This is a genomic window from Halobacterium hubeiense (assembly GCF_001488575.1).
Taxonomy (GTDB): domain Archaea; phylum Halobacteriota; class Halobacteria; order Halobacteriales; family Halobacteriaceae; genus Halobacterium; species Halobacterium hubeiense.
Map to the genome: position 1 here is coordinate 388105 of NZ_LN831302.1, position 108202 is coordinate 496306.

Consider the following 108202-nt stretch of genomic DNA (forward strand, 5'->3'; position numbering starts at 1 on the left):
ATTTCCGTGACGCGGAAGTCCGACGGCGACTCGCGGAGGCGGCCGCCCGTGCCGTCGCTGTCGCTGGCGTAGTACCACATCCCGACCGCGCGCTCCAATTCGTGGGCCTCGCGCATTATCAGAACAGCGGGAGGTCGCCGGTAATCTCGTCCACGTCGGCGTCGGCCGCCGGCCCCACCGCGACGGCCGTGGGCGTCCCCGGCTCCAACTGCGTGTGGCCGGCGTCCTCGACGAGTCCGGACGGCAGCCCCTTGGCCTTCGCTTCCTCCGCAATCTGGTAGAGTTCGCGCTCGCCGCTGGCCTTCACGACGACCTTCTTCTGCCCCTGCTGTTTCCACTGACGCTGGGCGCGGTCGTCGGTGTGCTCGTAGGCTTTCAGGGAGGCGTGCGCGACCTGCGCCGCGAGCTTCCCCTGCCCCATCCCGATGTCCGTTCGGGCGGCGATGACCTGCTTCATGCTGGGGCGTAGCGGCGGCGCGGGCAAAGCGTTGGCTACTCGCGGCGGCACGCCGACAAGCATTTGCCGATTCCGCCAGCAGGCCGGGACATGGCCCCGCGCACGCCGCTCTCCAGACCGCGCCGGTACTTCCAGCAACGCGGCTTCGACCTGTGGCCCGCCGTCGCCGCCGTCGGCGTCGCCGCGGTCGCGCTCGCCGCCGCCCTCTACGGGTTCGCCGCGCTGTTCGTGCGCCGGCTCCGGCAGGCCGGCCACGGCGACGCCGCCAACGAGGTGTGGAGCCTGCTCTCCTCGGAAATCGTCGGGCTCGTGTTCGCGTTCTTCGTCGGTTGGGTTATCGTCGCCGCCGTCATGCACGCGCTCGGCCGGCTCGTCATCGGCCACGACGGCGAGTTCCGCGAGACGCTCGTGGTCGCCGGCTGGGGGACCGTGCCGTCGATTCTCAACACCGTGTTCGCGTTCGCCGTGCTCGCGTTCGCGCTCCAGTCGGCCTCCCTCGACACGCCCGAGGCGTTCGTCCGCCAGTTCCGCTCGACAATCGGCTCGACGGGCCTCCTCCGCGGCGCGTTCACGTTCGTCGTCGCGGGCTGGCAGACGTACGTCTACACGGAGGGGCTGTACGTCGAGTTCGACGCCGACGAGGGCAGCGCACTCCTCGTCGCCGTCGTCGTCGCGTACGGCGGCTGGCTGCTCAGCCTGTTCTGAAACCTTTAGGCGCTCGGCCCACCACGACCCGGTATGATACTCTCCGACCGGGACATCCTCGCGCGGCTCTTCGAGGGCGACCTCGTCGTCGAACCGCTGGACGACGTGGACCTCCAGGTCCAGCCCGCGAGCGTCGACGTCCGGCTCGGCCGTCGGTTCCTGGAGTTCGAGCGCGCGAACGTCCCCTGCATCCACCCCAACAGAGAAGAGGAAGTCGAGGACTACGTCACCGAGACCGTCGTCGACGACGGCGACGAGTTCATCCTCCACCCCGGCGACTTCGTGCTCGGCACCACGAAAGAGCGCGTGGAGGTGCCGCCGGACCTCGTCGCGCAGGTCGAGGGCCGCTCTTCCTTGGGCCGGCTCGCCGTCGTCGTCCACGCCACGGCCGGCTTCATCGACCCCGGCTTCGAGGGGAAGGTCACGCTCGAACTCTCCAATCTGGGGAAGGTGCCGGTCGCGCTCACGCCCGACATGCGCATCAGCCAGCTCGTGTTCACGCAACTCTCTAGTCCCGCCGAGCGGCCGTACGGCGAGGAGCGCGGGTCGAAGTACCAGGACCAGGACGGCCCGCAGGCCAGCCGCATCCGCGGCGACCGCGAGTTCGGGGGCGACCAATGAAGTTCATCGAGGAGGTCGTCGTCGAGGAGTTCCTCCCTACCTTCCGCTCGCTGCTGGCGGCGGACCTCCGCGAGCGCGGGCTCACTCAACACGAGGTCGCGGACCTGCTCGGCGTCAGCCAGTCCGCGGTCTCGAAGTACGCCCACGGCGAGGTCACGGTCAACGACGCGGTCGCCGGCGACGAGCGCGTCCGCGAGACCGTCGAGCGCGTCGGCGAGGGACTCGCCAGCGGGGACATGTCGCAGGTGCAGGCGCTCGTCGAGGCGGAGGTGCTGATTCGGCGGCTGTCCGCGCGCGGCGACGTCGTCGCGGACCTCCACGAGGCGGCGATGCCGGCGCTCGCGGAGTACGACGGCGACTTCCGCGTCCACGACCCCGAGAGCGAGGTGCGCGTCCGCGAGCGCGTGCTCTCGTCGGTGCGCCGCGGCGTCCGCATCCTCGAACACGCCAGCGGGTTCGCGACGCTCATCCCTGCGGTCGGCTCGAACCTCGTGGAGTGTACGCCCGACGCCGACGGCGTCGAGGATGTCGCGGGCGTCCCCGGCCGGATTCTGGACGTGATGGGGCGCACGGAGATTCCCGCCGACCCCGAGTTCGGCGTCAGCGTCCACGTCGCGTCAGTCCTGTTGGCCGCCCGGGACGCCGGCAGCGACGCTCGCGCGTGCCTGAACGTCCACTACGACCCAGATATCGTCGAGGAACTGGAGTCGCTCGGCTACGAGGCCGTCGAGTTCGACCCGGAAGGAGAGGCTTCCGCGGACGCGCTCCGTCCCGTCGTCCGGGACCACCCGGAGGCGGACGTGCTCTACCAGACCGGCGGCTTCGGCGTCGAGCCTATCGTCTACGTGCTCGCGGACAGCGCGCCGGCGGCCGCCGAGATGGCGCGCGAGCTACTGTGAGGGGGCGGTCGCCAGCCCCGCGGGGCCGCCGTCGAGTCGCGCGCGGACGCCGTCGCCGGCGCGGTCGAAGGCGGGGTCGGCGTCCGGCTGCACCGCCAGCACGGCGATTGCCGCGGGGAGCGTGACTGCGGCGTCGGCGACCCGGACCGCGGGGTCGAACCGCCAGCCGTCGACGGTCTCCGCGGGCGCCTCGACGAGGTTCGCGCCCGCGACCCTCGCGAACGCGTCGCCGACGGTGGACGCGTCCGCCGCGAAGTCCGCCCGGTGCGCGGCGTCCGCGAGGACGACCGCCTGCTCGCGGGCCGAGAGCTCGGCGTCGAGCGTGCGCGCCGTACACCGCAGCAGGACGACGCAGAGGTCGTCGGGGTCGGTGGTGGCTTCCGCGGCCGCGAAGTACGCGTCCAGAATCGTGCGCTCGGCGTCCTCGTGGCCGGCCGCGCTCAACGCCTCGAACACCGCGCCCGTGACGTCGTGGCAGGCGTCGGGCAGCGAGGGCGAGTCCGCCGGCGGCACGGGCTCGGTGCGCTCGTGGACGACGAGGTCGTAGTGGGGCGCTCGCGGGTCGTAGCGCTCCAGCGTCCGGCGGTACTCGCGGGCCAACTCGGCGGCCTCGCGGGCGGTCTCGCGGTCCGCGAACCATAGCCCGCCGACCGGGAACGGGCGCTCGCCGGTGCGCGCGCAGGCGACGTAGAAGCGCCCGTCGTCGCTGGCGAGGCCGTCGAGGCGCTCGCGCATCGTGCGGAGGTCGTCGCCCATCACGATTCCTCCACGACGACCGTCCCGACCATGTCCAGCGTCTCGTGCGGGATGCAGTAGTAGCCGTGCTCGCCCGCGGTCTCGAACGTATGGACGTACGACTCGCCGGACGTCACCGCACCCTCCCCGTTCTCCCAGCCGCTCGCCGCGGCGTCCTGGCTCTCGAAGCCGCCGGACGCCCAGTAGGCGGCGTCGTCCGGGACGTCGTCCTCGTAGGCGGTCACGGTGTGGGGTTCGCCGCCCGCGTGCGTCCACGCGACTTTGTCGCCGACCTGCACGGTGAGCTCCGCGGGCTCGTACGCCACCGCGGTCATGTCCACGACGTGGTCGGCGTCCTCGGGGACGCCGGAGACGACGTTCGGACCGCCCGAGAGCTCGGATTCCTCGCTCTCGCCGCTCCCCTCGCCGACCGGCGCCTGCTCGATGGCGCCGACGACCGCGAACTGCGCGCGCAGCGACGCGTTCGCCACTGCGTCGACGCTCCCACCGCCGGATTCGAGCGCGCTCGCGTACTCGTCTAGCGCGGACTCGAAGGACTCGTAGGCGCCCTCGTCGGCGTCAGCCAGCAGGTCGTGGACGCGCGCGGTCTCGAAGGCTTCGTAGGCGTCGCTGACGACGCCCGCGGCCGCCGCGCCGAGTTCGCCGCCCGCCGCGGTGACGACCGCGTCCGTCGCGGCAAGCGACTGCTCGAAGAACGACTGCGCGGCCGCGTACGCGTTCGCGTCGCCGCTGGCGGCGTCCTCCACGCTGACCAGCGCCTCTTCGAAGGCGTGGTAGGTGTCCTCGCTGGCGCCCTCCAGCGCCTCGTGGAAGCCGCCCGCGCCCGCCTCGAAGTGCGCCATCGCGTCGGACGCGACGGTCGCCGTGCGCTCGCTGTCGCCGGCGGCCGCCAGCGCCGCCGCGTCGAACGCCCGCGCGGACAGGTACGCCGACTCCGCGCCGGCGACGCGCGCCGTGCTCGCCGCCTGCGTCTCGAAGTCCAATAGCGCGCCGAGCGCGCCGTCCACGTGGTCGGCGACGGTATCCTCGCCGTTCCGCATCGCGTCCGGGAGCGCTTCGAGGTGGTCGTGCTCGAACGTCTCGTAGAGGCTCTCGCTGGTGGATTCGAGCGCCTCGTGGACGCCGAGCTCGTTCGCCTCGAAGCGCGCGAACAGGTCCTCGACGAGCGACGCCGCCTCGCCGTCCCCGCGCCGGTAGCGCTCGCGGGCGTCCGCGAGCCGCGCCCGGAAGAACCCGGCTTCCAGAACTGCGGCTTCCGTGCTCGTCGCCAGCGCCTCGACGCCCGCGACGAGGTTATCGTCCACCTGCGCGAGCGCGTCGGCGACTCCCGAGCCGTCCTGAATGGCGGTCTGGAGGTCGCGCACGCCGCCCTCGACCCCCTCGTAGGCGTCGTGGTCGGCTTCTTCGAGGGGCTCGTGGGCGGCCGCGCCCTCGAAGTGTTCGAGGACGTCGATGGCGGCCGTCGCCGCGGCCTCGGTCTGACCGGCGGCCGCGAGCCGCGCCGCGTCGTGGGTGCGGGCGCGGTACGCGGTGAGCGTCGCCGCGTGCGCGAACGACGCCGCCGGCCCACCGAGCCCCGCGACCGTCGCCGCGTCGTAGGCTCGGGACTGCACGCTCGCGAGGTGGCCCGCGCCCGCCACTCGCTCGCCGCTGACGGCGTACGCGCCCTCGACCGCCGCTGCCAGCGCTTCGTCCGCGGCGCTTTCGGCGTCCTCGGCGTCGCCGCGCTGGCCGGCAGAGAGCACGTCGCCCAGCGAGCCCTCGAAGCGCTCGTAGGCGTCGTCGGCGGTGCCTTCGAGCGCGTCGTGGGCGGCGGCGTCCTCGAAGTCCGTGAGCGCAGCGTTCGCCGTGACGCCGGCGTCCGCCGGCCGGTCGGCGGCCGCCAGCGCCGACGCGGTGGCCGCGCGGTCGCCGAACGCGAGCGCGTCGAGGGCGTTCGCGGGCTGTTCGCCGACGAGCTCGCGCTGGGCCGCCGCGAGGTGGTCGTCGGCGGTCCGCTGGTGGTCGCGGGCGGCGTCGGCGTCGCCGGCCGCCAGCGCCTCCTGTAAGCTGACGACGGCGCTCTCGAAGCCCTCGTAGTGCTCCGTGCTGGTGGCCTCCAGCTTCTCGTGGGCGCCGTACTCGCCGCTCGCGCTCTCGAAGTCCTCGAAGACACCCGCGACGGTGCGTTCGCCGAGGGCGTGCTCCTCCGCGAGCCCGAGCGCGGCGGCGTCTGCGAGCCGCGCCCGGTAGACGTTCCACTGTGCGGCGACGGCCGCGTTCACGCCGACGTCCCCGCCGGCGTTCTCGGTCGTTTCGGTGGCGGGCTCGGTCGTCGCGGGGTCGTCGGTCGACTGGTCGCTGTCGGTGCTATCGGCGTTACAGCCCGCGAGCCCGAGGGACGCGAGGGTGGCGCCAGTGGCTTTCAGGAACGTTCTTCGGTCGCGCATACGGTTTAGGCTAACCTAAAGAAGAAAAAAGCTACCGATTTTTCGGTCGGCCTAAATCAATCGAGGTCGCCTTCTCGAATCCGCTTCTCCGCTGCTTCCAGCGCCGCCTCCCGGTCGAACCCCGCGACGATTTCCTCCAGTTCCTTCCGGGAGGCGTCGCGGAGGTCGCGGGCGTGCTCGGTAATCGACGGGAGCGCGCGGATGATGTTGTCCACGACGGGGACAGCGGCGCTCTGCGCGGACCGCGACATCGGGTTCAGGTCGATTACGAGCTCGGTCTTGCCCATCTTGGCGAGGGCCTCCGCGCGGTCGCCGTCTTCGAGCGGGACGAGCACCACGTCCGCGTCGTAGATACCGTCGCGGTCCACCTTCGCGCGCTCGTGTTCGAGGCCCGGAATCCGCGCGTCCGCCTCCAGCCCCTTCACGTCCTGTGCGCCGTGCTCGCGGAGGTGCTCGGCGATGGCTTCCATTCGCTCGGCGGTGCGGTTGAAGAGGTTCACCTCGACGTCTGCGCCCACCACTTCCGCGAGCGCGACGACCTCGCCGGGCACGAGCGCCGCGACGTTCCCGTTCACCGACAGCACCGGGTGCTCGGCGAGCAGGAGGTACGCGGCCGCGACGCGCTCGGCGTTGTCCGCTGACGGAATCGTCTCCTCGCCGAGCAAGTAGTCGAACGCCTCCCCGCGGCCCTGCGCGACCAGCCCCTGCTTCGACGTGATGCCCTTCTCCACGCCCGCCTCGATGCGGTGGCGGGTCACCAGCGAGTCGTGGCGCGGGTGGTCGGCGGGAATCTCGGCCATACTGTCTCTGGCCGCCGGTCGCGCAAAAATCGTCCGCTTGCGGGTGGCCGCTACTCGCGGCTCACTGCGTCATCGCTCACTGTAACGTGGTGTGCCGCTGGCGCGCCACGCTACGGGTCCAGCGTCGCGCCCGCCGGATGCACGCGACACACCTCGGGGTCGTAGCCGGCGTCGGAGAGACCGGTCCCGAGCGCGAACACCGTCTCCCCCAGCATCGCCATCGCCGCCTCGCCGCCCGCGTCGGTGACCGCTTCCACGGCCGCCTCGACGTCGCCGTCCAGCAGGCCCGCCTCCCGCGAGAACTCACGGGAGAGCGCCATGAACCGGGGGAGCGTCGGGTGCTCGCGGAGCGCCGCGAGTGCGTCTTCGCCCGCCGCCGACAGCGTCGCCGTGTCGCCGCCGATGACGTCGCTCGTCGAGAGGCCGCCGAAGGAGACGTACTCGACGCGGCCCGCGTCCGGCACGCCGTCGAGGCGACCGTGCGCCGGAGCACCGGGTTTGACGCGAATCGGAACGCCGCCGCGGGCCTGCGCCACCACGTCCCCGAGTCCGGTGCCGGCTTCGACTTCCGCGGCGTGCGCGACGCTCACGAGGTCGTTCACGGACAGCCCCGCGTCGAAGGCGCTGTTCGCGGCGAGCGCCGTCCCGAGCGCCATCGCGCCGGAGACGCCGAACCCTGCGCCCAGCGGCAGTTCGGTCTCCGCGGACACCGCCGCCGTCGCGTCGAGCGCGTCCAGCACGCGCGTCACGCTCTCGACGGCAACCTCGCGGCCGTTCAAGCGCACTCGCGTCTCGTCGCTGGGCTCAACGCGCGTCGTCACGCCCGCCGAGAGCGTGATGCCGGCGCCCCGCGACCCCGTGCGCTCGGGGGTCTCGGTGCGCTCCACGCTGAAGAACCCGGTCACGTGGCCGGGCGCGAACGCCGTCGCCGCGTCGCCGTCGCTCATCCTCTCGGAGTCGGGGGTCGCGCGGATTAAGTGTTGCACTCTCGGCACGCGAACGTTCAAGTGTGTTTACGCCTAAGTACGACGTATACGTGCCCTCGATTAGCGCCCGCATCCCCGACGACGAGGAGGAAGCCCTCGCGGAGGTCGCCGACCTACTCGGCGAGGACAAGAGCGCCACCATCCGGAAAGCGCTCTCGGAGGGACTCCACGACCTCCGCGTGCGCGTCGCTGTCGAACGCTACCAGTCCGGCGACGTCTCCGTCAACGAGGCCGCCCGCATCGCGGACGTCAGCCTCGGCGAGTGGATGGAAATCGCGCGCGAACACAACCTCACCACTCAACTCTCGCCCGACGACCTCGAATCGGACGCCGACGCCGCGCTCGACGTATGAGCGATGTCGTGCTCGTCGACGCGACCACGCTCATCGCGCTCGGGAGCGTCGGCCGCGTCGACCTCTTGGCGAACTTCGATGGCGACGTTCTGGTTCTGGAGACTGTCGTCGACGAGGTAACGACCGAGCCAGCGAGGACGAACGTCTCGACGTTCCTCGGCTCCCAGCAAGTCACCGACAGTGTTTCCGAGGAGGCCGTCGCGGACGCGCAGCGCCTGCTCGGTGACGAGTGCGTTCACGGTGACGTCGAACTCGTCGCTGGCGTGCGCTCCCACCACGCCGACGACCGTTCCGTCGCCGTCGTCTCCGACGACCGCCGCGTCCGTGCGGTCGCGGAGGGACTCGGCGCGACGGTCACCGGAACTGTCGGCGTCATCGTTCGCGCGGTTCACGAGGGAATGGACCCGGAGAACGCCAAAGCGTTGGTTCGAGAAATCGACAGCCACGGCTTGCACATGACCGGGGAACTCCGCGAAAAAGCGTTCGAGTTAATCGACGACGCAGCCGGCGATTAGGGACTCAACCGCTGTCGGTCCTGTGAGACGCGCGGCGTCTCACCTATGGCGACAGCCGCTGCCGGTCGCGCGGGAAGAGAACCGCTTCCCGGATGTTGTCGAGGTCGAGCATCGTCATGACGAGGCGCTCGACGCCGTACGCCCACCCGGCGTGGGGCGGCATGCCGTACTTGAACATCTTCGTGTAGTACTCGAACTGGTCGGGGTCCAGACCCTGCTGCTTGAAGCCCTCGACGAGCGCGTCGTAGCGGTGCTCGCGCTGGCCGCCCGACACCAGTTCCATGCGCGGGTGCATCAGGTCGAAGCCCTTCGAGAGCTCGGAGTCGTCGTCGTAGTCCTGGATGTAGAACGGCTTGATCTCGCTGGGCCAGTCGGTGACGAAGTAGTGCCCGCCGACGTCGTCGCCGAGCGCCTTCTCGCCCTCCGTGGGGAGGTCGTCGCCCCAGACGAGCTGCTCGTCGAGTTCGCCGGTGGCGTTGATGCGCTCGATGGCCTCCTCGTAGGTGAGCCGCGGGAAGTCACCCGAGGGCGCCTCGAACTCGTCGGCGAGGCCGAGGAGTTCGAGTTCCTCCTGACAGTTCTCCTCGACCGCGGAGTAGGCGGCCTTCAGCGTGCCCTCGCAGACGTCCATCGCCTCCTCGTGGTCGATGAACGCGGACTCGAAGTCGATCATCGTCGCCTCGTTGAGGTGGCGCGGCGTGTTGTGCTCCTCTGCGCGGAAGATGGGGCCGACCTCGAAGACGCGTTCGAGCCCGGAGCCCACCATCAGCTGCTTGAACAGCTGCGGGCTCTGGTTCATGAACGCCTCCTCGCCGAAGTACGTCACGGGGAACAGCTCCGTGCCGCCCTCCGTGCCGGTGGCAACGATTTTCGGCGTGTTGATCTCCGTGGAACCGACGCTCCGGAAGTACTCGCGGACCGCGCGCAGGACTTCCGCGCGAATCTCGAAGATGGCCTTCGTCTCGGGCTTGCGGGCGTCCAGCGTGCGGTTGTCCAGCCGCGTCGAGAGGTCGGCGTCGACCTTCCCGGAGGGGTCGAGGGGGAGCTGGGGGTCGGCCTCCGCCATCACTTCGATGGAGTCGGGCGTGACCTCGACGCCGGTGGGCGCGCGCTCCTCCTCCTCGACGTCGCCGGTGACCTGGACGACGGACTCGCGCTGGACGTTGATGCCCGTCTCCACGAGCTCGTCGTCCATCTCGTCCTTCTCGAACTTGACCTGAATCTTCCCGGTCTTGTCTCGGAGGATGAGGAAGGCGATGCCACCGAGGTCGCGCACCTCGTGGACCCAGCCAGCGACCGTCGCGTGGTCGCCCGGCTCGGCGTCCGCTGTGAACGTGCGGTCCTTCATACCACCCGATTCGCGAGGACCGGCCTTAAACGCCGTCATTTCCGGCGTGGCCGAACCCGGTCGCGTCCGGGGGACGAGGGCTCACTCGTGGGCGTCGTTGACGCCGCGAACCGTCTCCGCGACGGCCTCGACGCCCTCGTCGTGGAGCAGGTCGCCGACGACGATGGTGTCCGCGTGCTCGCCCATCTCGTAGGCGGCGTCGTAGTCGCGGATGCCGCCGCCGTAGAACAGCGTCGCGTCGTCGAGCGCGTCCTGCGCCGCGCCGACGACCTCGGTGTCGCCCAGCGTCCCCGAGTACTCGACGTAGACGATGTCCTGGCCGAGCATCTTCTCGGCGACCTCCGCGTACGCCGCTACCTCGTCGGCGTCGAGGTCGCAGTCGGCGTCCGTGTACTCGGCGACGCTGGCCTCGTCGTTGAGGACGACGTACGCCTCCGTGGCGGTGCGCTCCCAGTCGAGGTCGCCGATGCGGACCCACTCCTTGTGCGCGCCCGTAATCCAGAACGGGTCGCCGGCGTTCAGCACGACCGGCACGAGGTAGCCGTCGAGGGCGTCGTCCTCGACGACGACTGCGGGATTGGACGGCTCCTGGTACAGCGGCACGTCGTGTTTCCGGCAGGCGTCGATGACCCGCCGCATCTTCTCGGTGGTCACGTCCATTGTCCCGCCGATTTCGATGGCGTCGGTGCCCGTCCTGGCGACGTCGTCGAACGTGTCGCCGTCGGCCAGCGACTTGTCCGGGTCCACCTTGAGCACGTGGTCCCAGTCGTCCCACGGGGTAGTCATGTGCCCCCATTAAAATGGCCCGGGCAAAACCCCTTCGATGCGGGTGGAGTGCCGCCAGCGGCGCCGCTGGGGAGGCTGAGAGCGGAACCGGAGGCGGGGACGGCCTAACTGTGGATGCCCATCGCCTCGATCTGCTCCTGGTAGCGGTTCCGGATGGTGACTTCCGTCACCTGCGCGACGTCCGCGACCTCGCGCTGGGTCTTCTTCTCGTTGCAGAGCAGGGACGCGGCGTAGATTGCGGCGGCCGCGTAGCCGGTCGGGGACTTGCCCGAGAGCAGTCCCTTCTCGGCGGTCGTCTCGATGATCTCGTTGGCTTTCGCCTGCACTTCCTCGGAGAGTTCGAGTTCCGAGCAGAACCGGGGCACGTACTTCTTCGGGTCGACGGGCTTCATCTCCAGTCCGAGCTCCTGAGAGATGTAGCGATACGTGCGACCGATCTCCTTGCGCTCGACCCGGGACACCTCCGAAATCTCCTCGAGGCTCCGGGGGATGCCTTCCTTCCGGCAGGCCGCGTACAGCGCGCTCGTCGCGACGCCCTCGATGGAGCGGCCACGAATGAGGTCTTCCTTGAGCGCGCGCCGGTAGATGACCGACGCGACCTCCCGCACCGACCGCGGGACGCCGAGCGCCGACGCCATCCGGTCGATTTCCGAGAGCGCGAACTGGAGGTTGCGCTCGCCGGCGTCCTTCGTGCGGATGCGCTCCTGCCACTTCCGCAGGCGGTGCATCTGCGAGCGCTTCTTCGACGAGATGGAACGCCCGTAGGCGTCCTTGTCCTTCCAGTCGATGGTCGTCGTCAGCCCCTTGTCGTGCATCGTCTGCGTGGTCGGTGCACCGACGCGGGACTTCTCCTGTCGTTCCTGGTGGTTGAACGCGCGCCACTCCGGACCGGGGTCGATCTGCTCCTCCTCGACGACGAGGCCGCAGTCGTTGCAGACCAGCTCCGCGCGGTCCGAGCTCTTCACGAGGTTGTCAGAGCCGCACTCCGGGCACTCCCGTACGCCCTCCTCGGACTCCTCCTGCTCTGTCGCCGTTTCTCGCTCCCGCTGGCGAGTGGACCGTGTCATCGCATTTTTATATTAGCGTTTCGCAAACGTTTAAATCCGTTGGCGGTTTGGAACCTCTCACAGACGACACAAGTAGCCGCTCGAACGCCGCTAAACCGCCGGTAGAGGGCACGAGGCGCCGCTGGACGCGCGTTCTCGGATAGTAACCCATATACGGGAGGGGAGGTGACTTCGACTCAATGCCGGTCGTAGAGTGCGACGTCGACGACGCGCGCGAACGACTCGACGCGGCGGGCGCGTCGTTCAGCGAGGGGAACTCCGAGTACGAGCGCTGGCACGCCGACCTCGGGGACGCCCACGCCGTCGCCTACGACGACAAGCTCGTCGTGCAGGGCGGTACCCCCACGGACATCACTGCCGTCGTCGAACCCGACCGCGGCGGCCGCGTGCACGCGTACTTCGACGGCGCGAGCCGCGGCAACCCCGGTCCCGCCGCCGTCGGCTGGGTGTTGGTCTCCGGTGACGGCATCGTCGCGGAGGGTAGTGAACGCATCGGCCGCGCGACCAACAATCAGGCCGAGTACGAGGCCCTGCTCGCCGTGCTGGAGGCCGCCGCCGAGTTCGGCTTCGACGAGATCGAGATTCGCGGGGACTCCCAGCTCGTCGAGAAGCAGGTGAAGGGCGCGTGGGACACCAACGACCCCGAACTCCGGGAGAAGCGCGTCCGCGCGCGAGAACTGCTCGGCCGCTTCGAGGACTGGTCGCTGACCCACGTTCCGAGAGAGGTAAACGACCGCGCCGACGAACTAGCCAACGAAGCCCTCGACGATGACTGACCTCCCCGACGACGTAGTCGACGAAGCCGAACGGCTCACTCGCCTCACCCGCGACGCCGTGGACGACGCCGCGGCCGAAGCGTACCGCGAGCGCCGCGACGCACTGCTCGCCGACCACGGGTTCGTGCCGCGCGTCCGCGAGCGCGACGACACGCTCGTCTGTTACCCCGGCGACTGGCTCGACGACGACGGCCGCGTCCAGCTAGACGACGTCGAGGACACCGACCGCGCGGCCGAGGTGTCGCTGTCCGGCCCCGGCGAGCAGGGCGACTACGAGGCGGCCGCCGCGCGCAACGAGGAACTCGTCGAGCGCGTGCGCGAGCGCCACGGCGACGTCCACGGCGACAACGCCGCGGCGTTCGCGGAGTTCATGAACAACTACTACGCGCGCCCGATGGACGCGGCCGACGACCGCGAGCGCGAGGAGTTTCTCGACGAGTACTTCCCGCGGAACGCGTGGCCGACCGACGAGCAGCGCGAGCGCGTCGAGGCGTCGCTGGACCTGATTTCCGAGGTCGCGGCCGAGGACGGCGACGACTCGGAATCCACCGCCGACCCCGCGCCCGAGCAGTAGGCGGCGCTGCCGCTACGGAACTCGGCGCGTGAAAAGTTGTGTCTGGAAGAACCGTTAGTTCTCGGCGACGATGTCGCGGACCTGCTCCTTGCGGTCCTCGTCGGTGAGGAACTTCGAGAGCGTCCACTCGAGGTCGTCGAGGACGGCGTCGAAGCCGTCGTCGGTGAGTTCGTACTGGTTCGTGCGCTTGTCGAGCTCGGACTTCTCGACGAGGCCCTTGTTGACGAGGTCGTCGAGGTTCGGGTAGAGCCGACCGTGGTTGACTTCCTGGCCGTAGTAGTCTTCGAGTTCGCGCTTGATAGCGAGGCCGTAGCGGGCTTCCTCGGCGAGTACGGTGAGGATGTTCTTCTGGAACGCAGTCAGGTCGCGCACGTCCGTACGTGCAGCAGGTTGTGCCTCTGACATAGCTAACTGGAAGGCGCGCATACATTTAAACACTTCTCAATTGAGTGGAGTTTGCCCCGCTCGGGATGCGAAAAGCCTATTTCCGCCCGACAAACACCTGTGCGTCATGGCGAACCTCTGGGAAGACCTCGAGACCGGACCGGACGCACCCGACGTGATTTACGCGGTCGTCGAGTGCCTGAAAGGCGAGCGCAACAAGTACGAGTACGACAAGGACATCCCGGGCGTGGTGCTGGACCGCGTGCTCCACAGCAACGTCCACTACCCCTCGGACTACGGCTTCATCCCGCAGTCGTACTACGACGACGAGGACCCCTTCGACGTGCTGGTGCTCGTCGAGGACCAGACGTTCCCCGGCTGCGTCATCGAGGCGCGCCCGGTCGCCCTGATGAAGATGGACGACGACGGCGAGCAGGACGACAAGGTCATCGCGGTGCCCGACGAGGACCCCCGCTACGACCACATCGACGACCTCGAAGACATCCCCCAGCAGGAACTCGACGAGATCGAGGAGTTCTTCGAGACGTACAAGAACCTCGAGGCGGGCAAGGAGGTCGAGACGCTGGGCTTCGAGGACGCGGCGGCGGCGAAGGACGCCATTGAGCACGCCCAAGACCTCTACGACGAGAAGTTCGCGTAACGCGTCGCCCTGATTCTCCGCTTTTTCGCGCCGACCAGCGGCGGCGATAACCACGGGGTATCAGGCGCCGCCCGGTCGATGTGTTATGCGCATGGGTAATTATTTCCGGTGGTGTGCCGTACTATCGAGCGTAATGGCCGCCAGCCACTCACAGTTCGGCGTTCGCCACGTCACCGTCGTCCCGACGAACTTCCAGTCCGCAGACAGCGACGACGAGGACGGGACAGCCGACGCGAGCGCGACCGATCCCTCCCACTGAGCCGACACCGCGGGCCGCCCGGGACAACATACTTAACGATTCACGTGGACTCTCGGCGTAATGCTCCCCGAGGTCGGCACGGTCTCGACGCCCGTGCTCGCGCTCGCGGCCGGGGCTGTCGCGGTCGGCGGCGCCGGCGCCTACGCCCTCACCGCGGTGCTCCGACGCCGCCGAACCGACACCGACGACGAGAACTTCGCGCGGCTCCGCGACACCATCGCGAGCCTCGAATCCGTCGCGCTCGTCGTCCCCGAGAACCCCAGCGTCGACGCGCTCGCGGCCGCCATCGGGCTCCGCGAACTCTGCAACCAGTGGGGCGTCACCGCGCGCGTGTTCGCCGAGGACGACGTCACCAGCGACGACGCCAAGGCCTTCTGTAACCTCTTCGACGTCTCCCTCGACGTCGCCGGCAACTCCCTCGACGACTTCGACGGCGCGGTCGCCGTCGGCGGCGGCGGCACCGTCCCGTCGTTCGCCAACCGGCCGCCCGTCGTCGCCGTCGTCCGCCACCGGCCCGCGGCGGTCGACCACTCGCTGGTCCTCGACGGCGACGACGCCGGCGCCACTTCCACCATCGTCGCGCGGTTCGTCGAGCGAGCCGGTCTCACGCCCGAACAGGACGTCGCCACCGCGCTCCTCTACGGCATCCGCGCGGGCACCCGGGAGTTCCGGCGCGTGCGCTCCCGCGAGGACTTCCGCGCCGCGACCTTCCTCCAGGAGTTCGCCGACCAGGGGACCATCGACGCGCTGCGCGCGCCCGGCATGAGCGGCGAGACGTTCGACGTCATCGGGCACGCCATCAGGAACCGGGAGCGCCGCGCGAGCTTCGCGGTCACGAACGTCGGCTCCGTCCCGTCCGTGAGCGCGCTCGAAGAGGCCGCCGACACCCTCCTCCGGCTCGACGGCGTCTCCTCGGCGGCCGCGTTCGGCGTCCACGAGGACACCGTCGTCACCGCGTGTCGCGCCGACGACGTGCGCACGAGCGCGATGGACGTCCTCTCGTCGGCGTTCGACCAGACGGACGCGCTCGGCGGCGACGCCGACACCGCGACCGCGCGCGTCCCGCTGGGGCTGTTCAGCCGCGTCAGCTCCGACCAGCAGTCCACGCTCGACGAGCTCATCGACGCGAGCACGCGGAAGGCGCTGTTCTCGGCGTTCGAACAGGCCTGAGCTGGCAAACGTGGCTGGTGTCGCGGACACCGGCCAGTTGCCGCCGTAAGACGAACCCTTTTGTGCGTCAGCGGCGACGCGGACTGTATGGGTCTGTTCGACCGACTCCGCGGCGGCGACGGCTCGCGGGTCGCGTTCATCGGCATCGACGGCGTCCCGTACAGCCTGATTCGGGACGAGCCCGAGACGTTCCCGAACCTCCACGACGTCATCGAATCGGGCGGCGGCGGCGCCATCGACAGCATCGTCCCGCCGGAGTCCAGCGCGTGCTGGCCGTCCCTGACGACGGGCGTCAACCCCGGCGAGACCGGCGTCTACGGGTTCCAGGACCGCGAGGTCGGCAGCTACGACACGTACGTCCCGATGGGCCGGGACGTGCAGGCCGACCGCGTCTGGGACCGCGTGACCGACGCCGGTCGGGACGCCACCGTCCTCAACGTCCCCGTCACGTTCCCGCCCCAGCGCAACGTCCAGCGGATGGTCTCGGGGTTCCTCTCCCCGGGCATCGAGAAGGGCTCGCACCCCGAGTCGGTCGGCGACTACCTCGACTCCATCGGCTACCGCATCGACACGAACGCCAAGCTCGGCCACCAGGACGACAAGTCCGAGTTCATCGCGGACGCCCACGAGACCATCGACGCCCGACACGAGGCGTTCCTGAACTACGTCCGCGAGGACGACTGGGACCTCTTCTTCGGCGTGTTCATGACGACCGACCGCGTCAACCACTTCCTGTTCAAGGACTACGAGCAGGACGGCGAGTACAAGCAGGAGTTCCTGGAGTTCTACGAGAAGGTCGACGAGTACATCGGCGAAATCCGCGCGGAGCTGGACGACGACGTGACGCTGGTCGTCGCCTCCGACCACGGGTTCACCAGCGAGGACTACGAGGTCCACCTCAACCAGTGGCTCGAAGACGAGGGCTGGCTGTCCTTCGAGGACGAGGACCATGACAGCCTCGAGGACATCAGCGACGACACGACGGCGTACTCGTTCATCCCAGGGCGCTTCTACGTCAACCTCGAAGACCGCGAGCCGCGCGGGAGCGTCCCCGAGTCCGAGTACGAGGACGTGCGCGCGGAACTGAAGGAGGAACTGCTCGCGCTGGAGGGGCCGGACGGCCGGCCGGTCGTCGATCGCGTCGTCCCCAAGGAGGAGGCCTTCGACGGCGCCCACGACGAGATCGCGCCCGACCTCGTCGCCATCCCGAACCACGGCTTCGACCTGAAGGCGGGCTTCTCGGGCGCCGACGACGTGTTCAGCGTCGGCCCGCGCAACGGCATGCACTCCTTCGAGAACGCCACGCTGCTCTCAGACGCCGAGGACGTCTCCGTCCCCGAGGGCACCGACCTCTTCGACGTCACGCCGACGCTCTTGGACCTCCTCGACGTGGAGTTCGACGCCCGCGAGTTCGACGGCGAGACGCTCGTCTAGAGCAGGTCGTCCAGCTCGTCGTTCTGGAAGTCCTCGGTGGCCTGCTCCTGTTCGACGGTCTCGCTTGCCTCCTTCGCGCGCTCCATGAACTGCTCGATGCGCTCGGAGCGCGAGATACCAGACAGCAACACCAGCACCGCGATCTTGTCCGAGTCCAGCGGGAAGTCACCGCCGCGGACCTGCATACTGCGGGTCTCCTCTTCGACCCACGACCGCGCCTTCTCGACGCCCTTCCGGGAGACGCGGTCGGCCTCCCCAGCGACGACGACTAGCGCCGCGCCCGCTTCGGTAGTCTCGGGCACGCTCATCCCCGTAAGCAGGGACTTCCGCGCGGTCGAGGTGACGACGTTGACGTTCTCGCCGGCGTCGGGGGCGGCGTCCGCGCTCGCGAACCCGACCGCGGACATGTTCCCGGACTTGAGCGTGTTGATGACCTCGCTGGAGTCGACGACGCTCTCCCCGACGCCCTCGACGTTCTCGCCGGCGGCCAGCAGGATGCCGACGCGGCGCGCGATGCGCTCGTTGATGGCGTCGAACGCCTCGGTGACGCTCCGCCCGGTCTCGCGCCACGCGTCGTTGTCCACGAGCAGCGTCGAGTCGGCCTCCCGGACGAGCGTCTTCAGCGACCGGCCGGCGTTGGCCTGATAGATGCCGCCTTCGTCCCGGCCGGGGAGGATGCCGAGCGCGTACACGGGAATCTCGTGGACGCGCTGGAGTTCCTTCACGAGGACGGGCGCGCCGCCGGAGCCGGTGCCGCCGCCGAGGCCGGCGACGACGAAGATGGCCTCCGTCTGGGCGTCGATGACGCCGTCGAGCGCGCCGACGACCTCGCGGACGTCGCTCTGCATCACTTCCGCGCCGAGCTCGTTGTCCGCGCCGACGCCGTGGCCTTTCACGCGCTCCTGGCCGATGAGGATGGTGTCGATGTCCAGCGGTTCGAGGTCGGCTTTCGCGGTGTTGACTGCGAGTGCGCCACGGACGGCGCCGTAGCCGGCGCGGCGGTCTTCTGCGAGGAGGGCTTCGGTGACCTTTCCGCCGGCCTGGCCGACGCCGATGAGGGCGGCTTTCATACGCCGTTCATCACGGGGGGAGAGCATCAACGTTGCGCCGTCCCGACACTTAAACGGGAGGACGGGACCACCAACCGTCGTGTCCCGCGACGACCTCGACGAACGGCTGCGAGCGGTGGAACGCGCGATGACCGACGGCGACGCCGCGGTCAGCGATCTCTCCGAGGCGGCAGCCGTCCACGACCGCCTCGACGACGTCGAAGCGGAGCTGGCCGACCTCGCGGAGCGACTGGACGCCCTCGACGCGACCGTGCAGTCGCTGCACGGCTACGTCGGCGACCTCGAAGCCGTCAACGAGCGCGTCCAGCGGCGCGCGGACGCCGCCCGCGAGGCGGTCGAACGTCTCGAAGCCGAGCAGCGACGACCACCGCAACGCACCCCGAACGCGGAGCGTGCAGACGCCACCGCTTCCGCGGACTCTGCCGATGCGACGGGCACTGCCGCGACCGCCGACACTGCCACGCACCGCGACGAGACGACTGCCGACGCCGAGCGCTTCGAGGCGGAGACCGAGGACGACTCGCTGCTCGACCGCGTGCGAGAGTCGCTGTGAGCGTCCGCGTCGTGCTCGCGGCATCGCCGCGCTCGTTCACGGAGCGCGAACGCCGAACGGCGACGCGGCGCGCGTTCGAGCGCTGGGACTCCGTCCACGAACGCGGGAGTGCGGTCGGCAACGGCTCGGCGGCGGCAGCGGCCGCGGCGGAGGCCGCTCGCGTCGCCGACGCCACGCCACGGCAGCGCGACCAGTTGGCGACGCGGCTCCGAGCGGCCTCCACCGACGTCGTGGACAGCGACGCCGTCCGCGTGGAGAGTGGCGTCGTGCAGGATACGGCTGGTCTCGCCCGCGACGTCGGGAGCGCCATCGCGGAGAACGCGCTCTCGGAGGCCGGGTCGGTGGCGGCCGAGAAGGCCGCGAAGCGCCTCGGCGCGGCGGACGTCGGCGCGGTGCCGGCGGGTCTGCCGCTGGCGCCCGTGCCGGGGTTCTGGTACGCGACGGCGAACGCGTGGTCGGTGTCGGTGCGCGGGTCGTACGCCCGGTTCGCGGTCCGCGCCGACGGCGGCTCGCCGGTCGGCCCCGGCGACGGCACCGCGTACGTCCGGGAGGACGCGAACGTCGCGTTCGACGTCGACGGGGACGGCGACACGGAGCGCGTCGGGCGCAACGAGTGCGTGTCCTTCGAGGTCGAGGCGACGGTTGGCGTGGTCGTGCCGGCGGGGCCGCGCGGCGTCGGCGACGTGGACGGGAACGCCGACGAGCAGTCCGCGGGGTGGTGAGCCGTCGCGGCAAGCGTAGCCTCCTTGAACGGCGAGCACGTACGGGAACGCGTGCTAGCCGACGAAATTCAGGACGCGGAAGCGGTGACCGCCGAGGACGTTCGCGCGGAGTACGAGGCGGCGCTGGCTCGCGTCGTCGAAGCGGAGGGCGTTGACGCCGTCGCCGAGGCGTCGGGCGTCGACGCAGAGCGACTCGCGGCGCTCGTCGACGGCGAGCGCGTCGAGTTCACCGTCGAGGAGGCCGCGGGCGTGTTCGCGGTCAGCGACGACTGGCCGGACGCCGAGGGGCTCCTGCTGGAGGTGCGGGACAACCTGATGCTCCAGATGAGTTCGGCCGTGCTGGACGTGGAGGCGCTCGCCAGCGGGCTCGGCGACGAGTTCGACCCGAAGGAGATTCAGCAGAAAATCGAGGGCCGTCAGCCGATGACGCTCGGCGAGTACGCCCGCATCTACCACCACGTCGCCAGCGAGAACCCCTACTGATGGACGTCGCGATTCTGGGCTGCGGGTACGTCGGCCTCGAACTCGGCCGCCAGCTCGCGGCCGCCGGTCACAGTCCCGTCGGCGTCCGGCGCTCCGAGGATGGCCTCGCGGCGATTCACGACGCGGGCTTCGACGCCGTGCAGGCGGACGTCACCGACGCCGATTCGCTGTCCGCAGTCCCGGACGTGGACGCCGCGGTGTTCGCGGCGAGTTCGGGCGGCCGCGGCGCGGACGCCGCTCGCGAGGTGTACGTCGAGGGCTTGCGGACGGCAATCGAACACTTCGGCGCTCGCGAGGACTCCCCGGAGCAGTTCGTGTACACGTCGAGCACGGGCGTCTACGGCGACCACGACGGCGACTGGGTGGACGAGGAGACGCCGCTGGACCCGACCACGGAGAAGACGGAGGTGCTCGTGGAGGCCGAGCGCGTCACCCGCGAGCGTGCGTCCGACTTCGGGATGGACCCGACCGTCGTGCGGTTCGCGGGGCTGTACGGCCCGGACCGCTACCGCCTCACGCGCTACCTTGACGGCCCCGTCACCGAGGGCTACCTGAACATGGTCCACCGCGAGGACGCGGTGGGCGTCGTGCGGTTCGCGCTCACCGACGACGCGGCCGCCGACAGCGAGGTGCTGCTGGCGGTCGACGACGAACCGGTGTCGAAGTGGGAGTTCGCCGACTGGCTCGCCGAGGCAGCGGGCGTCGAGCACCCCGAGAAGCAGACCGTCGAGGAGCGCCTCGAAGCCGGCGACCTCTCGGAGCCGGCCGAGCGGCGCCTCCGCACGAGCAAGCGCTGCTCGAACGACCGGCTTCGCGAGCTGGGCTACGAGTTCGCGTACCCGACGTTCCGCGAGGGGTACCGCGCGGCCGTCGAGGCGTTCCGTCGCGGGGAGTACAAGTAACGCGGCGGCGAAGGCCCGGTATGGCTACTGCTGACGGGACGTTCCAGTACAAGGAGCGCTTCAGCGAGGACAAGGCGCGGACGTACTTCCGGAGCGTCCGCGACCGCGCGCTCTCCAGCGTCGGGCTCGGCACGTACCTCGGTGAGCCGACCGACGACGTCGACGACGCCTACTACGAGACGATTCGCGCGGCCGTCGAGGGCGGCTGCAACGTCGTGGACACGGCCATCAACTACCGCCACCAGCGCAGCGAGCGCGTCGTCGGCCGCGCGCTCGCCGACGCCGACGTGGACCGCGAGGAAGTGTTCCTCGCGACGAAGGGCGGGTTCGTGCCGTTCGACGAGTCCCGGCCGGAGGACCCCGGGGAGTTCGTCGCCGAGGAGTACGTCGACAGCGGGATTCTGGACACGGACGACCTCGCGCACGGCAGCCACGCCATCGCGCCCGGCTTCATCGAGGACCAGCTGGACCGATCGCTGCGGAACCTCGGCGTGGACAAGATCGACCTCTACTACGTCCACAACCCCGAGACGCAGCTTGACGCACGGCTCTCCGGCGCGGTCTACGACCAGCTGGAGGCGACCTTCGAGCGGCTGGAGGAGCGCGTGGCCGCGGGCGACATCGAACACTACGGCGTGGCGACGTGGGAGGCGTTCCGCGTCCCGCGCACCCACGACCACTTCCTCGACCTCGGGGAAATCATCTCGCGGGCGCGGTCGGCCGCCAAGACCGCCGGGAACACCGCGACGCACCTGCGCGCGATTCAGGTGCCGTTCAACGTCTTCATGGCGGACGCGTTCACCGTCCAGTCGCAGGAGGGGCCGGAGGGCGACCAGAGCGTGCTGTGGTACGCCCACGAGGCCGGCCTGAACGTGTTCACGTCCGCGAGCCTCGCGCAGGGACAGGTGCTGGAGGGCATCCCGGACGAGGTGGACGAGAAGCTCGACGGGGACACGCCCGCCCAGCGCGGCCTGAACTTCGCGCGCAGCGCGCCCGGCGTCACGTCCGCGCTCGCCGGGACGACCAGCCCCGAGCACGTCCGAGAGAACGTCGCCGCGGGGACGTTCGAGCCGCTGGGCGCGGACGCCTTCGACGCGGTCTTCGAGTAGAACCGTAAGAATTGACCCCGCGAGCCGTCAACTCCGGCCGTGTCCGGTACGTCCGCCAGTGACGCGCGCCGCGTCCGGCTGTTCGGGTCGCTTTGCGCGCTCGTGTTCCTCGTGAACTTCGGGCGCGTCGTGTTCGCGCCGCTGGTCGCGCCCCTGCAGGCCGACTTCGTGACCAGCGACGCCGCCGTCGGGCTGGTGGCGACGCTGGCGTGGCTGGGGAGCGCGCTCCCGCGGCTACCGACGGGCTGGCTGTTGACGCGCGTCGACCGCCACCACGTCGTCCTCGGCACGGGCGCGCTCCTCGCCGTCTCCTCCGCGGGGATGACGCTCGCGCCGTCCATCGAGTTCGTGATGGCGGGCGCGTTCCTCGTGGGGGTCTCGTCGGGCGCGTACTTCGTCGCCGCGAACCCCCTCATCAGCGAGCTGTTCCCCGAGCGCGTCGGCCGCGTCGTCGGCGTCCACGGCACCGCCTCCCAGTTGGCGGCCGCGCTCGCGCCCGTGCTCGTCGGCCGCGTCCTCCTCGAAGCGTACACGTGGCGCGCGCCGTTCTACCTGCTCTCCGCGGCCGCGGTCGTCGCCACCGCCGTCATCTACGTGCTCGCCGGCCGCACCGACCTCCCGGCGGCCGGCGCCGCGGACCGCGACCTGCTCGGCGCGATTCGCCGCCAGTACCGGGTCGTCGTGCTCGGCGTCGTCATCGTCGGCGTTGCGGGCCTCGTCTGGAACGGCTTCTTCAACTTCTACATCAAGTTCCTCACCGAGACCAAGAACATCCCGAGCAGCACCGCCGAGACCCTGCTCACGGTGGTGTTCGCGGCGGGCGTACCGGCGTTCTGGTACACCGGCCGGCTCGCCGACCGCTTCCGCCACGTACCGCTGATGCTCGCGGTGCTGGGCGGCTTCGTCGCGTCCCTGCTCGCGATGACGGTCGTCGACAGTGTCGTCGGCGTCGCCGCCGTCTCGGTCGTGCTCGGGTACGCCGTCCACAGCCTCTTCCCCGCCATCGACACGTTCCTGCTGGACAGCCTGCCGGACAGCGACCGCGCGAGCGCGTACGCCGGCTACAGCTCGGTGATGATGGTCGTGCAGGCGATGGGGAGCGTCGTCGTCGGGACGCTGGTCGGCGCGGGCTTCGGCTACGACGGCGTCTTCCGCGTCTCGGGGGTCGCGCTCGCGGTGCTGGTCGTCGCGCTGGTCGCGCTCTACCGCGCCGGCCGACTGCCCGCTGGCGCAAGTTAGTTCCCGGCGGCGGCCCGAGCGTGGGTATGGACTACACGCAGGAGCGCGTGGCGACGCTCCACGACTACGGCGGCGCCGACCCGGCCGCGCCGACGGGCCGGGCGGCCGTCGTCGTCCCGATGACCGACCGCGAGTACGCCGGGCTCGCCCCGGAGCGCGTGTTCTCCGAGCTGGAGCGCGTCGACCCCGCGGAGGTCGTCGTGCCGCTGCGCGCGCCCGCCGAGCGCGTCCCCGAGTTCCGTGACTGGCTCGCCGACTTCGACGTGCCCCTCACTGTCTTGTGGTGCGACGGCCCGCGTGTCGAGGCACTGCTGGACGACGCGGGACTGGCGGGCGAGCGCGGGAAGGGCCGGGACGTCTGGCTGGCGCTCGGCGTCGCCGCGCGCCACGACTACGTCGTCGTCCACGACGCCGACACGACCACGTACGAGGCCCGCGACGTGCGGAAGCTCCTGTTCCCGCTCGCGGACGGGTTCGAGTTCTCGAAGGGCTACTACGCGCGCGTCGAGAACGACCGGCTGTACGGCCGGCTCTTTCGGTTGTTCTACGAGCCGCTCGTGGACGCGCTCGCCGACAGCCACGACCACGAGGTGCTGGACTTTCTGGGGGCGTTCCGGTACGCACTCGCCGGCGAGTGCGCGATGACCGCGGACCTCGCACGCGGTCTGCGCGTCCAGCGGCGCTGGGGGCTGGAGGTCGGCACGCTGGGTGAGGCGTTCCGGCTCGCGGGCACGGACGGCGCCGCGCAGGTCGATTTGGGGCGCTACGAGCACGACCACCGCGCAGTCTCCGGGCCGACGGGCCTCTCGGAGATGAGCGAGGGCGTCGGCGCGGCGCTGTTCCGCGCCGTCGAGGACGCCGGCGTGGAAGTCGACTACGACGCGCTCGCCGAGCGCTACCTCGACGCCGCCGACCGGTTCGTGCGGGCGTACGGCGCGGACGCCGCGTTCAACGACCTCGACTACGACGGCGAACAGGAGCGCGCGCAGACCCGGACGTACGCCGACGCCATCGCCGAACCCGGCACGGACACGCGGTTGCCGGCGTGGACTGACACCAGCCTCGACGCCGACGAGGTGGCCGCCGCGGCCGCCGCGGACGCCGAGGAGGCCGCCGCGCGGGCGGGAGGTTCAAGCGACTCCGCGACCGACGGGGAGCCGTGAACGGCGACGAACTCGCTGGCGTCGTGGACCTCTTCGGCGCGCTCACCCGCGACGAACTCCACGACGCGCTCGAAGAACTGGCGTTCAAGCGCGGCGACGACTTCGACGCCGACGCGGCCGACGAGACCGTGATGGACGCGCTCCGCGACTACTACCTCGTGGCCGTCGACCGCGAGGGCGGCGACCGCGTGCTCGTCCCCGGGCCGGTCGCGTTCCCGGAACTCCCCGAGAACGCGGTGGACCTCCCGCACATTCTGGACGTCGAACCCCGCGACCTCGACCGCGAGACGCTCGCCGCGGCGGTGCGTGCGCGCCTCGAATCGGACGCCGCCGACGCCGACGACGAGCGCGCGCGCTACCTCGTGGACGTGACCTACGACGCGGAGGCGTGGGCGCCCGTGGACCTCGCGGACGTCCGCGAGTCGCTGACCGAGTGAGCGGGACTGCGCGTGAGTTAAGAGTGTCGCGGTGCTTCCCCCGGACATGGACCTGTCGCGGGTGGCCGCCCACGAGCCGGAGCGGGTCACCGACGAGGACCGCGACGCTGCGGTGCTCGTTCCCGTCGTCGAGCGCGAGGACGGCCCGGCGCTGGTGTTCACGAAGCGCGCCGACCACCTCGGCGAACACCCCGGGCAGATGAGCTTCCCGGGCGGCGGCCGCGAGCCCAGCGACGACGACCTCCGGGAGACGGCGGCCCGCGAGGCGTACGAGGAAATCAGCCTGCTGCCCGAAGAACTCTCCTACGAGGGACAACTCGACGACATCGCCACCATCACCGGGTACTCCGTGACGCCGTTCGTCGCGCGCGTCCCGGACCGCGAGTTCGTCCCCGACGAGCGCGAGGTCGACGAGGTCGTCGTGCTCTCGCTTTCGGACCTCACGGACCCCGCCAACTACGAGGTCGAGAAGCGCATCCACCCCTCCTACGGCGAGGCCATCGTCCACTTCTTCCACGTCGACGGCTACACGGTCTGGGGGGCGACCGCGCGCATCCTCGTGCAGTTTCTGGACCTCGCGTGCGGGTGGACGCCGCCGGACCGCGAGCCCGAGGTCGTCGAGGTCGAGCCGGACGACTGACGCTCCTACTCGACGGTGACGAGGAACGTCTTCCCGCCGCGGCGCTCGATGAACGCCTCCTCGTGGGTGTCCGCGTAGGCGGCGACGCCGGCGGCGGTCATCTCCGAGACGTCGATGCGGCGCTCGGGGCTATCCGCGGTCGACTGCGAGCGGCGTCGGTGCTGCAGTGCCATATCCGGAGTGTCGGCCGCTACCCGCTTGAACCCCACCCGTGCGCGGTGAAAGTGAAACTGACGGACTGCGCCGGCCTCCGCGGTCCGCGGCAGTTATGCCGGTCGCGGTGCATCCGCCGGCATGGACGAGTTCAGCGACGCCGACGACGACCGCGGCGCGGGCCGCTCTATCGCGGTCGTCGGCGCCGGCGCAGTCGGCCTGACCGCGGCTCACGACCTCGCGGCGCGCGGCGCAGCCGTCACCGTCTACGAGCGCGGCGACGTCGCGGGCGAGAGCACGGGCCGCGCCGCGGGGATTCTCTACGACGCGTACGCCGAGGACGTGGACGCGCGCATCGCGGGCCGCGCCATCGAGCGCTTCCGCGCGCTCTCGGGCACCGGCGGCTTCGAGTTCCGGGAGACGCCGTACGTCTGGTTCGTCACCGAGCCCGGCCGGAAAGCCGACGCCATCCGCGAACAAGTCGACGGGATGGTGCGCAACGACCGCCGCGTCGAGCGCGTGGACGCCGACGACCTCGCCGCCGAGTACCCCGCGCTCCGCACCGAGGACGTGGTGGAAGCCGCCGTCTCCCGGAACGCGGGCGTCGCGGACACCGCGGCGTACGCCGACGCCGTCGCGGAGTTGGCGGTCGCCGAAGGCGTCGAACTGCGCGAAGGGACGGCCGCGAGCGTCGCGCTCGACCCGCCGCGCGTGAACGGCGACGCCTACGACGCCGTGCTCGTCGCCGCCGGCGCGCACACCGCTCGCGTGCTCGCGGACGCCGGCGTCTCGGTTCCCCTGAAGCCGTACCGCGTGCAGGCGCTCACCGCCGACTTCTCTGGGGAGATTCCGACGCTGTACGACGCCACGGAGGGCTACTACGCGCGCCCACACCCCGAGGGCGTGCTCGCCGGCGACGGCACCGAGGAGGTCGAAGCCGACCCCGAGGCGTACGACCGCGACGGCGACGACTGGTTCGTGGACGCGATGCGCGAGCGGCTCGCCGACCGCGTTCCCGGCTTCGAGCCGGACGTCCACCGCGCGTGGGCGGGCCTGTGTACCGCCACCCCGGACCGCGACCCGCTGCTCGGCGAACTCGCAGACGGGCTCTACGTCGCCGCCGGCTGGCAGGGCCACGGCTTCATGCGCGCGCCAGCGACCGGGGAAGCAATCGCAACAGAAATCCTGGGCGGGGAGGGCGTCCCCGCGTTCGACCCGACGCGCTTCGACGGCGACGAGGTCTTCGAGGTCGTCGAAGGGATGACCGTCGAGTAACTACTCGTCGTCTTCGTCGTCTTCGGGCGTCGTCACGTCCACGTCGGTGCCCGCGGATTCGTCCTTCGGGAGGAAGACGTACAGCGCGCCGTTGTCGCGTAGCTCCGCGCGGGCCTCGTCGGCGTCCACGACGGCGTCCGCGGGGAGTTCCGCGCGCCCGTCGAGCTTGAGGCCGCGGCCCGGGAACACCATCTCGAACTCCTCGCGGAACTCCCGGAACCGGTCCACGCGGACCTCCACGGCGCCGTCCACGTAGTTCACCTGCACGTCGCTGGCGGTCGCGCCCGGCGCGTCGAACACCACGAGGTACTCGTCGTCGCTCTCCAGCACGTCCACCGGGAGCGGCGACTCCTCCTGCATATGGGAGGCCGCCCGGCCCAGCCGCTCGAAGACGGCGTCGCCGACGTCCTCGGCGAACTCGCGGACCGTCATAGCTCGATTCGCTCCAGGCAGTCGGTCCCACCACACAGCGGGCACTGGAGGTCCTCGATAGTGAGGTCCTCGCTGACGTCGTACGTGTAGTGGTTCTCGAACATGTCGAGCTCGCAGTCGTCGCTGGTGCACTTCAGTTCCTCGGTGGCGGGCATACCCGGTGGTTGGGGCGGCGAGTGCAAAAAGGGGCGGGCCGCGGTGAGAACGACTGCGGGCACACCCCAAGACGAAAGTACTGCGGCGTCGGTGCGTGAGCCATGGCCTCGGTTCGCGCGCCGCGACTCGTCCTCCTCGCGGGCGTGCTCGCGGGCGTCGCCAACACCGCCCTCTTTCCGCTCCGGAACCCCGAGCAGGTCGCGCTCGCCACGGACGTCTACTACTACTCGGCGCGCGCCGCGCTCCGCGGCGCGGACTTCTACGCCGTCAACCCGCTCGGGCAGACCGGCTTCGTCTACCCGCCCGCGGTCGTGCTCGCGTTCGTCCCGCACGCCGCGCTCGGCGACCCCCTGCTCGCGTACGCCCTCCAGTGGCTCCTGAACCTCGCCGCGCTCGCCGCGCTCGCCGTGCTCGTCGTCCGCGCCGTCGAGCGAGCGGGTGTCGCGCTAACCCGCTTCGACCGTGCACTCATCACCGCCGCCGTGTTCCTCGTCGGCCCCGTCGGCGTCAATCTCGTGATGGGGCAGGTGAACCCGCTGCTCGCGCTCGGCCTCGCGGGCGGCGCCGTCCTCCTCGAACGCGACCGCGACACCGCCGCCGCCGGCGCGGCGTTCGGTTTGGTCGCGCTCGTGAAACTGTTCCCCGCGCTCGTCGGCGTCTGGCTGCTCCGCCAGCGCGCGTGGCGCGCCGTCGCGGCCGCGACTGCGACGGGACTCGCGGGCCTCGCCGTCGGCTTGCTCGCGTTCGGCCCGGACGCCTCGGTCACCTACTTCACGGAGACGCTCGCCGGCGAGAGCGCGGTCGCGTCGTTCGCCGACGGCACCGACTCGACGGCGCCGTACGCCACGATTCGCCGGCAGTTGGCCGCGCTCGCGCCCGGGCTGCCCGCGTCGTGGCTGCTTCCGGTCGGCGCGCTCGTGCTCGCGCCCGTCTTCGCCGGCGTGAACCGCGCGGTCGGTGACTTCCGGAGCCGGCTCGTCGCGCTCCAAGGCACGCTGCAAGCCACGCTGTTGCTGCTCCCGCTGGAGCCGTTCTACGCGATTCTCGTCCTGTTTCCGCTGCTCGCGCTGTTGTACGCGCTCGGCGACGGCTGGCCGCGCCGGCTCCTCCTCGCTGGCGTGCTCCTGCTGTTGGTCCCTATCATGTGGCCGACCATCACCACCGCGATGGCCGTCCTTCCCGCGGGCGTCGCCGCCGTCCTCCGCGACGCCGCCACCGGCCTGTTCTCGTTCGTCCTCCCGCCGACGGTCGGCGCGTGGCTCGTGCTCGCGGGCTGCCTGCTCTACCAGCACCGCGCGGCTACGGAGCGGGCGAACGGTTTTGCGTGACGGGTGTCAGTTCGCGGTATGGGATTCGAGACCGTCTACGGCGTGGACTTCAGCGGTGCGCGGGAGGCCGGCGAGAACATCTGGGTCTCGGAGGTGGACGTGACCGGCGACGAGCCGGCGGTGGTCGGTTGTCAGCCCGCGACGGCCGCACTCGAAGACCACTACGTCGGAGCGACGACGACGGACCGCGAAGCCACGCTCGACGCGCTCGTCTCGTTCGTCGCGTCCCGACCCGCCGAGTCCGTCGTGGGGTTCGACTTCCCGTTCTCCGTGTCCGAACGCGCCGCTCGCGGCGCGTTTGACGCCGAGACGTGGGAGGAAGTCCTCGATGCGGTCGCGGACTGTGCGGGCGCCGACGAGTACGCCGAGGCGTGCGCCGAGTGGGCGCGCGAGCACACTGACGGCACCTACCTGAAACGGGACACCGACGAGGAGTGGGGCGCGTTCTCACCGTACCACTTCTTCGTGAACGCGCAGGCGTACCACGGGATGGCCGACGTGCTCGCCGAGCTCCGCGACGAGACGACGGTCGTCCCATTCGACGCGCTCCGCGGCGACCCGGTGGTTGCGGAAGTCTACCCCGCCGCGACATTGGACGTGCTCGGGCTCTGCCGAGAGGGATACAAGGGCGATGACCCGGGCGAACAACGCCGCCGAAAACGGAATCTGGAGGGGGTCACGGAACGCGCCGACCTGTCCGTTCGGCCCGCAGTCCGCGACCGAATCATCGCCGACAGCGAGGGCGACGCGCTCGATAGCCTCGTCGCCGCCGTCGCCGCACTCCGGAACGCCGGCGACTTCGACGACGGCGACAGCGGCGTCGAGGGCCGCATCTACGTGTAGTTACGTTCTTACGCGTCGAAGCCCAACGCCGGTGTATGACTGACTCCGCGGAGTTGGACGTGACGCTCGTGGACGGCTACGTCGACGAGCCGGCGCACTTCGGTGTGCCGCCGTACATCTCCACGTATCCGCGGTACGCGGCCGGCGCGCTCGTGGACGCCGGCGTCCCCGAGGACCAGATTACGTACCACACTATCGACGAGCTCCGCGAGGAGAAGTCGAAGTTCAACGACGTCGCGGACGCCGACCTCTTCGTCTACGTCGGCGGGATGACCGTCCCCGGGAAGTACGTCGGCGGGACGCCCGCCGAGCCCGACGAGGTTCGGGAGATGGCGTGGGTCGCGGAGGGCACGAGCATCATGGGCGGGCCGGTGCGATTCGGCGTCGGCGAGGAGAACGCGGGCGCCCAGGAGATGGAGCGCTCGGACCTCGACTTCGACTTCCTCGCGATGGCGGACGTCGAGGCCGCCGTCTACGACCTCGTGAACAACGGACTGGAGGGGTTCGAGGACCGCTACCGGGACAACGAGGAAATCGACCGCTGGGGGGCGAAGGGCGCGTTCGTCGTCGAACAGCACCCCAACTACCCCGACTACCTCATCTGCGAGATGGAGACCTCGCGGGGCTGCGCGTACCGGTGTTCGTTCTGCACGGAGCCGATGTACGGCGACCCCGGATTCCGGAGCGCCGAGAGCGTCGTGCGGGAGGTCGGGAACCTCTACGACCACGGCGCCCGGCACTTCCGGCTCGGCCGGCAGGCGGACATCCTCGCGTTCGGCGGGGACGGCGAAGCGCCGAACCCGGACGCGCTCCGGCGGCTCTACGGCGGCATCCGGGAGGTCGCGCCCGAGTTGGAGACGCTGCACCTCGACAACATGAACCCGGTGACCATCGTGGACTACCCCGAGAAGTCCCGGGAGGCCATCCGCATCATCGCCGAGCACAACACCGCCGGCGACACCGCGGCGTTCGGCCTCGAATCCGCCGACCCCGTGGTGCAGGAGGAGAACAACCTCCTCGTGTCCGCCGAGGAGTGTCTGGAGGCAGTTCGGGTCGTCAACGAGGTCGGCGGCTGGCGTCCCGGCGAGTCACCCGAGGTCGCGCCCACGTACGGTGACGAGGCTACCAACCGCCTGCCGAAGATTCTCCCCGGCATCAACCTCGTGCACGGCCTGACCGGCGAGCGCGAGGAGACGTTCGCGCACAACAAGCGCTTCCTCCAGAACGTCCTGGACGAGGGCCTGATGCTGCGCCGCATCAACATCCGGCAGGTGATGGCGTTCGAGGGCACCGACATGGCCGAGACGGGCGCCCAGCTCGCCGAGGACCACAAACAGCAGTTCAAGCGCTACAAGCAGGACGTCCGGGAGAACATCGACAACGCGATGCTGAACCGCGTGGTGCCGCCGGGCACGCTCCTGAAGGACGTCCACCTGGAGTACCACCAGGACGGGAAGACGTTCGGCCGCCAGCTCGGCACGTACTCGCTGCTCGTGGGGATTCCCGGCGAGCGCGAACTCGGGCGCACCATCGACGTCGCGGTCACCGACCACGGCTACCGGTCGGTCACGGGCGTCCCGCACCCGCTGGACGTCAACGAGGCGTCGATGGACGAACTCACCGCGATTCCCGGCATCGGCAAGAGCACCGCCGGCGACCTGCTCGTCGACCGGCCCCACGACTCCGCGCCGAGCGTCGAGGACGCGGACCTCGCGAAGTTCACGCGGTAAAAGACGGCTGTAGCGCGTTCAGTACTCGTCTTCGATGATTTCGCCGACCGCGAAGTTCGATTTGACTTCCGTCACTTCGATTTTCACGCGCTCGCCGATTTCGGCGTCCGGCACGATGATGACGTAGCCGCGTTCGACGCGCGCGATGCCGTCGCCCTGCTTGCCGATGTCCTCGATTTCCACGTACCGAATCTCGCCCTCCTCCACGGGGGGCTGGGGTTCGGATTCGGCGGGTTCGCTGGTCGCCTCGGTCTCGGTGCTGGCCTCGGCGTCGGCCTGCGAGATGAGCGCGACGCGGTAGACGTCGCCGGGGTCGACGGAGCCGGCTTCGACTTCGCTCCGCGGGATTTCGACGACGTACTCGTCGTCTTTGACAGTCACTTCCGCACTGAACAGACAGAGGAGTTGGTCAGAGATTTCCATGACAGGCCTCCATTCGTGCGTGTCGGCCCCGTGACTTAATCGTTGCCACGGTCGCGGCGCGGGCGCGGCAGTCACCCGTGGTCAGTAGAAGTCCGGCTTCCCGCGGTCGCGTGGCGCCGCGTCCCGGAGCTTGGTGACCTCCGTTGGTGCCCGGTGCCGCACGATGACCACGTCGTAGCTGTCGTCGGCGGCCACCGAGCTGCCGACGCTCCCCAGTCCTGTCACCATGCGGCCAGCGTTCTCGCTGCCGACGAACACCATCGAGGCGTCCTCGTCGCGGGCCACCTGTTTCAGTCTGGTCGTGACGGCGCCCATCGGCGCCCGCTTGTCGACGACTTCGTGTCGGAAGTCGACGTCGGGCGCGAGGTCGGTCACCTGCTCGTGGAGCCGGCCCACGACCGCGTTCAGGTCGAACGCTTCGTCAGCTCCGAGCCAGTCGCGCTCGCGCGCGTACCGCTCGTTCCCGTCCGGGACGACGACCACTGCCAGCACGCGCTCGTCGAGGACCGTGCTGAACTCGCTCGCTCGAACGAGTGCGGCTTCCGCGAGCGCCGACCCGTCGAAGGGAACGACGAACGTCATGCGTGTTCGTACGACGGCCTCCTCGAAATGTTCAGAGGAGCTTCCCGGAACGTGGGAACCGGGCCGGCGCTCGCAGCTACGGCCTCGTCTCGTAGGCCGTCCCGTCTGGGCGTTTCGCGCCCTCGGAGTCGTGGACGACCGTCTCGTCGGGGGCGGGGTCGGCGGGCTCGTAGTTGTCCCGGACGGCGATGGCCTCCTCGATGTCGCGGACGGCGCGCTCCTTCAGCGCTTCCGCCAGCGACTCGGCGTTCTCACGGGAGATGTCCCGTCCCAGCCCCTCGCACTCGTGAGCGCGCACCATCCCCGACTCGTCCACCGCCTCGCCCATCGGCTGGCTCGTCCCGCCGAGCGCGACGCTGAACGGGTACGTCTCGCAGATGAGCGGGCGGCTGTCGTGGACTGTGCACGCGCCAGTCCCGTCCTTGTCCTCCTCGTAGAACGTGCAGTCCCCGCACGCCGCCGTCTGGAGCGCCCACTCGAACGTCTCGCCCGTGCCGTCCTCATCGAGCCCGTACGGCATCGGGCGCGCGACCTCGCGCCAATCCCGCTCTGTCTCGTCCTCCAACTCCCGGACTTCGCCGGGGAACACGGTCGCCGTGTGCGGGTCGTCGTCCTCGCTCTTGCAACAGGCCCCACACCGCGTGCACTCGAAGCCGATGGCCTCGATGGCGTCCGCGAGGTCGGCCACGTCGAGGCCCCGAGCGCGTTCGAGTTCGACTTCGAGCTCCTCCATGCGCGTGGATTGGCAGTGGGTGCGGAAAAGATTCGCGGGCTAGGTATCGGTTGGTCTATCCCTCCGTCAGGCTCCGGCTACGACACCTCGAAAGCCCCATCCCGCTCGGCGGCTGCGAACCGCGCTGCGCGCGCTCGCTTCGCTCGCGTGCTTGCGGGTTCTCGCTCGCCGACCGGTCGGCCCCTTTCGTCCTCCCTACCGGCTGGTTCGGCGGCTACTGCTCGCCGGCTGGCGGGCGGGCGCGGTCGCCGTCCCACTCGACGTGGCCTTCGACGGCGAGCTTCTGGAGGTGCGCGCGGACGACCTTCGCGGCGAGGCTGCGGGCGTCGCCGAGCGCCTTCTCGTAGGCGGCGTCGAGAATCTCCTCGACGGTCTCGGCGCCGGCTTCGACGGCCGCGCGGACGCTGCGCTCGCGGTCGCGGCGGTGGAAGTACGTCTCGCGGATGCGCTCGCCGGGGTTCTCGATTGGGTCGCCGTGGCCGGGGTAGATGGCGTCGAAGTCGCGCGCGAGCAGGCGGCGCAGGGACGCGAGGTACGTGCGCACGTCGCCGTCGGGCGTGCCGACGAAGACGCTTCCCTCGGCGAACACGAGGTCGCCGGTCACGGCTTCGCCGTCCGCGACGAACGCGACGTGGTCGGGAGCGTGGCCGGGCGTCGCCAGCACGGAGACGCCGGTGTCGGCGATGGCGTCGCCGGGCCGGAACAGCCGGTCGGGTTCGACGCCGGTCGCGTCCGCGAAGCGCTCGGCGAACGACGCGTGCGCCCAGACGGTCGCGTCGGCTTCGTCCGCGTAGTCGGCGACTGCGCCGACGTGGTCGGGGTGCGTGTGCGTGACGGCGACGTGGTTGATGTCGGCCGCGGCGTCGTCGAGGGCGGGCGTGCGAGCGGCGGGGTCGACGAGCAAGCGCTGGTCGTCGCCGAGGACGGCGGCGTTCGTCGCGCCGCCGGGCACCGGCATCTCCACTGGAACGGCGTAGCGCGCTATCACGGGTCGGGAGAGGAGCGCCGCGAGGAAAAGTCGGCGGTTAGTCCTCGAGGAAGTACACCTGCTTGCGGGCGTCCTGGAAGCTGTACCGGGAGCCGACGAGGTCCGCGTCGTCGAGGCGGTTGAGCGCGTACCGGACGGTGCGGTCCGGCAGCAGCGACTCCTCGGCGAGCTGGCCCTGCGAGAGCGGCGCGTCGATTTCGAGGACTTTCGCGACGAGTTTCGCGCTCGGCGGGAGTTCGCGGAGGCGCTCGCGGAACTCTTCGTCGTCCTGAATGAGTGACTGGTGCTCCGTGGCGGACGTGCTCATGGAACTCCCTCACATACTGAGGGAGGTAAAGGTTGTCTACCCGTGGGACTATACACCTTATATCGTATAATGGCGCCGTGGGCGAATCTGCCGCCCACCAGCGCCTCGTCGCCCCGAATCATCGCGGGCGCACGTCGGGTCGCGGCAGCGGCGTTCGTCGCGTGGTTTCCAGTACGGTTTTAACCACCCGCCTCCGAAGTGCAATCGAGAAGCGTGAAGGGACAGGAGTGGTACCAGGCCACGGAGGTCGCCGAGGAGTACGACGAGAAGCGGTTCTCCCGTGGCGGCCGGCTCATCGACCGACGAGAGAAGGAGGCCGTCCTCGACGCGGTGGGGCCGGTCGAAGACCAGCGGGTCCTCGAAATCGCGTGCGGTACCGGCCGGTTCACCGTGATGCTCGCCGAGCGCGGCGCCGACATCACGGGGCTGGACATCTCCGGGCCGATGCTCCAGGAGGGCCGCGAGAAGGCCCAGCGCGCCGGCGTCGAGGACACCATCGAGTTCATGCGCGGCGACGCCGGCCGGCTCCCGTTCCCGGACGACCACTTCGACACCGTGTTCGCGATGCGATTCTTCCACCTCGCGGACACGCCGACGAAGTTCCTCACGGAGATGGCCCGCGTCTCCAAGGACACCGTGTTCTTCGACACGTTCAACCGGTTCAGCACGCGCTCGCTGTACAACTGGCTGCTCCCGATGGGGTCGCGGCTGTACGGCGACAGCGAGGTCCGCCGGCTCGTCGACGAGGCGGGGCTGGACCTCGTGAACGACGAACACGACTTCCTCGTCCCGTACGGGTTCTACCGGAAGGTCCCGGACTGGATTGCCGGTCCCGTGCGGAGCGTCGACACCGCTCTCGGCGCGACGCCCGCCGGCAAGCCGCTGTCGTCGGTCTCCTACTGGCAGACGACCGTCTGACGGAAACCCGCGGCTCGTGTGAGTTCGCGGACGATTTCGCCGGGTTTCGACCCGGGACGTTTTTACCACCGCGCAGACTCGTGTAGGCTATGGACCTCTCGGTAGTGGTGCCCACGCTCAACGGCCGCGACGTGCTCGCTGCGTCGCTGGACGCGCTCGCGGCCCACGCACCCGACGCCGAGGTAATCGTGGTCAACGGCCCGTCCGTTGACGGGACGTCCGGGATGGTGCGCGACCACGATGCAGTCGACCTCCTTCTGGAAGTCTCCGAGCGGAACCTCAACGCCTCGCGGAACGCCGGCATCGCCGCCGCGGACGGCGACGTCGTCGCGTTCGTCGGGCAGGACTCCCAGATTCGCGAGGGCTGGGTGGCCGCCGTCGAGGCGGCGCTCGACGACGGCGCCGACGCGGTGACCGGTCCCGTCCACCGCCGCGTCGAGGGCGGGGTCACCACCGAGTCCGTCGAGACCGCGTCGGTCGCGGGCCGCCACGTCACGTTCTTCGACGGCGGCAACGTCGCGTTCGTCCGCGACGCGCTCGACGCGCTCGACGGCTTCGACGAGTACCTCCAGACGGGCGCCGCGCGGGACGCCGCCCACCGGCTCGCGGGCATGGACCGCGAGGTGGTGTGGGGCGCGGACGCGGTCGTGCTGCGCGAGGCGAAAGACGACATCCGCCACCGGCTCCCGGAGGACGCCGAGGAGTCCGCGTGGGGGCTGAAGTACCGGTCGCTGGCGTACCGGCTCGTGAAGAACTACGGGTTCGGCGCGCGCATCGCCGCCCGAATCGTGAAGTACGCGGTCGGGGACGCGTTCTCCGTGGGCGGCGACGTACTCCGCGGCGACGCGAAGCTCTCGGAGTGGGCGGCCGCCGGCAGCGCCGTCGTGCCGAACGTCTGGACCGGCAGTCAGGACGGGATGTCAGCGCGGATGGCCGACCGAACTTCTCGACGCAACCCGAACGGCGTCTCCGCGCGCATGGACCGCACGATGGTCCGCCACGACTGCTGACCGCGCCGCCGCTGTGCGCGCTACCGGTGGACCAGTTCTGCGAGGAACGACCCGAGGTTGACGACGGTGTACGCGCCGTACAGCATCACGCCGACGGAGACGGCGAGTATCACCAGCCACTCTAACTGTCCGTTCACGACTGCTGACACTCCCGCCGGCGGAATAGGTCTTCTGTCGGTTCTCACTCCCGGTCGAGGCCGGGGACGACCCGCACGGCGTTCTTCCCGAACACCTTCCGCATCGCGTCCTCGGTGACGTCCAGCGTCAGAATCTCCATGACGGCGACGTTCGGGTGGGTGGCGGGCGCGCCGCTCCCGAAGACGACGCGGTCGGGGTGTTCGACGATGGCGTGTTCGAGGAGTTCGCGGTACCGGACCGCCGCGGTGTCCAGATAGAGGTCCTCGTAGGAGTCGAGCAGCGAGACGGCCTCGTGCATCAGCTCGCGGTCGAGCGGGTGGCCGCCGAAGTGCGCGAGCACGACGGGGAACTCGCGGTCGAGCAGCGTGTCCTCCAGGGTGCTCGGCGGGAAGCCCTCGCCGCCGTGGACGAGCACCGGGAGGCCAACGTCGTCGAGCACGTCGAGGACGTCCGGCTCGGGGAGGCCGTCGCGGGTCGGGGCGAGCTTGAAGCCGTGGAAGCGGTCGTCGTAGGCGTACTGTTCGACGTCCTCGGGGGCGGTCTGCCAGTCCGAGCGGTTCGACCGAAGGTTCTTCAGCCGCGAGGCGGCGCCGTCCCCCGGGTCGCGGGGGCCGTCGATGCGCGCGAACGCGATGAACGGCCGCTGGACGGCCTGCCGGGCGACCGCGTTGTTCGCGCGGAGGTAGCCCTGTTCGCCCTTCCGCGGCCCGGGGAAGACCACCGAGCGGACGACGCCGGCCTGGTGCATCTCGCGTTCGAGGTCCTCGCCGTCGATAGTGCGGCCCCGGACTGGGCGCCCCGGGCCGGCGTGGAGCCGCGCGTGCAGGTCCACAATCCGGAACCCGTGCTCCAGTTCGAGCATACGCGTAGGTCGCCGGCCGGGTATTTCGGTGTGACGGTGCCCTACAGGGAGAGTTCGACGGGGCTTCCGGGGTCGACGCCGAACGCGTCGTCGCCGCGCCCGCGGTTCACGGCGAGTTCGACGTTCCCGTGGCTACCGACGGTCACGACGCGCTCGCCGGGGTCGACGTGCGCGTACGAGGGCTCGACCCGCACGCGGTCGCGGTTCACGCGCACGGAGTCACCGAAGCGGTCCTCGACGACGCGCCCCGGGAGATTCGTGATGGCGTTCCCGAAGCCGTCCACGACCAGCACCTCGCCGCGCAGCACGTCGCCCGTGAGGTCCGGGTCGGGGAACTCGACGGTCGCGTAGTCCTCGAGCGGCTCGTAGCCCGGGTAGTCGTCGAATACCTCGACGCCGCGCTCGTGGACGTCCGCGGCGGCGGGCGCGAACACGTCCCGGCCGTGGAACGTCGAACTCGCGGGGTCCTCGACTTCGATTTCGAACACCTCCACGTCCTCGGCGAGCCGTCGCGCCGCGGGAATCGCGACGCCGTTGTCCGGCGCGACGACGGCGTGACGGCCGGCGCGCACGACCACCGCCTTCCGGTCGGTGCCGACGCCCGGGTCGACGACGACGAGGTGGACCGCCGGCGGGAAGTACGGCAGCACCTCGCGCAGCCAGAACGCCGTCGCGCGCACGTCCTGCCGCGGGAAGTCGTGCGCGACGTCCACGAGGCGCGCGTCCGTCGACTGGAGGACCACACCCTTCATCGCCGCCGGGTACGGCGTCCCGAAGTCGGAACTCAGCGTTATCATGTCTCGGGCTTGCGGCGCCGTCGTTGAAAACTACTCGGCGGGGGTGTCGCCCGCGTCCGTGTCGCTGACCTTCTGGATGCGGTCGACGCCGTCTATCTCGTCGATGACGTCCGCGACCGGCTTCGGAACGAGCTCGCGCCAGTCGCCGCCCTCCGCCATCCGGCGCCGAATCTCGGTGCCCTCGAGGACGTCGCGCTCGAACATCGGGGACTGGCGGACCTCGATGCCGGCCTCGTCGAACAGCCGAATCACGAGAGGATTGTTCGAGTACGCCACGTCGAAGTTTGGGCTCATCGACTGGACGTGGCTCACCCAGACCGCGTTCCGGTCCAAGTCCTCGATGGGGACGGCGTACGTCACGAGGTCGAAGTCCACCAGCGACTTCGTTATCATCATGATGCGCTCGCCCGCGGTGAACGGGTTCCGGGTGCTGTGGGAGTCGCCGGCGCTCCCGATGCCGACGACGAGCTCGTCGACCTCGGTGGCAATCTGCTCGACGACGCGGTGGTGGCCGTTGTGGTACGGCTGGAAGCGACCGATGTAGAACCCGCGGGTCATTGCCTCAACTCGAAACACCCCGTCAGCGCCCATAAGAATGGCGAGTTCGGCGCCGCCGGCGGGACGGCCGCGCTGGCGCCGCTCGCCGAAACCCTGTTCCCGTGATTGAGGCCTCGAAACCGGGTAATACGGCCGGTTAAGCGTTCCATCGAGGGAGAAAGTATATCAGTCGCCCGTCCGTGTTTTCACGTGTCGAAACCACTTCTATGAGCAACGAATCGACTGACGACGAGCCCCACCACGACGACCCGGACGCCGACGCCCCCGAGGAGGGCGAGGAGTCGGCGCCCGAGCCTGCCGAGCCCCTCGACGAGCTTGACGACCTCGGCAGCGAGGTCGGCGTGGAAGGCGACGTCTCGATCAACGAGGACGACGCCGAGGACGACCTGCTTGGCGGCCTCGAAATCCCGGACACCTCCGCCATCGAGGTGCCCGACCGGCTGGTCGACCAGGTCATCGGTCAGTCCGAGGCCCGCGACATCATCATGCGGGCGGCCAAACAGCACCGCCACGTGATGATGATCGGCTCCCCGGGGACGGGGAAGTCGATGCTCGCGAAGGCGATGAGCCACCTCCTCCCGAAGGAGAACCTCCAGGACGTTCTCGTCTACAACAACCCGGACGACTCCAACGAGCCGAAAGTCCGGACCGTCCCCGCCGGGAAGGGCGAACAGATCGTCGAAGCCCACCAGGAGGAAGCCCGCAAGCGCAACCAGATGCGGTCGTTCCTCATGTGGATCATCATCCTGCTCGTCGTGGGCTATGCGCTGTTCATGGCCCACAACGTCCTGCTGGGCGTGCTCGCGGCCGGCGTCATCTATCTGGCGTTCCGCTACACCGACCGCGGCGGCGACGCGATGGTGCCGAAGCTCCTCATCAACAACGCCGACAGCCAGACCGCGCCCTTCGAGGACGCCACCGGCGCCCACGCCGGCGCGCTGCTCGGCGACGTCCGCCACGACCCGTTCCAGTCCGGCGGCATGGGGACGCCGAGCCACGAGCGCGTCGAGGCCGGCGCCATCCAGAAGTCCCACAAGGGCGTGCTGTTCGTCGACGAGATCAACACGCTCGACGTCCGCAGCCAGCAGAAGCTCATGACGGCGATTCAGGAGGGCGAGTTCTCCATCACCGGTCAGTCCGAACGCAGTTCGGGCGCGATGGTGCAGACTGAGCCCGTGCCGTGTGACTTCATCATGGTCGCGGCCGGGAACATGGACGCGATGGAGAACATGCACCCCGCGCTGCGCTCCCGGATTCGGGGGTACGGCTACGAGGTGTACATGGACGACACCATCGAGGACACCCCGGAGATGCGCCGGAAGTACGCGCGCTTCGTCGCCCAGGAGGTCGAGAAGGACGGCCAGCTCCCGCACTTCGACGACGACGCGGTCCGGGAGCTCATCCTCGAGGCGAAGCGCCGCGCCGGCCGCAAGGACCACCTCACGCTCGAACTGCGTGACCTCGGTGGGCTCGTGCGGGTCGCCGGCGACATCGCGCGGTCGAAGGGCAACGAGCTCACGACCCGCGACGACGTCCTGCAGGCGAAGAAGCGCTCGCGGTCCATCGAACAGCAGTTCGTGGACAACTACATCGAGCGCCGCAAGGACTACGAGCTGGGCACCTCCGAGCAGGAGGCCGTCGGCCGCGTGAACGGCCTCGCGGTCATGGGCGGCGACTCCGGCATCATGCTGCCCGTGATGGCCGAGATTACGCCCGCCCAGAGCCAGGAGGAGGGCCGCATCTACGCGACCGGCCAGCTCAAGGAGATGGCCGAGGAGGCCGTCGAGAACGTCTCCGCCATCATCAAGAAGTTCAGCGACGAGAACATGTCCGAGAAGGACGTGCACATCCAGTTCGTCCAGACCGGCGAGGGCGGCGTCGACGGCGACTCCGCCTCCATCACGGTCGCGACGGCGGTCATCAGCGCGCTCGAAGACATCCCCGTCGCGCAGGACCTCGCGATGACCGGGAGCCTCTCGGTCCGCGGGGACGTGCTGCCGGTCGGCGGCGTCACGCACAAGATCGAGGCCGCCGCGAAGGCCGGCTGCAAGCGCGTCATCATTCCGAAGGCCAACGAGCAGGACGTGATGATCGAGGACGAGTACCGGGAGCAGATCGAGATCATCCCGGTCTCGCACATCAGCGAAGTCCTCGACGTCGCGCTCGTCGGCGAACCCGAGAAGGACTCGCTGGTCGCCCGCCTCAAGTCCATCACCGGCAAGGCCCTCGAAGGCCAGACGGAGTCCGGTACGACCGGCGGCTCGCCCAGTCCGCAATAGGACCTTTTTGCTGCACTCGTTCGGGCGTTAACGCGCCCTCACTCGCTGGCAAAAAGCTACGCTAAAAAGCCTCGCGGCTCCAGTCGCGCACCTTCGGTGCGCGGTAGTCGCCGCTCGCCCCGCTCGCTCACTCCGTTCGCTCGCGGTGGGTGTTCTCGCTGCTGACCGCCACTTTTCTACGCGCGTCCCGCGTGCGCCGACGTGATGGCGTACTGGGTCGCGTTCGCGGCGTTCGTACTGCTTGTGACGGCCGGTCTCGTCGCGCTCACGCGAGCGTCTGCGGGCGTCGTCGGCGAGGGGACCGACGACCTCGCGGCGGGCGAGTTGCTGCTGCAGACGACGCTCTCGCAGGCTGTCGTCGGCGCGTTGCTGGTCGCGGCGCTGTGGGTGGCGCGGATTCCCCTCGACGCGCTGGGCGTCGCCGTCTCCGCCGAACTCGTCGCAATCGGCGTGGTCGTGGGGCTCGTGCTCGCGCTCGGGAACGAGGCCGCGATGCGCGTGCTCGACTCGGCGGGACTGGGCTACGACGAGGCGCTCCGGGAGACGCTGACGCCCGAGGAGACCCGCGGCTGGCTGATTCTGTGCTGTGTCGCGCTACCCGTCGTCGCGGGCTTCGAGGAGCTGTTGTTCCGCGGGATTCTCGTCGGCGCGCTCTCCGCTGGCTTCGGCGTGTCGCCGTGGGTGCTGGCGGCCGCGTCGAGCGTCGTGTTCGGGGCGGCGCACACCGCGCAGGGCGCGACCGGCGTCGTCGTCACGACGCTACTGGGGTTCGCGCTCGCTGCGGCGTACGTCCTCACGGGGAGCCTGCTGGTGGTGTTCGTCGCGCACTACGTCGTGAACGCCGCGGAGTTCGCGGCACACGCCCGGTAGTCAGGACTCCAGCGCGCGCAGGCGGTCCGCGACTTCCGGGGGTGCGCCGCTGGGGCCGTCGCGGACGCGGTGGTCGGGGACGAACAGCGGGACGGGGTTGCTCGCGAGCGCTTCGCGGGCGGTCTCGCGGGCGTCGCTGTCCTCGGGGTCCGTGTCGGGCACCATCGAGAGGACGCGCTTGACCGTGACGCGCTCGCCGTACGGAATGTTGCGGACGGCTTCGAGGACCTCGCGCTGCTTGGTTGGCACCGTCAGACCGACCTCGACGTCGTCGAAGTCGTCCTCAGCGCCGTCGAAGTACGCGTCCACGCGGTCGAGCAGCGGGTGCTCTGTGTCGGCGTCAGCGGGCGCGCTCTCGGGGAAGGAGACGCTGATGACGCGGTCGCCCGCGACGCCGAGCTGGACGGCTCTGTCGAGATACGACGACTCGCGCGCGTAGATGCCGGCCGCAGCCATGTGTCCACGCAGGGGCGACACGGCCTTGTACGTTCGGCCACCGGTGAGTCGAGCGGTCTCCGGGCGCCCGGACGGCCCCACCGACGCAAGGCTTATGTGCAAACTAGTGCATTAATGCACAATAATGGACGAAAGTGACGGGCTCGCGCCGGCGGTGCAGTCCATCCTCGACGCGGCCCGCGAGCGAGAACCGGCCGGCGGCCGGGTGTCGGTGTCCCCGCGGTTGCTGCCGGACGCGCTCGCGGCCGCCGAGGCGGACGGCCGCGCGCCCACGATTGCGGAAGTGAAACCGACCAGCCCCACCACGGAGGGCGAGCGCGAGGACGACCCGGTCGCGCTCGCCGAGCAGATGGTCGCGGGCGGCGCGGCCGCGCTCTCCGTGCTCACCGAGCCCGAGCACTTCGGCGGCAGCCCCGCGAACCTCCGCGAGATTCGGGACGCCGTGGACGTGCCCGTGCTCCGGAAGGACTTCCTGCTGCGGGAAGCCCAGTTGGACGCCGTGGAGGCCGACGTGGTCCTGCTCATCGCGCGCTTCCTCGGCGACGACCTCGAACCGATGCTCGACGCCGCACGCGAGCGCGGCTTTCAGGCGCTCGTGGAGGTTCACGACCGCACGGAACTCGACCGCGCGGTCGAAGCGGGCGCGGACGTCATCGGCGTGAACAACCGCGACCTCGCCAAACTGGAGGTGGACCTCTCGACGTTCGAGGACGTGGCGCCCCACGTCCCCGAGGACGTGACGCTGATTGCGGAGAGCGGCGTGAGCACGCCTGCGGACGTCCGGCGGATGCGAGCGGCGGGCGCGGACGGCCTGCTCGTCGGAAGCGCCATCATGGACGGCGACGTAACCGAGAACACACGCACACTGGTGAACGCATGAGTGGAAATCAGGAGTCGACGACGGGCGCACAGTCGGGGACGCGGGCCGGGAAGTTCGGCGACTACGGCGGCCAGTACGTCCCCGAAGTGTTGATGCCGGCGGTTGAGGAGCTGGCGGACGCCTACCAGCGCTACGTCCTCGAGAACGAGGACGGCTTCGTGGACGACTTCCGCCAGCGCATCCGGGAGTTCGGCGGGCGACCCACCCCCCTCTCGCACGCCGAGAACCTCTCGGAGCGCTACGGCTTCGACGTCTACCTCAAGCGCGAGGACCTGCTGCACGGCGGCGCGCACAAGCTCAACAACGCGCTCGGGCAGGTGTTGCTCGCGAAGTACATGGGCAAGGAGCGCATCGTCGCCGAGACCGGCGCCGGCCAGCACGGCACCGCGACCGCGATGGCCTGTGCGTACCTCGACATGCCCTGCGAGATTTACATGGGCCGCACGGACGTCAACCGCCAGCGGCCGAACGTCTTCCGGATGCGCATCCACGATGCCGAGGTCAACCCCGTTGACGTCGGGTCGGGCACGCTCAAGGAGGCAATCAACGAGACGATGCGGGACTGGGCGACGAACGTCGAGGACACCCACTACGTCATCGGCTCCGTGGTGGGGCCCCACCCGTTCCCGGCGATGGTCCGGGATTTCCAGTCGGTCATCAGCGAGGAGATGCGCGAGCAGTCCCGCGAGAAACTCGGCGGCCTCCCGGAGGCGGTCATCGCGTGCGCGGGCGGCGGGTCGAACACGATGGGCGCGTTCTCCGCGTTCGTCGGCAGCGCAGAACTCCCGGGTGCGCCCGAGGGGACGCACGAGCCCGCGCCGGACGTGGACCTGCTCGCCGTCGAGGCCGGCGGCTCCAGCCTCGGCGTGGACAAGGCGGAGGGGTACGCGCCGAACTCCGCGAGCCTCTCGACGGGGACGGAGGGCGTCCTCCACGGCGCGCGCACGAAGCTCCTCCAGACGGAGGAGGGCCAAATCGTCGAGTCCCACTCCGTGAGCGCGGGGCTGGACTACGCGGGCGTCGGCCCGGAGCTGGCGCACCTCGTGGACGAGGGCCGCATCGAGCCCGTGAACGTCGACGACGACGCCGCGCTCGAAGCGTTCCACCGGCTCTCCCGCGAGGAGGGCATCATCCCCGCGCTCGAATCGAGTCACGCCGTCGCCTACTTAGAGGAGTACGAAGGTGACGGCCCCGTGGTGGTGAACGTCTCCGGGCGCGGCGACAAGGACCTCGACACGGTCATCGAGGAGTCCACCGCGCGCGACGTCGCCGGCGCGCCCACGATGGAGGTGTTCGAGGAGTGACCCGCAGCGAGATTCGCGACGCGTTCGCCGACGAACCCGCGCTCGTCTCCTACGTCGCCGCCGGCGACCCGAGCGCGGAAGCCACGAAGGAGTACGTGCAGGCGCTCGTGGACGGCGGCACGGACGTCGTGGAACTCGGCCTGCCGTTCTCGGAGCCTGTCGCGGAGGGCACCACGATTCAGAACGCCATCAAGCGCGCGCTCGACGCCGGGATGACGCCGGACGCCTACCTCGACCTCGTGCGCGAGCTGGACGTCGAGGTGCCGGTCGTCTGCATGACGTACTACAACCTCATCTACCAGTACGGTAGCGAGCCCGGCCCCGAGGAGTTCGTCGAAGCGGCCGCGGACGCGGGTATCTCCGGGTTCGTCGTCCCCGACCTCCCCGTGAACGAGTCCGAGGCGATGTACGAGGCGTGCCGCGAGCACGGTCTCGACCTGATTTTCATCGTGGCGCCGACGACGACGCCCGAGCGCCTCGAATCGATGCTCGACCGCACCACCGGGTTCGTCTACGTGCAGGGGCGCCTCGGCACGACGGGCGCCCGCGACGAGGTGAGCGCGGACACGCCCGAGGCGCTCGAACGCCTGCAGGACGCCGACGTCCCGAAGGCCGTCGGGTTCGGCATCTCGTCGGGCGAGCAGGCCCGCGAGGTCGTCGCCAGCGGCGCCGACGGCGTCATCGTCGGGAGCGCGTACGTGGACATCATCGCCGAGGGCGTCGAGGACGACCTCTCCACGGCGGAGGTGGCCGACCGCCTCGAAGCGCTCGCCGCGGAACTCAAAGCGGGGGCGCGGAAGGGCCTGCCCGAACCGGAACGCAAATAGCCGACCGTTTGCTACTCACTACCAATGACACCAGGGAAGACAGCGCGACTCGACCGCATCGGCCGGGATGGCCGATTCGTCACCATCCCGATGGACCACGGAATCACACTCGGCGCGGTAGACGGCCTCGTCGACATCGAATCCACCATCGACGACGTCACGAGCAGCGGCGCCGACGCCGTCCTCACCCAGAAGGGCATCGCGCCCCGCGTCCACGAGAACAACAACGACGCCGGCTACATCGTCCACCTCAACGCATCCACGTCTATCGGCCCCGACTCCAACGACAAGCGCATGACCGGCACCGTCGAGGAAGCGGTGCGGGCGGGCGCCGACGCCGTCTCCTTCCACATCAACGTCGGTAGCGACCACGAACCCGACCAGATTACGCAGCTCGCGGAAGTCGTCGACGACGCCCACGACCTCGGGATGCCCGTGCTCGCGATGGCGTACGCCCGCGGCCCGGGCGTCGACGAGCACGACGCCGAGAGCCTCGGGCACGCCGTCCGGCTCGCGGAGGAACTCGGCGCGGACCTCGTGAAGACCGCCTACTCGGGGAGCCGCGAGAGCTTCGAGCGCGTCGTCGAGTCCACGAGCAAACCGGTCATCATCGCCGGCGGCAGCCCCGACGGCGACCGCGAGACCCTCCAGGACGTCCGCGACGCGATAGACGCCGGCGCCGCCGGCGTCTCCACTGGTCGCACTGTCTTCCAGCACGACGACCCCGGCGCGATGACCGCCGCCATCGCCGCCGTGGTCCACGAGGACGCCACGCCCGACGAGGCGCTCCGCGAGGCCGGCCTCCCCATCGAAGCCTGATAGCTCGTCGCTCTCGTTCTCCTCGCGTTCAGATATCGGCGTACGCGACCTGCCACGCCGCCGGGAGGGCGTCGAGGGCGCTCCGGAACTCCGTGGTGGCGAGCCCGTAGAACTTCTCGCGGCCGACCGCCGTCCGCACGCGCACGACGACCGTGTGGTCGGTCGCCTCGAAGGCGGTCAGCGAGCCGCCGCCCGCGCGTTCCAGGTGCGCGCACTCGGGCTTCCGGTCGACGAGTTCGCTCCCGAGGTCCCAGCTGAGCGATTCCGCGGCGTCCAGCGGGAACGGGACGCGCTCGCTCATGAAGCGGCCCTGTCCACTCGTTGCCATACCACGACCTCCGTAGTTCAGCAGTATAAATCGTGTCATATCGGCACACGCGCCGCCAGCAAGTACGGGGCGCTCCGGTACGCTTTAGGCCGCACCACGTCTCCATCCGGCAATGACACGGTCCGTCTGGCTGAAAGCCGACGACGCGGTCGGAGACTGGGAGACGCGCAAGCGACGCATCACGGCCGGCCTCGAAGCCGGCGTCGACTGGGTGCTCGTCGACGCCGCGGACGTCGAGCGCGTCCGCGAACTCGGGTCGGTGAACGTCGCGGCGTTCCGCACGGACGACGGCGACGTCATCGAGGAAGCCGACAGCGAGGCGGCCGCCGAGCCGGACGCGTACGTCGTCGGGAAGGACGGCGAAGGCGACGGCACGGTCGACCTGCCGGAGGACTTCTCGGGGAGCGCGGACCTCTCGGCGGTCCGCCGCGGGAACGCCGACGCCGCCTACGTCCGCATCCTCGACGAGCGCTACGAGGCGTTCGCCGAGGAGGCCGCACAGGACGCCGAGCACACCATCGTCGTCGGCGAGGACTGGACCATCATCCCGCTGGAGAACCTCATCGCGCGCATCGGCGAGGAGACCACGCTCGTCGCGGGCGTCGAGTCCGCCGCCGAGGCCGAGACCGCCTTCGAGACGCTGGACATCGGCGCCGACGCCGTACTGCTGGACAGCGGCGACCCCGACGAGATTCGCCGCACCGTGCAGGCGCGGGACGCCGCCGAGCGCGAGCGCCTCGACCTCGCGTGGGTCACCGTCACAGAAGTTGAAGAGGCCGGGAGCGCGGACCGCGTCTGCGTCGACACGGGCAGCCTGATGGACGACGACGAGGGGATGCTCGTCGGCTCCATGAGCCGCGGGCTGTTCTTCGTGCACGCCGAGACCGCCGAGTCGCCGTACGTCGCCTCGCGGCCGTTCCGCGTGAACGCCGGCGCCGTCCACGCCTACGTGCGGACGCCCGACGGCGGCACGAAGTACCTCGCAGAGCTCTCTAGTGGCGACGAGGTGCAGGTCGTCGACCGCGAGGGCCACACGCGGACCGCGGTGGTCGGGCGCGCGAAAATCGAGAAGCGGCCGATGTTCCGCGTCGAGGCCGAGACCGAGTCCGGCGACCGCATCGAGACGCTGCTCCAGAACGCCGAGACCATCAAGGTCTCCACGCGCGAGGGCCGCACCGCCGTCACGGACCTCGACGAGGGCGACGAGATCCTGGCCTACCTCGAAGAGGGCGGCCGCCACTTCGGCGAAGCCATCGACGAGCGCATCATCGAACAGTAGTCACGCGGAGTCGGCGTCGTCGGGGGCGTCGAACCGCGTCGTACACCACGGACAGAAGTCGAGGTCGCTGTCGAGTTCTTTGCCGCACTCCGGACACTCGGCCGGTTCGCCGTCAGCGTCCGCGCCGGTGGCTGCGCCGACGTTGCCGGGCGTCGGCACGCGCTCGGCGACGGCGCTCGCCGTGTCTCGCACCGCGACGAGGTACGCGTCGACGACGTTCAGCACGCGAATCACCAGCAGGCTGAGCGTCACTTCTGGTCCGAGGTTCTCGCTGGCTTCCATCAGGCCCGCGAGGCCGTCGGTCTGGAACGCCTGGTACGCCGACTCGGGCACGACCAGCGCCGCCGTCACGAGCGCGAGCAGGAACCACGAGATGGCGCGCACCCAGCGCCGCAGGTAGACGTGTCCGAGGCCGGGGTAGACGAAGCCGAGCACCGCCGCGATGACGCCGCGTCGATTGACCACAGTTACCGGGACTCGGGGCCGCGCGCTCCTAAAGCCACCGAAGCCGGCTACCGGAGGTTGTCCACGAGCGTGCGCAGCGTCGCGGCGTCGTACTGGCCGGGCGCGGTCGCGTTCTCGGGGTCGGCGGGCGCGTACCCGATGCGGGAGCCGTACAGCGGCGCGACCGCGCGCGTGTGCCGGCCCGCCTCCCCCATCGCCATCGTCGCGACGGGCGCGTCCACGGCGTTGAACTCGTGGGTGACGCGCAGCAGATCCAGCGCGTCCCCGCCGTCCTCGGCGGTGACCGCGAGCTTCCCGACGTCCCCCAGCGAGCACGCCTCGCCCAGCAACTCCGCGAGCACGCCCATCTCCGGCGTCCCCTCGAAGTCGTGGACGGAGACGATGGTCGCGGTGTCCTCGGCGCGCGCGGCCGCCAGCGCCTCCGCGCCCTCGCCGTCCGCCTCGGTGAGCGCCGCGAGCTCGACGTCGATGGCGGCCACGAAGTCGGTGCGCGCGGCCTCCGCGAGCGCGTCGATGCGGCCGTCCTCGTCGGCCTCGCCGCCCTCCCACTCCGCGCGGTTCGTCGCGATGACTGGGAGCTCGCCGTCGTAGTCGTCAAGGCCCTCTAGCGGGTCGTCGGCGAGGTCCATCCGGAACTCGACGGCGTCGGCGTGCTCGCGGGCGGCCACCTCGTCGTCGAGGTCGGAGACGGGCGCCGCCAGCACGAACTCCTCGAAGTCCATGGGGTGTCCTGCGTGGGCCGCCTGCAATACGGTTTCGGAGTCCGCAACGACAGGCGGCGTGCGACGGGCCGCCGCCGAGCGCTGCGGCTGTCGGCTCGGAAAACGCGGAAAACGGGACGTCGCGCGTCGCGCGTCGAGCGCTCAGACCGGAATCGTGTCTTCGGCTTCGAGCAGCTCGTGGTAGCGGTTGCGAATCGTGACCTCGGAGATGTCAGCGACCTCCGAGACCTTCGCCTGCGTCGTCTTCTCGTTCGTGAGGAGGGCGGCGGCGTACACCGCGGCGGCCGCCAGTCCCACGGGGCTCTTGCCGGAGTGGACGCCCTTGTCCTTCGCGGTCTTGAGGAGTTCGCGGGCGCGGTGGGCGGACTCGTCCGAGAGTTCCAACGAGGACGCGAACCGCGGGACGTAGCTCTCGGGGTCGGCGGGTGCGACTTCGAGGCCGAGTTCGCGGACGACGTAGCGGTACGTGCGCGCGATCTCGGACTTCTCGACGCGGGAGACGTCCGCGATTTCGTCGAGGCTGCGCGGGACGCCGGCCTGCCGGGCGGCGGCGTACACGCAGGAGGTCGCGACGCCCTCGATGGAGCGGCCGGGCAGCAGGTCGTCTTCGAGCGCGCGGCGGTAGATGACCGACGCAGTCTCCCGGACGTTGTCAGGGAGGCCGAGCGCGGAGGCCATGCGGTCGATTTCGCCGAGCGCCTGCTTCAGGTTGCGCTCCTTGGCGTCGCGCGTGCGGAAGCGCTCGTTCCACTTGCGGAGGCGCTGCATCTTCTGTCGCTGATTGCTGGACAGGGAGTTGCCGTACGCGTCCTTGTCGCGCCAGTCGATGTTCGTCGAGAGCCCCTTGTCGTGCATCGTGTTCGTGGTGGGGGCGCCGACGCGGGATTTCTCGTCTTTCTCTTTGGAGTCGAACGCGCGCCACTCGGGCCCGCGGTCGATGCCGTCCTCCTCGACCACGAGGCCGCAGTCGGCGCAGACCGACTCGCCGTGCTCTTCGTCCTGGACGACGAGACCGCCACACTCCGGGCAGCCGTCGGTCGTCTCTTCTTCGTCCGTGCGCTCCTGCTCTCGGGAGCGCATGCGTGCATCTGTCATTAGCGTGAAATCACCGGAAAACCCGGGTGAGTCGTAGCCAATCGGTTGGTGCAAAACGTACTTAACCGTTGCGCTATTCAGACGAGGGGAGTCGCCGATCGCGTCGGTTTTTACCACGGGGACCGAACCCACGGGTATGCGCGCCGTCTCGCTCGCGCCGAGCGCCACCGCCACCGTCGCCGCCCTCGGCGGTAGCGACCGCCTCGCCGGCGTCACCACGCACTGCGAAGACGTCGATGCTCCCGTCGTCGGCGGCTGGCTGAACCCGGACTTCGACCGAGTCGCCGACCTCGACCCGGACGTCGTTCTCACCAGCGACGCCCTCCAGCGCGAGGTCCGCGACGACCTCCGCGACCGCGGGTTCGACGTCCACCACGTCGAGCCAGCGACGCTCGACGACGTCCTCGCCTCCCTCGCGGAAATCGGCGAGGCTGTCGGTCACCCCGACGCGGGCGCCGAACTGGAAGCACAGAGCCGCGAGCGCGTCCGAGACGTCCGCGAAGCCGCACCCGAGGACGGCCCGGTCGTCTACTGCGAGGAGTGGTCGGACCCGCCGATGGCCGCCGGCAACTGGGTGCCCGACGTGGTCGAAGCCGCGGGCGGCCGCTACCCGTTCGTGGACGCCGGCGAGCGCTCCCGCGAGGTCGAAGCGAGCGCCGTCGAGGTCGCGGACCCCGAGCACGCCGTCGTTCACGTCTGCGGGAAGGGCGACAGCGTCAACCCGGACTTCGCGGGTCGGGGCTGGGAACTGGACGCCGACGTCCACGTCGTCGACGACAGCCTCCTCAACCAACCGAGCCCCCGACTGCTCGACGGCCTCGAAACGCTCGCCGAGAGAATCCGCGGCGACTAAGGCGCGGGCCGTCCGCGTCCCGGTATGCGAGTCGCAGTCGGCTCCGGGAACCCGGTGAAGCGCGACGCGGTCGCGGCCGCGCTCCCGGACGCGACAGTCGAATCGGTCAGCGTCGCCAGCGGCGTCCCCGAACAGCCGTGGGGCGACGACGAGACTATCGAGGGCGCGCGGAACCGCGCCGAACGCGCGCTCGAATCCGGGGACTACGACCTCGGCGTCGGATTAGAGGGTGGCGTAGCAGAGCGGAACGGCGACCTCTTCCTCGTCATGTGGGCGGCCGCCAGCGACGGCGAGCGCGTCGAAATCGGTGCCGGCCCGCGACTGCGTCTCCCGGACGACGTGGCCGCGCGGCTGCACGATGGCGCGGAACTCGGCCCGGTGATGGACGACCTGCTGGACACCTCGGGCGTCGCGGAGAATCAGGGCGCGGCGGGTGTACTGACCGGTGGCATCACGAACCGAACGGAAGCGCTGCGAACGGCGGTCGCCGGCGCGCTCGGGCCGTTCGTCACCGACTACTACTGACTACTCCTCGACGGGGGCGGCGTCCGCGGAGAGGTCCGCCTCGTCGCCCTCGACGGCTTCCGTCAGCGAGACGTTCAGCCACGTCATCGACGCCGCGCCGCCCGCGACCGTCACGACGTTCTTCACGATGTGGTCGACGATGGCGACGCCGAGCGCGAGCCCGAACGAGACGGGCAGCAGCGTCGAGACGATGGCCGCGAACGCCGCTTCGTAGATGCCGATGCCGCCCGGCGGCCCCGGGATGACTTTCGCGAGGTTGCCGACGCTGACGGCGAAGAACCCGACCGCGAGCAGGCTCACGAGCGCCACGTCGAGGCCGAACGCGAGGAAGACGAGCAGGGCGGTAGCGACGTCGATAGTCCAGATGACGATGCTCGTCGCGCCGATGCGCGCGAACGCCCGGCCGTCCGCGGCGACCCGCTGGATGTCGCCGACGAACTGCTCGAAGACGCTCGCGACCAGCTCCGTGTAGGAGTCGTCGCTGGCCCACTCGACGACCCGCCGGACGTAGTTGGTGTCCGAGCGCGCCGACCAGACGATGGCGACGACCGCGGCGACCGCGATCACGCCCACGGCGGAGGCGACGACGACGGCCTGCTGGACGGCCTGCGACTCCTGACCGGCCAGCCCCTCGCCCGCTGCTGTTGCGGCGAGTTCCGCGACCGTGTCGGGCGCGAACGCGGTGAGCGCCACGAGGACGCCGCCCGCCAGCACCGTGATGGTGAGCAGGTCGTAGACGCGCTCGACGGTCAGCGACGCGAACCCCGTCGTGTAGGGGATGCCGCGGCGGGCTTTCACGACGTACGCGCGGATGGCGTCGCCGGCGCGCGCGGGAATCACGAGGTTCCCGGTCTGACTGATGAACACCGCGCCCGTGAGGAACCACGTGCTCTCGCGGTACCCCAGCTCCGCGAGGATGTCGCGGTAGCGCAGGCCGCGCAGCGGCCACGACGTCAGGTAGACGACCGCGCCCGCCGCGACCAGCGCGGGGTCGGCGTCCCCCACCGCGTCCACGAACGCGCCCACGTCGATGTAGACGAACATCAGCGCGAACGCCACCACCGACAGCAGGACGCCGACCACGGTGCCGGTGCGGCGGTTCGCGTACGGGCTCACGTTGAACTCCCAGAAGCAGCGCAGAATCTGACTGCCCATCCCGAAGACGTCCCGCACCAAGTCGACCTTCGAGTCGCCCTTCGGCGTCCACTCCACGGGGAACTCCTCGACGGTGAACCCGCGGCGCTGGGCGCGCACCAGCATCTCCGTGTCCCAGAACCAGTGCTCGTCCTCCACCTCGTCGACGAGGGTCTCGAACGCCTCGCGGCTGAACGCCTTGAAGCCGCACTGGTGGTCGCGCAGCTCCGAGCCCAACAGCCCCCGCACCGCGAGGTTGAACCCCCGCGAGGGGATGCCGCGCTTGGCGGGGCGGTCGGCGTGCTCGCCGGGAATCCACCGCGAGCCCGTGGCGAGGTCGGCGTCCCCGGAGCGCACACTCTCGATTAGCTGTTCGAGGTGGCGCATGTCCGTCGCGAGGTCCGTGTCGAAGTACGCCAGCGTCTCCCCCTCGGCCGCGCGGAACGCGGCGTTCAGCGCGCCGCCGCGGCCCAGGCGCTCGTCGCTGTGGAAGTGGCGGACGCGGTCGTCTTCTGCGGCGAGCCGCGCGGCGATTTCCGGCGTCTCGTCCTCGCAGCCGTCCTCCGCGACGATGACCTCGTAGCTGCCCGCGGGGAGGAAGGCGTCGAGCGTCTCCAGCGTCGTCCGGACCGTCTCCTCGATGGTGTCGGCCTCGTTGTACGCGGGGAGGACGACGCTCACCTCGACGCCCGGCTCTGTCATTGTCCGGAATTTCGGCCGTGACCGGGTAAGAACTTTCTGTCTCGATGCGGCCGCCGGGGCCGTTAACCGCGCCTACCAAAACGCGCGCTCCCGGTGACTACCCGGCACGCCCAGCGCCGTAAAACCGCAGGACTGCGGCCGATTTACCGCGCGTACCAAACCCCTCTTGGGGTGGCCGCGCCACTGTACTGGCATGAGCGCGACAGCCGCGGCGAGTCAGGCACTCACCCCGAAGCAGCGTCGCATCCTCGACTACCTCCGCGACCACGCCGACGACCGCACGTACTTCAAGTCGCGGCTCATCGGCGACGAACTCGACCTCTCCGCGAAGGAGGTCGGCGCCAACATGCCCGCCATCGAGGCCGGCGAGTTCGACGTCGACGTCGAGCGCTGGGGGTACTCCTCCTCGACGACGTGGAAGGTCGAGGCCTGACTCCGGTTCGGCCCGCGCGGCCTCGTCATCCACCGCGCGGAACTTGCGTTCTCCCCGGCTCTGCCGGGAATCCAGTGTCTGTCGCAGTCCCGCTGGGACTGCACTCGTTCGCTTCACGCAGCGACGGCGCCGCGGCCGTTCAGGGTTCGTAGGAGAGCAAGTCGGCGGCCTCGCCGGCGAACTCTGCGGCGTTCGCGTCGAAGGAGTCGGCGTACCGCACGAGCAGCGTGATGAGGGTCTCCGGGCGCTCGACGGCGTAGCCGTCCGCCCGCGAGAGCACGCCCGCCTCCTCCAGTTGCGCGGCGTACTTGCTGACGGTCGCCGGCGAGACGTCCAGCGACTCCGCGAGGTCGCCGGCGGTCGCGTCCGGGTTCCGCAGCAGTTCGACGACCATCCCGCGCGGGGTCTCCCGGCGGAGGTAGCCGAGCGCGCGCTTCTCGAACGGCGAGAACCGCTCGGCCGGGTAGAAGCGCTTGTAGTCGCCGTCGCGCTCGCTCTCGACGGCGGACTCGTCTAACAGCCGCCGGAGGTGGTGTTGGGTCTCCCCGGTGCCCAGCTGGAGGTCGTCACGGAGCTTCGAGAAGTGCGCGCCCGGCGTCGCCGTCACGTAGCCCGTGATGGCGTCGCGGACGTCGCTGTCGCCGCCCTCGCCGTCGCCGTCACCGCCGGCGAGCCGGGTCAGCGGGCTGGCTGCGCCGACGGCGGCGAAGCGGCGGAGCGTCGAGCGCTTGTCCTCGTCGATGCCCATTCACGCGCTCCTACGCGGTCACCGGAGAAAAACGTTCGGTACCGGATAGCACGCCGGCGCGGCGCGCCGTTACGCGTTCTGGTTGTCGTCGCCGCCGGCGTCGCCGCCACTACTGCTGTCTCCGGGGGCGTCGCCGGTGTCGAGTTCCTGGTCCATCTCCTCGATGACCTCGTCCGTCGACGCCAGCCCGGCGTCCTCGCCGCGCTGGACGGCCTCTGCCTGCTCCTCGAGCTTCTCGGGGTCGATGTCGGCCTCCTGGCTGATCTGGTTGAGAATCTCGTCGATGTCGTCGAGGCCGATGAGCTCGCGGGTCTCGGCGTCGAACTCGAGGCTGTCGAGTTCGGTGCCGCCGTCGGAGACGTCGCTGCCCGCGAGGTGCTTGCCGTAGCGGCCGACGAGGCTGGTGAGCTCCTGCGGGAGGACGAACGTGTTCGACTCGCCCTCGCCGATGCCCTCCAGCGTCTCCATGCCCTTCTCGATGATGGCGCGCTCGCCCATCGACTCCGCGGACTTCGCGCGGAGGACGGTGGAGATGGCGTCACCCTGCGCCTCGAGAATCTGGGACTGCTTCTCACCCTGCGCGCGGATGATGTTCGACTGCTTGTCACCCTGCGCGTTCTCGATGGCGGACTGCCGCTCACCCTGCGCCTCCAGAATCATCGCGCGGCGGCGGCGCTCGGCGCTGGTCTGTTGCTCCATCGCCTTCTGGACTTCCTGCGAGGGATTGACTTCCCGGACCTCGACGCTCTCCACGCGGATACCCCACTCGTCGGTGGGCTCGTCCAGTTCCGTGCGGATGCGGGCGTTGATTTCCTGGCGCTTGTTCAGCGTGTCGTCCAGCTCCATGTCGCCCAGCACCGCGCGCAGCGTCGTCTGCGCGAGGTTCGAGACGGCGGTCTTGTAGTGGTCGACCTCGAGGAACGCCCGCTTGGCGTCCCGCACGCGGATGTAGACGACGGCGTCGGCGGTCACCGGCGAGTTGTCGCGGGTAATCGCCTCCTGTCGGGGCACGTCGATGGTCTGCGTGCGCATGTCGAAGGGGTACGTGCGCGCGACGAACGGCGGCACGATGTTGATACCGGGTTCGAGGAGGCCGCGGTACTCCCCGAACACCGTGAGGGCTTTCTTCTCGTAGGCGTCCACGATTTCGACGGCCTCGTAGACGACGACGGCCAACAGCAGCAACAACAGCAGCCCGACTGCCGGTATCACTGCGCCGCCCGTCTGTAGCGGGGTCAACTCCATGCGTGAACGTTCGGCGAACGGACAATAAGTGTTGGTACGGTTCGCGGCCGCGGCGACCGCTCGCGGCCCGGACTCAGGCGCCGTCGGCGTACCGGTCCAGTTCGCGGTCGATGTCGTCGGCGCCGTCGACGGCCTCGACGGTGACGACGTTCCCCCCGCCCGGATCGACGACCACGACGTTCGTCCCCTCGGAGATGGTCCCGGAGATGCTCCGGGCGGCGTACGACGAGTCGAACCCGCCGGACTCGAGTTTCACGCGCCCCTCTCGGGGCGTGACCTCCTCGACGACGTACCCCCGCGAGCCGCGGAGGTCGTCGGAGTCGCGGGTCTGCCCGCGGCCGGTCCCCTGGTAGAGCTCGTAGTTGCGGTACAGGTACAGGGAGACCAGCCCGACGCCCAAGACGAGGCCCGCGAGCACGAACGGGGTCGCGGCCGCCGGCACGAACAGCCCGATGAGGCCGGCGGCGAGGAGCGCGACGCCGAGGACGATGAGGTGCGCGCCCGGCGCGAGCGCCTCCATGACGCACAGCGCCGTCCCGGCGACGACGAGCAGGAACGACAGCGACTGTCCGAACAGTTCGGCCATACCCGGGGGTTAGGGCGGCGGTGGGAAAACCGTTTACCCGCGTGGCCGACCGCAGGGAGGACACAGAACGACAAGCGGTGAACGAAGTGAGCCGCGAGTGCAGTGACCCGCAAGCCGCGTGGCTAATCCGAAAGCGGTCGGCCTCTCAGAACAGCAGGAGCGCGAGCACGCCGACCATGGCGGCGACGCCGAGCAGGAAGAACGCGACGTTCTCCGGGTCCGGCGACCCGGGTTCGATGGCTCGCACGTCGGGTTCGGCGTCCGGGCCGACCTCGTCGACCTCGTAGCGCCACGCGCGCTCGTCGTTCTCGGCCATGTCAACGTCTACCCCGTCGAGGCGGAAAAACGCGCGGGTTCCGGGTTCAGGTCTCGCTTGCGTAGACGACGCCGCGCTCGCCGTCCACCGTGACGGTGTCGCCGTCTACGATGTCGTCGAGGTCGGCGTCCCCGACCATCGGCACGTCGAGTTCGCGCGCGACCATCGCGGGGTAGCCGGTCATCCCGGACTGGGCGCTGACGATGCCCGCTATCTTCGAGAGGTCGCCGTGGAACTCGTCGTCGAAGTCCGGGCCGAGCACGACCACCGCGCGCTCGGGAATCTCGGAGAGGTCGCCGTCGTCGAGGACGGCGACGGGCGCGGTGACGCGCCCCTTCACGACGGACTGCCCGACCGTCAGCGTCTCCGCGGCGACGTGGACTTTCAGCGTGTTCGTCGTGCTCGCGCCTTCGAGGTCGGTCATCATGCCGACGAGCACGACCACGGTGTCGCCGCTCTCGACGAGGCCGGACTCGACGGCCGCCTGCACCGCGTGCTCGACGACCGTCGTCGCGTCGCCCTCCGCGACCGCGGCGTACTCGGCGTGGACGCCCCAGTTGAGCGCGAGTTCGCGGCGCACGCGGTGGGAGGGCGTCGCACAGACCACTGGGACGCGCGGCCGGAACTTCGCGGCCTTCCGCGCGGTGTAGCCGGACTCGGAGGCGACGACGACCGCGCTGGCGTCGATGTCGCGGGCGAGGTAGCGCGCGGAGCGCGCGAGCGCGTCGGTCTTCGCCGTGCCGTCCGCGGTCGGGACGCGTTGCTCCTGTAGCTCGGCGTACTCGCCGCTGGACTCGACTTCGCGCACGATGCGGTCCATCGTCTCCACGACCCGCGTGGGGTTGTCGCCGACCGCGGTCTCCGCCGAGAGCATCACGGCGTCCGTGCCGTCGAGGACGGCGTTCGCGACGTCGCTGGCCTCCGCGCGCGTCGGCCGGCGCGCGTGTACCATCGAATCCAGCATCTCTGTGGCGGTGATGACAGGGACGCCGGCGTCCCGGCACTGCCGGATGATGCGCTTCTGAATCATCGGCACGTCCTCCATGGGGCACTCCACGCCGAGGTCGCCGCGCGCGACCATCACGCCGTCGGCGGCCTCCACGATGCTGTCGAGGTTCTCGACGGCGCCCGCGCGCTCGATTTTCGCGACCACGGGGATGTCCGCGCCGACCGATTCGAGCACGCGCTCGACCTCCAGCACGTCCTCGGCGTCCCGCACGAAGCTCGCGGCGACGTAATCGACGCCCTCCTCCGCAGCGAGTTCGAGGTCGCGGCGGTCCTTCTCGGTGACGACGTCGAGGTCGAGGTCGACGCCCGGGACGTTCACGCCCTTCCGGCTGCCGAGCTCGCCGCCGGACTCCACGCGCGCGGTGACGACGTCGCCCTCGACCGACTCGACGACCGTCTCGATGCGCCCGTCGTCCAGCAGCACGCGGTCGCCGGGCTCGGCCGCCGCGACGCTCGTCGAGAGCCCGATGGTCTCGCCCGTCGTCTCGCCGTCCGGCACGAACTCCACGAGCGTCCCGGCTTCGACGTGGACGGGCTCGTCGGTCTCGGCCGTCCGGACCTCCGGCCCCTTCGTGTCCAACATCACGGCGACCGGCTTCTCTGTCAGCTCGTCGACCCGCCGCGCCGTCCCGATTAGGTCGCGGCGGTCGTCGGGGTTGCCGTGGCTCGCGTTGATGCGCGCGACCGACATCCCCGCGTCCACCAGCGACCGTATCGAGGACTCGTCGTCTGTCGCCGGCCCCAGCGTACAGACGATTTTCGCGTTTCTCATACGCCGCGGCTACGACGCCGGCACGCAAAAACGTACGTGATTAACTCGGCGACGAGTAACCGAACCGCCACAGCGACTTTGCCGGAGCCGACACAACACCGGTCTATGCCGACGTACGCTGCCATCGCCACCATCGAGACCGGTCAGTTCCAGAACGCCCAAGAGCTCGCCGCCATCTGGGGCGACGTCCGCGCCGACCTCGAAGCCCAGGACTGCGACCTCCAGGACGCCTACGTCCTCCTCGGCGAACGCGACGTCCTGCTCGTCTTCGACGCGCCCGACCGCGAAGCCGCCCTCCAAGCTTCCATCGCCGCCGAACGCTACGGCATCGACATGCAGACCATGGAAGCGATGGACGTCGAAAAACTCGGCGACGTCGTGCAGGACCTCTAAAACGACCTTTTGCGCTGCGGGTCGCCGGAGGCGACCCTCGGCAAAAGCTCGGCCAAAAGCGCGTCGTCCTCCCTGCGGTCGTCCTCGCGCCTCCGCTCCCTTCGGTCGCGGAGTGAACCGCGTCGCTCGGGTCCTCCGGACCGCTCGCTCGCGGATGCTCGATACCGGACTACATACTCCGGTGACGAGTATTCGCGGCGCGAACGGTCCGTAGGTCCTGAGCGCCGCGATTCTCCGCGCGACCGTAGGGAGCGCGGGCGCCGAGGGCCCCCGTAGTGGGGTCCGACGGCGCTTTTTCCCCAAGTTTTTGCCGAGCCGAGCGGGACCTCCGGTCCCGCTGGCCGTGCGAACGGGCGCTATACGCCCGTGAGCAGACGAGGCGGCGAAGCCGCCCGAGCGCAGCGCAAAAAGTGGCTACTTGATCTTCGTGCCGGGTTCGCTGTCCCCGTGGGTGGTGAGGAGGTCGGCGTCCTCGCCGGCGGCGAGAATCATGCCGTTGGACTCGACACCGAACAGCTCGGCCTGTTCGAGGTTCGCGACGATGACGACGCGCTTGCCCGGGAGCTCGTCGAGGTCGTGGAGCTGCTTGATGCCCGCGACAATCTGTCGGGTCTCGTGGCCGATGTCGACTTCGAGGCGCGCGAGATCGTCGGCACCCTCGATGCCCTCCGCGGTCTCGATTTCGCCGACGCGCAGGTCGAGGCTCTGGAAGTCCTCGAAGCTGACGCGCTCGTCGGCGAGCGGTTCGAGTTCGGTCTCGGATTCGTCGGTCACGTCCTCGTCGTCTCCCTCGTCGCTACTAGCGGCTTCGATTTTCTCCTGGAGCTTCGCGTCGAGCTCCTCGACGCGCTCGTCCTCCACCTTCGTGAACAGCTCGTCGGGCTCCCCGAACTCGGCGGGCGGCGCCTGCAGGCAGTCGCCGATGGTGGCGTCCGCCACGGAGCCGTCCTCCTCGATCTGCGCCCAGATGTCGTCGGCCTTCTCCGGAATGAACGGCTGCAGCAGCACCGCGACCGCCTTCACGAGCTGCACGCAGTCGCGGATGACCGGTGCGGCCTCCTCGTCGTCGAGCTTCCAGGGCTCGTTGCGCTGGATGTACTCGTTGCCGTAGCGAGCGAGCGCGACCGCGCGCTCGCCCGCGGACTTGAGGTCGTAGTCGTTGAGCGCGTCCTCGTAGTCGTCCATCGCGGCCGCGATTTCGGTCTCGACGTCGTCGGAGACCGCGGCGTCGGGTGTCCCGTCGAAGTTCCGCGTCGCGAACAGCAGCGCGCGGTAGACGAAGTTCCCGACGACGTCCGCGAGTTCGCTGTTCACGCGCTCGGCGAACCGGTCCCACGAGAAGTTCACGTCGCGCTCGAACCCGCTGGCGGTCGCCATGTAGTACCGGAGGAGGTCCGGGTGGAACCCCTCGTCGAGGTACTCCTCCGCCCAGATGGCGCGGTTCTTCGACGTCGAGAGGCCCTTCCCGTCGATGTTCACGAACCCGGTCGCGCAGACCGCGCGCGGCTCGGCGTAGTCGGCGGCTTCCAGCATCGCGGGCCAGTAGACGGTGTGGTGCTGGATGATGTCGCGGCCGATGACGTGGACGATCTCGCCGTCGCCGTCCTTCCAGACGGACTCCCAGTCGAAGTCGCCGGTGCGCTCGCTGTACTGCTTGGTGGTGGAGACGTACTCGATGGGGGCGTCCACCCAGACGTACAGCACGAGGTCCTCGGAGCCCTCACCCGGATAGTCGATGCCCCAGTCCATGTCCCGCGTGATGCAGAAGTCCTCCAGTTCGCCCTCGATCCACTCGCGGGGCTGGTTCTGGGCGTTGCTCGTGCCTTCGAGGCGGTTGATGAACCCCTGGAGGTGCTCTTGGACGTCCGAGAGCCGGAGGAACTTGTGGTCGCGCACCCGGTACTCCGCGGGGTTGCCGGTGAGCGCGGAGACGGGGTCCTCGATTTCGCCGGGTTCGAGGTGGCGCTGGCAGCCCTCGTCGCACTCGTCGCCGCGGGCGTGCTCGCCGCAGTACGGACACGTCCCCTCGACGTAGCGGTCGGGGAGCCACTGGTCGGCCTCGGGGTCGTAGGCGACGTTGATTTCCTTCTCGTAGACGTGGTCGTTGTCCTCCCACGCGCGGACGAACTCCTTCGTGAGTTCGGTGTTGGTGTCGTCGTGCGTGTGGCCGTACTGGTCGAAGTCGACGTTGAACTTCGGGAACGTCTCCTCGTACTGCTCGTGGTGGCGGAGCGCGAACTCCTCGGGGCTGACGCCCTCCTCGGCGGCGTTGACGGCGATGGGGGTGCCGTGCATGTCGCTGCCGGAGACGTAGATGGCGTCTTGGCCGAGCTTTCGGAGCGCGCGGGTGAACGCGTCGGCGTTCACGTAGCTGCGCAGGTGGCCGATGTGGAGGTCGCCGTTGGCGTACGGCAACCCCGCCGTGACCACCGCCTGTTCGTCGGTCGGGAAGTCCTCGTAGGTCATGGTTGCTCGTTGTTCTGGCGCGGGCCTAAAGCCCGCTGGTTGTGTCGCGACGTTCCGGTTCCGTGGCTGTTGCTGGCGTGGTGCTCGCGGAGAACCGGGGTTCGCGTCCGCCCGGCGGCCGCATGAAGGCCCGGGGGCGAACGGTCCACCCGTGGACGGCGCTACCGCTGCATGCGCATCGCGCGGACTCGCGGGCAGCGCCTCGGAGTCACGAATCGTCGTTCGCTGCGGGCCGGCAAAAGTGTTTCCGCGCTCAAGCGAGGAACAGCACGCCCTCGAAGAGCGCGATGGTGACGAGCAGCCGACCGACGCCGCCCGCGAACGTCGCGACCGCGAACCGCCGATGGTCCTTCTCGACGACGGAGAACGCGTACAGCGAGATGGTGTCCGGGAAGAACGGCACCGACAGCGCGACCGCCATGCCGTAGTAGCCGTACGTCTGGACGAGCTCGACCATGCGGTTCTTTGACCACTCGACGGGCTCGAAGCCGAGCCGGCGGAGCGCGCGCACGACGGCGCCGGAGTGGCTGGCGCCGTGGCCGATGGACAGCGCGATGACGCTCCCGAGGGCCTTCCCGCCCGCGCTCACCACGACGACGAGCGCGACGATGACGGGCTCGGAGACGCCGAGGCCGAGCGTGACCGCACTCCCGCAGACGTAGCCGGCGGGACACAGCACCACCTCGCTGGGCAGCGGGAGGACGAACGCGATGAGAAACGAGTAGACGAAGATGATGCCGAGTCCCGGCCAGCCGGTCGCCGCACGGACCGCTCCTTCGACGGCGCTGAGGTCGACGGAGAGCGCGAGCAGGGCGGACGAGAGCACTATCTGTGTGGTGGACTGGCGCGGGATTAAACGTTACCGACACCGGACAGCGACGCGAGGAAGTCGTCGAGCATCTCGCGGGTGACGTGGGGCATGCAGACGACGCGGAGTTCGCCGGTGGCCGTGCGGGAAATTCGCCAGCCGTCCTCGCGGAGCGCCTCGAACTCGGCGTCCGGGAGGTCGGCGGCGACCAGCGGGAGCACGGGGTCGACGACGTCGTAGCCGTGCTCGCGGAGCTCCGCGGCGAGGTAGTCGGCGTTGGCCTGCGAGCGCTCGTACTGGTCGCGGTAGCCCTCGGGCCAGAGCGCGTCGAGGGCGGCGTGCGTGCCGGCGACACCGGCTCCGGAGCGCGTGCCGCCGAGTGTCGGCTGCGTGTCGGATTCGAGGTACGGCGTGTCGATGGCGAGCGCGTCCAGCGTCTCGGCGTCCCGCGCGAGGAAGCCGCCGGCGGGAATCGGCGCCTGCCCCATCTTGTGGGGGTCGATGGTCATCGTGTCCACGGGGGCGTCCGCGAAGCTCCAGTCGTGGTCGGTGAACGGGAGGACGAACCCGCCCCACGCGGCGTCCACGTGGAGGCGCGCGTCCACGTCCGCGGCGACGTCGGCGAGCGCGGGAATCGGGTCCACCCGCCCGTACTCGGTGGTGCCGGCGACGCCGGCGACGAGCGCCGTGTCGTCGTCCGCGAGGTCGGCGACCGCGTCCACGTCCGCGCGGTGGTCGTCGTCCGTTGGCGCGAGCAGGAGTTCGACGCCGAGCACGTCGGCGGCCTTCTGGAAGCTGAAGTGCGCGCTCTCGGGCGCGACGACGTTCACGTCGCCGTCCGCGAGGTTGCGCGCGGCACGAACGGCTTGGATGTTCGCTTCGGTGCCGCCGGAGCCGACGTAGCCGTGCGGGTCGTCGAGCCCGACGACCTCGCCGAGCGCGTCGATGGCTTCGGTTTCGAGGTCGGCGACCGCGGGGTAGGTCGCGGGGTCGCCGGGGTTGTCCGCGAGGAACGCCACCGCGGCCTCGCGGGCGGCCGGGTGAGGCTCCGTGCACATCGAGGAGAGCACGCGGTCGAAGTCCTGCGGGGCGGGCGTCGGCTCCGCGCGTGGCATACTGTCTGCCAGTCGAAGCAGCGATTTAGCGGTTCCGCTCTCGGGTCAGTCTTCCGTGAGGTAGCGGATGCGCTCGGGGACCGGCGGGTGCTGGTAGTGGAACGTCTCGTACAGCGGGTGCGGGAAGGGGTTGCCGAGGTTCTCGCTGGTGAGCGCGGCGAGCGCGCCCGCCAGCGGCCGGCCGTCGCCCATCACGTCCACGGCGAACGCGTCGGCCTCGCGCTCGTTGGCGAGCCAGAGCTTGTTCGAGAGCGGGCTGGCGAACTGACTCACGGGTTCGACCCACAGCGCCGCCAACAGCAGGCCGGCGGCGGGCACTTCGGGCGCGCCGAACATCGCGTACAGCCACGACGACTCCACGAGGAACTGCGCGACGAACAACAGAACGCCGGCCTGCACGATGCTGGCGGCCATCCCCTGCCAGATGTGGCCCTTCTTCCAGTGGGCGAGCTCGTGGGCGAGCACGCTCTGGAGTTCGGTCTCGTCGAGCTGGTCGACGAGCGTGTCGAAGAGGACGACGCGCTTGGTCGCGCCGAACCCCGTGAAGAACGCGTTCGAGTGGCCCGAGCGCGAGCTCGCGTTCATCACGTAGACGTCGTCGCAGGTGAAGCCCGCGCGCTCGAAGACCTCGTCGACGGCCTCCCGGAGGCTCGAATCTTCGACGGGCTCGAAGTCATAGAACAGGGGGAGGAACACGCGCGGCACGATGACCTGCGTGGCCAGCAGGAAGACGGCGACGACGCCGGTGGCGGCGAGCCACCACCACTCGGGGAACGTCTCCACGACGAACAGCACGGCGGCGCCGAGCGCGGCGACGAGCACGACGGTGAACGCGGTGCTGACGAGCTTGTCGCGGACGAACAGCGTCGGGGACTGCTCGTTGAAGTCGAAGGCGTCCTCGACGGCGAACGTCTCGAAGGCGTCGAACGGCACCCGGAGGAGTTGGAACGCGAGCGCGGCGCCGACGAACACCGCGACGCCCGCCAGCAGGTCGCTCCCGATGGCGTCGTAGGCCGCGGCGACGGCGTCGCCGAACAGGCCGGTGTAGAGCACGAGCAGGACGACGGCGAGCACGACGACGCTCTGGAGTTGGCTAGCGGCGGTCGTCAGCCGGTGGTAGTCCAGCAGGCGCTCGGGGTCCTCGACGCCGACGGTGTCGGCCAGCCACTCCGTGCGCTCGCGGACGGTGCGGTCGGCGTGCCGGACGTTCAGCGCGGCGAGCGCGACGAAGAAGCCGGTCGACCCGGCGACCAGCAGCAGGAAGGCGGCGTGGTACGCGAGCATACTACGGGAGAGGAACTCGGCCGTGAAAACGTCTGTCGTGTCGGCGAGCGGACCGGAGGAGGGGACGGGGGTGGGGCGAAGTGAGCGGTCAGTCCCGCACGGAGTCGAGGATGAGCCGCTGTTCGACGCGCTTGACCTCGTGTTGGACGTCCCGCACCGCGTCGATGTTCGCGGAGATGGAGGAGATGCCGGTCTCCACGAGGAAGTTCACCATCTCGGGCTTCGAGCCGGCCTGCCCGCAGATGCTGGTGGCGACGTCGTGCTCGCGGCACGTCTCGATGGCGGTCTCGATGAGGTCCAGGACGGCGGGGTGGAGTTCGTCGAAGCGGTCGGCGACGTTGCCGTTGTTCCGGTCGACGGCGAGCGTGTACTGCGTGAGGTCGTTTGTGCCGAACGACGCGAAGTCGATGCCCTCGGCGGCGAGTTCCCCGACGGAGAGCGCGGCCGCGGGCGTCTCGATCATCGCTCCCCACGTGCGCTTCTCGGTGTCGAGGCCGACCTCGGTCATGAGCTCGCGGGCCTGCCGCACGTCGTCGGCGTCGTTCACGAGCGGGAACATGATTTCGACGTTGTCGTACCCCATCTCGTACAGTTCCTTGAACGCCTCCAGCTCGTGTTTGAACACCTCGGGGCGGTCGAGGCTGCGGCGGATGCCGCGGTAGCCCAGCATCGGGTTGTGCTCGTGGGGCTCGTCGCTGCCGCCCTCCAGTTGCCGGAACTCGTCGGTCGGCGCGTCGAGCGTGCGTACGCGGACGGGCCGCGGGTAGAACTCCTCGGCGACCTCGCGCACGCCGGAGACGAGTTCGTCCACGTAGGCGTCCTCGCCGTGGTCGGCGATGTAGCGCTCGGGGGTCTTGTTCGTCGAGAGAATCATGTGCTCCGTGCGGAGCAGGCCGACGCCGTCGGCCCCGGTCGCGGCGGCGCGCTCGGCGGCCTCCGGAATCGAGACGTTGACCTTCACCTCGGTCGCGGTCATCGGCTTCACGGGCGTCGTCGGGCGCGCCTCCTCGATGGGGTTGCGCTCGGACTCCTCCTGCGTGCGGCCCTCGGTGACGGTGCCGCGGTCGCCGTCGAGCGTGATAATCTGGTCGTCCTGGAGCACGTCCGTGGCGTTCGTCGCGCCGACGACCGCCGGACACCCCAGCTCGCGGGAGACGATGGCGGCGTGGCTGGTCATGCCGCCCTCGTCGGTGATGATGCCGGCGCCGCGCTTCATCGCGGGCACCATGTCCGGCGTGGTCATCTTGGTGACGATGATGTCGCCCTCGCCGACCTTGTCGAGCTGGTCGAGTTTCGTGACGACGCGAGCCGGGCCGGACGCGATGCCGGGGCTGGCGCCGAGGCCGTGCACGAGTTCGTCGCCGGTGTCGCCGTTCTCGGTCATCTCTGTGTCCTCGTCGATGGTCGTGATGGGGCGGGACTGCAGCATGTAGATGTCGCCGTCAGTCATCGCCCACTCGACGTCCTGCGGTTCGCCGTAGTGGTCCTCGACGCGCTCGCCGATGGCGACGAGGTCCAGAATCTCCTCGTCGGAGAGCACGCGCTGTTCGCGCTTCTCCTCGGGGACCTCGCGCTCGACGGTCTCGCCGGTCTCGGGGTCGCGGACGCACATCACCTTCTTGTCCGCGACCGAGACCTCCTCGACGGTGCCGGTGTCGCGGTCGACGTGGTAGTTGTCCGGGGAGACCGAGCCGGAGACGACGGCCTCGCCGAGCCCCCACGCGGCCTCGATGATGGCCTCGTGGGCGCCCGTCGAGGGGTGGCTGGTGAACATCACGCCGGACTTCTCGGCGTCGACCATCTTCTGGACGACCACCGCGATGTCGACGTCGCGGTGCTCGAAGCCCTGTTCCTCGCGGTAGTAGATGGCGCGCTGGGTGAAAAGCGACGCCCAGCACCGCTTCACGCGGTCCACGAGGTCCTCGCGGGTGACGTTGAGGAACGTCTCCTGCTGGCCGGCGAAGCTCGCGTCCGGGAGGTCCTCGGCGGTCGCCGACGACCGCACGGCGACCGACGCCTGCCCGTCGTCTAGGTCGTCGTACGACGACAGGATGTTCTCTCGGATGTGCTCGGGGAGTTCGGTGTTGAGGATGATGTCTTTCGCGGCCGCTTCGGCGTCGGCGAGCGCGCCGGAGTCCTCGGGGTCGACTTCGACCGCGTCGAACAGCTCGTCGTCGATGTTCGCGTCCTCGATGAACGAGCGGTACGTCCCCGCGGTCACGACGAACCCCGGGGGGACGGGGAGCCCGGCGTCCGTGAGTTCGCCGAGCGACGCGCCCTTGCCGCCGACACTGTCGATGTCGTCGGCGCGTACGTCTTCCAGCCATCGAACAGCCATTGACAGGTAGATACACCGCAACTGCTCATAAGAAGGTTGCGAACGTCTCAGACGCAAGAATTGCGTACTCGGTTCCGAGTTGTGATTGCTCGGGTGGCGGTCGGCCGCGCTGGTCGCTCGCGCCAACGGAGGATTTTAGCCGGCGGCTCGTCTCCACCCGGGCATGGACGCGAAACGCGCAGCCGTTCACGCGGGCAAGTACTTCCTGTTCACGTCCGCGTTCGCGGTCGTCGGTCTCGCCCTCGTTGGGGGCGGCGTCGCGCTCGGCGGACTCGAAGCGTGGGACATCCTCTCGGCGGACTCCTCGGCGACCGGGCAGGCGCTGTCGGCGGCCGCGCCCGGTATCGCGCTCGCCGTCGCTGGCCTGCTCGTCTACCGCTTCGGGAAGGCGTGGTCGCTGTACAAGACGTTGACCGCCGCCAACGAGGACGCGCTCTCGGACACCTTCGACACCCAGCACGTCAAAAGCGACATCGTGAGCGTGCTCGACGACCGCCTCGCGGACATGCAGAACGATCTCCAGTCGGTGAACCGCGAGCTCCGCAAGCTCAAGGACGACGACGCCTTCGACTTCTCGCAGTCCGACGACGCCGAACCGCCGAACCGCGAGCCGTAGCCCCGATGTACCTCGTCACCTTCCGCCTCGACCCCGGCGAGTACGACGCCGAGTTCCACGAACTGAACGACGCGATTCAGGCCGCCGCCGAAGCCATCGACGGGTACCTCGGCAAGCGCACGTGGCACGACCCCGACAGCGAGGACGTGCTCGTGGTGTACTACTGGGAGTCGCTCGACGCGCTCGACGAGTTCGGCGCGCACCCCGACCACGAGCGCGCGAAGCGGCGGTGGACGGAGTGGTACGACGCCTACGAAGTCACCGTGACGGAAGTGCTGGACGCGTACGGGAGCGGCTTCGGCGTCGACGCCGACCCGCCCCAGTAGGCGGCGTCGCTGTCGTGCGGCCGCGTCGGCGACTACGCTTCCAGAATCTCGTCCTCCTCGACGGGCGGCACTTCGAGCGTGCCGTCCAGCGTCTCGACGGCCGTGCCGCCGACTTTCGGCGCGCCGCCGTCCTGCACGCGCACCCGGACGCGGCCCGGGCGGTCCACGAAGTGCCCCTGCTCGAAGGTCATCTCCTCGGCGACGTCGCCGCCGAACGCCGCGTAGTGTTCGAGGTACGCGCCCGTTGCGCCGCTGGCCGTCCCCGTCACGGGGTCCTCGTCGACGCCCGCGCCCGGCACCCACGCTCGGCCGTGGAGCGTCGAGTCCCTGTCCAGCGCGTCGAACGAGAACGCGTACACGCCGGCGGCGTCCACCTCGTCGGCCAGCGCCTCGACCGCGTCGAAGTCCGGGTTCGCGTCGCCCAAGTCCGAGAGGTAGGTCACGGGCGCGACGAGGAACGGCAGCCCCGTGGAGGCCACCGCCAGCGGCAGGTCGTCGCTGGCGCCTCGGAGCGCTTCCTCGTCCAGTCCCGTCGCAGCCGCGACGCGCTCGTAGCTCACGTCCACCTCCCGAATCTCGGGTCGGTTCTGGGTCATCCACACCGTCCCATCCTCTTCGACTTCGATATCGAGCACGCCGACGTTCGTCTCCAGCGTGTGCGCGCCCGCCTCGATGGCGCCGTCCGCGAACAGGTGCGCGTGGCTCGCGATGGTCGCGTGCCCGCAGAGGTCCACTTCCGTCGTCGGCGTGAAGTACCGAATCCGGCGGTCTGCGTCGCCGCTCTCGCGGACGAACGCCGTCTCGCTCGCGCCGAGTTCGGCGGCGATGGCCTGCATCTGTCCGTCCGTCAGGTCGTCGGCCTCGGGCACCACGCCGGCCGCGTTCCCCGCGCACGGCTCGTCGGTGAACGCGTCCACGAGGAGCGCTCGCGTCGCTGTCATGGGCGCGGCTTCTCGCTCCCGCGTGTTGCGTGTTTTCCTTCCCTACCCGAGCCACCCGGCGAGGTCCGTCACGACCGCCTCGGCGACGTTCCCCGGCTGGAAGTACTCGTTCGGGTTCGGGTCGCCCTCGCCCGCCACGAACAGGTGGTTCAGGTCGTCGTACAGCGCCGTGTTCGACTCGCCGAGCGCGTCCCGCCACGCGGGGAAGTCCTCGGTCGGGCTCACCTGGTAGTCGCGGCCGCCCTGTAGCGCGTACACCTCGCCGTCCAGCGAGGTTGTCGTCTCCACGGGGTCGTAGTCCGCGACCGCGCGCCAGAACGCCGCGCTCCACGCGAAGCCGCCGCCCTCGTAGTTCCCGTTCGCGAGCCGCTCGGCGGTCGCTTCCGCGTCCTCGATGCGCGCCCGCTCGGCCTCGGTCACGGTGCCGTCGAGGTCCGCAAGGTACTGCAGTTGGTCGGGGACGAGCTCGTACAGCGGGCGCGACGGCGCGGCCAGAAGGAACGCGGCCGTGTCGCCGTCCCGCGACGCGATTTCGGGCGCGGCGTACCCGCCGAGGCTGTGCCCGACGACCGCCGAACTGCTCACGTCCGTCTCCGCGCGCAAGCGGTCGAGCGCGGTCAGCGCGTCGTCGGCGACGAGCGCGTCGAACCCGAGGTCGCCTGCGGACACGTCGCAGGCGTACGTGCGCTTGTCGTACCGGAGGACGGCAACGCCCTCGGTCGCCAACCCCCACGCGAGGTCCTTGAAGGGCTTGTTCGGGCCGATGGTCTCGTCGCGGTCGTTCGGCCCGGAGCCGTGGACGAGCACGACGCCGGTGTCCGCGCCGTCGGAGGGGACGGTCAGGGTCGCGCCGAGGTCGCAGGCCGGCGAGGACAGCGACAGTTCGCGCTCCTCGAAGGCGGACTCGTCGGCGTACGCTGGCGGCGAGTACGCGTCCCCGAGCGGCACGAACTGCAGTCCCTCGATGGACGCGCCCTCGAAGGCCACCTGCACGCCGAGCACACCCGCCTCGAACTGCGCCTGCACCACGACCACCTCGTAGCCGCCCGTCGGCTCCCGGGTCGTCCCCGAGACGCCCTCGAAGCGGCCGTAGTCGGCCGTCGTCTGCGTCCAGTCGCGCTCCAGTCGAGCGGCCGAATACTGACTCCGGACGGTCTCGGAGAGCATTCCGAACGCCGTCTCGTACTCGCCGGCGGCCAGCCGCTGGACGAGTTCGATTGCCGTCTCGCGCTGGCTGGCCTCGCTGACGGTCGTCTGCGCGGTCGTGGTCGATTCGGTCGGCGTCTGCGTCGGCGCGGTCGTCGTGCCGTCGTCGCCGCCCGAACAGCCGGCGAGGCCCGCGAGCGCGACGGCGGCCGCGGACTGCAGGACTCGGCGGCGGCGCGGATTCGACGGCGCGTCCTTGGAGGGCGTTGTCACGTTCCCCCGTTCAGCCACTGTGGGCTTGAAAGTTTCCCGCGCGGCGTGTGACCGCACTGCTGACACGTTCAGCCGGCCGAGCGCACCTGTAAACCGTTAAGTAGCGAGGTGCCCGAGAGCCCACACGTAATGAGCGACCTCCCGGACGAGTTCAAGTGCACTATCACCAACTGGGAGTACATCTACGGTCTCTGCCGCGACGTCAGCGACGACGTCAAAACCTCCGAGTTCGAGCCCGACGTCGTGGTCGCGCTCGCCCGCGGCGGCTGGTTCGCGGGCCGGTGTCTCTGTGACTTCCTCGGCCTCGACGACCTCACTAGCCTCAAGATGGAACACTACGTCGGCACCGCCGAGAAGGCCGACGAGCCCGAGGTCCGGTACCCGATGCCGGAGGGCTCCGTCGAGGACAAGGACGTCCTCATCATCGACGACATCGCTGACACCGGCGGCTCCATCGAGCGCGCCCACGAGTACGTCGCCGACCGGGACGCCAACGAGATTCGCACGGCCACCCTCCAGCTGCTGGGCACCAGCGAGTACGACCCCGACTACGTCGGCGAGTACCTCGACGAGTGGGCGTGGGTCGTCTACCCGTGGAACTTCATCGAGGACATGATCGACCTCATCTCCGGCGTCATGGAGAAAGACGGCGACGGCCCCTACACGCGCGAGGGCATCCAGAACCTCCTCGCGGCGTACCACGACGTCGAGCGCATCGAGATGGAAATCGCCCAGCCCGACCGCCTCGACGAAGTGCTGGAGGAGATGGTGCGCCGGGACGTGCTCGTGAAGGCCGGCCCCGAGGAGTGGAAGCTCCGCGTCGACGCCTAGCCTGTTCTCGCTGGCTTGCTGCGCTCTATTCGAGGCGCGACGATTCCACCCGAAAGCCCTCGGCCCGCTCGCGGTCGCTCGCTGGCATATCCGCTCCCGGTGGTCGCGGATAGTGGCCAGCGAGACGACCAAGCAAGCGCGAGCGGCCCTCGCCCTTTCAATCCGCCGGAAATCGGAGATTTCCGAGGTCTTGAGCGAGCTTCGCTCTCTCGGCGACCGCCAAGGCCATCGGTCGTCGAGTCGGCTGAACCCGTCCACCTGACGGAGTTGGGAGCAACTCCGACCCGAGTCCTTTACGGCGCTGCCGGCACACCTCCGGGACATGATCGGTTTCATCGGTGGCTCCGGCATCTACGAAGCGCTCCCGCTGAACGACGTCCGCGAGGAGGACGTGACGACGCCGTACGGCGACCCGAGCGCGCCCGTCACCGTCGGCGAGTTCGGCGACACGGGCACGGAGGTCGCGTTCCTGCCGCGCCACGGCCCCGACCACCAGCGCTCGCCGACGAACCTCCCGTACAAGGCGAACATCTACGCGCTCAAGCAGCTCGGCGTCGAGCGCATCCTCGCGTCGAACGCCGTCGGCAGCCTCAAGGAGGAACTGCCGCCGCAGACGCTGGTCGTCCCCGACCAGATTTTCGACCGCACGAAGCACCGCGACTCGACGTTCTTCGGGGACGGCATCGTCGTCCACCAGCCGTTCGCGGACCCGTACTGCCCGCACATGGTCGAACACCTCCACGAGTCCGCCGAGGAAGCCACCGACGCGGAGACCCAGGAGGGCGGCACGTACGTCTGCATCGAGGGCCCGCAGTACTCGACGCGCGCGGAGTCGGAGTTCTACAAGTCCCAGGGCTGGGACCTCGTCGGCATGACCGCCATCCCGGAGGCGAAGCTCGCGCGGGAAGCCGAGATGTGTTACGCCACGGTCGCGGGCGTCACCGACTACGACGTCTGGAAGGCCGACAGCGAGGTCACGCTCGAAGAGGTGCTGGAGAACGCCGCGGCCAACGAGGAGGCCATCAAGCGCACCGTCGAGCACGCCATCGAGACGCTGCCCGAGGAGCGCGACTGCGACTGCGGGCACGCCCTCGAAGGGACCGTGAACACGCCCACCGAGGCCATCCCCGAGGAGACACGCGACCGCGTCGACGCGCTCGTCGGCGACTACCTCTGAAGCCGGCGGACGACGGGGCAACGCGGTAAGATTCGCGACCGCGGACCCAAAATGTAAATACTATTCTCCCGTTCGTTAGGTCGTACTATGGGGGGTCACGCCGACGCGGAAGCGTTCTCGACCGAGCTCGCCGCGCTGAAGCGGGACGGCTGCAACGTCCTCGTCGTCAGCGACGCCGCGGGCCGCGACGCCGCCTGCCAGCGGCTGCTCGGCGCCCCCGAACTCGACCGCCGTCACGTCTTCCTCGAAACCGCGTCCGGCGTCTCCGAAGTGCTGGACCGCCACAGCCCGCGCCGCACCGACGCCTCGACGCTCGCCGTCGTGGACGCCACGCCCGCCACGGGCGCGCGCTCCGCGGCCGCCGCGGCGCCCGCGTCCGACGACCTGCCGACGCCGCTGGGCGAGTGGTACGAGCGCGTCGACGACCCCACCGACTTCGCGGCGCTCACCGCGGCCGTCACCGACGCCCTCGACCGCGTCGCCGCGCCCGCCGACAACCCCAGCGAACTCCGGCTCTGCGTCGACGGCCTCGATCCCTTCTTTGACGCCGTGCGCGCCGGCGACGTCACCGAGGAGCGGCTGTTCCGCTTCCTCCACCTGCTCACGAGCTCCGTCCGCGACGCCGACGGCATGGGCCACTTCCACGTCGCCGCGAGCGCCGACGACGCGTTCCTCGCGACGGTCGAACCGCTGTTCGACGCGACGTTGTCGGTAGAGACCGGCGCAGATGGGACCGTCCGCCAGCGCTGGCGGCTCCACGACTCCGGGCGCGTCACCGACTGGTTCGCGTTCTAGGTCGCGTCCGCCGCCGCGTTCTCGCAGACCCAGAGGTCGCCGAACAGGTCGTCCTGTTCGAGCGTGACGGCGCCGCGGTGCGCCAAGAAGAGTAGCGCGAGGAACGTCTGCACCCGGGACTCGCCGGCGTCCGCGACCTCCTCGTAGAGGACTTCCGTGCGGCCGCCGTCGTACTGCTCGTCCAGCACCGCGCGCACGTCCTCGATGGTCGCCTCGATGTCCTCCTCGTGGGCGTTCCCGAGCGCCTCCTCGGCGGTCGGTTCGTCGTCCATCCGGAACTCGTCTCCGGAGTGGTAGTCCAGTTCCTGGACGCCGCGCCGGAACCCCTGCGGGGAGTCGCTGGTGTCGTACTCTCGGGACTCCTTCCACCACGACCCGCGCTCGGCCTCCCGGAGGTCGCGGACGAGCTCGTCCAGCGTCTCCGGGTTGCCGCGGGCGTGCTTGCGCTCCAGCCGGCGGTCCATCTCGGATTCGAGCGCGTCCACGGGATCGTAGGCCGGGCGGCCGTCCTCGTCCGCCTCGGCGGGCGGCGCCTCCCACGGCGGGCGCTCGACTTCCTCCTCCTCGTCGGATTCGTCGTCGCCGTCGTCGAGCATCGCGTCGCTTTTCATCCGTAGGAGAACGCTCGCGTAGAACAACGCACGCCCCGACGTCCGCAGGTCCGCCTCGTCGAGCGCTTCCAGGAACTTGTCCGTCACCGCGACGATGTCGATGTCCCACGGCTCGATTTCGCCGTCCTTCGCGAGCTGCACGAGCAACTCGACGGGCTCGACCTCGTCGTCGGGGTTCGCCTCGGGGTCGGCCGGCGACTCCGCGATGAGCTCCGCGGCGCTGTCGGGCGTGTCGTCGGTGTCGTCTCCGGGCGCGTCCGCGGTCGTCAGCCCGCCGTCGGGTGCGCTCTCGCCCTCGCGTTCCGCTTTCCGGTCCTCGTGGCCCGTGATGTCAAGCGGGACGTCGTCGGATTCGTCAGTCATCGGCCGTCGCCCCCGGCGCGGAGAGGTCGATGCCCGTGACGATGCTGCGGTTGTCCTCCTGCATCGTGACGCCGATGGCGCGCTCGGAGCGGTCCAGCATCGCCGAGCGGTGGCTGACGACGACGAACTGCGCGTCCCCGGCGAGTTCGTCGACGAGTTCGCCGACGCGGTCGGCGTTGACGGCGTCGAGGAACGCGTCCACCTCGTCGAGCGCGTAGAACGGCGCGGGGTTGTGCCGCTGGATGCCGAAGATGAACGCCAGCGCCGTCAGGGACTTCTCCCCGCCGCTCATCGCGTCCAGCCGCTGGACGGGTTTGTCCGCGGGCTGAGCCTTCATCGTTAGCCCGCCCTCGAAGGGGTCCTCGGGGTTCTCCAGTTCCAGTTCGCCCGTGCCCGCCGAGAGCCGGGAGAAGATGCGCTGGAACTGGTCGTTGATGGCGTCGAAGGCGTCCATGAACGTCGACTTCTTCTGCTCGTCGTACTGGTCGATGCGCTCCTGGATGCCGTCCCGTTCCTCCACGAGCGTCTCGCGCTTCGCTTCGAGGTCGTCGAGGTCGGCTTCGACGTCGTCGTACTCCTCGATGGCCTTCATGTTCACCGGCTCCAGGGCCTCCATCTGCCGTTCGAGGCGCGCGACGTTCTCCTCGACCTCGTCGAGGTCCGGAATCTCGTCGGGGTCGTAGTCGCCGACCGCGGCCTCCAGCTCGTCGATTTCCTCGGCGAGCCGCGACTCGGCTTTCCGCAGGCTCTCCAGGCGGTTCTGGACTCTCTCGACTTCGCTCGCCTGCTCGTCGCGGGCCGCCTTCGCCTCCTTGAGGTCCTCTTTGAGGGCCTCGCGCTCGCTCTTGAGGTCCGCGAGCTCCTCCTCCAACTCGGCGACGGCCTCCTCCTTCTCGGCGAGTGTCTCCTCTTTGGCCTCGATTTGCTCGCGGAGGTCGCCGATGCGTTCCTCCTGTTCGGCCTTCTCGTTTTGCGCCTCTTCGATATCGTCGTGGAGGTCCTCGACGGCGTCCTCCGCGTACTCCTTCTCCAACTGGAGGCTGTTCAGCTCGCCGTCGAGGTCGTCCACGCGCGCTTCGAGGTCCGCGATGTCGGCCTCGATGTCCTCCTTCTCTGCGGTGAGCTCGGGAATCTCCGAGTCCGCGAGCTCCGCTTCGAGTTCGTCGATGTCGTCTTCGAGGGCCGCGATTTCGTCCTGCTTGGCGGAAATCTGGGACTCGATGTCCTGCATCTCCTCGTCGACGTCCTCGCGCTCGCCCTGCAGCTCCTCGATTCTCGCTTCGAGGTCGTCGATCTCGTCCTCGACGTCCTCGCGCTCGCTCTCGGCGTCCGCGACGTCGTTCTGGAGGGACTGCACCTGCTCGCTGGCGTCCTGCCGGCGGTCGCGGGCGTCCTCCAGCCGGTCGTCGATCTCGCGGACGTCCTCCCGGATTTCGGCGCGCTCGTCTTCGAGGCGCTGGATGCGCTCGGCGACCCGTTCCAGCTGGCCTTTGCCGGACTTCGAGAACGAGTACCGCGACCCCGACCGCGACCCGCCGGTCATCGCGCCGGACTTCTCGACGAGTTCCCCGGAGAGCGTGACGAGCCGGTAGTCGCCCATCAGATCGCGGGCGGTCTCCATGTTCTCCACGACGAGCGTGTCCCCGAGCACGTACGAGAAGATGGGCGCGTACTGCTCGTCGAAGTCAACGAGGTTGTACGCGAAGTCCACCACGCCCGGCATGTCCGGCGTGCTCGGGAGCGATCGGTGGCGCATTTTCGTGATGGGGAGCATCGTCGCGCGGCCGGCGTTGCGCTGCTTGAGGTACTCGATGCAGCGCTGGCCGACGCCGTCGTCGTCCACCACGACGTTCGCCAGCCGGCCCCCAGCGGCCGTCTCGCAGGCGGTCGCGTACTGCTCGCTGACGCCGCCGAGCTGCCCGACCGTCCCGTGGACGCCCTCCACGTCGCTGTTCAGAATCGTCGTGACGGCCTTCCCGTACGAGGAGTCCCCGGACTGGTCGGCCTGCGCTTCCAGTCGCGCGTACTCCTCCTGCGCGGCGGAGAGGTCGTCCTCGACGTCTTCGAGGTCGTCCTGGCGCTCCCGTTTCTCCTGCTTGAGGTCCTCGACGACCTCCACGATTTGCTCGCGGTTGCGCTTGGCCTTCGCGAGTTCGTCTTCGAGGTCGTCCAGCACCGCGTCCAATTCGGGGAGGCGCTCGCGGGCGTCCTCGAGGTCGGACTTGGCCTCGTCGACGGCCTCCGAGCGGCGCTTGGCCTCGTCCAGCAGGCGGTCCTGCTCGCGCTGGAGGTCGTTGCGCTCGCTCTTGGCGTCCTCCAGCTGTTCTTTCTTCTCCGCGAGTTCGGCCTTCAGCTCGTCGAACTCCGTGTCCACGGACTCGATTTCCGCCTCCACGTCCGCGAGGTCGGCCTCCCGGCTCTGGATGTCCGCCTTCACGGAGGCCTTCTCGACTTTCAGGTCCTTGATGTCGCCCTCGAGGTCGTCTATCTGCTCCTGCTTGCGGTCGATCTCCACGAACGCCTGCCGGCGCTCGTTCTCCGCGTCCTCGATGCGCTCCTCCGCGGCCTCCACCTTGTCTTCGAGCCGCGAGATGTCGCCTTTCACCTCCTCCATCTCGCGCTTGATCTCCAGTTGCTCGTCCTCGCCCTTCCGCTCGATTTCGGCGTTCAGGTCTTCGAGGTCCTCTTCGAGGCGGAGGACGGCGCCGCGGCGCTCGTCCAGTTCCTCCTGGAGTTCCTCGAGTTCGGCCTCGCGCTCGCTGATGTCCGCGCGCGTGGCGTCGAGGTCGTCGCGCTTCTCCTCCAGTTCGGCGGCCTTCGCGTAGCTCTCGTACTCCTGTTTCTCGTCGCGGAGGCCCTGGTATTCGAGCGCCGTCTCGCGCTCGTCTTCGAGCTGTTCGAGGCGCTCGCGCTTCTCGTCGATGCGCAGGTCCGCCTCGTTGATGCGCTCCTCGACGACCTCTAGTTCCGCGTAGGCGTCCTCTTTCTTCGCGTCGAACTCCGCGACGCCCGCGATTTCGTCCACGATTTCGCGGCGCTCGCCCGGCGTCATGTTGATGATGCCGGTGACGTCGCCCTGCATCACGACGTTGTACCCCTCGGGCGCGACGCCCGCCTGCGCGAGCAGGTCGCGGATGTCCGAGAGGTTCACCGAGCGGCCGTTCAGGTAGTAGTACGAGTAGTAGTTGTCGTCGGTGCGCTTCACGCGGCGCTTGACGGTGATGGTGTCCACGTCGCCGACCTTCTCCGAGCCCGCGGCGGCCTCCACCTGCGAGCGCGAGAGCGTGCCGTCCTCGTTGTTCAACACGACCTCGACGCTGGCCTCCTTCGGGCCGGCGGCCTCGTCGTCGCCCTCGTGGCTGGGGTTGTAGATGAGGTCCGTGAGCTTCTCCGCACGCATCCCCGAGGTGCGCGCGAGCCCGAGCGCGAACAGCACCGCGTCGATGATGTTCGACTTCCCGGAGCCGTTCGGGCCGCTAATCGTCGTGAAGTCCTCGTAGAACGGGATGCGCGTCGTCCCGGCGAAGCTCTTGAAGTTCTGGAGGACGATTTCGTCGATGTACATGCTGGGGAGGGGAGCGGCCTACGCGACGATGATGTCGTCGAGGCCCGACTCCTCGTTGTCCTCTGCCTCGCCGTCCACAGGTTTAGTCGCTTCGTCTGCCTCGGTGTCCGCGTCGTCGTCGCCGGGCTCGATGACGCCGCCCTCGCGGGATTCGCGGAGCTCCTCCGTGCTCGGCGTGCGGTCGAGTTCGGCTTCCAGCGTGCGGATGCGCTCGCTGGCGTCCACGAGTTCCTCGGTGAGACCGCGGACCGTCGCCTCCAGTTCTTCGACGCGCTGTTCGAGTTCCTCGACGTCGGTGTCGTCAGTCATACGTTCTGGACGGGGCGCGAGACGGATAAGTATAGGTCGGACGCGCGTCAGACATCTCCGAGTCAGTACCGCGGGCCCGCCCCCGTGGCCCCTTCGTTAGTCCTAAGCGGCCGCCCCTCGAATCGTGGCGCAATGAGTACGCAGGCCGCCACGGAGGACCTCGCCGCGGTCATCGGGCTGGAGGTCCACGTGCAACTGGAAACGGACACCAAGATCTTCTGTGGGTGTTCGACCGACACCGGCGACGCGGAGCCGAACACGCACACGTGTCCGGTGTGTCTCGGGCTGCCGGGTGCGCTCCCCGTGCTGAACGAGGGCGCCGTCGAGGCCGCCGTGAAACTCGGGAAGGCAATCGACGCTGACATCCCCGAGCGAACCCGCTTCCACCGGAAGAACTACTTCTACCCCGACCTGCCGAAGGGGTTCCAGATTACGCAGTACGACGCCCCCATCTGCCAGGACGGCGAGCTCGCGGTGGCCGTCGAGGACGAGCGCCGCGAAATCGGCATCGAGCGCGCGCACTTAGAGGAGGACCCGGGGAGCCTCCAGCACGTCGGCGGCAGCATCGACACCGCCGACTACACGCTCGTGGACTACAACCGCGCGGGCACGCCGCTGATGGAGATCGTCACGGAGCCGGACTTCCGGAGCGCCGACGAGACGCGCGCGTTCCTCGCGAAGCTCACCGACGTCCTCGAATATCTGGGTATCTTCGACGCGGAGCGGGACGGCAGCCTGCGCGTGGACGCCAACATCTCGATGGTCGAGGCCGCCGAACTGGAGGGCGGCATCAGCGACGAGGCGCTGGAAGCCGCGAACCGTACCGAGGTGAAGAACATCTCCAGCCACCGCGCCGCCGAGAAGGCGCTCTCCTACGAGATTACGCGCCAGCGCAACCAGATTCAGCGCGGCCGCGAGGTCGAACAGGAGACCCGCCACTGGGACGAGTCCCGGGGCATCACGGTGTCGATGCGCTCGAAGGAGGAGGAGAAGGACTACCGCTACTTCCGGGAGGCGGACATCCCGCCGCTGGAGGTCTCGGACTGGAAGGAGGAGATTCCGATTCCGGAGCTGCCGGACGCGCGCCGCGAGCGGTTCCGCGAGGAGTACGACCTCGGCGCCGAGACCGCCTCCAAGCTCACGTCCCGGAAGGCCGTCGCGGACCTCTTCGAGGAGCTCGCGGAGGAGTACGACCCCGGGCTGGCGGCGACGTGGGTGGCGGACAACGTGCTCGGCGAACTCAACTACCGCGGGCTCGAGGTCGGGGACATCACCGACCGCATCGACGAGTTCGCGCGCCTCGTGGAGCTCGTCGCCGAGGACGAGATCACGGCGAAGAACGCCGAGGAGGTCGTGCTCCGGGAGATGCTCGACGAGGGCCGCGAGCCCGACGAAATCGTCGAGGCGGAGGACCTCGGGAAGACCACGGGCGGCGAGGTCGAGGCCGCGGTCGCGGAGGCCATCGAGGAGAACCCCGACGCCGTCGAAGACTACCACGCCGGCGAGGGCGGCGCGCTGAACTTCCTCGTCGGGCAGGTGATGGGGAAGACCGGCGGGAGCGCCGACCCCGGGCAGGTGAACGAACTGCTGCGCGAGCAACTGGAGTAGCGACGCGCGCTGTCGGCACCGACACGGCTTTCCTCTCGCTTCCGTCACTCCCGGTATGAGCTACGAACTCCGCGAGGAACTCCCGACGCCCGAGCGCTTCCGGGAACTCCGCGCGGCCGCCGGGATGGCCGAGCGCTCCCGCGAGGGCGTCGAGCGCGGTCTCCCGAACTCCGTGTACGGCGTGACGATAGTCGAGCAGTCCTCCGGCGAGACAGTCGGCATGGCCCGCATCGTCGGCGACGGCGGTTCCGTCTACCACATCTGCGACATGGCCGTCCACCCCGACCACCAGCGGCAGGGACTGGGCTCCCGGATGATGGACGCGATAATGCGCTACGTCGAGGAAAATGCCCCGGAGAGCGCGTACGTGAACCTGATGGCGGACGTGGACGGTTTCTACGAGCAGTGGGGCTTCGAGGAGACCCGTCCCGCGTCGAAGGGGATGTTCTACCGCGCGTAGCTACGGCTCGGTGTCGAAGGCGTCGTGCTCGACGACGTAGCCGACGCCGATTACCGCGAGCGTGAGGCCGCCCACCGCGACGAGCGCGCCGTACGCGAGGTCGCCGGTTCCCGGCTGGTCACCGAGCGTCGTGACGCCGGAGACGACCAGCGAGAGGCCGAGCGCGACGTTCCCGAGCCCTGCGAGTATCGACCAGCGCACGCGGTCGGTGACGCCGGACGCGAAGACCAGCGCGCCGGCGACCGCGAGCAGCGCCATCTGAACGCCGAGCAGCAGGGACGGCGGGAACGTCAGAGCGAGGCCGCCGACGCCGACGACGAGCAGGAACACACCGACCCAGCGGTTCACGCGCCGTTGGACCATACGCCCACTCTAGGGCGGGCGGGGTTAGTCGTTGCGCGTGCTCGCACGCCGCGCGAGTACCCGCACTCGCGGGCAGGCACGAGCGCGCCTTGTCCCGGCGCTTGCGTGCGGTTCTCGGTCCCGAAATCTTTACCCGCGGTAGCGGCGTATCCGTCTCCAAGACCACCCCGGCGGGTGGAGGTACACCGTGGAACTCATCGTCACAGAGAAGAACAACGCCGCGCGACGCATCGCCGACATCCTCTCGGAGGGAGGGGCAACCACCGACACGACCGCTGGCGTGAACGTCTACGAGTGGGGCGGCCGCCGCTGCATCGGGCTCTCCGGCCACGTCGTCGGCATGGACTTCCCGCCCGAGTACAGCGACTGGCGGGACGTCGAGCCCGCCGAACTCGTGCACGCCGACGTCGTCAAGGAGCCCACGCAGGAGGACATCGTGAACGCGCTCCAGCGGCTCGCCCGCGAGGCCGACAGCGTCGTCATCGCGACTGACTACGACCGCGAGGGCGAACTCATCGGGAAGGAGGCCTACGAGCTCGTGCGCGACGTCAACGAGGAGGCGCCCATCCAGCGGGTGCGCTTCTCCTCGATTACGGACAACGAGGTGAAGTCCGCGTTCGCGGACCCCGACGACGTGGACTTCGACCTCGCGGCGGCGGGCGAAGCCCGCCAAATCATCGACCTCGTGTGGGGGGCCGCGCTCACTCGATTCCTCTCGCTGTCCGCCCGGCAGATGGGCGAGGACTTCATCTCCGTAGGCCGCGTGCAGTCGCCGACGCTGAAGCTCATCGTGGACAAGGAGCGCGAGATAGAGGCGTTCGAGCCCGACGACTACTGGGAGCTGTTCGCCGACCTCGCGAAAGACGGGACGGAGTTCGAGGCGCAGTACTTCTACGAGGGTGAGGACGGCAACGAGGCCGAGCGCGTCTGGGACGAGGACGCCGCCGAGCGCGCGTTCTCGGTGCTCCGCGAGGCCGGCGAGGCGGTCGTGCAGTCCGTCTCCCGGCGCACCCGGAGCGACGACCCGCCGGCGCCGTTCAACACCACGCAGTTCATCCGCGCTGCTGGCTCGCTGGGCTACTCGGCGGGCCGCGCGATGAGCATCGCCGAGGACCTCTACACGGCGGGCTACATCACGTACCCGCGGACGGACAACACCGTCTACCCCGAGGACTTGGACGAGCGCGAACTGCTCGGGGAGTTCGAGCAGACCGTCTTCGGCGACGACGCCGAGCTGCTGCTGGAGCGGGACGACCTCTCGCCGACGGAGGGCGACGAGGAGACGACCGACCACCCGCCGATTCACCCGACCCCGGACTTCCCCGACCGGAACCAGCTCTCGGAGGACGAGTGGGAGGTGTACGAGCTGGTCGTGCGGCGCTTCTTCGCGACGCTCGCCGAGCCCGCCGTCTGGGAGCACCTGCGTGTCGTCGCGGACGCCGACGGCGAATCCCTCAAGGCGAACGGGAAGCGCCTGCTCGAAGAAGGCTACCACGCGGTCTACCCGTACTTCAACACGAGCGAGAACTACGTGCCGGACGTCGACGAGGGCGACCACCTCGACCTCACCGACCCGCGGATGGAGGCCAAGCAGACCCAGCCGCCCCGCCGGTACGGGCAGAGCCGGCTCATCGAGACGATGGAGGACATGGGCATCGGGACGAAGTCCACGCGCCACAACACCATCGAGAAGCTCTACGACCGCGGCTACATCGAGGGCGACCCGCCGCGCCCGACGACGCTCGCGAAGGCGGTCGTGGAGGCCGCCGAGGAGTACGCCGACCTCGTGGTCAGCGAGCAGATGACCAGCGAACTGGAGGGCGACATGACCGCCATCGCGGACGGCGAGAAGTCACTCGACGAGGTCACCGCCGAGTCCCGCGAGATTCTGGACCGCGTCTTCGACGAGCTCACCGAGTCCCGCGAGGAAATCGGCGACCACCTCCGCGACTCCCTGAAGGCGGACAAGACGCTCGGGGAGTGCCCCGAGTGCGGCGACACGCTACTCGTGCGGCGCTCGCGGACGGGCTCGTACTTCGTGGGCTGTGACGGCTACCCCGAGTGTCGGTTCACGCTCCCGCTTCCTTCGACGGGCGAGCCGCTCGTCTTGGAGGAGACCTGTGAGGAACACGGACTCCACGAGGTGAAGATGCTCGCGGGCCGGGACACGTTCGTCCACGGCTGTCCGCTCTGTGCGGCCGAGGAAGCCGAGGAGAGCGAGGACCGCGTCATCGGCGCGTGTCCCGAGTGCGGCGACGAGGAGGGCGGCGAGCTCGCTATCAAGCAGCTCCAGACCGGCAGCCGGCTCGTCGGCTGCACGCGCTACCCGGACTGCGACTACTCGCTGCCGCTCCCGCGCCGCGGCGACATCGAAGTCACGGACACCTACTGCGACGAACACGACCTCCCCGAGCTCGTCGTCCACGACGGCGACGACGACGAACCGTGGGAGCTCGGCTGCCCTATCTGCAACTACGAGGAGTACCAGCAGCGCCAGCGCAAGCAGGGCGTGGAGGCGCTGGACGGCATCGGCCCCGCGACGGCGGAGAAGCTCGAAGACGCGGGCATCGAGGACGTCGGCGACCTCGCGAGCGCGGACGCCGACGAACTCGCGGAGTCGGTGTCGGGCGTGAGCGCGGAGAACGTCCGCGAGTGGCAGGCGCAGGCGGACTAGCGGTCAGGTTTCTCTGAACTCGCCGCTCCCGCAGGCGGGACAGTTCAGCCGCTGGCGCTCGTAGCGCGCCGCGCAGATCCCGCACTCGAATTCGGTTGGCGAGTCCTCCACGCGCTGTCGAAGCTCCTCCACGACGCTCATGACACAAGTTACCACACACCGCATACGTAAATAGATTTTGGCGAACGACGACTATCGAGGAACAGAAGTGTATATACAGGTATTTATCTGAAAATCGTTGGTTGTACAGGTACTATTTAGTCTGTTATCGAAACGTCTGATTACTACACCTCTGTGCGGTCGCGGGACGTGGCGTGCGCGCGGCGAAGCGGGTAAGTGGACGCCCGCGCAAGTAACGGGCGTGCGTCTCGACGACTACATCGAGGGACTCCAGCCCGACGAGGACGTCCAGCGGCGCCAGCTCGCTGAGGAGAAGTCCTACGAGGTGCTGGAGTACCTCGACGACGTCGAATCCGGGTTCGAGTCCGCCGTGCAGGGGGACACGCTCGTCGGCGCGACCGCGCCCTCCGTGTTCGTCGGGCGGTCGTCGTACCCGAACGTCTCCGCGGGCATCCTCTCGCCGGTCGCCGGCGGCGCCGACCCCGAGGAGTACGCGACCAGCGGCGAGTGGTACCAGCAGGGACTGGACATCGACAACGTCCTCCAGTACCGGACAGGCCTGCTGAACTCGCGGCGCTCCGCGAACGTGAACGTCCACGACGTCTGGGACGGCTTCGTCGGCACGCAGCGCGAGGTCGCGATGGCCGACCGGCCCGTGGACGTCGAAATCGGGCTCTCGGACACGCCGGACTTCGACGCCAGCGAGTACACGAACCCGGCGGCGAACGCGCCGTCCGGCCCGAACGCGAGTGCGGAGTCCGCGGCGCTCACCGAGAACCCCCACGTGCCGCGGTACGTCGAGAAGACGCTGGAAGACGACGACTGGGCGGCGGAGGGCGCGATGACGTACCTCTACCGCCGCGGCTTTGACGTCTACGACATCAACCGCGTGCTCTCCGTGGGCGCGCTCGGGCAGGCCGACCACCGCCGGCTCGTCCCGACGCGGTGGTCGATTACGGCCGTCGACGACACCATCGGGCAGTTCCTCCGCGGGCGGATTCGGGACAACCCCAGCGTGAATCGCGTGACGGTCCACGTCAACGAGTACATGGGCAACCGCTACTGGGTGGTGCTGGCGCCCGGCTCGTGGGAGTACGAGCTCGTGGAGATGAAGGCCCCCGGAAGCATCTGGAACCCCGACCCCGCGGGCGACATCTGGATGGCGTCGGCGAGCGAGGGCTACGAGGGCCGCACGGGCTACGTCGACGAGACGGCGGGCGCGTACTACGCCTCGCGGCTCGGCGTGCTCGAACACCTCGACAGCATCGGCCGGCAGGCGAAGGCGCTCGTGCTCCGCGAGGTCAGCGACGACTACTGGGCGCCCGTCGGCGTCTGGCAGGTGCGAGAGAGCGTCCGCAACGCCTTCGACACCGAGCCGGGCGAGAGCGAGTCGTTCCACGGCGCCGTCCGGGAGGTCGTCGACCACCTCCCCGTCTCGCTGGCCGCGCTGCGTCGCAAGTCCAGCATGGTCGCGGGCGTCCAGAGCGACCTCTCGGAGTTCTCGTAGCCCGCGATTCGGGGGTTCGTTTATGCGGTTGGCGGGCGAACGAGCGCCCATGCTCCCCGCATTCGTCGGCGGCCTCCCCGGTGGTATGGAACTCGCGGTCATGTTCATGATACTGGTGTCGTTCGCCATCGTCGTGTTCGTCGTCGTCGCCGTCGGCAGAATGGCGTTCGGCGGCGGTAGCGACGACCAGCGCGTGGCGGAGCTGGAGGCACGAGTCGCGGAACTGGAAGCCGAACTCGCCGAGGAGCGACGGGACGACGACGGCTGAACCCCCGGCTTTTTCGACGCCCGCGACGAACGCCCGTGCATGGACTCGCTCTCCACTGACGCGGACGCCTCCTCGCCGTCCGCCGACGACGGCGACGCGACGTCGTCCGGCTCGAAACCTCGCGCCGTCCTCGTCGCGTTCGGCGTCGCAATCCTCGGCTTCGTCGTCGGCCTCGCCGTCTCACTGGTCCTGATGGGCGTCTGGGTCGCGCTCGGCTTCGAACCCACGACGTCCGCGGTCCTCGTGCTCGGGCTCGTCGGCCTGCAGGGCATCGGCTTCGGACTGGTCGCGTACGCCTACGTCCACTTCTCGGGGCTCTCGTTCGACTTCGTCCCCGTCTCCGTGCCGTCGCTGCGGGACGCCGGCTACGTGGTCGGCGGCTACCTCACCGCGTTCGTCCTCGTGCTCGCCGCGCTCGTCCTCGTCACGACCCTGTTCACGACCGAGCCCGCGACCAACGAGGGCGCGCAGGCCGCCGCCGACAGCGGCCTGCTCGTCTGGATGATTCCCCTCTCGATTCTGCTCATCGGCCCGGGCGAGGAGCTGCTGTTCCGCGGCATCATCCAGGGGTCGCTGCGCCGCCACTTCTCCGCGGCCGGCGCCATCGTCCTCGCCACCGCGATGTTCGCGCCCGCGCACATCCTCTCGCTGTCCGGGAGCCTGCAGGCGGCCGCGCTCACCATCAGCGTCCTCTCGGTGCCGAGTCTCGTCTTCGGGTTCGTCTACGAGCGCACCCGGAACATCGCCGTCCCCGCGCTCTGCCACGGCCTCTACAACGCGACGCTGTTCGGCATTCAGGCGGCTGCCCCCACCAGCACCGAGAACGCCAGCGGCCTGCTCGCCGTGCTCGCCGCGCTCCTGTAGCGCGCGTCGAGCGGACTACTCGTCCGCCCAGTCGAAGGCCGTGTTCTGGCCGCCGTCCGTCGCCGTCGCGCCCGCTCGGCCGCGGTCCTCGGCGCCGACGCCCGCTTCGTCAGCGCGGTCGCCGCCCGCGCTCTCCGGGACGTCGAACTCGTCCAGCAGCGCGGCGAGTTCCTCCGTGCGGCCCGCGAGGTCGTCCATGCGCTCGGCGACCTCGTCAGTCGCCTCGGTCTGCTCGCTGGCGCTGGCCGCGACCGTGTCCGCCTCGGCGGCGGTCTCCTCGCTGACGCTCGCGATTTCGTCGACCATCCCGACGGCGTCGGTCACCGACTGGGCGCCCTCGTCGGTCGCCTCCGAAATCTCCTGGACGGAGTGGTTGACGTTCGCGACCTCGTCCACGATGGCGTCGAAGTCCCGGAGCACGCCCTCCGCCCGGTCTATCTTGCGCTCGACCTCCGCGTCCACCTCCGCGATGGCGGTGGAGGCGTCCTCGGCGCGCTGCGTGACGGTCTCGACGAGCTCGGAGATGTCCGCGGCCTGCTCGCGGGTCTCCTCGGCGAGCCCCTTCACCTCGTCGGCGACCACCGCGAACCCGTCGCCGTCCTCGCCGGTGCGCGCGGCCTCGATGGACGCGTTCAGCGCGAGCATGTTCGTCTCCTCGGCGATGTCGTCGATGAGCTCAGTGATGCCGTCGATGCGATCGACCTCCGCCGCGAGCTCCTCGACGGTGTCCGCGACGGCCTGACTCTGCTCGCGGAGCCCCCGAAGCGCCTCGATGGTGTCCTCGACCTCCGCCCGGCCGTCCTCCCCGCGGTCGGCGGCCGCCTGCGCGGTCGCGGCGACGTCGTCGGCGCTCGCCGCGATTTCCTCGACGGTCGCGGACACCGTGTCCATCTCCGCCGCGATGTCGTTCAGCCGATTGGTCTGCTGGTTCGCGCCCGCCGCAATCTCGTCGACACTCGCGCTCACCTCCGCGCTGTGCTCGGCGACCTCCTCGACCCGCGACTCCGTCTCTGCGGACACTTCGAGGACGTCCTCGGAGAACGACTGGATGTCCGCGATGGTGTCCCCCAGCGTCCGCAACAGGTCGTTGAAGTCCTCGACGACCGCGCGGTGCTCGGCCGCCACGTCGAGGTCGTCTGGGTCGAGGAGCGCCGTGAGGTCGCCGTTGCGCGCCGCGTCGGTCGCCGCCGACAGCGCGTCCACGAGCCGTTCGAGCTGCTCGGACTGGCGCTCCAGTTCGGCCTGCTTGGCTTCCAGCTGTTCGGTGTGTGACTGGAGGCTGTCGGCCATCGTCGCCATGCTCTCCCCGAACCGGCCGGGGACGTCGGCGTCCAGCGCCGTGTCCTCGAAGTCCTGTCGGGCGAGCGCGTCGGCCTGCCGGGACGCCGTCGCGAGGTTCGCCTGCATCCGCTGGAACGACGCCACCAGCCCCGCAATCTCGTCGTCGCGGTCGGTCGCGGGGATGTCCGCGCGCTGGAACTCGCCGGCGGCGATGTCGTCGGCCGCCGCTTCCAGTTCGACCAGCGGCTCGACGAAGTCACGCTCGGCGACGAGGTACGTGTTGAAGAATGCGACCACCGACAGCGCCAGCGTCGCGCCGACGCCGACGATTTGCAGGGCGCCCGCGGTGAACAGCGCGAACGCCGCCATCGCGACCGCGCCGAGGAACTGGAGGCCGACCGCGGCCAGCATCTTCCGCTCGACCGACCCGTCAGCGCCGGCCAGCGCTATCGACCGCCAGAGAAGCGATTCGTACGACGAACGGAGGCTCATGCACGCCGGTTCGCGCGACCACGTAAAAGGGACCGGCGGCGTTTCCCAGAACCCTGTACTACTCGGTCGGCACGGGGCCGGTGCCGACGACCTCGCGGACCGCGTCCTCGAACTCGCGGCGCGTCTCGAAGTACGTGATGTCGACGTCCTCGAGCAGGGATTCGAGCGTCTGCGGGCCGTCGGGCGTCCGGACGACCGAATCGCCCTCCTTGCGGACGACCTCGCTCTTCTGCTGGGCCCACGTCAGTCGGGACGCCACGCGCGCCAGCGGTGCGCCCTCCACGGGTTCACCCTCACCGAGTTCGACGGCGGGTTCTTCCTCCTCTTCGTCGGTCTCGTCAGCCATACCCGGCGATTCGCCGGGGCGCGGATTCAACCTTTCGGAGCGTGGCCGAGCGCAGCGAGGCCACGTTGTGGCGAACGGCGACCGAAGGGAGCCGCGAGCAGCGCGCTCGACCGCCGCTCGCGCGCGCCGTCGAACGTCTGACGTACTGTTTTTACCCTGCGCGTCTAACGGGGACGCATGACCAGCCTGGGGGAGACCTACGACCGGCGCGCGGGCGAGGCCAGCCAGCGGCGCGTCTACCTCGGCACCGGCCTATTCGCCGCGGGCGCGCTGCTCGTCGTCGGCGGGATTCTCGCTGGCGGGACGGGGCTCCTCATCAACAACGGCTTCGGGCAGTACGAGAGCCGCGAAATCGCGGTGCTGCTCGCGGGACTGGGCGTTCCGTCCGTGCTCGTCGGCATCTTCACGGTGCTCCCGGCGAACCGGCTCCAGCGCGCGGCCGCCGCGGTCGGCGCGGGCCTCACGGTCCTCGGCGTGATGCTGTTCCGCGCGACCTACCCGGTCATCTACGTTCCGGGGTCGGGCGGCGTCCCGTCGACGGCGACGCTGGCGTTCATCCTCGTCTACGCCGCCGGCATCATCACGACGATGTGGTGTCTGTTCACCGCGGTCGCGACGTTCAAGACGCGCAACGACCCCGGCGGCACGGTGACGCTCACCGTTACGAAGGACGGCGAGACCCACACCGTCGAGGTGCCCGCCGACGACGTCGAGAGCGCTCGCGAGAAGCTCGCGTCGGGGAGCTTCGGCGGCGTCGGCGTCTTCGGCGGCGTCGAGGACCCAGACGAGCGCACTCGCGCGAACGCCTCCGAGCCGAAGCCGTCGTCCCCGGCCACGCAGACGGGGCAGACGGCAGGCGCGTCCCCATCCGTCTCGGACGGCGGCGCGACCACCGACGACATCTCCTCGCCGCTGGACGACGCCGCGCCGTCCGCGGGCGGCCCGACACCGGACAAGTACTGCGGGAACTGCGCGCACTTCGAGTACGTCGGCGACGACGGCATGCAGCCGTACTGCGGGCTCTACGAGGAGGAGATGGACGACATGGAAGCCTGCGAGTGGTGGGAGCGAAACGACCAGTAGTTACAGTGCTGCGAGCCGCTTCTCGATGTCCGTCCAGTGGCTCCCCTCCCAGAAGTACTGCCCGCAGTCCTCACACTGCCAGACGGGCGAAGCGTCGCCGGGCACGTACTCCGGAAGTACCTTCGCTTCTCGTTCGACTTCTCGGAGTTCGCCGTTGCACGCGCCACAGCGCTCGCCCGGCGTCGGCGTCAGGTCCACGCCCGCGGCGGCGAGTTCGCGCAGTTGGTGGTCGACGTCCTTGGATTCGACGAGGATGCTCTCGGGCGCTCGCTCGGCCAGCTCGCGGTCGCGCGTGACGACGACGCGGTCCTCGCGGGCGGCGAGGTCGAGAATCGCGTCGTCGGCCTCGATACCTCTGTCGAGGCAGTACGCGGCGTCGTGGCCACACATTCGCAGAATGCGCGCGAGGCTCCCGAGCATCGCGTCCAGCAGGAACGTCACGAGTCGAGGAACTCGCGGACGCCCTCGGGGTCGCGGGCGTTCAGCACGTCGCCGGCTTCCGCCCAGCCGCGGCGCGCGGTGTGGACGCCGTACTCGACGTTCGCGTACTCGCTGGTGGAGTGGGCGTCCGTGTTCACCGCGATAGTCGCGCCCGCCTCGACGGCCGTCTGGACGACGCTCCCCCAGAGGTCGAGGCGGTGGGGGTTGCTGTTGATTTCGAGCGCGGTGCCGGCGTCGGCCGCGGCTTCCGCGAGCGCCTCGGGGTCGAACTCCATCGCGGGGCGATCGTTGATGAGCCGGCCCGAGGGGTGGCCGAGAATATCGACGTGCGGGTGTTCGACGGCGGAAATCAGGCGCTCGGTCTGGTCGCCGCCGTCCTCGCCGAGGCCGCTGTGCGGGCTCGCGACCACGACGTCGAGGTCCGCGAGCACGTCGTCGCTGACCTCGACGACGTTCCCGTCGGCGTCTACGTTCGCTTCGACGCCGTGGAAGACGATGATGTCTGTCTCCTCGCGTGCGGCCGCGACTTCGTCGGCCTGCTCGCGGAGGTCGGCGTCCGAGAGCCCGCTGTCCCCGAACACGCCCGGTCCCTCGGCGTGGTCTGTAATGGCGACGTAGTCGTGGCCGAACTCTGCGGCCCCCTCGACCATCTCGCGGACCGTAAGGTCGCCGTCCGACCACTCCGTGTGCGCGTGCAGGTCGCCGCGCACGTCGTCCTCCTCAATTAGCTCGGGGAGGTCGCCGCTGGCCGCGGCCTCGACCTCGCCGCGGTCCTCGCGCAGCTCCGGCGGAATCAACGGCAGGCCGAGCGCGTCGTAGACGGCTTCCTCGGTCTCGCTGGCGAGGCGCTCGCCCACGCGCTGCCCAGAATCGGCGTCTTCGACGTCTCGGACGTCGAAGACGCCGTACTCGTTGACCTTCTTGCCCTGGTCGATGGCGTGGTTGCGCACCCTGACGTTGTGGTCCTTGCTGCCCGTGAAGTACTGCAGCGCCGCGCCGAACTCCTCGTCGACCACCACGCGGAGGTCGATACGGACCCGGTTCGACCGCACGCTCGTCTTCGTCGGCCCCAAGTCCAGCGTCTCGTCCACGCGGTCCCACTCGGTCAGCGCCTCGCCGACCGTCTCTCCGGCGTCGCTGGCGACGAGCACGTCCACGTCGCCGATGGTCTCGCGCCACCGCCGCGTCGACCCCGCGACCGCCACGCGCTCGACGGCGTCGAGGTCCGCGAGGAACGAGCGCACGTCCTCCGCGATGGGACGGCCGTTCCCGAGCAGTTCCCGCTCCTGGGCCTGCCGCGCGAACCCGATGTGGTCGAGGATGTTCTGCTCGGTCTTCGGCCCGAACCCCTCGACCTCCTGAATCTCGCCCGCTCGCGCCGCTTCTTCGAGGTCGTCCAGCGTCTGTACGCCGAGCGCGTCGTAGAGCTTCTTGACGGTCTTCGGCCCGACCCCCTCCACCGAGGTCAACTGTTCGATGTCCACCGGGAGCTTCTCGCGTTCCGCCTCCAGCTCCTCGATTTCGCCGGTCTCGACGTACTCCACGACCTTCGACGCGATGGCGTCGCCGACGCCCTCGATGCGCTGGACTTCATCCGCGCCCTCCGCCGCGAGTTCCTCGACGGCCGCCGAGTGGTCCCGGATGTTCGACGCCGCGCGGCGGTACGTGTTCGGCTTGTAACTGACGTCCTGGGCCTCCAGCAGGTCGGCGTACGCTTCGAGCACGCTCGCGACCTCGTTGTTCCGGCTCATCGCTTGATGCCCTCGTTGTCATCGTGGCCCAGCGCCTCCTTCAGGAACGAGAACCACCGCTTGCGGTCCGCGCGCTCGCTGGCCTCGATTTCCGCTTCGATGTTCGTCGTCCCCAGCGACTCCAGCGCGTTCAACGCCCGCTCGATGCCGATGATGGCCTCCACGAGTTCCTCCCCCTCCTCGCGGCTGATGTCCGCCTCCTCCAGTCGCTCCCGGCGCTGCAGGCGCTCCCGGCGAAGCGACTTCTTCGCGTCCTCGACGTCCTCGCGGCGCTCGGCCGGCACCGCGTCGAGCTTCTTCACCTCGAAGACGAACTCCCGCAACTCGAACTCCTCGCCCTGTACGTCGAGCGTGTCGGGAATCGACGCCCCCACCGTCGCCGCCTCCCGGTCGACGCGCTCGAGGAGCTGCTTCCGCTCGAACTCGCGCATACTCGTTGTACCGCCGGCTCCCGCAAAAGCCCCCCGGCTGTCTGGAATTGGATTTGGGACGCTTCGCTGTGCTTCTGCGACTGTAACGCGGAGCTAGAAAGCCCCGAGGCTGTAGACTCGGTGCGCTCTCACGGGTCACTACGTTCCCCGTTCGAGCAGTTCGAGGCCTCCCGTTGGTCGGCCTCGCGCTCGCTGCGCTCCTTGCTCACTACGTTCGCTGCGGTGCTTGCGTCGCGCGCCTTCGTCTACAGCCTCGCCCCTTTCAGTCCGCCCGTAGCCGGCTGCCCAATTGGCAACGGGCGGGACTGAAAGGGGCGGCGGGCTGAATCCGGCCCCGGCGAAGCAAGCACCGACTGGAGCACAGCGAGCCGCGGACGGTTCAGCGCGCCGGGGCTTTCGAGGAAGCGCAGACGACAGAGCGTTCGACAGCGCCGAGAAGCGAACCTAGCGCGGGACCCACGAGTAGACGTGGTTGAGCATCCAGTACGTGACGACGCCGAGGAACAGCGACAGCGACCACGCGGCGACCGCGATGCGGCCGTACTTGGCGTGACTGGTCTCCCGGAGTTCCGCAGGCGTGTGGGTGAGTCCGAGCGTGATGGCGTAGAGGACGACGGGGACGGCGACGACGGAGAGGAAGATGTGGATGGCGAGCATCAACAGGTACAGCGGCTCGACGACGCCGGCGTACTGAGCGAGGAACTGGCCTTCCTCGATGACGATGGACTTCTCGAAGCCGCCGCCGACCTTCCAGAGGTAGAGCACGAGGAACACGCAGATGAGCGCGAACGCGGTCAGCATCGCGGCGCGGTGTTTCCGGACGTCACCGCGCTTGATGAACGCCGCGCCCGCCAGCAGGCTGGTGAGGGCGAGCGTGTTCACGACGGCGATGGCGTCCGAGAACAGGAGGACGGTGTCGTCTGAGAGCGGCGGGAACAGCGGGACGACGCCGGAGAAGGCGGCGGCGACGAGCGCGTAGCCGACGACCGAGAGGACGACCGTGACGCGGCGCGGGTTCGCTCGCGCGTACTCGGAGACGGAGGTCATGGGCGGACGTTCGACCCCATCCGCAAACCCGCTTTCGCTTCTCGCGGGAACAACCGGAGTTTGGGTAGCGCAAGCAGGACTGTAATAGAAGTCCGTTAAAGTGAAACACGCATGTGGCAAAATCCCAGGCATGAGCCACGAATCCCAGCGGAACATCCGGTGTCTGGTGGCCAAAGTCGGACTCGACGGCCACGACCGGGGCGCCCACGTCATCACACGGGCGTTCCGGGACGCCGGCTTCGAGGTTATCTACTCCGGGCTCCACAAGGCCCCCGAGGAAATCGTGCAGGCGACGGTGCAGGAGGACGTCGACGTGCTCGGCATCTCCATTCTCTCCGGCGCGCACAACACGCTCGTCCCGAAAATCGTCGAGGGCCTGCAAGAGTACGACGCCTTCGAGGACACGCTCATCATCGTCGGCGGCATCGTCCCCGACGAGGACCGCGAGGGGCTGAAGGAGGCGGGCGTGGACGCCATCTTCGGGCCGGGGACGCCGATGGAGGAGACCATCGAGTTCATCCGGGAGAACGTGACGCGGCGTGACTGAGATGGCCGCCCAGGACGCCCCCGACCTCGTCGAGGAGTTGCTCGCCGGGAAGCACCGGGCGCTCGCGCGCACCATCACGCGTATCGAGAACCGGTCGCCGGGCTACCGCGACCTCGTGTCGGCGCTGTACCCCCACACGGGGAGCGCGGACGTCGTCGGCATCACGGGCAGCCCGGGCTCCGGGAAGTCGACGCTCGTGGACAAGATGGCGAAGGCGTACCGCGACCGCGGGCTCACCGTCGGCGTCATCGCCGTGGACCCCTCCAGCCCGTTCACGGGCGGCGCGGTGCTCGGGGACCGCATCCGGATGGCGTCCACCGCGACGGACATGGACGTGTTCTTCCGGTCGATGTCCGCCCGGGGCAGCCTCGGCGGCCTCTCCACCGCCACGGCTGACGCCGTCAAAGCCCTCGACGCGTTCGGGAAGGACAAGATAATCATCGAGACGGTGGGCGCCGGGCAGAACGAGGTGGACGTGGTGAAGACCGCGGACACGGTCGCCGTGCTGGTGCCGCCGTCGTCGGGCGACGACGTGCAGATGCTGAAGGCGGGCATCCTCGAAATCGGGGACGTCTTCGTCGTGAACAAGGCGGACCTCGCGGGCTCGGACAAGACCGTCACCGAACTCAAGAACATGCTCGACATGCGCGAGGACGAAGAGGGTGACTGGGACCCGGAGGTCGTCGAGACGGTCGCGAACAGCGGCGAGGGAGTCGCCGAGTTCCTCGACGTGCTGGACGCGCACGCCGACTGGCTGGACGCGTCGGGCCGCCGCGAGGCCAAGCGCCACCAGCGCCACGCCGAGGAACTCCGGAACCTCCTGCGGGAGGACGCCAGCGAACTCGTCGAGGAGGAGCTGGCGGCGCGCGGCGGCGTCGAGGAACTCGTCGAGCGCATCGACGCCGGCGAGACGACGCCCTACGAGGTCGCCGACGACGTAATCGAGCCGCTCGCGGAGTGCCTCGACGGGCAGCGCGAGTGAGCCGTCACAACGGCTAAGCGACTGGCGGCTGAACTATCCGGTATGCGACTTCGCAGACTCCTCGCTGGCGCGGTCGGCACCGTCGCGGCCGCGGACCTCCTCGACCGCGGCCTCCGCGCGAAGGCCGGCGAGCTGTCGCCGGCGCTCGCGGGCGCACAGGACACCTACCGGTGGCGCGGCTTCGACGTGGCCTACACCGAGGCCGGCGACCCCGACCGGCCGGACGTGGTCTGCCTGCACGGGGTCCACGCCGCCGCCTCCAGTCGCGAGTTCGCGGGCGTCTTCGACGCGCTCGCCGAGGACTACCACGTCATCGCGCCCGACCTGCCGGGGTTCGGGCGGACCGACCGCCCGCCGGTCGCGTACACGTCCTCGCTGTACGAGGAGTTTGTCGCGGACTTCGTCTCCGACGTGGCCGACGACCCGGTCGTCGTCGGGAGTTCGCTGTCGGGCGCGTGGGCGGCGATTGCCGCGAAGGAGGCGGATGTCTCGGGGCTGTTGCTCGTCTGCCCGACCGCGGACACCGGCCCGCGGCGGCCGTGGCTGCGCGCGCTCCTCCGCTCGCCCGTCCTCGGCGCAGCGGCGTTCGACGCGCTGACCGCGAAGCCCTCCCTCCAGTACTTCGACGAGCGCGACGCCTTCTACTACCCCGAGCGCGTCCCCGAGGGGCTCGTGGACTACCAGTGGCAGACCGCCCACCAGGAGGGCGCGCGGTTCGCGCCCGCGTCGTTCGTCGGCGGCTACCTCGACGCGGACGTCGACCTCGGCGCCGAACTCCGCGAGCGCGACTGCCCGGCGACGCTCGTCTGGGGCCGGGAGGCCACCATCTCGACGCTCGCCGCCGGCCGGGACGTCGCCGAGGACGCGGACACGCGGCTGGTCGTCGTCGACGAGACGCGCCTGCTCCCGCACGCAGAACAGCCCGCGGTGTTCCTCGACGCGGTCCGCGAGGACCTACCGCGGCTCGAAGACCACTAGCCGGTCGCCCCGCGTCTCCGTCTCGCCGACCGCCGGCTCGACTTCTCGCCCGATTTCGACGTCCTCGACGGCCGCCAGCACGTGCCCCGTGAGCCGCACGGGACCGAAGTCCACGACGGCCGTGACGTAGGGCGCGTCGTCGGCGAACGACGGCGCGGGGACGTGGACCTTCGTGTACGTCGCCACCTCACCGGCGTCGGGGAGCGGCGTCTCACGGAGGTCGGCGCTCCCGCACTCCGGGCAGACGCGCCGCGGCGGCAGGCTCCCGTGGCCGTTCGCGCACTCCACGTAGTAGCCCTCGCCGTCGGCGAGCGCGTCGAGGAACTCGTCGAAGCCCGCGTCGCCGACCGACTCCTCGCCGTCTCCCGTCATTCTGCCACCTCCAGAACGTGAACGACGGCACTCGCCACCGTTCCACCGGCGTTGTGCGCGACGCCGACCCGGGCGTCGGGGACGTGCTCGCTGTTGACGTGGTCGCCGCGCAGCAGCTTCGTGAGTTCGGCGACCTGACTTGTCCCCGTCGCACCGACCGGGTGTCCCTTCGCCTTCAGCCCCCCGGAGAGGTTCACGGGGAGGTCGCCGTCCCGCGTCGTTTTCCCGTCGCGGGCGGCCGTGACGCCCTCTCCCTGCTCGAAGAACCCCAGCGACTCCAGCGCGAGCACTTCCGCGATGGTGAAGCAGTCGTGGACCTCCGCGACGTCCACGTCGTCGGGCGTGACGCCGGCGTCCGCGTAGGCCTCCTCCGCGGCCTCGGTAGCAGCGGGTGACGTTGCGACGTTCTCGCGGTCCTGCAGGGCCATCCGGTCGCCGCCCTGTCCGGTTCCGGTAATCGCGACGCCCGCGTCGAGGTCGTTGGTTTCGGCGTAGTCCTCGCTGACGAGGACGACCGCGCTCGCGCCGTCGGTCACGGGGCAGGCGTCGTAGAGGTGCAGCGGGTCCGCGACCGCCGGCGAGTCCAGCGCCTCCGCGACCGTGATTTCGCGCTGGTACTGCGCGCGGTCGTTGCCCACCGCGTTCGCGTGGTTCTTCACCGCGACGTGCGCGAGGTCCTCGCGCGTGCCGCCGAACTGTTCGAAGTACGCCGTCGCCATCATCGCGTACGCACCGGGGAACGTGACGCCCGCGCGCACCTCGTAGAGTTCGTCCGCGGCGATGGCCAGCGCCTCCGTGGACTCCGCCGTCGAGAGGTTCGTCATACGCTCGGTGCCGCCCGCTACCAGCACGTCCGCCTCGCCGTTGCGCACGTCGCGGACGGCCTGCCGGAGCGCGACGCCGCTGGACGCACAGGCGCTCTCGTAGCGCGTCGCGGGCGCCTGCACGCCCAGCGCCTCCGCCGCGAGCGGGCCCTGGTGGCCCTGGTGCTCGCTCAGCTCGCCCATGAAGTTGCCGTAGTAGACGCCCTCGACGTCCTCGCGGGCGACGCCCGCGTCCTCGACGGCGGCGCGGCCCGCCTCCGCGAACAGGTCGCGGCTCGTGCGCTCGGGGAGACTACCGAACTCCGTCATGCCGGCGCCGGCCACGCGAACCTTCGTCATACCGCATCATTGTTCGACCGGGGTCAAAAGGCGTGCGGACCCCCGCTCACATCCCCATGTCGGCGGCGGCCTCCGGCACCGGGAGGGCGTTGGGGTCCGCGCCGAGCAGCTCCGCGGCGTGGTCTAAGGCCATGTCGAAGCCGTAGTAGCGCTCCAGCTCGTCGCCGTCCGCGGTCGGCCGCACCTTCAGCATCGCGTACCCCTCGACGTTCTGCGCGACGGCGGCGGTCCGCCCGTCGCGCTCGAACTCCAGCACGCGCTCGGTGTCGGTCTCGTAGTAGCGGGCGGTGACGCCGTCGGCCTCGGCGGTCTCCTCGGTCATCGTCGGCAGTTCGGCCGGCCGGCGGAAAAACACGACGGGTCCGCGTCCCGCGGCGGCGCCGAATCCACAACGGCTATCCGGCGCGCGCCGACTGCCCTCGACTAACTGTGGGGCTCGCAGCAGTGTACTCGACGGTGTTCGCGCCGGAACTGTTCGTCCTCGAAGCGACCGCGGTGCTCGTCGGCTACGAGTACCGCGTCCGCGGCTGGAGCGAGCGCGCGCTCGCGGGCCGGGTCGGCGCCGTGCTCGCGGGCTGGGCGCTCGCGTTCGCCGTGTACGCCGGCGGCCCGGAGCTGGTCGCGGCCCCCGTTCCGGGCGGCGACGACTTCTACGCGAGCGCCGGCCTCGTCGCCGGGTTCGCCGTCATCTGGGTGGCGTGGACGCGCCAGCGCCTCGACTCGGCCGGCCCGGCGTACTGCGCGCTGCTCGTCGCGACGTCGGTCGTCCACGCCGCCGTCGTCCCGCTGTGGGACGTGTCCAGCCACGTGCTGTACGCCACGGTCCCGGTCGCCTTCCTCGCGGCGGTCGACTGGCGGTTCGCGGCGCTGCTCGTCGTCCCCGGTGGGATGGTGTGGAGCCGCGTCGCGACCGGCGCTCACACCGCGCCCGAGGCCGTCGCGGGGCTCGCGCTCGGGGCCGGCCTCGTCGCCGCCGCGCTCGCGCTCCGCCGGACCCGGGACGCGGACCGCTCCGGCGCCGCCCGCTCCCGGTGACGTGTCCGGTCTCCGAACTGTTTTCACCGTCGGCGCCGCTCCCTCGAACTGATGGGAGTCGCCACGCGGAGGGGTAGCGTTGTCTGAAGCCGAACCGACGACCGAGCAGCGCGAGGAGGACGGCGTGCAGTCCGTGGAGTTCAGCGCCGCGGGACTCCGCGAGGGGTTCGTCGCCGGCTTCCCGGTGGCCGTCGGCGTCGCGGGCTACGGCGTCGTCTTCGGCGTGGTGGCGCGCCGCGCGGGGCTGAGCGTCGCGGAGGCCGCGGTGATGAGCGCCACCGTGGTCGCGGGCGCCGCGCAGTTGGTCGCCGTGGAACTGTGGGCGGACCCGATTCCGGTGGTCGCGGTCGTCTCCACGACGCTGCTCGTGAACCTCCGGTACGTGCTGATGGGCGCGGCGCTGCGGCCGTGGCTCGGCCAGCTCTCGGTGCCGCAGGCGTATACGAGCGTGTTCTTCTTCGCCGACGAGAACTGGGCGCAGTCCATCGGCGTCCTGCGCTCGGGCAGCCACAACGGCGCGTTCCTGCTCGGGAGCGGCCTCGTGCTGTGGCTGCTGTGGATAGCCTCCACCGTCGTCGGCGCGACCGTCGGCGACCTCGTCGGCGACCCCGCGACGTACGGGCTGGACTTCGTCGCGACCGCGCTGTTCCTCACGCTCGCCGCCGGCTTCTGGGAGGGCAAAGAGTCGCTGCGGCCGTGGGTCGTCGCGGCGGCCGCCGCGCTCGCCGTCCACGCCGTCGTCCCCGGCGAGTGGTACATCCTCGCGGGCGCGCTCGCCGGCGCCGCGACCGAGGTGGTGACCTACGATGGTTGACCTCGACCCGACCGTCGTCGCCGTCATCTTGGCGATGGCGGTCGTGACGTACGCGACGAAGGCGGGCGGCTTCTGGCTGCTCGGGCGCGTGGACCTCTCCGAGCGCGCGGAAGCTGGCATCGACGTGCTCCCGGGCGCGGTCGTCGTCGCGTTCGTCGCGCCCGCGCTCGCTGACGGCGACATCCCCGAGTGGGTCGCCGCGGCCGCGACCGTCGCCGTCGCGCGCAAGACCGGGAACCTGCTGGTGTCGCTGGCGGTCGGCGTCGCCGTCGTGCTCGCGGTCCGGAACGCGCTGTAGCGCGGGCCGCCCTGCGCCACACCTTTTGTGTCGGCTCGCTAATGAACGGGCGAGTGACTGACATCGACGCGACGACCGGAACCGCGGCCCGCGAGTCGGAGCGCGGCCGATGAGCGGCGAGGGCGGGCCGACCCCGCCGTCCGAGCGCGTGGTCGGCCTCGACGCCCTCCGCGGGTTCGCGCTGCTCGGGATTCTGGTCGTCAACGTCCGGCTGTTCTCGATGCCCGAGGTCGTCCTGCTCAATCCGACGGCGTACGGCGACTTCGCGGGCGCGAACTACTGGGCGTGGTTCGCGGGTCACGTCCTCGTCGAGCAGAAGTTCATCACGCTGTTCACGCTGCTGTTCGGCGGCGGCATCGCGCTGTTCGTCCGCAACCGTGAGCGCCGCGGCGAGCCCGCGCTCGCCCTCCACCTCCGGCGGTCGGGCTTGCTCGTCGCGTTCGGCTTGCTGCACGCCTACCTGCTGTGGTACGGCGACGTGCTCGTCGCGTACGGCGTCACCGCGCTCTGGGTCGTCGGCGCGCGCCACGAGCCCGCGCGGCGGCAGGCGGTACTCGGGCTCGGGTTGCTCTTCGTGCCGTCCGCGACGGAAGTCGCGTCCGCGCTGTTCGCGGACCTCTCGGCGTTCGCGCAGACGTGGCGGCCGGCCGAGGCGGCGCTCCGCGCCGAAATCGAGACGTACCGCAGCGGCTGGCTCGCGCAGCTGGCCCACCGCGTCCCGACCGCGTTCGAGCGACAGACCAGCGGCTACCTCGCGTCGACTGGCTGGCGCGTGAGCGGGTCGATGCTGCTCGGGATGGCGCTGTTCGAGTGGGGCGTCCTGACGAACGACCGCTCGGAGCGGTTCTACCGGCGGCTCGCGGCCGTCGGCGGCACCACCGGGCTCGCAATCGCGCTCGCCGGCGTCTGGTACGTCGAAGCGAGCGGCTGGACGCCGGCCGCTGGCCTGCTCTGGCGGCAGTTCAACTACTGGGGGAGCCTCCCGCTCGCCGGCGCGTACGTCGCGGTCGTCATGCTGTACGCGCGACGGCGGCCCGACGGCGTGCTGACGCGGACGCTGGCCGGCGTCGGCCGCACCGCGTTCAGCAACTACCTCCTCCAGAGCGTGCTCGCCACGACCGTCTTCTACGGGCACGGCCTCGGGCTGTTCGGGCGCGTGACGCGGTTCGAGGCGCTGGGCGTCGTCGCCGCCATCTGGGCCGTCCAAGTGGCGCTGACCGTGCTGTGGCTGCGGCGCTATCGCTACGGGCCGATGGAGTGGCTCTGGCGCACGCTCACGTACGGCGAGCGCCAGCCACTCAGCGCCGGGCGCGAGGACGACAGCTCGGCGTAGTTCGGATCGCCGCTCCGCGCCGCGAACCAGCGGCGTAGTTTCATCCAGAATACGTATTTGGGTAGCGGTACAACGGCCGTCCATGCAGTCCCCGGACCTGCAGACCCTCCAGACCGCGTACCGTCGGTACGGCCCCGGAACGGACCGCGACGACCTCGCCGCGGGCTACGCGGCGGCGACCGGAGCCGTCCTCGTGGCGGCACTGTACGCCGCGTCCGTCTGGGCAATCGACGCCGAGGTCGTCGACCTCGGCTGGACGCCGTACTTCGCGACCATCGAGTACCACTCGGCCGTCGACCTCGCGACGACGGGGTTGCTGTTCGCCGTGCCGGCGGCGTTCCTCGTCGGCGTCGCCGGGTGGCGAATCGCCCCAGCCCGGAGCGCGTTCCGCGGGGCGGTCGTGGGCGCGGTCGGCGCCGTGGCGGCGTACCTCGTGGCGTTCGTCCCGCTCGCGGCGGGCGCCGTCGCGGCCGGCGGGGTCGCGAACCCGTTCGAACTGGCGGCGGTCGCCGTCGCTGCCGCGCTCGTGCTCACGTGGTGGCTCGCGGTTCCCGTCGGCGGGCTCGTGGGCGTCGTGTACGCCGCTCGCCGCCCGACCCCGGCGTAAAATCGCGCTCGTCGCCGGCGCTGTGCGGCGGCGACGGAAGCCCGTCTACTTCAGGAGCCGCTGTGCGATAGTATTCCGGAGCACTTCGCTGGTGCCTTCGTAGATTTCGTTGAGCTTCGCGTCCCGGTAGTAGCGCTCGACGGCGAAGTCCTTCGTGTAGCCGTAGCCGCCGTGAATCTGGATGCCCTCGTTGGTGACCTCCCGAGAGATTTCGGAGGCGTAGAGCTTCGCCTGCGCGGCGTCCTTGATGAAGTCCTCGCCGCGCATCTTCTTGTCCGCGGCGCGGTGCATCAGCAGTTTCGCGGACTGAATCTTCGTGTCCATGTCCGCGAGCTTGTGCTGGATGGCCTGGAAGTCGCTGATGGGCTGGTCGAACTGCTCGCGGGCCTGCGCGTAGTCGAGGCTGTCGTCGAGTGCGGCCCGCGCGAGGCCGATGGAGCGCGCGGCGATGGTGATGCGGCCGCCGTTCAGCGTCTCCAGGGCCTGCCGGAAGCCGTCGCCCTCCTCGCCGACCAGCCGGTCGGCGGGCACGCGCAGGTCGTCGAAGCGCAGTTCCGCGGTCGGACAGCCCTTGTCGCCGAGCTTGTCCTCGGTGCCCTCGACGTAGAAGCCGTCGTCCTCGTCGGGGCGCACGACGAACGACGAGATGCCCTCGTGGCCGGCGTCGGGGTCGGTCTTCGCGAACAGCGTCACCGTGTCCGCGACGCTCCCGTTCGAAATCCAGAGCTTCTCGCCGTTGATGACGTACTCGTCGCCGTCCCGCTCGGCGGTGGTCTCCATCGCGGGGACGTCCGAGCCCGCGCCCGCCTCCGAGAGCGCGAACGCGCCGACGTCGTCGCCGCGGTTCATCGCCGCGAGGTACTCCTGCTTCTGGTCCTCGTCGCCGTACTGGTAGAGGACGTTCCCCGCGAGGCTCGTGTGCGCCGCGACGACCGTGCCGAGGCCGCCGCTCCCGCGCGCGATTTCTTCGAGGGCGAGCGCGTAGGAGTGGTAGTCTAGGCCCGCGCCGTCGTACTCCTCGGGGAACGGCATCCCCATCAGGCCGAGCTCGCTCATCTGATCGACGAGGTCCTGCGGGAACTCGTCGTCGTGGTCGATGTCCTCCGCCCGGGGAATCACTTCCTCGTCGACGAAGTCCGAGACCATCTCCTTGATTTGGCGCTGCTCGTCACTGAGGCTGAAGTCCATACGCGAAACTTGCCGGGTCGTTCCTTTAGCTTTCTCATAAGCGTGGCCGACCGCAGGGAGGCCACGTTACGGCGAGCGGGGAGCGAAGCGATGCGTGAGCGTCGTGTTCGACCGGAGCGAACCGGTCTCCTGTGCGGCGAGCGCCGCGAGTCGCGAGCAGCGCGGGGGACGTGTCGGTTCGTCGGGCTGACCCCCGTCCCTTTTTGCGCGTGGTCCCCGTAACGGGGGTATAGCGATGGTCGGAGGCCAACAGTCCCCACAGCCCGCGGCCGACGAGCGCGCGTGGTGCCACGACGCCGTGCAGGACGTCTCCCGCACGTTCGCGTTGACTATCGACGCGCTCGAAGAGCCGATGGCGACCCGCATCTGCGTCGGCTACCTGCTGTGCCGGGTTGCCGACACCGTCGAGGACGCCACGTCGATACCGCCCGCCGAGCAGGCCGAACTCCTGCGGACGTACGACAGCGTGCTCGACCCCGCCGACGAGACCGGGGTCGCGGCGTTCCGCGAGGACGTGGAGCCGCACCTGCCGGCCGAACTGGACGCCGACTGGACGGTCGTCGCGGAGGCGCCCCGCGTCCTGCGGGCGTTCGAGAGCCTCGACGCGGACGCGCAGGCCGCGATTCGGCCGACCGTCCGCGAGATGACCACGGGGATGGCGTCGTTCGTGGAGCGGTACGCCGACGACGGCGGCCTCCGCATCCAGTCCGTCGAGGAGCTAGAGGAGTACTGCTGGTACGTGGCCGGGACCGTGGGGGAGCTGGTCACGGAGCTGCTGGCGGCGGACGCCGCCCGCGAAGACGCGGCGACGATGCGCGAGCACGCGCGGTCGTTCGCCCTCCTCCTCCAGCTCGTGAACGTCGCGAAGGACGTCCGGCCGGACTACCACGAGGAGAACAACGTCTACCTGCCGGCGTCGTGGCTGGACGAGGCGGGCGTCGAGCCCGAGGCGGTGGCGGACCCGTCGAACGCGGCCGGCGTGGGCAACGTCGTCGAGCGCGTCGTCGACCGCGCTCGGGGGTACGCCGACGGCGCGCAGCGGTGGCTGGAGGCGATGCCGACGACTAGCGGGAACACGCTGGCGGCGTGGACGGTGCCGTACCTGCTGGCGGTCGGGACGATGCGCGAGCTCCGCGACCGACCCGGGGACGTCGTCGAGGACGGCGACGTGAAGGTCTCGCGGGCGGAAGTCCACGCGGTGCTGGCGCGGGTCACGGGCGACTTCGACCGCGCGGCGCTGGACCGCCTGCGCGAGCGCATCGCCACCCAGTCGCTGGCCTGAACCCGGAACGCGTTAGTCGCTGCCGCCGCCACTGCTTCTCATGGAGACTGTCGCCGACATCGTCGCGAGTCTCGACGACCCCGACCGGCCGGTCGTGCACGCCGACCGCGTCCACGACGCCCGCGAGTTCCGGTCGCAGACGTACAAGACCGGGAACGCGCTCCGGCACTGCGGCGTCCGCGAGGAGGCCGGCGTCGCGATTCTGGACGTGCCCGCGCCCGCCGCGCTCCAGACGTTCTTCGGGGCGGCGCTGCTGGGCGCGACCGTGGAGTTCGGGCCGGACCGCGTGGTGGAGGCGCGCGTGCTCGCGGGGCCGACCGTGGAACTCGGCGAGTACGACCTGCCGCCGGGCGGCCAGCGCGTCGGCTGGGGGGAGCCGCCCGCGGACCCGTCGTGGACGTACTTCGAGCGCGACGTCTGGAGCGAGAACCCGACGTTCCCGGAGCCGTCGGTCACGGCGGAGACCGAACTGCTCGCCGGCGTCACGCACGGCGCGGCCGTCGAGGCGGCCCGGCGCGTCGCCGAGGAGTACGACGCCAAGGACCGCGTCGCGGTGCGCGCGCCGCTCGCGGAGCCCGGGACGGTCGTCGCCGGCGTGCTCGCGCCGCTGCTGGCGGGCGCGTCGATAGTGCTGCCGCCCGCCGGCGGCGCGGGAACGGTCGCGGTCGCGACGGATGACGCGCCCGAGGACCGCGTGGTCGCGCCCGCCGACGCCGCGCCGTCGCCCGACGTGTGAGTGGGTACCACTCTCGCGGAACCGCTATTATCCGGGGGTGAAATGGGGGAGACGTGCCAGACGCAGTCATCTACTGGGGCGGCCGAGCCTCCACGGGCGCGGCCGAGTCGGAGCGCGCCGACGGCGCCCCCGAGGGCGACGAGCGCGACGGCGACACCCGACGCGACACACATCGAATCGCGGCAGCGAGCGGCAGCGAATCGAGCGGCGACGCGGTGAGCGAGTGATGCCCGGGCCGATACTCGAAGTCGGCGACGACCTCGTGTTGCGGACCGTCGAGCGGGAGGACGCGGCGTTCCTCCAGCGGCTGTTCACGGACCCGTACGCGCGCCTCGGCGTCCACGCGGGCGGCCACAAGAGCGAGGCCGAGGTCGAGGAGTTCGTCGAGGAGGAAGTCGAGGACGACGACAACGCCGCCTACCTCGCTTGCGTGGACGGCGAGGACGCGCCCTACGACCACCCGGACGACGACGAGACGACACCCGTGGCGTTCGTGTTCGCGAGCCACGTCGACCGCGACCGCCCGGGGCTCGTGCTGTGGGTGCCCGAGGAACACCGCGGCGAGGGCTACGGCGCCGCCGCAATCGACCTCGCGCTGAAGGGGCTGTTCCGCACGTACGACGCCCACACGGTCGGCGCGGAAGTGCTGGAAGGCGACGACTACACGCGCGAGGCGTTCGAGGGCGCCGGCTTCACCGACGAGGGCCGCGGCCGCGAGGTGTGGTTCGCAGAGGGCGCGTACCAGGACGCCGTCGAGTACGGCTTACTCCGCGAGGAGTGGGAGGGTCGATGATGCCGGGGCCGGTCGTCACCGAGGGCGAGCGCGTCACGTTCCGCACCGTCGAGCGCGACGACGCGGCGTTCATCCAGCGCTCCTGCACGGACCCCCGCATCCGGTACTCGCTGGGGTCGATTCACCACCGCTCGCGCGCCCAGCAGGAGGAAGGCATCGAGAGCTGGATCGAGAGCGAGGGTACCGCGACGTTCGTCGCGTGCGACGACGCCGCGGACGCGCCCCGCGGCCACCCCGACGACGACGAGACGACGCCCATCGGGAGCTTCAACGCCCGGCACGTGGACGGCGACCGCGTGTGGCTGTCCTACTGGCTGCTCCCCGAGTACCACGGCGAGGGCTACGGCCGCGACATGGCCGAGACGGGCATCGACTACGTCTTCGAGAACTACGACGTCCACGGCATCACCGCGGGCGCCTACGAGTTCAACGACGCCTCCCGCGGGCTGTTGGAGGCGATGGGGTTCACGCAGGTCGCGCGCCGCCGCGAGTCCCGGTACATCGACGGCGACTACTACGACGAGGTGCGCTACGACCTGCTGCGCCGCGAGTGGGCCGAACAGTAACCCTTTTTTGCGCGTGCTCGGTCGGTGTGGGCCGTGACCGCGACGACCGCGCGCTGCCTGATTCGGGACCTCGACGAGCTGCTCGTCGAGGAGGTCACCGACCCCGACGAGGGCCGCGTCTACCGGCCGCTCGGCCGCGACGTCCGCGCAGACGAGTCCCCAGAGGAGGCCGTCCGCGAGGCGTTCCGCGAGACGCTCGGCGTGGACCTCTCGTGGGTGACTGTGCTCGGTGACTACGACGGCGTGCGCGTCTTCGAGGCGAGCGTCGACGACAGGTGGCTGTACGACGAGACCGGCGTCACCGTCTACGACCCCGACACGGAGGAGACGACGCGGCTGGCGTGGCTCCACGTCGAGGACTTCGAGAAGTACGGCGAAGTGCTGCGCCCCGAGGGCCTGCTCGACGACCTCTGACTACCGCGCGTTCTCGATGGCCTCGACGGCGTCGGGGTTCTCGATGCTGGAGAGGTCGCCGACGTCCTCGCCGGTGTACGCGCCCTCGATGGCGCGGCGGATGATTTTCCCGGACTGGGTCTTCGGGAACTCCTCGACGAACAACACCTCCCGCGGGCGGAACGGCTTCCCGAGTTCGGCCCCGACCTGCTCGCGGAGGGCCGCACGGAGGTCGTCGCTCGGTTCGACGCCGTCCTCCAGAATGACGTACGCGACGACGGCCTCCCCGGTGGTGTCGTCGGGGACGCCGACTGCGGCGGCCTGATTCACGGCGTCGTGGTCGATGAGCGCGCCCTCCACCTCGGCGGGGCCGACCTTCCGGCCTGCGACGTTGATGGCGTCGTCCGCGCGGCCGTGCAGGAACCAGAAGCCGTCCTCGTCGACCTGCGCCCAGTCGCCGTGGTTCCAGACGTCCTCGAAGCGCGACCAGTACTCCTCCAGATAACGCTCGTCGCCGCTCCAGAGGCTCTTGGTCATCGCGGGGTTCGAGGAGCGCGCGACGAGGTAGCCGCGCTCGTGGGCGTCCCTGATGGAGTTGCCGTCCTCGTCCACCACGTCGATGTCCATCCCGAGGCCGGGGCCGCCGAGCGTGCAGGGCTTCAGCGACTGGATTGGCATCGGCATCAGGAAGCAGCCGAACACCTCGGTGCCGCCGGAGATGTTGATGATGGGCGTGTCCCCGCCGCCGACCTTCTCGTAGAACCACGCCCAGCTCTCGGGGTCCCACGGCTCGCCCGTCGAACCCAGCAGGCGCAGGCTGGAGAGGTCGTGGTCCTCCAGCCACTCGTCGCCGTACTTGCGGAGCGCGCGAATCGCGGTCGGCGAGATGCCGAACTGGGTGACGCCGTGGCGGTCTATCACCTCCCAGAAGCGGTCGGGCTCGGGGTGGTCTGGCGCGCCCTCGTACATGACGATGGTGCCGCCGAACGCGTGGTTGCCGACGAGCGTCCACGGCCCCATCATCCAGCCGATGTCGCTCACCCAGAAGAAGCGGTCACCGGGCTGCTGGTCGAAGCCGAAGTGAATCTCCTTGGCGGGCTGGACGAGCGTGCCGGCGTGCGTGTGGACGATGCCCTTCGGCTTCCCCGTCGTCCCCGACGAGTACAGGAGCATGCAGGGGTCGCTGGCGTCCATCGCGCGCGTCTCGAAGTCGTCGTCCTGCGTGGCGACCGCGTCGCTCCACCACTCGTCGCGGCTCTCGTCCCACGGAATATCGGCTCCTAATCGGTCGTAGACGATGGTGTGCTCGACGTGGCCTGCCTGCTCGATTGCCTCGTCGGCAGTCTCCTTGAGTGTAATCGGGTCGCCGCGGCGGTAGAAGCCGTCCCCGGTGAACAGCACCGAGCACTCCGCGTCTTCGATGCGGGTGGCGGTGGCGTCCACGCCGAACCCCGAGAAGATGGGGACGGCGATGGCACCGACCTTGAAGACGCCGTAGAGGATGCTCTGCACCTCGGGCACCATCGGCATGTAGAGGCCGACCGTGTCGCCCTCGCCGACGCCGCGCTCGACGAGCGCGTTCGCGACCTGGTTGGCCTGCCGGTGGAGGTCGTGGTAGGTCTGCTGGCGGACCTCGCCGTCCTCGCCCTCCCAGATGCAGGCGACGTGGTTGCGCGTGCCCGAGTCCACGCGGGCGTGGCGGTCCACGGTGTTGTGCGCGACGTTGAGCTTCGCGCCCGGATACCACTCCGTGAACTGCGGGCCCTCGCTCTCGTCTCGCACTTCGTCGAACCCCTCGTAGAACTCCAGCCCGAGATAGCCGGGGAGTTCGCCCCAGAACCAGTCGAGGTCGGAGGTGGTTCGGTCGACGAGCTCGTCGTAGTCCGCGATGTCGTACGCCTGCATGAACTGCCAGACGTTCGTGGACTCGACGAACTCCTCGGCGGGTCGGTGGACGATTTCGTCCACTTCGTCGAGGGTGTCCATGTGTGGCAACTCTTGCCTTCCCGTGAAAGGTGTTTCGCAGTTTCCGGGGCTGACGCCGGGAACGCGACCTGTGGCCGCGTACGCATCACAAACGTTATTAAAATATCCACCGTTCGTTCGGCTAATAAATGAGCGCTGACGGCCGCACGACCGACCGCGGGAGCGTCGCCACGATAGTGGTAGTTGCGTCCGTCGCGGCCGTCGTCGTCGCCGGCGCGCTGTGGCTGGTCGCCGCGCCCGAGGCCGCCAGCCAGCCCGTCGGCGCGGACGCCGGCGAGCAGTACGCCGGCATCGACGGCGTCACCGCCACGGAGACGACGGTCGTCGAGCGCGGGAGCCGGACGAGCCGGACCGTCGCCGAGGTGGCGTTCCGGCCCGGGACCGACGAGCGCCGCAGAACGGTCGTCGACGGCAGCGAGCGCTACGAGGTGACGGTGTCGAACGGCTCCGTGCTGTGGCTGTACGACGACGCCGGCGACCGCGCAAAGCGCGTGCCGCTGTCCGCGACGCCCGAGGACGGCGTCGGACGCGGCGACCACATCGAGCGGCTGTTCGCCGCGCTGAACGTCACGCAGCGCTCGGCGTCGGCGAGCGCGTCCGGCCCCGAGGTCGCGCCGCTGCCCGTCGTCCCGAGCGCCGCGAGCGGGCCGAACGCGTCCGCGGACGCGGCGCTCGGCGTCGAGTACGACGGCACGACGAGCGTCGGCGACCGCACGGCGTACGTCCTCCGGCTCGCGCCGCAGTCCGACGCCGCCGCCTACGAGCAGACGCTGCTGGTGGACACCCAGCGCTTCTTCGTGCTCGAACAGCACACCGAGTGGGTCGACGACGGGACGCGCGTCTCCGTTCGCACGACGTA

120 protein-coding genes (2 of these 120 running past the window's edge) are annotated in these 108202 nt (G+C 69.9%); 64 read left to right on the forward strand and 56 right to left on the reverse strand.

Annotation, left to right across the window (positions count from 1 at the left end; translation table 11 throughout):
• Positions 1-116, reverse strand: the 5' portion of a protein-coding gene (gene truD, locus HHUB_RS01890; RefSeq protein ID WP_059055695.1) for a tRNA pseudouridine(13) synthase TruD. 1189 nt of this gene lie to the left of the window's left edge; only the first 116 of its 1305 coding nucleotides appear in the window; it begins with the start codon at positions 114-116; its stop codon lies off the left edge, out of view.
• A gap of 2 nt (positions 117-118) precedes the next feature.
• On the reverse strand, positions 119-457 hold the full coding sequence (gene pth2 / locus HHUB_RS01895; protein ID WP_059055697.1) for a peptidyl-tRNA hydrolase Pth2: 339 nt from the start codon (positions 455-457) through the stop codon (positions 119-121).
• A gap of 90 nt (positions 458-547) precedes the next feature.
• Between pth2 and HHUB_RS01900 the strand changes: the two genes are divergently transcribed.
• Genes HHUB_RS01900 through HHUB_RS01910 form a run of 3 tightly spaced genes read left to right on the forward strand, consistent with a single transcriptional unit; the run spans position 548 to position 2682 of the window.
• Entirely contained in the window at positions 548-1162 is a 615-nt protein-coding gene (locus tag HHUB_RS01900; protein ID WP_059055698.1) for a YIP1 family protein, read from the forward strand.
• A gap of 33 nt (positions 1163-1195) precedes the next feature.
• A complete protein-coding gene (gene dcd / locus HHUB_RS01905) occupies positions 1196-1783 on the forward strand; it encodes a dCTP deaminase (RefSeq protein WP_059055700.1) in 588 nt (195 codons plus the stop codon).
• A complete protein-coding gene (locus HHUB_RS01910) occupies positions 1780-2682 on the forward strand; it encodes a thiamine-phosphate synthase family protein (protein WP_059055703.1) in 903 nt (300 codons plus the stop codon). The genes dcd and HHUB_RS01910 overlap by 4 nt, the downstream gene beginning before the upstream one ends.
• Here the strand turns inward: HHUB_RS01910 and HHUB_RS01915 are convergent.
• From HHUB_RS01915 to HHUB_RS01930, 4 genes are all read right to left on the reverse strand, one after another.
• Positions 2674-3438: a DUF7551 domain-containing protein gene (locus tag HHUB_RS01915; RefSeq protein ID WP_238323987.1), complete on the reverse strand. Its 765-nt coding sequence runs from the start codon at positions 3436-3438 to the stop codon at positions 2674-2676. The two genes, HHUB_RS01910 and HHUB_RS01915, sit on opposite strands and share 9 nt — an antisense overlap.
• On the reverse strand, positions 3438-5867 hold the full coding sequence (locus tag HHUB_RS01920; protein ID WP_059055707.1) for a DUF5059 domain-containing protein: 2430 nt from the start codon (positions 5865-5867) through the stop codon (positions 3438-3440). The genes HHUB_RS01915 and HHUB_RS01920 overlap by 1 nt, the downstream gene beginning before the upstream one ends.
• 56 nt (positions 5868-5923) lie before the next feature.
• Positions 5924-6667 (reverse strand): 4-phosphopantoate--beta-alanine ligase, encoded by a 744-nt coding sequence (locus HHUB_RS01925; RefSeq protein WP_059055709.1) that lies wholly within the window; start codon positions 6665-6667, stop codon positions 5924-5926.
• A 110-nt stretch (positions 6668-6777) separates the two neighbouring features.
• Positions 6778-7614 carry a pantoate kinase gene (locus HHUB_RS01930; protein WP_059055711.1) on the reverse strand — a complete coding sequence of 279 codons (837 nt, stop codon included), beginning with the start codon at positions 7612-7614 and terminating at the stop codon, positions 6778-6780.
• Between the two features lie 89 nt (positions 7615-7703).
• Between HHUB_RS01930 and HHUB_RS01935 the strand changes: the two genes are divergently transcribed.
• The gene (locus HHUB_RS01935) at positions 7704-8006 is read left to right on the forward strand and encodes a UPF0175 family protein (protein ID WP_059055713.1); all 303 of its coding nucleotides are present in this window, start codon (positions 7704-7706) and stop codon (positions 8004-8006) included.
• Positions 8003-8521, forward strand: a complete 519-nt coding sequence (locus HHUB_RS01940; protein ID WP_059055715.1) for a hypothetical protein — start codon at positions 8003-8005, stop codon at positions 8519-8521. Before HHUB_RS01935 ends, HHUB_RS01940 begins: the two co-directional genes overlap by 4 nt.
• 43 nt (positions 8522-8564) lie before the next feature.
• Here HHUB_RS01940 and aspS read toward each other — a convergent pair whose 3' ends face one another.
• The 3 genes from aspS to HHUB_RS01955 form a co-directional block, all read right to left on the reverse strand.
• Positions 8565-9869 (reverse strand): aspartate--tRNA(Asn) ligase, encoded by a 1305-nt coding sequence (gene aspS, locus HHUB_RS01945; RefSeq protein WP_059055717.1) that lies wholly within the window; start codon positions 9867-9869, stop codon positions 8565-8567.
• Positions 9870-9950: 81 nt separating this feature from the next.
• The gene (locus HHUB_RS01950; protein WP_059055719.1) at positions 9951-10655 is read right to left on the reverse strand and encodes a phosphoglycerol geranylgeranyltransferase; all 705 of its coding nucleotides are present in this window, start codon (positions 10653-10655) and stop codon (positions 9951-9953) included.
• Positions 10656-10759: 104 nt separating this feature from the next.
• Positions 10760-11722 (reverse strand): transcription initiation factor IIB, encoded by a 963-nt coding sequence (locus tag HHUB_RS01955; RefSeq protein ID WP_058981163.1) that lies wholly within the window; start codon positions 11720-11722, stop codon positions 10760-10762.
• Between the two features lie 179 nt (positions 11723-11901).
• Between HHUB_RS01955 and rnhA the strand changes: the two genes are divergently transcribed.
• Both rnhA and HHUB_RS01965 read left to right on the forward strand, forming a co-directional pair.
• Positions 11902-12498, forward strand: coding sequence for a ribonuclease HI (gene rnhA, locus HHUB_RS01960; RefSeq protein ID WP_059055721.1), 597 nt, complete (start codon positions 11902-11904; stop codon positions 12496-12498).
• Positions 12491-13072 carry a DUF7108 family protein gene (locus tag HHUB_RS01965; protein ID WP_059055723.1) on the forward strand — a complete coding sequence of 194 codons (582 nt, stop codon included), beginning with the start codon at positions 12491-12493 and terminating at the stop codon, positions 13070-13072. Before rnhA ends, HHUB_RS01965 begins: the two co-directional genes overlap by 8 nt.
• Positions 13073-13126: 54 nt before the next feature.
• On the opposite strand, the gene HHUB_RS01970 is transcribed toward HHUB_RS01965, so the two are convergent.
• Positions 13127-13477, reverse strand: a complete 351-nt coding sequence (locus HHUB_RS01970; RefSeq protein WP_059055725.1) for a PadR family transcriptional regulator — start codon at positions 13475-13477, stop codon at positions 13127-13129.
• A 106-nt stretch (positions 13478-13583) separates the two neighbouring features.
• Here HHUB_RS01970 and HHUB_RS01975 point away from each other — a divergent pair, with 106 nt between their 5' ends.
• The 4 genes from HHUB_RS01975 (at position 13584) to HHUB_RS01985 (ending at position 16980) form a co-directional block, all read left to right on the forward strand.
• The gene (locus tag HHUB_RS01975) at positions 13584-14117 is read left to right on the forward strand and encodes an inorganic diphosphatase (protein WP_059055726.1); all 534 of its coding nucleotides are present in this window, start codon (positions 13584-13586) and stop codon (positions 14115-14117) included.
• A 133-nt stretch (positions 14118-14250) separates the two neighbouring features.
• Entirely contained in the window at positions 14251-14376 is a 126-nt protein-coding gene (locus tag HHUB_RS17485; protein WP_256943869.1) for a hypothetical protein, read from the forward strand.
• A 60-nt stretch (positions 14377-14436) separates the two neighbouring features.
• Positions 14437-15546 (forward strand): DHH family phosphoesterase, encoded by a 1110-nt coding sequence (locus HHUB_RS01980; RefSeq protein ID WP_059055728.1) that lies wholly within the window; start codon positions 14437-14439, stop codon positions 15544-15546.
• A gap of 87 nt (positions 15547-15633) precedes the next feature.
• Positions 15634-16980 carry an alkaline phosphatase family protein gene (locus HHUB_RS01985; protein WP_059055730.1) on the forward strand — a complete coding sequence of 449 codons (1347 nt, stop codon included), beginning with the start codon at positions 15634-15636 and terminating at the stop codon, positions 16978-16980.
• On the opposite strand, the gene HHUB_RS01990 is transcribed toward HHUB_RS01985, so the two are convergent.
• Positions 16977-18050 (reverse strand): tubulin/FtsZ family protein, encoded by a 1074-nt coding sequence (locus HHUB_RS01990; protein ID WP_059055731.1) that lies wholly within the window; start codon positions 18048-18050, stop codon positions 16977-16979. The two genes, HHUB_RS01985 and HHUB_RS01990, sit on opposite strands and share 4 nt — an antisense overlap.
• 79 nt (positions 18051-18129) lie before the next feature.
• On the opposite strand from HHUB_RS01990, the gene HHUB_RS01995 reads away from it, so the two are divergent.
• The 9 genes from HHUB_RS01995 to HHUB_RS02035 are packed head-to-tail and all read left to right on the forward strand — an operon-like array spanning position 18130 to position 25298.
• Positions 18130-18603, forward strand: coding sequence for a DUF7310 family coiled-coil domain-containing protein (locus HHUB_RS01995; protein ID WP_059055733.1), 474 nt, complete (start codon positions 18130-18132; stop codon positions 18601-18603).
• Complete coding sequence (locus tag HHUB_RS02000; protein ID WP_059055735.1) at positions 18600-19325, forward strand: DUF7286 family protein; 726 nt, start codon at positions 18600-18602, stop codon at positions 19323-19325. Before HHUB_RS01995 ends, HHUB_RS02000 begins: the two co-directional genes overlap by 4 nt.
• Before the next feature lie 51 nt (positions 19326-19376).
• Positions 19377-19808 (forward strand): DUF5791 family protein, encoded by a 432-nt coding sequence (locus tag HHUB_RS02005; RefSeq protein WP_059055737.1) that lies wholly within the window; start codon positions 19377-19379, stop codon positions 19806-19808.
• Positions 19808-20710, forward strand: coding sequence for an SDR family oxidoreductase (locus HHUB_RS02010; RefSeq protein ID WP_059055739.1), 903 nt, complete (start codon positions 19808-19810; stop codon positions 20708-20710). Before HHUB_RS02005 ends, HHUB_RS02010 begins: the two co-directional genes overlap by 1 nt.
• A 20-nt stretch (positions 20711-20730) precedes the next feature.
• Positions 20731-21819 carry an aldo/keto reductase gene (locus tag HHUB_RS02015; protein WP_059055741.1) on the forward strand — a complete coding sequence of 363 codons (1089 nt, stop codon included), beginning with the start codon at positions 20731-20733 and terminating at the stop codon, positions 21817-21819.
• A 39-nt stretch (positions 21820-21858) separates the two neighbouring features.
• Entirely contained in the window at positions 21859-23058 is a 1200-nt protein-coding gene (locus HHUB_RS02020; protein ID WP_059055744.1) for an MFS transporter, read from the forward strand.
• A gap of 26 nt (positions 23059-23084) precedes the next feature.
• On the forward strand, positions 23085-24221 hold the full coding sequence (locus HHUB_RS02025; protein ID WP_059055747.1) for a glycosyltransferase family protein: 1137 nt from the start codon (positions 23085-23087) through the stop codon (positions 24219-24221).
• Positions 24218-24658 carry a DUF7109 family protein gene (locus tag HHUB_RS02030; RefSeq protein ID WP_059055749.1) on the forward strand — a complete coding sequence of 147 codons (441 nt, stop codon included), beginning with the start codon at positions 24218-24220 and terminating at the stop codon, positions 24656-24658. The genes HHUB_RS02025 and HHUB_RS02030 overlap by 4 nt, the downstream gene beginning before the upstream one ends.
• A gap of 46 nt (positions 24659-24704) precedes the next feature.
• A complete protein-coding gene (locus HHUB_RS02035) occupies positions 24705-25298 on the forward strand; it encodes an NUDIX hydrolase (protein ID WP_059055751.1) in 594 nt (197 codons plus the stop codon).
• Positions 25299-25303: 5 nt separating this feature from the next.
• Here the strand turns inward: HHUB_RS02035 and HHUB_RS16495 are convergent, their stop codons facing one another.
• Positions 25304-25471, reverse strand: a complete 168-nt coding sequence (locus HHUB_RS16495; protein WP_157533973.1) for a hypothetical protein — start codon at positions 25469-25471, stop codon at positions 25304-25306.
• 121 nt (positions 25472-25592) lie between these two features.
• Here HHUB_RS16495 and HHUB_RS02040 point away from each other — a divergent pair, with 121 nt between their 5' ends.
• On the forward strand, positions 25593-26726 hold the full coding sequence (locus HHUB_RS02040) for an NAD(P)/FAD-dependent oxidoreductase (RefSeq protein WP_059055752.1): 1134 nt from the start codon (positions 25593-25595) through the stop codon (positions 26724-26726).
• Here the strand turns inward: HHUB_RS02040 and HHUB_RS02045 are convergent, their stop codons facing one another.
• The gene (locus HHUB_RS02045; protein ID WP_059055754.1) at positions 26727-27158 is read right to left on the reverse strand and encodes an Hsp20/alpha crystallin family protein; all 432 of its coding nucleotides are present in this window, start codon (positions 27156-27158) and stop codon (positions 26727-26729) included.
• The gene (locus HHUB_RS16980) at positions 27155-27313 is read right to left on the reverse strand and encodes a DUF7559 family protein (protein WP_169793380.1); all 159 of its coding nucleotides are present in this window, start codon (positions 27311-27313) and stop codon (positions 27155-27157) included. The genes HHUB_RS02045 and HHUB_RS16980 overlap by 4 nt, the downstream gene beginning before the upstream one ends.
• 102 nt (positions 27314-27415) lie before the next feature.
• Between HHUB_RS16980 and HHUB_RS02050 the strand changes: the two genes are divergently transcribed.
• From HHUB_RS02050 to HHUB_RS02060, 3 genes are read left to right on the forward strand one after another with little or no spacing between them, the layout of a single operon-like run.
• The gene (locus HHUB_RS02050) at positions 27416-28642 is read left to right on the forward strand and encodes a glycosyltransferase family 87 protein (protein WP_059055756.1); all 1227 of its coding nucleotides are present in this window, start codon (positions 27416-27418) and stop codon (positions 28640-28642) included.
• Between the two features lie 18 nt (positions 28643-28660).
• A complete protein-coding gene (locus HHUB_RS02055; RefSeq protein WP_059055758.1) occupies positions 28661-29485 on the forward strand; it encodes a DUF429 domain-containing protein in 825 nt (274 codons plus the stop codon).
• A gap of 35 nt (positions 29486-29520) precedes the next feature.
• Positions 29521-31215, forward strand: coding sequence for a radical SAM protein (locus tag HHUB_RS02060; protein WP_059055760.1), 1695 nt, complete (start codon positions 29521-29523; stop codon positions 31213-31215).
• Positions 31216-31233: 18 nt separating this feature from the next.
• Here the strand turns inward: HHUB_RS02060 and HHUB_RS02065 are convergent, their stop codons facing one another.
• From HHUB_RS02065 to HHUB_RS02085, 5 genes are all read right to left on the reverse strand, one after another.
• Complete coding sequence (locus HHUB_RS02065) at positions 31234-31638, reverse strand: TRAM domain-containing protein (protein ID WP_059055762.1); 405 nt, start codon at positions 31636-31638, stop codon at positions 31234-31236.
• An 81-nt stretch (positions 31639-31719) separates the two neighbouring features.
• Positions 31720-32220: a universal stress protein gene (locus HHUB_RS02070; RefSeq protein ID WP_059055763.1), complete on the reverse strand. Its 501-nt coding sequence runs from the start codon at positions 32218-32220 to the stop codon at positions 31720-31722.
• A 76-nt stretch (positions 32221-32296) separates the two neighbouring features.
• Complete coding sequence (locus tag HHUB_RS02075) at positions 32297-32953, reverse strand: YkgJ family cysteine cluster protein (protein ID WP_059055765.1); 657 nt, start codon at positions 32951-32953, stop codon at positions 32297-32299.
• Between the two features lie 214 nt (positions 32954-33167).
• The gene (locus tag HHUB_RS02080; protein WP_370683878.1) at positions 33168-33941 is read right to left on the reverse strand and encodes an MBL fold metallo-hydrolase; all 774 of its coding nucleotides are present in this window, start codon (positions 33939-33941) and stop codon (positions 33168-33170) included.
• Between the two features lie 37 nt (positions 33942-33978).
• A complete protein-coding gene (locus HHUB_RS02085; RefSeq protein ID WP_059055767.1) occupies positions 33979-34248 on the reverse strand; it encodes a MarR family transcriptional regulator in 270 nt (89 codons plus the stop codon).
• Between the two features lie 213 nt (positions 34249-34461).
• Between HHUB_RS02085 and HHUB_RS02090 the strand changes: the two genes are divergently transcribed.
• Complete coding sequence (locus tag HHUB_RS02090; protein ID WP_059055769.1) at positions 34462-35166, forward strand: class I SAM-dependent methyltransferase; 705 nt, start codon at positions 34462-34464, stop codon at positions 35164-35166.
• An 89-nt stretch (positions 35167-35255) separates the two neighbouring features.
• Positions 35256-36176 (forward strand): glycosyltransferase family 2 protein, encoded by a 921-nt coding sequence (locus HHUB_RS02095; protein WP_059055771.1) that lies wholly within the window; start codon positions 35256-35258, stop codon positions 36174-36176.
• A gap of 181 nt (positions 36177-36357) precedes the next feature.
• Here the strand turns inward: HHUB_RS02095 and HHUB_RS02100 are convergent, their stop codons facing one another.
• Genes HHUB_RS02100 through HHUB_RS02110 form a run of 3 tightly spaced genes read right to left on the reverse strand, consistent with a single transcriptional unit; the run spans position 36358 to position 38531 of the window.
• A complete protein-coding gene (locus HHUB_RS02100; RefSeq protein ID WP_059055772.1) occupies positions 36358-37176 on the reverse strand; it encodes an amidohydrolase family protein in 819 nt (272 codons plus the stop codon).
• 41 nt (positions 37177-37217) lie between these two features.
• The gene (locus tag HHUB_RS02105) at positions 37218-37973 is read right to left on the reverse strand and encodes an SAM hydrolase/SAM-dependent halogenase family protein (RefSeq protein ID WP_059055774.1); all 756 of its coding nucleotides are present in this window, start codon (positions 37971-37973) and stop codon (positions 37218-37220) included.
• 30 nt (positions 37974-38003) lie between these two features.
• Positions 38004-38531: a nicotinamide-nucleotide adenylyltransferase gene (locus tag HHUB_RS02110; protein ID WP_059055776.1), complete on the reverse strand. Its 528-nt coding sequence runs from the start codon at positions 38529-38531 to the stop codon at positions 38004-38006.
• 206 nt (positions 38532-38737) lie between these two features.
• Here HHUB_RS02110 and lonB point away from each other — a divergent pair, with 206 nt between their 5' ends.
• Together lonB and HHUB_RS02120 are read left to right on the forward strand one after the other, a co-directional pair.
• Positions 38738-40810: an ATP-dependent protease LonB gene (gene lonB, locus HHUB_RS02115; protein ID WP_059055778.1), complete on the forward strand. Its 2073-nt coding sequence runs from the start codon at positions 38738-38740 to the stop codon at positions 40808-40810.
• Positions 40811-41014: 204 nt separating this feature from the next.
• Positions 41015-41680, forward strand: coding sequence for a CPBP family intramembrane glutamic endopeptidase (locus HHUB_RS02120; protein WP_059055779.1), 666 nt, complete (start codon positions 41015-41017; stop codon positions 41678-41680).
• Here HHUB_RS02120 and HHUB_RS02125 read toward each other — a convergent pair whose 3' ends face one another.
• Positions 41681-42136, reverse strand: coding sequence for an MGMT family protein (locus HHUB_RS02125; protein WP_059055781.1), 456 nt, complete (start codon positions 42134-42136; stop codon positions 41681-41683).
• A gap of 124 nt (positions 42137-42260) precedes the next feature.
• Here HHUB_RS02125 and trpC point away from each other — a divergent pair, with 124 nt between their 5' ends.
• From trpC to HHUB_RS02145, 4 genes are read left to right on the forward strand one after another with little or no spacing between them, the layout of a single operon-like run.
• Positions 42261-43016, forward strand: a complete 756-nt coding sequence (gene trpC / locus HHUB_RS02130; RefSeq protein WP_059055783.1) for an indole-3-glycerol phosphate synthase — start codon at positions 42261-42263, stop codon at positions 43014-43016.
• Positions 43013-44320, forward strand: coding sequence for a tryptophan synthase subunit beta (gene trpB, locus HHUB_RS02135; RefSeq protein WP_059055785.1), 1308 nt, complete (start codon positions 43013-43015; stop codon positions 44318-44320). The genes trpC and trpB overlap by 4 nt, the downstream gene beginning before the upstream one ends.
• On the forward strand, positions 44317-45147 hold the full coding sequence (gene trpA / locus HHUB_RS02140) for a tryptophan synthase subunit alpha (RefSeq protein WP_059055787.1): 831 nt from the start codon (positions 44317-44319) through the stop codon (positions 45145-45147). The genes trpB and trpA overlap by 4 nt, the downstream gene beginning before the upstream one ends.
• Positions 45148-45171: 24 nt before the next feature.
• Positions 45172-45966 (forward strand): 2-amino-3,7-dideoxy-D-threo-hept-6-ulosonate synthase, encoded by a 795-nt coding sequence (locus HHUB_RS02145; RefSeq protein ID WP_059055789.1) that lies wholly within the window; start codon positions 45172-45174, stop codon positions 45964-45966.
• A gap of 28 nt (positions 45967-45994) precedes the next feature.
• Here the strand turns inward: HHUB_RS02145 and HHUB_RS02150 are convergent, their stop codons facing one another.
• Positions 45995-46294, reverse strand: coding sequence for a hypothetical protein (locus tag HHUB_RS02150; protein ID WP_059055791.1), 300 nt, complete (start codon positions 46292-46294; stop codon positions 45995-45997).
• A gap of 112 nt (positions 46295-46406) precedes the next feature.
• On the opposite strand from HHUB_RS02150, the gene HHUB_RS02155 reads away from it, so the two are divergent.
• The gene (locus tag HHUB_RS02155; protein WP_059055793.1) at positions 46407-47573 is read left to right on the forward strand and encodes a 3-dehydroquinate synthase II; all 1167 of its coding nucleotides are present in this window, start codon (positions 46407-46409) and stop codon (positions 47571-47573) included.
• On the opposite strand, the gene HHUB_RS02160 is transcribed toward HHUB_RS02155, so the two are convergent.
• The 3 genes from HHUB_RS02160 to HHUB_RS02170 all read right to left on the reverse strand — a co-directional run bounded on the left by HHUB_RS02160 (position 47574) and on the right by HHUB_RS02170 (position 49855).
• A complete protein-coding gene (locus HHUB_RS02160; RefSeq protein ID WP_059055795.1) occupies positions 47574-48038 on the reverse strand; it encodes a zinc ribbon domain-containing protein in 465 nt (154 codons plus the stop codon). It lies immediately after the preceding gene.
• A 47-nt stretch (positions 48039-48085) separates the two neighbouring features.
• Entirely contained in the window at positions 48086-48760 is a 675-nt protein-coding gene (locus HHUB_RS02165) for a type I 3-dehydroquinate dehydratase (protein ID WP_059055798.1), read from the reverse strand.
• Between the two features lie 141 nt (positions 48761-48901).
• Positions 48902-49855, reverse strand: coding sequence for a transcription initiation factor IIB (locus HHUB_RS02170; RefSeq protein WP_059055800.1), 954 nt, complete (start codon positions 49853-49855; stop codon positions 48902-48904).
• A 136-nt stretch (positions 49856-49991) separates the two neighbouring features.
• On the opposite strand from HHUB_RS02170, the gene HHUB_RS02175 reads away from it, so the two are divergent.
• Both HHUB_RS02175 and HHUB_RS02180 read left to right on the forward strand, forming a co-directional pair.
• The gene (locus HHUB_RS02175; protein WP_059055802.1) at positions 49992-50708 is read left to right on the forward strand and encodes a cobalamin-binding protein; all 717 of its coding nucleotides are present in this window, start codon (positions 49992-49994) and stop codon (positions 50706-50708) included.
• A 24-nt stretch (positions 50709-50732) separates the two neighbouring features.
• Entirely contained in the window at positions 50733-51233 is a 501-nt protein-coding gene (locus HHUB_RS02180) for a DUF84 family protein (RefSeq protein ID WP_059055804.1), read from the forward strand.
• Here HHUB_RS02180 and HHUB_RS02185 read toward each other — a convergent pair whose 3' ends face one another.
• Positions 51234-53069, reverse strand: a complete 1836-nt coding sequence (locus tag HHUB_RS02185) for a flippase-like domain-containing protein (RefSeq protein WP_059055806.1) — start codon at positions 53067-53069, stop codon at positions 51234-51236.
• A 193-nt stretch (positions 53070-53262) separates the two neighbouring features.
• On the opposite strand from HHUB_RS02185, the gene HHUB_RS02190 reads away from it, so the two are divergent.
• Entirely contained in the window at positions 53263-53502 is a 240-nt protein-coding gene (locus tag HHUB_RS02190) for a DUF7123 family protein (protein WP_059055807.1), read from the forward strand.
• A gap of 139 nt (positions 53503-53641) precedes the next feature.
• On the opposite strand, the gene HHUB_RS02195 is transcribed toward HHUB_RS02190, so the two are convergent.
• The 5 genes from HHUB_RS02195 to pyk form a co-directional block, all read right to left on the reverse strand.
• Positions 53642-54250: a winged helix-turn-helix transcriptional regulator gene (locus HHUB_RS02195; protein WP_059055809.1), complete on the reverse strand. Its 609-nt coding sequence runs from the start codon at positions 54248-54250 to the stop codon at positions 53642-53644.
• Between the two features lie 69 nt (positions 54251-54319).
• Positions 54320-55495 carry an SPFH domain-containing protein gene (locus HHUB_RS02200; protein ID WP_059055811.1) on the reverse strand — a complete coding sequence of 392 codons (1176 nt, stop codon included), beginning with the start codon at positions 55493-55495 and terminating at the stop codon, positions 54320-54322.
• A 73-nt stretch (positions 55496-55568) separates the two neighbouring features.
• Entirely contained in the window at positions 55569-56081 is a 513-nt protein-coding gene (locus HHUB_RS02205) for an NfeD family protein (protein WP_059055813.1), read from the reverse strand.
• A 145-nt stretch (positions 56082-56226) separates the two neighbouring features.
• A complete protein-coding gene (locus HHUB_RS16985; protein ID WP_169793381.1) occupies positions 56227-56397 on the reverse strand; it encodes a DUF7312 domain-containing protein in 171 nt (56 codons plus the stop codon).
• A gap of 46 nt (positions 56398-56443) precedes the next feature.
• On the reverse strand, positions 56444-58177 hold the full coding sequence (pyk, locus tag HHUB_RS02210) for a pyruvate kinase (RefSeq protein WP_059055815.1): 1734 nt from the start codon (positions 58175-58177) through the stop codon (positions 56444-56446).
• A 105-nt stretch (positions 58178-58282) separates the two neighbouring features.
• On the opposite strand from pyk, the gene HHUB_RS02215 reads away from it, so the two are divergent.
• The gene (locus HHUB_RS02215; protein WP_059055817.1) at positions 58283-58570 is read left to right on the forward strand and encodes a GYD domain-containing protein; all 288 of its coding nucleotides are present in this window, start codon (positions 58283-58285) and stop codon (positions 58568-58570) included.
• Between the two features lie 414 nt (positions 58571-58984).
• On the opposite strand, the gene metG is transcribed toward HHUB_RS02215, so the two are convergent.
• From metG to ppsA, 5 genes are all read right to left on the reverse strand, one after another.
• Positions 58985-61036: a methionine--tRNA ligase gene (gene metG / locus HHUB_RS02220; RefSeq protein ID WP_059055819.1), complete on the reverse strand. Its 2052-nt coding sequence runs from the start codon at positions 61034-61036 to the stop codon at positions 58985-58987.
• 253 nt (positions 61037-61289) lie between these two features.
• A complete protein-coding gene (locus HHUB_RS02225; protein WP_238323989.1) occupies positions 61290-61862 on the reverse strand; it encodes a VTT domain-containing protein in 573 nt (190 codons plus the stop codon).
• Between the two features lie 26 nt (positions 61863-61888).
• Complete coding sequence (gene mfnA / locus HHUB_RS02230) at positions 61889-62959, reverse strand: tyrosine decarboxylase MfnA (protein ID WP_059055823.1); 1071 nt, start codon at positions 62957-62959, stop codon at positions 61889-61891.
• Between the two features lie 45 nt (positions 62960-63004).
• A complete protein-coding gene (locus HHUB_RS02235) occupies positions 63005-64243 on the reverse strand; it encodes a M48 family metallopeptidase (protein ID WP_059055826.1) in 1239 nt (412 codons plus the stop codon).
• 88 nt (positions 64244-64331) lie between these two features.
• Complete coding sequence (gene ppsA / locus HHUB_RS02240; protein ID WP_059055828.1) at positions 64332-66581, reverse strand: pyruvate, water dikinase; 2250 nt, start codon at positions 66579-66581, stop codon at positions 64332-64334.
• 163 nt (positions 66582-66744) lie between these two features.
• Between ppsA and HHUB_RS02245 the strand changes: the two genes are divergently transcribed.
• Together HHUB_RS02245 and HHUB_RS02250 are read left to right on the forward strand one after the other, a co-directional pair.
• On the forward strand, positions 66745-67197 hold the full coding sequence (locus HHUB_RS02245) for a hypothetical protein (protein WP_059055830.1): 453 nt from the start codon (positions 66745-66747) through the stop codon (positions 67195-67197).
• Between the two features lie 5 nt (positions 67198-67202).
• Positions 67203-67523 (forward strand): antibiotic biosynthesis monooxygenase family protein, encoded by a 321-nt coding sequence (locus HHUB_RS02250; RefSeq protein WP_059055832.1) that lies wholly within the window; start codon positions 67203-67205, stop codon positions 67521-67523.
• A gap of 32 nt (positions 67524-67555) precedes the next feature.
• On the opposite strand, the gene HHUB_RS02255 is transcribed toward HHUB_RS02250, so the two are convergent.
• The gene (locus HHUB_RS02255) at positions 67556-68464 is read right to left on the reverse strand and encodes a PhzF family phenazine biosynthesis protein (RefSeq protein ID WP_059055834.1); all 909 of its coding nucleotides are present in this window, start codon (positions 68462-68464) and stop codon (positions 67556-67558) included.
• A gap of 42 nt (positions 68465-68506) precedes the next feature.
• A complete protein-coding gene (locus tag HHUB_RS02260; protein WP_059055836.1) occupies positions 68507-69883 on the reverse strand; it encodes an alpha/beta hydrolase in 1377 nt (458 codons plus the stop codon).
• A 129-nt stretch (positions 69884-70012) separates the two neighbouring features.
• On the opposite strand from HHUB_RS02260, the gene HHUB_RS02265 reads away from it, so the two are divergent.
• From HHUB_RS02265 to HHUB_RS02275, 3 genes are all read left to right on the forward strand, one after another.
• Complete coding sequence (locus HHUB_RS02265; protein ID WP_059055838.1) at positions 70013-70714, forward strand: phosphoribosyltransferase; 702 nt, start codon at positions 70013-70015, stop codon at positions 70712-70714.
• Between the two features lie 322 nt (positions 70715-71036).
• Complete coding sequence (gene mtnP / locus HHUB_RS02270; RefSeq protein ID WP_059055840.1) at positions 71037-71891, forward strand: S-methyl-5'-thioadenosine phosphorylase; 855 nt, start codon at positions 71037-71039, stop codon at positions 71889-71891.
• Positions 71892-71978: 87 nt separating this feature from the next.
• Positions 71979-72686, forward strand: coding sequence for a DUF7504 family protein (locus HHUB_RS02275; protein ID WP_059055842.1), 708 nt, complete (start codon positions 71979-71981; stop codon positions 72684-72686).
• On the opposite strand, the gene HHUB_RS02280 is transcribed toward HHUB_RS02275, so the two are convergent.
• Genes HHUB_RS02280 through HHUB_RS02290 form a run of 3 tightly spaced genes read right to left on the reverse strand, consistent with a single transcriptional unit; the run spans position 72683 to position 77534 of the window.
• Positions 72683-73660, reverse strand: coding sequence for a segregation and condensation protein A (locus tag HHUB_RS02280; protein WP_059055843.1), 978 nt, complete (start codon positions 73658-73660; stop codon positions 72683-72685). The genes HHUB_RS02275 and HHUB_RS02280 overlap by 4 nt on opposite strands.
• Positions 73653-77225 carry a chromosome segregation protein SMC gene (smc, locus tag HHUB_RS02285; RefSeq protein ID WP_059055845.1) on the reverse strand — a complete coding sequence of 1191 codons (3573 nt, stop codon included), beginning with the start codon at positions 77223-77225 and terminating at the stop codon, positions 73653-73655. Before smc ends, HHUB_RS02280 begins: the two co-directional genes overlap by 8 nt.
• A gap of 18 nt (positions 77226-77243) precedes the next feature.
• The gene (locus tag HHUB_RS02290; RefSeq protein WP_059055847.1) at positions 77244-77534 is read right to left on the reverse strand and encodes a DUF7518 family protein; all 291 of its coding nucleotides are present in this window, start codon (positions 77532-77534) and stop codon (positions 77244-77246) included.
• Positions 77535-77666: 132 nt separating this feature from the next.
• On the opposite strand from HHUB_RS02290, the gene gatB reads away from it, so the two are divergent.
• Together gatB and HHUB_RS02300 are read left to right on the forward strand one after the other, a co-directional pair.
• Positions 77667-79142 carry an Asp-tRNA(Asn)/Glu-tRNA(Gln) amidotransferase subunit GatB gene (gene gatB / locus HHUB_RS02295; protein WP_059055849.1) on the forward strand — a complete coding sequence of 492 codons (1476 nt, stop codon included), beginning with the start codon at positions 77667-77669 and terminating at the stop codon, positions 79140-79142.
• 55 nt (positions 79143-79197) lie between these two features.
• The gene (locus HHUB_RS02300) at positions 79198-79602 is read left to right on the forward strand and encodes a GNAT family N-acetyltransferase (RefSeq protein ID WP_059055851.1); all 405 of its coding nucleotides are present in this window, start codon (positions 79198-79200) and stop codon (positions 79600-79602) included.
• On the opposite strand, the gene HHUB_RS02305 is transcribed toward HHUB_RS02300, so the two are convergent.
• A complete protein-coding gene (locus tag HHUB_RS02305) occupies positions 79603-79965 on the reverse strand; it encodes a hypothetical protein (protein ID WP_059055853.1) in 363 nt (120 codons plus the stop codon).
• Between the two features lie 187 nt (positions 79966-80152).
• Here HHUB_RS02305 and HHUB_RS02310 point away from each other — a divergent pair, with 187 nt between their 5' ends.
• Positions 80153-82639: a DNA topoisomerase I gene (locus HHUB_RS02310; RefSeq protein WP_059055855.1), complete on the forward strand. Its 2487-nt coding sequence runs from the start codon at positions 80153-80155 to the stop codon at positions 82637-82639.
• A 3-nt stretch (positions 82640-82642) separates the two neighbouring features.
• On the opposite strand, the gene HHUB_RS16500 is transcribed toward HHUB_RS02310, so the two are convergent.
• On the reverse strand, positions 82643-82780 hold the full coding sequence (locus HHUB_RS16500; protein ID WP_157533974.1) for a hypothetical protein: 138 nt from the start codon (positions 82778-82780) through the stop codon (positions 82643-82645).
• A 220-nt stretch (positions 82781-83000) separates the two neighbouring features.
• Between HHUB_RS16500 and nreA the strand changes: the two genes are divergently transcribed.
• The 3 genes from nreA to HHUB_RS02325 are packed head-to-tail and all read left to right on the forward strand — an operon-like array spanning position 83001 to position 85398.
• Positions 83001-84266: a DNA repair protein NreA gene (gene nreA / locus HHUB_RS02315; protein ID WP_059055858.1), complete on the forward strand. Its 1266-nt coding sequence runs from the start codon at positions 83001-83003 to the stop codon at positions 84264-84266.
• A gap of 49 nt (positions 84267-84315) precedes the next feature.
• Positions 84316-84534: a hypothetical protein gene (locus HHUB_RS02320; RefSeq protein ID WP_059055860.1), complete on the forward strand. Its 219-nt coding sequence runs from the start codon at positions 84316-84318 to the stop codon at positions 84532-84534.
• A 39-nt stretch (positions 84535-84573) separates the two neighbouring features.
• Entirely contained in the window at positions 84574-85398 is an 825-nt protein-coding gene (locus tag HHUB_RS02325) for a CPBP family intramembrane glutamic endopeptidase (protein WP_082687149.1), read from the forward strand.
• Between the two features lie 15 nt (positions 85399-85413).
• Here the strand turns inward: HHUB_RS02325 and HHUB_RS02330 are convergent, their stop codons facing one another.
• A complete protein-coding gene (locus tag HHUB_RS02330) occupies positions 85414-87171 on the reverse strand; it encodes a methyl-accepting chemotaxis protein (protein ID WP_082687150.1) in 1758 nt (585 codons plus the stop codon).
• Between the two features lie 58 nt (positions 87172-87229).
• Positions 87230-87517, reverse strand: coding sequence for a DUF5789 family protein (locus tag HHUB_RS02335; protein WP_059055862.1), 288 nt, complete (start codon positions 87515-87517; stop codon positions 87230-87232).
• A gap of 177 nt (positions 87518-87694) precedes the next feature.
• On the opposite strand from HHUB_RS02335, the gene HHUB_RS02340 reads away from it, so the two are divergent.
• The gene (locus HHUB_RS02340; protein WP_059055864.1) at positions 87695-88600 is read left to right on the forward strand and encodes a DUF7139 domain-containing protein; all 906 of its coding nucleotides are present in this window, start codon (positions 87695-87697) and stop codon (positions 88598-88600) included.
• On the opposite strand, the gene HHUB_RS02345 is transcribed toward HHUB_RS02340, so the two are convergent.
• From HHUB_RS02345 to HHUB_RS02360, 4 genes are all read right to left on the reverse strand, one after another.
• The gene (locus tag HHUB_RS02345; protein ID WP_169793382.1) at positions 88601-89041 is read right to left on the reverse strand and encodes a DUF5615 family PIN-like protein; all 441 of its coding nucleotides are present in this window, start codon (positions 89039-89041) and stop codon (positions 88601-88603) included.
• Positions 89038-90792, reverse strand: coding sequence for a DNA polymerase/3'-5' exonuclease PolX (gene polX, locus HHUB_RS02350; RefSeq protein ID WP_059055866.1), 1755 nt, complete (start codon positions 90790-90792; stop codon positions 89038-89040). The genes HHUB_RS02345 and polX overlap by 4 nt, the downstream gene beginning before the upstream one ends.
• A complete protein-coding gene (locus HHUB_RS02355) occupies positions 90789-91223 on the reverse strand; it encodes a DUF5788 family protein (RefSeq protein ID WP_059055868.1) in 435 nt (144 codons plus the stop codon). Before HHUB_RS02355 ends, polX begins: the two co-directional genes overlap by 4 nt.
• 444 nt (positions 91224-91667) lie before the next feature.
• Positions 91668-92270 (reverse strand): DUF420 domain-containing protein, encoded by a 603-nt coding sequence (locus HHUB_RS02360; protein WP_059055870.1) that lies wholly within the window; start codon positions 92268-92270, stop codon positions 91668-91670.
• Positions 92271-92400: 130 nt separating this feature from the next.
• Between HHUB_RS02360 and HHUB_RS02365 the strand changes: the two genes are divergently transcribed.
• From HHUB_RS02365 to HHUB_RS02375, 3 genes are read left to right on the forward strand one after another with little or no spacing between them, the layout of a single operon-like run.
• Positions 92401-92817, forward strand: coding sequence for a cobalamin B12-binding domain-containing protein (locus tag HHUB_RS02365; protein ID WP_059055872.1), 417 nt, complete (start codon positions 92401-92403; stop codon positions 92815-92817).
• A gap of 1 nt (position 92818) precedes the next feature.
• Positions 92819-93799: a methylmalonyl Co-A mutase-associated GTPase MeaB gene (meaB, locus tag HHUB_RS02370; RefSeq protein ID WP_059055874.1), complete on the forward strand. Its 981-nt coding sequence runs from the start codon at positions 92819-92821 to the stop codon at positions 93797-93799.
• A gap of 42 nt (positions 93800-93841) precedes the next feature.
• Positions 93842-94777, forward strand: coding sequence for an alpha/beta fold hydrolase (locus HHUB_RS02375; RefSeq protein WP_059055877.1), 936 nt, complete (start codon positions 93842-93844; stop codon positions 94775-94777).
• Here the strand turns inward: HHUB_RS02375 and HHUB_RS02380 are convergent.
• The 3 genes from HHUB_RS02380 to HHUB_RS02390 are packed head-to-tail and all read right to left on the reverse strand — an operon-like array spanning position 94754 to position 96634.
• Entirely contained in the window at positions 94754-95149 is a 396-nt protein-coding gene (locus HHUB_RS02380; protein WP_059055878.1) for a Zn-ribbon domain-containing OB-fold protein, read from the reverse strand. The genes HHUB_RS02375 and HHUB_RS02380 overlap by 24 nt on opposite strands.
• Entirely contained in the window at positions 95146-96312 is a 1167-nt protein-coding gene (locus HHUB_RS02385) for a thiolase domain-containing protein (RefSeq protein WP_059055880.1), read from the reverse strand. The genes HHUB_RS02380 and HHUB_RS02385 overlap by 4 nt, the downstream gene beginning before the upstream one ends.
• A gap of 46 nt (positions 96313-96358) precedes the next feature.
• Positions 96359-96634, reverse strand: coding sequence for a DUF7111 family protein (locus HHUB_RS02390; RefSeq protein WP_059055882.1), 276 nt, complete (start codon positions 96632-96634; stop codon positions 96359-96361).
• Positions 96635-96741: 107 nt separating this feature from the next.
• On the opposite strand from HHUB_RS02390, the gene HHUB_RS02395 reads away from it, so the two are divergent.
• From HHUB_RS02395 to HHUB_RS02415, 5 genes are all read left to right on the forward strand, one after another.
• Positions 96742-97347 (forward strand): hypothetical protein, encoded by a 606-nt coding sequence (locus tag HHUB_RS02395; protein WP_082687151.1) that lies wholly within the window; start codon positions 96742-96744, stop codon positions 97345-97347.
• 79 nt (positions 97348-97426) lie between these two features.
• On the forward strand, positions 97427-98161 hold the full coding sequence (locus HHUB_RS02400) for an AzlC family ABC transporter permease (protein ID WP_059055885.1): 735 nt from the start codon (positions 97427-97429) through the stop codon (positions 98159-98161).
• Positions 98154-98459, forward strand: a complete 306-nt coding sequence (locus HHUB_RS02405) for an AzlD family protein (RefSeq protein ID WP_059055888.1) — start codon at positions 98154-98156, stop codon at positions 98457-98459. Before HHUB_RS02400 ends, HHUB_RS02405 begins: the two co-directional genes overlap by 8 nt.
• Before the next feature lie 109 nt (positions 98460-98568).
• Complete coding sequence (locus HHUB_RS02410; RefSeq protein WP_059055890.1) at positions 98569-99792, forward strand: DUF418 domain-containing protein; 1224 nt, start codon at positions 98569-98571, stop codon at positions 99790-99792.
• Between the two features lie 82 nt (positions 99793-99874).
• Positions 99875-100399, forward strand: a complete 525-nt coding sequence (locus HHUB_RS02415) for a hypothetical protein (RefSeq protein WP_059055892.1) — start codon at positions 99875-99877, stop codon at positions 100397-100399.
• Positions 100400-100444: 45 nt separating this feature from the next.
• On the opposite strand, the gene HHUB_RS02420 is transcribed toward HHUB_RS02415, so the two are convergent.
• Positions 100445-101587, reverse strand: a complete 1143-nt coding sequence (locus HHUB_RS02420; protein ID WP_059055894.1) for an acyl-CoA dehydrogenase — start codon at positions 101585-101587, stop codon at positions 100445-100447.
• 235 nt (positions 101588-101822) lie between these two features.
• Between HHUB_RS02420 and HHUB_RS02425 the strand changes: the two genes are divergently transcribed.
• Genes HHUB_RS02425 through HHUB_RS02445 form a run of 6 tightly spaced genes read left to right on the forward strand, consistent with a single transcriptional unit; the run spans position 101823 to position 105378 of the window.
• Positions 101823-102869, forward strand: a complete 1047-nt coding sequence (locus HHUB_RS02425) for a phytoene/squalene synthase family protein (protein WP_059055895.1) — start codon at positions 101823-101825, stop codon at positions 102867-102869.
• Between the two features lie 40 nt (positions 102870-102909).
• Complete coding sequence (locus HHUB_RS02430) at positions 102910-103605, forward strand: acyl-CoA synthetase family protein (protein ID WP_059055899.1); 696 nt, start codon at positions 102910-102912, stop codon at positions 103603-103605.
• Positions 103606-103658: 53 nt separating this feature from the next.
• Positions 103659-103832 carry a hypothetical protein gene (locus HHUB_RS16505; protein WP_157533975.1) on the forward strand — a complete coding sequence of 58 codons (174 nt, stop codon included), beginning with the start codon at positions 103659-103661 and terminating at the stop codon, positions 103830-103832.
• On the forward strand, positions 103832-104398 hold the full coding sequence (locus HHUB_RS02435) for a GNAT family N-acetyltransferase (RefSeq protein WP_059055901.1): 567 nt from the start codon (positions 103832-103834) through the stop codon (positions 104396-104398). The genes HHUB_RS16505 and HHUB_RS02435 overlap by 1 nt, the downstream gene beginning before the upstream one ends.
• The gene (locus HHUB_RS02440) at positions 104395-104964 is read left to right on the forward strand and encodes a GNAT family N-acetyltransferase (protein ID WP_238323991.1); all 570 of its coding nucleotides are present in this window, start codon (positions 104395-104397) and stop codon (positions 104962-104964) included. Before HHUB_RS02435 ends, HHUB_RS02440 begins: the two co-directional genes overlap by 4 nt.
• Before the next feature lie 33 nt (positions 104965-104997).
• The gene (locus HHUB_RS02445; RefSeq protein ID WP_238323992.1) at positions 104998-105378 is read left to right on the forward strand and encodes an NUDIX hydrolase; all 381 of its coding nucleotides are present in this window, start codon (positions 104998-105000) and stop codon (positions 105376-105378) included.
• Here the strand turns inward: HHUB_RS02445 and HHUB_RS02450 are convergent, their stop codons facing one another.
• Entirely contained in the window at positions 105379-107343 is a 1965-nt protein-coding gene (locus HHUB_RS02450) for an AMP-binding protein (RefSeq protein ID WP_059055907.1), read from the reverse strand.
• A 128-nt stretch (positions 107344-107471) separates the two neighbouring features.
• Between HHUB_RS02450 and HHUB_RS02455 the strand changes: the two genes are divergently transcribed.
• Positions 107472-108202, forward strand: the 5' portion of a protein-coding gene (locus HHUB_RS02455; protein ID WP_059055908.1) for a LolA family protein. It continues 463 nt past the right edge of the window; the window shows 731 of its 1194 coding nt (coding positions 1-731); it begins with the start codon at positions 107472-107474; its stop codon lies beyond the right edge, outside the window.

What these genes read in the sequence shown, in the direction of transcription:
- pth2 (WP_059055697.1), bottom strand. Translation starts at nt 457, where the DNA reads ATGAAGCAGGTCATCGCCGCCCGAACGGACATCGGGATGGGGCAGGGG.
- HHUB_RS01900 (WP_059055698.1), top strand. Translation starts at nt 548, where the DNA reads ATGGCCCCGCGCACGCCGCTCTCCAGACCGCGCCGGTACTTCCAGCAA.
- dcd (WP_059055700.1), top strand. Translation starts at nt 1,196, where the DNA reads ATGATACTCTCCGACCGGGACATCCTCGCGCGGCTCTTCGAGGGCGAC.
- HHUB_RS01910 (WP_059055703.1), top strand. Translation starts at nt 1,780, where the DNA reads ATGAAGTTCATCGAGGAGGTCGTCGTCGAGGAGTTCCTCCCTACCTTC.
- HHUB_RS01915 (WP_238323987.1), bottom strand. Translation starts at nt 3,438, where the DNA reads ATGGGCGACGACCTCCGCACGATGCGCGAGCGCCTCGACGGCCTCGCC.
- HHUB_RS01920 (WP_059055707.1), bottom strand. Translation starts at nt 5,867, where the DNA reads ATGCGCGACCGAAGAACGTTCCTGAAAGCCACTGGCGCCACCCTCGCG.
- HHUB_RS01925 (WP_059055709.1), bottom strand. Translation starts at nt 6,667, where the DNA reads ATGGCCGAGATTCCCGCCGACCACCCGCGCCACGACTCGCTGGTGACC.
- HHUB_RS01930 (WP_059055711.1), bottom strand. Translation starts at nt 7,614, where the DNA reads ATGAGCGACGGCGACGCGGCGACGGCGTTCGCGCCCGGCCACGTGACC.
- HHUB_RS01940 (WP_059055715.1), top strand. Translation starts at nt 8,003, where the DNA reads ATGAGCGATGTCGTGCTCGTCGACGCGACCACGCTCATCGCGCTCGGG.
- aspS (WP_059055717.1), bottom strand. Translation starts at nt 9,869, where the DNA reads ATGAAGGACCGCACGTTCACAGCGGACGCCGAGCCGGGCGACCACGCG.
- HHUB_RS01950 (WP_059055719.1), bottom strand. Translation starts at nt 10,655, where the DNA reads ATGACTACCCCGTGGGACGACTGGGACCACGTGCTCAAGGTGGACCCG.
- HHUB_RS01955 (WP_058981163.1), bottom strand. Translation starts at nt 11,722, where the DNA reads ATGACACGGTCCACTCGCCAGCGGGAGCGAGAAACGGCGACAGAGCAG.
- rnhA (WP_059055721.1), top strand. Translation starts at nt 11,902, where the DNA reads ATGCCGGTCGTAGAGTGCGACGTCGACGACGCGCGCGAACGACTCGAC.
- HHUB_RS01965 (WP_059055723.1), top strand. Translation starts at nt 12,491, where the DNA reads ATGACTGACCTCCCCGACGACGTAGTCGACGAAGCCGAACGGCTCACT.
- HHUB_RS01970 (WP_059055725.1), bottom strand. Translation starts at nt 13,477, where the DNA reads ATGTCAGAGGCACAACCTGCTGCACGTACGGACGTGCGCGACCTGACT.
- HHUB_RS01975 (WP_059055726.1), top strand. Translation starts at nt 13,584, where the DNA reads ATGGCGAACCTCTGGGAAGACCTCGAGACCGGACCGGACGCACCCGAC.
- HHUB_RS17485 (WP_256943869.1), top strand. Translation starts at nt 14,251, where the DNA reads ATGGCCGCCAGCCACTCACAGTTCGGCGTTCGCCACGTCACCGTCGTC.
- HHUB_RS01980 (WP_059055728.1), top strand. Translation starts at nt 14,437, where the DNA reads ATGCTCCCCGAGGTCGGCACGGTCTCGACGCCCGTGCTCGCGCTCGCG.
- HHUB_RS01985 (WP_059055730.1), top strand. Translation starts at nt 15,634, where the DNA reads ATGGGTCTGTTCGACCGACTCCGCGGCGGCGACGGCTCGCGGGTCGCG.
- HHUB_RS01990 (WP_059055731.1), bottom strand. Translation starts at nt 18,050, where the DNA reads ATGAAAGCCGCCCTCATCGGCGTCGGCCAGGCCGGCGGAAAGGTCACC.
- HHUB_RS02010 (WP_059055739.1), top strand. Translation starts at nt 19,808, where the DNA reads ATGGACGTCGCGATTCTGGGCTGCGGGTACGTCGGCCTCGAACTCGGC.
- HHUB_RS02015 (WP_059055741.1), top strand. Translation starts at nt 20,731, where the DNA reads ATGGCTACTGCTGACGGGACGTTCCAGTACAAGGAGCGCTTCAGCGAG.
- HHUB_RS02025 (WP_059055747.1), top strand. Translation starts at nt 23,085, where the DNA reads ATGGACTACACGCAGGAGCGCGTGGCGACGCTCCACGACTACGGCGGC.
- HHUB_RS02035 (WP_059055751.1), top strand. Translation starts at nt 24,705, where the DNA reads ATGGACCTGTCGCGGGTGGCCGCCCACGAGCCGGAGCGGGTCACCGAC.
- HHUB_RS16495 (WP_157533973.1), bottom strand. Translation starts at nt 25,471, where the DNA reads ATGGCACTGCAGCACCGACGCCGCTCGCAGTCGACCGCGGATAGCCCC.
- HHUB_RS02040 (WP_059055752.1), top strand. Translation starts at nt 25,593, where the DNA reads ATGGACGAGTTCAGCGACGCCGACGACGACCGCGGCGCGGGCCGCTCT.
- HHUB_RS02045 (WP_059055754.1), bottom strand. Translation starts at nt 27,158, where the DNA reads ATGACGGTCCGCGAGTTCGCCGAGGACGTCGGCGACGCCGTCTTCGAG.
- HHUB_RS16980 (WP_169793380.1), bottom strand. Translation starts at nt 27,313, where the DNA reads ATGCCCGCCACCGAGGAACTGAAGTGCACCAGCGACGACTGCGAGCTC.
- HHUB_RS02050 (WP_059055756.1), top strand. Translation starts at nt 27,416, where the DNA reads ATGGCCTCGGTTCGCGCGCCGCGACTCGTCCTCCTCGCGGGCGTGCTC.
- HHUB_RS02055 (WP_059055758.1), top strand. Translation starts at nt 28,661, where the DNA reads ATGGGATTCGAGACCGTCTACGGCGTGGACTTCAGCGGTGCGCGGGAG.
- HHUB_RS02060 (WP_059055760.1), top strand. Translation starts at nt 29,521, where the DNA reads ATGACTGACTCCGCGGAGTTGGACGTGACGCTCGTGGACGGCTACGTC.
- HHUB_RS02065 (WP_059055762.1), bottom strand. Translation starts at nt 31,638, where the DNA reads ATGGAAATCTCTGACCAACTCCTCTGTCTGTTCAGTGCGGAAGTGACT.
- HHUB_RS02070 (WP_059055763.1), bottom strand. Translation starts at nt 32,220, where the DNA reads ATGACGTTCGTCGTTCCCTTCGACGGGTCGGCGCTCGCGGAAGCCGCA.
- HHUB_RS02075 (WP_059055765.1), bottom strand. Translation starts at nt 32,953, where the DNA reads ATGGAGGAGCTCGAAGTCGAACTCGAACGCGCTCGGGGCCTCGACGTG.
- HHUB_RS02085 (WP_059055767.1), bottom strand. Translation starts at nt 34,248, where the DNA reads ATGAGCACGTCCGCCACGGAGCACCAGTCACTCATTCAGGACGACGAA.
- HHUB_RS02095 (WP_059055771.1), top strand. Translation starts at nt 35,256, where the DNA reads ATGGACCTCTCGGTAGTGGTGCCCACGCTCAACGGCCGCGACGTGCTC.
- HHUB_RS02100 (WP_059055772.1), bottom strand. Translation starts at nt 37,176, where the DNA reads ATGCTCGAACTGGAGCACGGGTTCCGGATTGTGGACCTGCACGCGCGG.
- HHUB_RS02105 (WP_059055774.1), bottom strand. Translation starts at nt 37,973, where the DNA reads ATGATAACGCTGAGTTCCGACTTCGGGACGCCGTACCCGGCGGCGATG.
- HHUB_RS02110 (WP_059055776.1), bottom strand. Translation starts at nt 38,531, where the DNA reads ATGACCCGCGGGTTCTACATCGGTCGCTTCCAGCCGTACCACAACGGC.
- lonB (WP_059055778.1), top strand. Translation starts at nt 38,738, where the DNA reads ATGAGCAACGAATCGACTGACGACGAGCCCCACCACGACGACCCGGAC.
- HHUB_RS02120 (WP_059055779.1), top strand. Translation starts at nt 41,015, where the DNA reads ATGGCGTACTGGGTCGCGTTCGCGGCGTTCGTACTGCTTGTGACGGCC.
- HHUB_RS02125 (WP_059055781.1), bottom strand. Translation starts at nt 42,136, where the DNA reads ATGGCTGCGGCCGGCATCTACGCGCGCGAGTCGTCGTATCTCGACAGA.
- trpC (WP_059055783.1), top strand. Translation starts at nt 42,261, where the DNA reads ATGGACGAAAGTGACGGGCTCGCGCCGGCGGTGCAGTCCATCCTCGAC.
- trpB (WP_059055785.1), top strand. Translation starts at nt 43,013, where the DNA reads ATGAGTGGAAATCAGGAGTCGACGACGGGCGCACAGTCGGGGACGCGG.
- HHUB_RS02145 (WP_059055789.1), top strand. Translation starts at nt 45,172, where the DNA reads ATGACACCAGGGAAGACAGCGCGACTCGACCGCATCGGCCGGGATGGC.
- HHUB_RS02150 (WP_059055791.1), bottom strand. Translation starts at nt 46,294, where the DNA reads ATGGCAACGAGTGGACAGGGCCGCTTCATGAGCGAGCGCGTCCCGTTC.
- HHUB_RS02155 (WP_059055793.1), top strand. Translation starts at nt 46,407, where the DNA reads ATGACACGGTCCGTCTGGCTGAAAGCCGACGACGCGGTCGGAGACTGG.
- HHUB_RS02165 (WP_059055798.1), bottom strand. Translation starts at nt 48,760, where the DNA reads ATGGACTTCGAGGAGTTCGTGCTGGCGGCGCCCGTCTCCGACCTCGAC.
- HHUB_RS02170 (WP_059055800.1), bottom strand. Translation starts at nt 49,855, where the DNA reads ATGACAGATGCACGCATGCGCTCCCGAGAGCAGGAGCGCACGGACGAA.
- HHUB_RS02175 (WP_059055802.1), top strand. Translation starts at nt 49,992, where the DNA reads ATGCGCGCCGTCTCGCTCGCGCCGAGCGCCACCGCCACCGTCGCCGCC.
- HHUB_RS02180 (WP_059055804.1), top strand. Translation starts at nt 50,733, where the DNA reads ATGCGAGTCGCAGTCGGCTCCGGGAACCCGGTGAAGCGCGACGCGGTC.
- HHUB_RS02185 (WP_059055806.1), bottom strand. Translation starts at nt 53,069, where the DNA reads ATGACAGAGCCGGGCGTCGAGGTGAGCGTCGTCCTCCCCGCGTACAAC.
- HHUB_RS02190 (WP_059055807.1), top strand. Translation starts at nt 53,263, where the DNA reads ATGAGCGCGACAGCCGCGGCGAGTCAGGCACTCACCCCGAAGCAGCGT.
- HHUB_RS02195 (WP_059055809.1), bottom strand. Translation starts at nt 54,250, where the DNA reads ATGGGCATCGACGAGGACAAGCGCTCGACGCTCCGCCGCTTCGCCGCC.
- HHUB_RS02200 (WP_059055811.1), bottom strand. Translation starts at nt 55,495, where the DNA reads ATGGAGTTGACCCCGCTACAGACGGGCGGCGCAGTGATACCGGCAGTC.
- HHUB_RS02205 (WP_059055813.1), bottom strand. Translation starts at nt 56,081, where the DNA reads ATGGCCGAACTGTTCGGACAGTCGCTGTCGTTCCTGCTCGTCGTCGCC.
- HHUB_RS16985 (WP_169793381.1), bottom strand. Translation starts at nt 56,397, where the DNA reads ATGGCCGAGAACGACGAGCGCGCGTGGCGCTACGAGGTCGACGAGGTC.
- pyk (WP_059055815.1), bottom strand. Translation starts at nt 58,177, where the DNA reads ATGAGAAACGCGAAAATCGTCTGTACGCTGGGGCCGGCGACAGACGAC.
- HHUB_RS02215 (WP_059055817.1), top strand. Translation starts at nt 58,283, where the DNA reads ATGCCGACGTACGCTGCCATCGCCACCATCGAGACCGGTCAGTTCCAG.
- metG (WP_059055819.1), bottom strand. Translation starts at nt 61,036, where the DNA reads ATGACCTACGAGGACTTCCCGACCGACGAACAGGCGGTGGTCACGGCG.
- mfnA (WP_059055823.1), bottom strand. Translation starts at nt 62,959, where the DNA reads ATGCCACGCGCGGAGCCGACGCCCGCCCCGCAGGACTTCGACCGCGTG.
- HHUB_RS02235 (WP_059055826.1), bottom strand. Translation starts at nt 64,243, where the DNA reads ATGCTCGCGTACCACGCCGCCTTCCTGCTGCTGGTCGCCGGGTCGACC.
- ppsA (WP_059055828.1), bottom strand. Translation starts at nt 66,581, where the DNA reads ATGGCTGTTCGATGGCTGGAAGACGTACGCGCCGACGACATCGACAGT.
- HHUB_RS02245 (WP_059055830.1), top strand. Translation starts at nt 66,745, where the DNA reads ATGGACGCGAAACGCGCAGCCGTTCACGCGGGCAAGTACTTCCTGTTC.
- HHUB_RS02250 (WP_059055832.1), top strand. Translation starts at nt 67,203, where the DNA reads ATGTACCTCGTCACCTTCCGCCTCGACCCCGGCGAGTACGACGCCGAG.
- HHUB_RS02255 (WP_059055834.1), bottom strand. Translation starts at nt 68,464, where the DNA reads ATGACAGCGACGCGAGCGCTCCTCGTGGACGCGTTCACCGACGAGCCG.
- HHUB_RS02265 (WP_059055838.1), top strand. Translation starts at nt 70,013, where the DNA reads ATGAGCGACCTCCCGGACGAGTTCAAGTGCACTATCACCAACTGGGAG.
- mtnP (WP_059055840.1), top strand. Translation starts at nt 71,037, where the DNA reads ATGATCGGTTTCATCGGTGGCTCCGGCATCTACGAAGCGCTCCCGCTG.
- HHUB_RS02275 (WP_059055842.1), top strand. Translation starts at nt 71,979, where the DNA reads ATGGGGGGTCACGCCGACGCGGAAGCGTTCTCGACCGAGCTCGCCGCG.
- HHUB_RS02280 (WP_059055843.1), bottom strand. Translation starts at nt 73,660, where the DNA reads ATGACTGACGAATCCGACGACGTCCCGCTTGACATCACGGGCCACGAG.
- smc (WP_059055845.1), bottom strand. Translation starts at nt 77,225, where the DNA reads ATGTACATCGACGAAATCGTCCTCCAGAACTTCAAGAGCTTCGCCGGG.
- HHUB_RS02290 (WP_059055847.1), bottom strand. Translation starts at nt 77,534, where the DNA reads ATGACTGACGACACCGACGTCGAGGAACTCGAACAGCGCGTCGAAGAA.
- gatB (WP_059055849.1), top strand. Translation starts at nt 77,667, where the DNA reads ATGAGTACGCAGGCCGCCACGGAGGACCTCGCCGCGGTCATCGGGCTG.
- HHUB_RS02300 (WP_059055851.1), top strand. Translation starts at nt 79,198, where the DNA reads ATGAGCTACGAACTCCGCGAGGAACTCCCGACGCCCGAGCGCTTCCGG.
- HHUB_RS02305 (WP_059055853.1), bottom strand. Translation starts at nt 79,965, where the DNA reads ATGGTCCAACGGCGCGTGAACCGCTGGGTCGGTGTGTTCCTGCTCGTC.
- HHUB_RS16500 (WP_157533974.1), bottom strand. Translation starts at nt 82,780, where the DNA reads ATGAGCGTCGTGGAGGAGCTTCGACAGCGCGTGGAGGACTCGCCAACC.
- HHUB_RS02320 (WP_059055860.1), top strand. Translation starts at nt 84,316, where the DNA reads ATGCTCCCCGCATTCGTCGGCGGCCTCCCCGGTGGTATGGAACTCGCG.
- HHUB_RS02325 (WP_082687149.1), top strand. Translation starts at nt 84,574, where the DNA reads ATGGACTCGCTCTCCACTGACGCGGACGCCTCCTCGCCGTCCGCCGAC.
- HHUB_RS02330 (WP_082687150.1), bottom strand. Translation starts at nt 87,171, where the DNA reads ATGAGCCTCCGTTCGTCGTACGAATCGCTTCTCTGGCGGTCGATAGCG.
- HHUB_RS02335 (WP_059055862.1), bottom strand. Translation starts at nt 87,517, where the DNA reads ATGGCTGACGAGACCGACGAAGAGGAGGAAGAACCCGCCGTCGAACTC.
- HHUB_RS02340 (WP_059055864.1), top strand. Translation starts at nt 87,695, where the DNA reads ATGACCAGCCTGGGGGAGACCTACGACCGGCGCGCGGGCGAGGCCAGC.
- polX (WP_059055866.1), bottom strand. Translation starts at nt 90,792, where the DNA reads ATGAGCCGGAACAACGAGGTCGCGAGCGTGCTCGAAGCGTACGCCGAC.
- HHUB_RS02355 (WP_059055868.1), bottom strand. Translation starts at nt 91,223, where the DNA reads ATGCGCGAGTTCGAGCGGAAGCAGCTCCTCGAGCGCGTCGACCGGGAG.
- HHUB_RS02360 (WP_059055870.1), bottom strand. Translation starts at nt 92,270, where the DNA reads ATGACCTCCGTCTCCGAGTACGCGCGAGCGAACCCGCGCCGCGTCACG.
- HHUB_RS02365 (WP_059055872.1), top strand. Translation starts at nt 92,401, where the DNA reads ATGAGCCACGAATCCCAGCGGAACATCCGGTGTCTGGTGGCCAAAGTC.
- meaB (WP_059055874.1), top strand. Translation starts at nt 92,819, where the DNA reads ATGGCCGCCCAGGACGCCCCCGACCTCGTCGAGGAGTTGCTCGCCGGG.
- HHUB_RS02375 (WP_059055877.1), top strand. Translation starts at nt 93,842, where the DNA reads ATGCGACTTCGCAGACTCCTCGCTGGCGCGGTCGGCACCGTCGCGGCC.
- HHUB_RS02380 (WP_059055878.1), bottom strand. Translation starts at nt 95,149, where the DNA reads ATGACGGGAGACGGCGAGGAGTCGGTCGGCGACGCGGGCTTCGACGAG.
- HHUB_RS02385 (WP_059055880.1), bottom strand. Translation starts at nt 96,312, where the DNA reads ATGACGAAGGTTCGCGTGGCCGGCGCCGGCATGACGGAGTTCGGTAGT.
- HHUB_RS02390 (WP_059055882.1), bottom strand. Translation starts at nt 96,634, where the DNA reads ATGACCGAGGAGACCGCCGAGGCCGACGGCGTCACCGCCCGCTACTAC.
- HHUB_RS02405 (WP_059055888.1), top strand. Translation starts at nt 98,154, where the DNA reads ATGGTTGACCTCGACCCGACCGTCGTCGCCGTCATCTTGGCGATGGCG.
- HHUB_RS02410 (WP_059055890.1), top strand. Translation starts at nt 98,569, where the DNA reads ATGAGCGGCGAGGGCGGGCCGACCCCGCCGTCCGAGCGCGTGGTCGGC.
- HHUB_RS02415 (WP_059055892.1), top strand. Translation starts at nt 99,875, where the DNA reads ATGCAGTCCCCGGACCTGCAGACCCTCCAGACCGCGTACCGTCGGTAC.
- HHUB_RS02420 (WP_059055894.1), bottom strand. Translation starts at nt 101,587, where the DNA reads ATGGACTTCAGCCTCAGTGACGAGCAGCGCCAAATCAAGGAGATGGTC.
- HHUB_RS02425 (WP_059055895.1), top strand. Translation starts at nt 101,823, where the DNA reads ATGGTCGGAGGCCAACAGTCCCCACAGCCCGCGGCCGACGAGCGCGCG.
- HHUB_RS02430 (WP_059055899.1), top strand. Translation starts at nt 102,910, where the DNA reads ATGGAGACTGTCGCCGACATCGTCGCGAGTCTCGACGACCCCGACCGG.
- HHUB_RS02435 (WP_059055901.1), top strand. Translation starts at nt 103,832, where the DNA reads ATGCCCGGGCCGATACTCGAAGTCGGCGACGACCTCGTGTTGCGGACC.
- HHUB_RS02440 (WP_238323991.1), top strand. Translation starts at nt 104,395, where the DNA reads ATGATGCCGGGGCCGGTCGTCACCGAGGGCGAGCGCGTCACGTTCCGC.
- HHUB_RS02450 (WP_059055907.1), bottom strand. Translation starts at nt 107,343, where the DNA reads ATGGACACCCTCGACGAAGTGGACGAAATCGTCCACCGACCCGCCGAG.